Raw genomic sequence first — 115343 nt, forward strand, 5'->3', positions numbered from 1 at the left:
TCCGACCAGCGCAGACCACCACGCGCCACCGAACCGAACCGCAGATGCACACCCTCAAACCGCGGCGAGTACACGAAAATCTCGAACCGCGGCCGCGGCGCCGGCAAATCCGGAATCGACTGCGGATCAAGCTTGAACGCCGTGTACGACTTCGGCCGCCCACCATCACCACGCTGGAAGAACGACGTCCGCAACGTCGCCTGGATCAGATGCAGGAACGAGCGCAAAATCCGGTCCTGGTCGAGGCTGGTGACCTCGTCGAGGTCGGCGTTGATCGCGGCGACGAGCTCCTTGGACTGCACCGAGCGGCTCGCCTCGGACAGCTGCAGCCGCGGGTCGAACCGGGCGGCGAAGAGCGCGACGAGCTTGGAGGCGACGGCCGGGTAGGCCAGCAGGGTCGTCTCCATGTAGTCCTGGGAGAAGACGGTGCCGGCCTGGCGCAGGTACTTCGCGTAGGCCCGCAGCACCACGACCTCGCGCCAGGTCAGCCCGGCCTTGAGCACCAGGCTGTTGAAGTTGTCGACCTCGGCCTCACCCCGCCAGGTGGCCGAGAACGCGTTCTCCAGGTGTGGCCGCACCTCGGCGATGGCCCGGGAGTCGGGCGGCAGCTGGAGGCCGAAGTCGTACAGGTAGATCGTCCCGTCGCCCCGCACCACCTCGTAGGGCCGCTCGTCGGTGACCTGGACCCCGAGGGAGTGCAGCACCGGGAGCACGGCCGAGAGCACCATGGGCTCGCCGTAGCGGAAGACCTTGAAGCGGATGTCGGACTCGTCCTGGCGGCGGCGGTACACGTGCATGACGAGCTGGCCCGGCTCGTCCAGCAGCTCCAGCTTGGCGACGTCCTTCACCGCCTCGTAGGGCGTGTGCTCGTCCTTGTACGTGTCGGAGATCGCCCCGCCGTAGCGCTGGTACAGCACCTTGGCCTGGTGCTCGTCGTTGAGCTTGCGCTCCAGCACCAGCCGGAAGTCGTCGTCCCAGAGCCGGGTCGCCTCGGAGAGCCGCTCGGTGAGGTCGTCGACGTCGACCCAGCCGGGCGGGTTGCCGGGCTCGGTGCGCACGATGAAGTGCACGCGGGCGAACTTGGACTCGCTCACCCGGGTGGTGTAGTCCACCCCGACGCCGTTGAGCTCGGCGAGCAGGATCTGCTGGATGCGCAGCCGGTTCGCGGTGGTGAACCGGTCCCGGGGCAGGTAGACCAGGCACGAGATGAAGCGGCCGTACGCGTCGCGGCGCAGGAACAGCCTGAGCTGCCGGCGGCCGGCCAGGCGCAGCACGCCCATGACGGCCTTGTAGAGCTCCTCGGTGCCGATCTGGAACAGCTCGTCGCGCGGATACGTCTCCAGCGTCTCCATCAGGTCCTTGCCCGAGTGCGAACGCGGCGACAGGCCGGAGCGCTCGACCACCTCGGCGACCTTGCGCTTGACCACGGGGAGATCGCGGACGCTGGTGCGGTACGCCGCCGAGGAGAACAGCCCGAGGAAGCGCCGCTCGCCGGTCACGTTGCCGTCGGCGTCGAACATCTTGAAGCCGATGTAGTCCAGGTACGCCGAGCGGTGCACCGTGGCCCGGGAGTTCGCCTTCGTGATGATGAGCAGGCGTTTCTCCAGCGCCTTGGCGTAGGCCTCCGCGGTCATCGAGGACAGCACCCGCGGCTGGACCCGGTCCCCGCGCAGGATGCCCAGGCCGCTGCCCAGGACCGCCTGCAGCAGCTCCTCGCCGTGCTCGCCGCGGATCAGCTTGTACTGCCGGAAGCCCAGGAACGTGAAGTGGTCGTCGACGAGCCAGCGCAGCAGCTCGACCGAGTCCGTGATGTCCTTGTCCGGCACCGGCAGCTGCGCGGAGCCGAGCTCGTCGGCCAGGGCGAGCGCCTGGGTGCGCATCTTCGGCCAGTCCTCGACCGCCTCCCGCACGTCGTTGAGCACGCGGGCCAGGTCGGTGCGCAGCTCCTCGAGCTCCGCCTCGTCGCGGATGCGGTCGACCTCGATGCGGATCCAGCTCTCGACGATGTCGCCGGCGATCGCGTCCTCGGGCTCGACCCCGACGCGGACGTCCTCCAGCGCGCCCAGCGGGGCGCGGCGCACCACGACGAGCGGGTGCACGAGCAGGTTGACGTCGATGTTGCGCGACGACAGCGCGCTGGTGACCGAGTCGACCAGGAACGGCATGTCGTCGGTCACGATCTCCACCGCGGTGCCGCCGGTGACGCTCAGTCCCAGGCGGAGCTTGAGCTCGCCGGGCACGCGCTGCTGCGCGAGCTCCCGGTGTGATCGGGTGGCGTCGACCATCTTGGCGACGTTGCAGGCGGCCAGCTCCTCGTCGGGAACCAGGCGCCAGTAGGCCGCGACCAGTTCGGGATCGGCATCCTGCGCGGTGGCCAGCACAACTGCCTCCGCGACCAGGTGCTCCGCGTTGGGCACTGACTGCTCCAGCTCGTCGTCTTCGACCGCGTCGGGATTTCGCGCGCTGCCTAAGTCCCGCGTGTCGTCCTTCACCGGGGTCGCCCCAGGCCGATTCATCGGTTGTTCTCCCCTCGCCCACGTCGTTGTGGGTTGTCCGCCCTCAGCCTAAGACTCTGCGGGTGGCTCGCCTCAGTCCGGTTCACCATCGTCGTGTACCCGATCAAGCGGGGCGCGGCGCACTGAATTGTCCCGCTTGTGCGATCTTGGGGCGTGCGGAACGGTGCTTTCATAGCGCAGAATCGCCCACATGGCCGTTTCGATCCGTCGTGTCACCGCACTCGCCGTCGCCCTGGTGATGCTCGGCACGTTGCCCGCGTGCTCCAGCAAGCCGCCGGACGACTCGCTCAAGACCTTCCTCGGGGCCTGGGAGCAGGGCAACCTCGCCGGGCTGAAGTTCTTGGGTCCGGACGGTAAAGCCCTGGCCGGCGACGCGGCGCAGAAGCTGTGGACGACGGTCGCGGGTGACCTGGCCGCCAAGCCGCCCAAGCTCACCCTCAAGGGCGCGCCGGTGGTCAAGGACGACAACAGCAGCGCCGTCGTGCACGTGGCGTGGCCGGTGGCCGACTCGACGTGGGAGTACGACACGACGGTCGACGCCAAGCGGGTGGACAAGGAGTGGCGGGTCGTCTTCGACGCCAAGACCATCAATCCGAAGTTCGAGGCCACCGACAAGCTTTCGATTCGCAAGACCGCGGGGGCGCGCGGCAGCATCCTCGACGGCTCCGGCCAGCCGATCGTGAGCAGCAAGCCGGTCGTGATCATCGGCGTGCAGCCGCGCTCGATCACCGACATCAACATCGTGGTCAGGAATCTGACAGACGCGTTCAAGCAGGCGAACGTGGACGTCGACGTGTCGGGCCTGCCGGCGAAGGTGAAGAGCGCCGCGCCCGACGCCTTCGTGCAGATCGTGACGCTGCGCAAGGAGGTCTACGACCCGATCGCGAACAAGCTGAACTCGACCCCCGGCGTGATCGCCCGCAACTCGACCCAGGCCCTCGCCCCCTCCGCGCAGTTCGCCCGCGCCCTGCTGGGCACGACCGGCGAGGTGACGAAGGAGATCATGGACAAGAACCCCGGCAAGTACCAGATCGGGGACGTGGTCGGGCTCGGCGGGCTGCAGCAGAAGTACGACGCCGTCCTGCAGGGCAAGCCGGGCGTCAGGGTGATCGTCTCCATGCCGCAGGGCACGCCCGACAAGGAGTACTTCTCCTCGGACGCCACCACCGGCGGCACGGTGAAGCTCAGCCTCGACCAGAACATGCAGAACGCGGCGGAGCAGGCCCTCGCGGGCGACACGCGACGCTCGGCCCTGGTGGCGATCCGCATCAGCGACAACTCGATCGTCGCCGTGGCCAACGGTCCCGGCGCGGCCGCGAACAACTTCGCGCTCGTCGGCCAGACCCCGCCCGGCTCGATGCTCAAGGCGGTCACCGCGCTCGCGGTGCTGGACAAGGGCATGACCGGCGAGTCCGTCGTGAACTGCCCGAAGACGCTCACGGTCGACGGCCGCACGTTCAAGAACTCGCACGACGAGGAGCTGGGCAGCGTACCGCTGCGGACCGACTTCTCGAAGTCCTGCAACACGGCGTTCGCCTCGCTCGCGCCCCAGATCGCCCCCGACGGGCTGGGCAAGACGGCCCAGACGCTGGGCCTGGGCATCCCGTGGGACCTCGGGACGGACGTGTTCACCGGCAAGATCTCGGTGAACGGCTCCAAGGCCGAGCAGGCGGCGGCCGCGTTCGGCCAGGGCACCAACCTCGTCTCCCCGGTCATCATGGCGGCCGCGGCGGCCGGCATCGCCCGGGGTCAGTGGAAGCAGCCCCAGCTGGTGCTGGAGCCGGCCCCGAAGAGCCCGGCGGCCGACGGCCCGCAGCTCAACCAGGCCTCCGTCGACGCCCTGCGGCAGATGATGCGCGAGGTCGTCACCGAGGGCACGGCGAGCCAGCTCAAGGGCCTCTCGGGCGACCTGCGGGGCAAGACGGGGACCGCCGAGTACGACAACGATCCCGCGCACACCCACTCCTGGTTCATGGGCTACCGCGGCGACATCGCCTTCTGCGTCTTCGTCGAGAACGGCGGCGCCTCGACCGCGGCGGCCGTGCCGATCGCGGGCAAGTTCTTCCAGACCATCGGCTGAGGCCACCGCGAGCCGGGCTCCCGCATCCGGGAGCCCGGGCGCGCTCAGCTCGTGGTCTCTTCCTCTTCGACCGGCGTGCGGGCGGCGGGCACGACATCGGTGAGCGGCGACTCGGGCGAGTCCTCGACGCCGCGCCGGGCGGCCTGCGCGGGCACGAACGGCCCGCCGGCGCGCTTCAGGCCCCCTGGCCCGACCGAGTCGCGGGGCAGCGAGTCGAGCGAGAGCGACGCCGGCCGGCTGTAGCGCCCGAGCAACCAGGTCGGCCTCTCCGGAGCGCCTTCCCCGTCCACACCAACGCCCACGGCCTCGGCTTCGGCCACGGACTCGGCCTCGACTTCGGGCTCGTTTTCGGGCTCGTCTTCGGCTTCGGGCTCTACTTCGGACTCAGGCTCGGGCTCGGCTTCAGGCTCAAGCTCGGCTTCGGGCTCATCCTCTGCCGACTCCGGCTCGTCTTCGGTCTCAGCGGGTGACTCTCTCGAAGGCGACTCATCCTCGCGCGCCGCGTTCCGCAGAAGGCCCCGCCCCTCCCCCGAAGGCGCATCCTCGCGCGCCGCGCGGCGCAAGGCGCCGCGCTCCTCGGCCACGGGCCACTCGTCCCAGCCCCGGGCCCCGGCCGCCGGCTCCTCCTCGAAGCCCTCGGCCCTGTCGTCCGCAACCGGACCGTGATCGATCCTCGCCGCCGCCCCCGCGAGCAGCGCACTCGTCCCCGCCCACCCACTGTCGGATATTTCCGATATATCCGAGATGCGCGGGGAAACGTCGACAAACCGCGGCATCGTGCCCGCATCGGCGGGCGAGTGCCCGTCCGGCGACGGCATCAGCGGCGGCAGGGAGGCCGGCGGCCGCGGCGTGGCCAGCGGCGGCGCCGAGATCGGCGGGGCCGACACCGGAGCCGCGAACGGCGGCGCCGAGATGATCGGGTCCGGCGACGCCGCCACGAGGGCCGAGGACGTGATGAGCGGCTCGAGCCCGGCGACGAGCACGTCCGCGACCTCCGCCGCGTACTGCCCGTCCGGGTCGTAGTCCGGGTCGAACACGGTGACCTGCGCGCCCAGGCAGCGCGAGTCGCTGACGAGCCCGCTGAGCAGGATCTCCAGCTCGCGGTAGGCGATGCCGCCGACGTCGGGGGCGTCCACCGCCGGCATCACGGCCGGGTCGAGGACGTCCACGTCGATGTGCACCCAGAAGCCGGCGCAGTCGCGCAGCTGCTCGCGGGCCCACTGGGCGGACCGGGCGGCCCCGTTGGAGCGCAGCTCGGGCACGGCGCGGGCGACGATCCCGGCGGCCTGCAGGTCGAGGCGGTACTCGTCGTGGGTGCGGATGCCCAGGAGGGCGACGTCGACGTCGCGGAAGTACGGCCGCCGCTGCTCGATCGAAGCGAGGTTGGCCTGGCCCCGGCCGGTCGCGAGGGCCAGCGCCTCGCCCGCCGCGGCGCCCACGTAGGAGGCGTTGCCCTCGTGGCGGAAGTCGGAGTGCCCGTCGACGTAGACGAGCCCGATGCGGCCGCCGGCCTCGTTCTGGAAGCGGCGCATGGCCAAGCCGGCGCCGAGCAGGATCGAGCAGTCCCCGCCGAGCACGAGCGGGAAGTCGCCGGCGCTCAGGACCGAGCCGATGCGGTCGGCGAGGCGCTTGACGAACACGGCGATCTCGGCCGACTGGGCCACGCCGTCGCCGGGCTGCCACCCCGCCGGGTCATACCGCGGCGGGGTGATGCAGCCGGCGTCGCGCGCGCCCAGCCGGGTCAGCAGGTTGTGGTCGCGCAGCGCGCCGGGCGCCTTGGCGCAGCCGGGCACCGAGGTTGCGGTCGGTGGCCGTAACCCGAGGTTGCTCGGCGCGTCGATGACGGCGATGCGGCGCACGGCGGCCGCCGTCAGAACAGCGCGCTCGCCAGTGCCCGGCGGGCCTTGGCGACGGCGGGATCGTCGGGGCCGGCGATGGTGAACAGCGCGAGCAGGTGCTTGCGCACCGACTCGCGCTCCTCGCCGGCGGTGCGGCGGACGAGTCCGACGAGGCGGGTGTAGCCCTTGTCGGCCTCGCCGGTGAGGACCTCGACGTCGGCGGCGAGCAGCTGCGCCGGCAGGTCGTCGGGCGCGTCCTGGGCCGCGGCGAGCGCGCCGGCCAGGTCGATGCCGTCGGTGCGCCGCAGCAGGCCGACCTGGGCCAGCCCGGACTCGGCGACGATGTCGTTCGGCGTCTCGTCGAGGATCTTCTGGTAGGCCGCCTCGGCCGCGTCGAGGTCTCCGTCGGCCATGGCGTCGTCGGCCGCGAGCAGCCGCGGGTCCTCGGGCCGGTCGACCTCGACGCCGGCCGCCTTCAGCACCGCGTCGATCCACTGGCGCAGGTGCGGCTCGGGCAGCGCCTGGTTGAAGGCGTCGACCGGCTGCCCGCCGACGATCGCGACGACGAACGGGATGTTCTGGATGCGGAACATCTGCGCGAGGCGCGGGCTCGTCTCGATGTCGACCCGCGCGAGCGTCCAGGTGCCCGCGCCCTCGGCCGCGAGCGCGGCCAGCAGCGGCGAGAACTGCTGATCCGGCGCGCTGCCGGCGACGTAGAAGTCGATGACGACCGGCGCGGTCAGCGAACGCTGGATGACGTCCTGCTGGAAGCTCGCCTCCGTGACCTCGATCACGTTGGCGCCGGCCGGGGCGCCCGCGGGGGCATCGGGGGCGGGCCGCGCCGCGGCCGCGGTGTTGCGAGCGGCCAGGGCGCCGAGGTCCACCGCCCCGCGGGTGAAGATCGACTGTGACTGGCGTGGGTCGGTCATGGCCCTAGTTTTGCACGCTCCCCTAGTGCTCTGCCGCAAGTGACCGGTCGGATCCACCCGCTACCAGTGTGACGGCCCCGTCGATGTGCTCCACGGTGAAGAGCGTGCCGGGCGGGAAGTCGCCGAGAACCTCCGGCGGCAGCTGCACCGTGCCGTCGCCCGCCACCACCGCGAAGTCCTGGCCATCGCGGCCCTCGGCGCCGACGCGGCCGTCGCGGATGGTCACCGCGCGCCCGAGCCGGGTGCCGACCTCGCCGTCGTGGGTGACGACGACGATCGTGGTGTTGCGCTCGCGGTTGACGGTCTCGAGGGCCTCCAGGACCTCGTCGCGGCCGTGCGTGTCGAGCTGGCTGGTGGGCTCGTCGACGAGCAGCAGGCCGGGGCCGGCCGCGATGCCGACGGCGAGCGCCGCGCGCTGCCGGGCGCCGGGGGCGAGCTCGTCGATGCGGGCCCGTCCGAGGCCGGGCAGGCCGACGAGGTCGAGGATGCGGTCCGGGTCGTCGAGCTTGATGCCCTCGGTGCGGGCCGCCCGCCGCTGGGCCAGCCAGATGTTGCGATGCAGCGACGCGTACGGCAGCAGATTGCGCGCCGCCCCCTGCAGCACGACGCCGATCTCGGTGCCCCGCAGCCGGGCGATCTCCCCGTCGGAGAGCTTGCCCATGTCGTAGGTGCCGATGTTGACCCGGCCGGCCGACGGGCGCATGAGCCCGGCGAGCAGGGCGATGAGCGTCGACTTGCCCGACCCCGAGGGCCCGACGAGCGCGAGCGTCTCGCCCGGGCCGATCGACAGGTCGACGCCGGCCAGCGCCACCACGTCGCCCGCCTCGGCCCGGTAGATGTGCACGACCCGCCGGCAGGCGACCGCCAATCCGTTCATCGCGTCCCCATTCCCATCCCGGAGTTCCTCAGCGCTTCAGTGTCGCGGCCGCACGCAGTCTCGCGCCGGCGACGAGCGCCGCGACGGCGAGCAGGACCGCGGCGGCTCCCCAGGCGACGGCGACCGGCAGCGGCGACGGCCAGTATGCGGCCTGGAAGCCCTGGGCGTCGTCGCTGAACACCGGAAGATACTCGCGCACCAGCAGCCAGCTGGCCAGCGCCGCGAACGGGGCCAGCACGACCGCGGCGCCGACCAGCGCGAGGTAGCCGCTGGCGGCCGCGTCCCGCCGGGCGATGCCCTGCGCGCGCAGGGAGCGCATCTCCCCGGCCCGGCGCTGGCGGTCGAGGCTCGAGACCAGCCACAGTGCGCCGATGGCGAGGATCACCCCGAGCACGCCGGCCAGCTCGTGGAAGCGCAGCGCGATGGCCGGCCCCTGCTCGTCGAGCGCGTCGCGGACCGGGCCCAGGGGCCGGTCGAGACTGATCGTCAGGCCCTGTTTGCGCAGCTGGTCCACGACGTCCGCGGGCGCCTTGGGGCCGAGGAAGATCTGCGGGTACAGCGCATCGCCCCCGTCCGTCGCGACCCGCTCGGCGTAGTCCAGGTCGACCAGCCCGCCCCCGTAGCCGAGCCGCGGCACGGTCTCGACCTCACCGGCGAGCCCGATGGGCTGCAGCGTCCCGTCCAGGCCCGTGATGTGGTCGCCGAACCCGGCGGTGCGGGCCGCGATCAGGGGCAGCGGCGCGGGCACGTCGGTCGGCATGACCCGCATCGCGGTGTCGGCGCCCTTGTAGTTGGAGATCTCGGCCCGCAGCCCATCCTGCTGCGCGGTGAGGGTCGGCACGAGCAGCTTCGGCCCGGGCGTGTCCGGCACCCGCCAGCCGTCGGCCTGCGCGAAGCCCGCCTCGTCGACGATGGCCTTGCCGTGCTGGCTGAGGCTGTGCAGCACGATGTTGGCGTCGAAGCCGCGCGCCTCGGGCTGCTCCATCTCCAGCGCCGCGAGCCGGCAGCCGTTCACGCACATCGGCAGGTTGCGCACGTAGGTCTTGCGGCCGGTGCTCACCTGGCCCAGGTCGACCCGGCCGACGTCGGAGCCGTCCCTGGGCACCACGACCGCGACCCAGTGCACGCGGAAGGCGTCGACCAGGTTGTCGATGCTGACGTCGAGCGAGAGCTCCTTGTTGTCGACCTGGATCGTCTCGCGCCCGAGCGGCGGGTGCAGCAGCTCGGCCGCCTCCTGCGCGGACAGCCGCGGGTCGTCCCACAGCGCGGTGGCCGCGAGGGCCTGGCTGTCCACGGCGAGCACCGGCGGGGTCGCGTCCTCGGCGGTCGGCAGCAGCGCCGTCGCCATCGCGAACTGCCCGTGCGGGTCGACGGCGCGGACCTTCGACAGCAGCGCGGCCCGGCTGAGCGGGTCGACGGTGAGCACGCGGGGCGCGCCGAGCTGCACGCGGGCGCGGTGGTCGCGGGCGTCGCCGGACGCGCTGGCCGCGGTGGCGGCGAAGACCAGCAGGCCGATCGCGACCACGAAGAGGGCCAGGACCCGCTGGGTGCCCGGGCGCCGCGACAGCGCGTAGGCGGCCAGCATCGGCCCGATCCGCCCGCGCCGGGAGGCCCGCCGCCCGACGCGCTCGGCGACGGGCAGCACGAGCCGGGCCGCGACCAGGGCCACCGCGATGACGACGGCGGACGGGGCGACGAGCGCGAAGCCGGTGAGCCCGCCGCCGCCCCGGCGCAGCTGGATGACGGAGACGACGGCCAGCACCACGACGACGACCTCGAAGACCGGCGCGCCCCAGCGCGAGATCCGGCTGGGCACGTTGCGCAGCAGGTCCACGGTCCGCTTGGCCAGCTCGGCGCGCTGGGCGAACAGCGCGGCCAGCAGCGCGCCGCCCAGGGCGACGGCCGCCCACCAGTTCAGCCCGGCCTTGATCGGCACGTCCGAGGAGGTGCTCAGCAGCGCCCAGGCGGCCAGGCGCACGACGTAGTGGCCGAGGAAGAACCCGGCGACGGCGCCGGCCAGGATCGGCACGATGCTCTCGCCGGCCGCGAGCCACCAGCGCCGCGGGACGGTGAGCCCGCGCAGCGAGAACAGGCCGAGCTCCCGGCGCCGTTCCTGGGTCGCGGAGGCCACGGCGATGAACAGCACGAACCAGCAGAGCAGCACCAGCGGTACCGCGGCCACCGGCACGACCTGGGCCACCAGGCTCCGGTCGCCGTCGATGCGCTTGAGCAGGGCCGGCAGCCCGGTGCTGACGACCGCGTGGCCGGGCAGCGCCTCGAGCTTGCTCTTGCCGTCCTGGACCTGCGCGCTGATGCCGTCCAGCGACTCCCGGGTGATGGCCGAGTCGTCGATGACGACGTCGAGGGCCTGCTTCTCCGGGCCGTGCTCGAGCGCCTCCAGCGTCAGACGTCCGGCGAAGGCGGGCTCGGTGGTGAACCGGGCGCTCGGGCGCGGGTTGAAGTAGTCCATGTCGGACCAGTACTGCTCGGCCTTGTTGCGGGGGTCGTAGGAGCCCACGAGGGTGAGCGAGGCCCGCTTGCCCCGCTCGACGAAGTCGCCGCCCTGGGGGTCGACGGTCGCCCAGGCGGCCTGGAACACGTCGCCGATGTGCAGCCCGAGGTCCTGCACCTGGGCCGTGCTGAGGATGACCTCGGTCTCGCTGACGAAGCACCGGCCGGCGGTGATGCGCAGGTGGGCGCAGACGCCGTCGCGGTAGACGAAGCGCGGCGCGATGCTGTTGGCCTGCGGCGCCGGCGGCGGGATGATGATGTCGTACTCGGTGCTGAAGACGCCGGCGAACCCGCTGCCGTTGAACAGCTGCGGCAGGAGGTTCTCGAAGTCGTGGTCCGTGGGGGTGGGCGAGGTCCGCCGCGCCTGCACGACCCGCTCGCTCGTCGTCGCCGCGGCCACCTGGCTGTGCACGACCGCGCGGTCGGCGGTGGTGGAATACACCGGCGCGCTGACGGCCGCGGCCATCGCGAACACGGCCAGCAGGAACGCGGTCAGAGCCTGCCCCGGCCGGGCCCGCACCATCGCAAGCGCAAGACCGATCATGCCGGCACCTCCGCAAGCTCCGGCGCCGGCCTGATCGCCGAGCTGCACCCCTGGTGAGCGGCCCCTCCGCTCCGCTCCGGACCGCTCATGCCGACACCTCCGCTCCGCTCCGGATTGCTCACGCCGACACCTCCGCTTCGCTCCGGACCGCTCACGGCTTGCTCCAACCGTCGGCGAAGTAAGGCAGGACGTCGCCGATGTAGGCGCGTATGACGGCGGCCAGGATCAGCCCGAACACCAGCGAGGAGAGGGCCAGCACGAGGTACCCCTCGACGCCCACGCGTTTGACCATGCGGGCCGAGGCCCCCTGGGCCCGCAGCGCGCCCAGCTCCCGGGCCCGGGGCCGGCGCTCCACGGCGGCGACGACGACCGCCGCCCCGATCGCCAGCGCCAGCCCGACGATCGCGGACAGCAGCATGAACTGCAGGGTGAGCGGCGGGCCGAAGGAGGCGTACCGGTCGGCCGTGCCCGCGATCGACTCCTCGCCGAGCACGATCAGCCCCTGGTCCCGCAGCAGCTTCGTCATGTTCGCCGGTGCGCTCGCGTTCAGCCACACCTGCAGCGACTCGCCCGCCCCGAAGTCCGCGCTGAGCCGGTCGGCGTACTCGAGATCGAGCAGCACCCCCTTGGTCCCCAGCTGCGGCAGGGCCCGCGCGGTCGCGGCGATCTCCTCCGAGATCGACACCGAGCCGAAGCCGACCCGCTGGTCGCCCACGAGCCGCTGCTGCAGCCGGGTGGCGCGCACGCTCGGCAGCGGGGCTGGCGTGTCCAGCGGATACACGCCCGGATCGTTGGTGCCGCCGTTGCGCTGCGGCGCGACGGTCAGGCGCAGCCCTTCGGCGACCGGCACGGCCACCAGGTTGGGCGGGTTGCCGTTCACGCCCAGCCGCCAGCGGGTCCGGTCGGCGAGCAGGTCCTTGCCCAGCACCGGCTGCCCGCCCGCGGTCGCGCCGTGCACGACGACGTCCACGCCGGCCCGGGCCGCGAAGAAGACCTTCTGCTCCAGGGTCGACTGCACCAGCTGCAGCGAGCTGAGCCTGCAGCCGGGCGCGCTCGCGCAGGCCGGCACCGACGCGCGCAGCGTCGCCCGGCCCGAGGCGAGCGGGCCGAGCCGGGCCGCGATCCGCTCGCCCTTCGCGTCGGCGAAGACGACGTCGAGGAAGACCACCCGGGCGGTGTCCCCGTCGATCTGGCTGGTGAGGTCCACGGCCAGGTCGCCGCCGGTCATCGTCACCGGGTCCGGGGCGGCCGGATGCAGCAGGGCCGCGGTCTGGGCGGCGCTCAGCCCGTACTCGGGCCGCCACATCGCCACGCTGGGCAGCCGCGGGCTGTCGACCAGCAGCACCCGGTCGCTGTTCGAGCGCACCGAGGACACCGCGGCCATCGCGTACTTCCCGGCCGGATCGGCGGCCCGGACCGCGTTGAGCAGGGCGAGCCGGTTCTCGGCCCGGACGGTGAGCACCCGGTCGGCGCCGACCTCGAGCTCGGCCCGGGTCTGCCCGTCGGTGCGCCCGGCGTTCCAGGTCAGCGCGGAGGTGGTCAGCAGCGCCACCGTCGCGATCATGAGCGCGGCGAGCCGGTGCACGCCCGGCCGGCGGGCCAGGTAGATCGCGGTGAGCGCGCGGGCCGGGTGGCCGTGGCGCAGCGCTCCCTCGACCGCGCGCCCGGCCGCGAAGGTGATCAGCCGCGCGGCCACCAGCGCGAAGGCCAGCGCGGCGAGCCCGGGCGCCAGCAGCGCGAGGCCGGCGGCGTCGCCCTCCGCGCGGTGCTTGACCTGGTAGACGGCGACGACCGCGAGCACGACGAGCAGCAGGTCGAACAGGTCGCGCCAGACGCGGCCGCGGGCCGAGGCCTGGCGCAGCAGGTCGGAGACGCTGGAGGAGAGCGCGCGGCGCTCGGCCAGCAGGGCGGCGAGCAGCGCGCCGAGCACGGCCAGGACGACCGCGCCCACCGACAGGGAGAACGCGAGCGCGTTGACCTCGGTGTCCTGGATGGCGCCGGCGACCGCGGTCGCGGCGGCCCACCCGATCGGCAGCCCCAGGACCGCGCCGACCAGCATCGGCAGCGCGCTCTGGCCGCTGACCAGGGCCCAGGTGCGCATGCGGGTGGCGCCGCGCAGCTTCACGAGCCCGATGTCCGGGCGCCGCTCCTCGCCGGTGTACTTGACCGCGAGGTACAGCGCGAACCAGCACAGCACGAGCAGCTGGAAGGCGCCGACCGGCACGCCCAGCGACACGAGCCGGCGGTCGCGCTCAACCTTGTCGATGGTCGCCGGCAGCTGGGTGTTGAGCGTCAGCCGGTTGTTGCCGGCCTCGACGGTCGCCCCGGCCAGTCGCGCGCTGACGTCCCCGGGCGCGTTGTCGACGAGCAGCTGCGGCTCGGCCACCATGTCGGTGATCGTGCGGATGGCGACCCCGGCCGGGGCCAGGCTGTGGTCGAACAGCGCGGGCGCGGCCAGCACGGCGTCGTCGACCGGCTCGGTCATCTCCGGCGGGGCGCTGGTCGGCAGCACCTTGGCGACGAGGTCGTTGTTGCTGCTCCAGAACGGGGCGTTGGGGTCGTCGGGGCGGTACACCCCGACGACCTTGAGCGGCAGCGGCCGGGGCAGCTTCGGCGTGACGTAGGTCATCGTGTCGCCGGCCTTGACCCGCAGCCAGCGGGCGGTGCGGTAGCTGAGCGCGACCTCGTCGGCGGCGGCCGGGCAGCGGCCCTCGAACGTCGCGTGCGAGCAGACGTCGGTGCGCACGACGAGCTGGGAGTCGGAGGTGCGCTCCTCGTTGCCGCCGCCCTTGGCCGCCTGCGAGCTGCCGGTGGTCGGGCGGCCGTCGAGATAGGCCTCCGTGTACGTCACGAAGCCCGACAACCCCACGATGCGCTGGGTCAGCTGCGCCTGGGCGGCGATCTGCGCCTCGACGGACCCGCCCTCGACGGGCCCCTCGCCGATCGTCTCCAGCGACCGCTCCTGGATCGGCGCGTGCTCCACGTGCCGGTTGGCGATCCGCTCCGTCGAAGCCAGCACATACCAGGGTGCGGCCGCCGCGGCCGCGGCGGCGAGGGTGCTGAGCAGCACCAACGTCAGCGCTTGGACACGGCGGGCCCGCAACGCTGCAAGCACGACTGCCAGCAAGGCCCCTCCCCCGAGGTCTACGTCGTTCGTAAGAAGACCAGCGGGGGAAGGTGCCGGTTGCGGTGTTACATTGCGGTTCGGTAACGCCAGAGGGCTGAACCGGTGGGGCTAGAAGCGGGCCGGCTCGCGGTAGATGCCCCACTCGTCCTTGAGCGCCCCGCAGATCTCGCCGAGCGTCGCCTCGGCCCGGGCCGCGTCCAGCATCGACGGGATCATGTTCTCCTCGCCGCGCGCGGCCGCGACCATGCGCTCCAGCCGCTCCTTGACCGCCGCGTTGTCGCGCTCGGCGCGCCGGGTGGCGAGGAGCTTGTTCTGCTCCACCTCGACCTCGTGGGAGACGCGCAGGATGTCCAGGTCGCGGGTGACCGAGCCGGTGTGCACGTTCACCCCGACGACGCGCTTGTCGCCCTTCTCGACCGCCTGCTGGTAGGCGAAGGCGGAGTCGGCGATCTCACTCATGAACCAGCCGTCCTCGATCCCGCGCAGGATGCCCGCGGTGATCGACCCATCGTGACCCATGTCCCGGATCCGGGCGAAGATCGCCTCCGCCTCGGCCTCGATCTTGTCGGTGAGCGCCTCGACGTACCAGGAACCCCCGAGCGGATCGGCGACGCTGGTGATGCCGGTCTCCTCCATGAGCACCTGCTGGGTGCGCAGGGCGATCTCGGCGGCCTCGTCGGTCGGCAGCGCGAGGGTCTCGTCCAGCGCGTTGGTGTGCAGCGAGTTCGTGCCGCCCAGCACGGCCGAGAGCGCCTCGACGGCGGTGCGCACGACGTTGTTGTACGGCTGCTGCGCCGTCAGCGAGACCCCGGCGGTCTGGGTGTGAAAGCGCAGCCAGAGCGCCTTCTCGCTGGTGGCGCCGTAGACGTCGCGCAGCCAGCGGGCCCAGATGCGCCGGGCGGCGCGGAACTTGGCGATCTCCTCGAAGAAGTCGATGTGCGCGTCGAAGAAGAAGCTCAGCCCGGGCGCGAACGTGTTGACGTCGAGCCCGCGGGACTGGCCCAGCTCGACGTAGCCGAAGCCGTCGGCGAGGGTGAACGCGAGTTCCTGAGCGGCGGTCGAGCCGGCCTCGCGGATGTGGTACCCGGACACGGACAGCGGCTTGTAGCGCGGGATGTTCCGGTTCGTGTACTCCATGAGGTCGCCGATGAGGCGCAGGTGCGGCTCAGGCGGGAAGAGCCACTCCTTCTGGGCGATGTACTCCTTGAAGATGTCCGTCTGCAGCGTGCCGTCGAGCCGCGCGAGATCGGCGCCCTGCCGCTCGGCCGCCACCAGGTACATGCAGAACACCGGCACCGCGGGCCCGGAGATGGTCATGCTCGTGGTCACGTCGGCCAGCGGGATGCCGTCGAAGAGCACGTCCATGTCGGCGGCGGAGTCGATCGCGACGCCGCAGTGGCCCACCTCGCCCAGCGACTGCGGCTCGTCGGAGTCGCGGCCCATGAGGGTGGGCATGTCGAAGGCCACCGAGAGGCCCCCGCCACCCGCGCCGAGCAGCATCTTGTACCGCGCGTTGGTCTGCTGCGCGTTGCCGAACCCGGAGAACTGGCGGATGGTCCACGTGCGGCCGCGGTACCCGGTCGGGTGCAGGCCGCGCGTGTACGGATACTCGCCGGGCCAGCCGATCCGCTCGAAGCCGGGCACGTCGGCGCCCTCGGGCGGACCGTACACGGGCTCGACCCGCGTGCCGGACAGCGTGGTGAAGTCGGCGTCACGCTTGCGGGCCTCGTCGTAACGGCGCTGCCAGCGGGCGCGCCCCTCCGCGATGTCGTGGGCATCCATACCACGATGCTAGCGGGCCACCTGAACGATCGCTAAGGCCCGCGCCACTCGGCGCGGGCCTCGCCGATGCCGCCTACTTCGCCGCCTTGTCCCGATCCTCGACGTGCACGTCGTCCACGACGATGTCCACGGCGGTGACCTCGAGCCCCAGCAGGTTCTCCACCGAGCCGATGACCTGCGTGCGCACCTTCTCCGCCACCGAGTACACGACGTAGCCGTACTCGATCACGAGCGTCACCCGCACCGTGGCATTGCGGCCCTCGAGGCGCACCGAGACGCCCCGGTTGCCGTTCTCCCGCTCGTCGTCGCCGAGGCCGATGCGGTCGCGGACCGCGGCGAACACCCGGGCGACGTCGCCGCCGAGGTCGTAGACGCCCTCGACCTGCCGCGCGGCGATGCCGGCGATCTTCTCCACCACCTCGTCGGCGATGGTCGTGGTGCCGCGGTCGGCGGTCAGCTCCGCGTTGTTGCGCAGCCGGTCGACCACCTGCGACGCGACCCGCCCGGAGGCGGCGGCGGTGCTGGCCGCGAACTCGCCGACCCGGTCCGCCGCGCCGGTCGCGAACGTGGTGACCTTCTCGGCCGCCTCGTCGAAGCGCGAGTGCTCCTGCTCGGGCGCCCCGGCCTGGGCCGGCACGACGACGCCCGAGGCCGGCTCGACGGTGGCGAGCGCGTCGCCGGTGAGATCGGGGTCGTGGATGTCGGTGCTTTCGCTCATGATCACTACTCCCCAGAGTCATGAAAAACGCGAGCAGCGTACTCGCGAATCAGGCCCGGGAGGTGGCTTGAGTCACGGCGAAGACAGTGCGGTCAGCCGCGCACCAGCTGGGCCGCCCCGTCCGAGAGGTGCAGCTCGCGGTCGCAGGCGGCCGCGGCCTCCGGGTCGTGGGTCGCGAACACCACCGCGGCGCCCCGCCGGGCCTCCTCCTGCAGCAGCTCCATCACCTTCTGCCGGTTGGTCGCGTCCAGCTCGCTGGTCACCTCGTCGGCCAGCAGCACGGCGCCGTGCAGGGCCAGGCCCCGCGCGATCGCCGTGCGCTGCTGCTGACCACCGGAGAGCTCCTCCACCAGCTGGTCGGCCTGCCCGGCGAGGCCGAGCCGCTCGAGCGAGGAGACCGTGGCGCGCCGGGCGTCGGCCGGGGCCGAGCCGCCCGCGATCATGGCGACCTGGATGTTCTCCTGGGCGGTGAGGATCGCGGCGAGCCCGTTGTCCTGCGGGATGAGCACCACACGCTCCGAGACGGCGTGGTCGCGGTCGCGCAGCGGCGTCGCGTCGACCGTCACGACGCCCTCGGCCGGGCGCAGGAGGCCGGCCATCGCCCACAGCAGCGTGGTCTTGCCCGCGCCCGAGGGCCCGGTCACGGCCAGGATCTGGCCCGGGGACACCACGACCGACACGTCGCGCAGCACCGGGTGGTCCCGCTCGTACGCGACCGTGACCCCCTCGACCGTCAGCGTCTTCACTGCAATCCCTCCACGTCGACTCGGGCAGGGACCAGCAGCACCGTGCCGTCGGGCTGGGGCTCGACGCCCACCAATGTCCCCGGCGGCAGCATGCGCAGCACGTCCTGCGGCAGATGCACCGTACCGTCGCGGCCCACGACCGCGTAGTCCTCTCCTCGCCGGCCTTCCGCCCCGACCCGGCCGTCGCGGATGGTGACCGTCCGGCCCAGGCGCCGCCCCACGTCCGGGTCGTGGGTCACGACCACCACGGTCGTGCCCGCCCGGCGGACCGCGTCGAGGGCCGTGAGCACCTCGTCGCGCGCCCGGGGGTCGAGCTGGCTGGTCGGCTCGTCCGCGAGCAGCAGGCCCGGCCGTCCGGCCAGCCCCACGGCGAGCGCCAACCGCTGACGCTCACCAGGAGAGAGTCGCTGCGGCCGCTGCCGGTTGCGTGCGCGTCCGGTGAGCCCGACCATCGCGAGCACGTCGCGGGGCTCGGGCAGGCCGCGGCGCCGGTCGCCGGGGACCGCGCGCTGGGCGAAACGGACGTTCTGCTCGGCGGTGAGGTACGGCAGCAGATTCCGCGACGCCCCCTGCAGCACCACGCCGACGTCGGCCGCGCGCATCTCCTGGAGCTCGGCCGGCGTCGCGCGCACGAGGTCGTGCTCGCCGACCGTGAGCCGTCCCGCCGACGGTGGCAGGAGCCCGGCCAGCAGCGACAGGAGCGTGGACTTGCCGGAGCCCGAGGGCCCGAGCAGCGCGACCGACTCCCCGGCCGAGATGTCCAGGTCCACCCCGGAAAGGGCGACGATGTCGTACCCCTCCAGCCGGTAGATGTACACCAGCCCCCGGCACATGATCCCCAGCCCGGCGCTCATTGCCCGCCTTCCCGCAGCCGCGGGGGCGTGGCCCGGCCGAGCAGCCGCAGCACGAGCACCACGGTCACCAGCAGTCCGAGCACCGTGAGCCCGAGCGCGACCGGCAGCGCCCCGAACCCGGGTTCGTAGGAGAACGAGCCGGCCGGCTCCCCGACCGTCACCAGCGGCACCCCGGGCAGCATGACCAGCGCGCCGGCGACCCCCGCGGCCAGCCCGGCCACGAGGGGCAGGCCGAGCAGCGCGCGGTACTCCCGCAGCAGCGCCCGTCGCAACTGCCCCGCGCGCACCCCGGCGACCCGCAGCGCCGCCAGCTCGTAGAGGCGGGCGCGGACGCCGACGTACGCGCTCAGCAGCACCACCCCGAGCGCGAGGAGGATCGCCGCGCCCCCGGCGAGCAGGTAGAGCCGGAGCCCGAGCGCGGGGGCGCCCCGGGCCAGCCGCTCGGTGAACCCGTCGATCGTCTCGGTGCCGAGCACCTGCACGCCCCGGGCGCCGAGCCGGGCGGCCAGGTCCGCGGGCGCGCCGGCCGCGGCCCACACCTCGTAGCGCAGGCTGCCGTTGTCGGCGAGGCTCGCGGTGCGCTCGGCCAGGCGCGTGGCGTAGTCGAGGTCGAACATCACCGCGCGGCGCCCGGCCCGCGGGAGGCTGTCGGCGCGGGCCGCGACCGTGAACGGCTGCGGCTGGTCCGAGAAGCCGGGCAGGCTGAACGCGGCGGCCTCGGCGTCGTCGGCCGGCGCCCCGCCGGCCAGCACCGCGGGCAGCGTGTCCGGGGTGTCCACGTGCTCGACCACGGCGTCGGCGGGGTCGCTGCCGGAGACGTCGATGCCCAGCGCCGCCCCCGCGCGCACGGTCACCGTGTTCCCGCCGTTCGCGGCCGGCCGGGCCCGCCAGCGCCCGGCGAGGTCGAAGCCGGGGGCGAGCGGCTCGCCGTCGCTGGACAACGTGCGCACGGCGACGGTGACCGCGAACGGGTCGCTGCCGCCCGCCGACCGGCCGACCGCGAGCCCGATGAGCCGGCAGCCGGCGGTGCAGCCCACGAGCGCCGCGTGGTAGCCGTGGGTGCCCCTGGCCAGCGGGCCGAGGGTGACGGTGCGCGGCGGCTGCCCGGGGCCGGCCACGATCGCGGCCAGGCGCAGGGCGGGCTTGGCCGGCAGCGCGTCGACGCTCACCTCGGCGCCGAGCTCGCGGCCCAGGCGCAGCGGGTCGGGCGCGGACGGGTGCAGGCGCGCGGCGACGCCGCCGACCTGCTCGCGGGTGTGCCCGCGCCAGACGGCGACGTCGGCGAGCCGGTCGGACTGCACCCCCAGCAGCTCGATCGGGGCGTTGTCGAAGCGCTGGCTCGCGCGTACGACCGCCATCGCATGCCCACCGGGATCGGCCTCGGCGACGGCCGCCTCGAGCGCGTCCGGGTGCGGCGCGTCGACCGTGTAGACCCGTTGCGCCCCGACGGCGTCCTCGGCGGCGTCCCCGCGCGCCCGGGCGGCGACGTCCCAGGCGGTCGCGGCGAAGGAGAGCAGCGCGACGGCCACGGTGAGCACCACGACGAGTCGCTGCCCGCCCGGGCGCCGCGACAGCTGCGCGGCGGACAGCAGCGGCACGATCCGGCCGCGGCGGCGCGCGAGGCGCAGCCGGGCCGCCGACCACAGCCCGAGCAGGCGGGCGGCGGCGATGCCGAGGACCAGCGCGAGCAGCGGCGGGGCGAGCAGGGCCAGGGGCGACGTACGGTCCCCGGCGGCGGCGACGAGGCTGGCCGCGGCGAGCGCGACGACGATGCCCTCGGCGAGCCCCGCCCTCCAGCCGCGGCGCTCGGGCACGCGGCGCAGCAGGCCGAGAACCGGGCGGGCGAGCGTGGCCCGGGCGGCCAGCAGCGCGGCGCCGACGCTCGCGGCGAGCGCGATCCCGGCCGCGGCGAACACCGGCCAGCGCAGCTCGGCGTGCACGCCCGGCGCCAGCAGGGCGCTCGCGGCGGCCTGGACGAGCCCGAGCCCGGCGGCGAGGCCGACCGGCACGGCCGCGGCGGTGAGCAGCAGGACCTCGCCGAGGCCGAAGCGCGCCGCGCGCCCGGCCGGGTAGCCGCGCAGCTTGGCCAGCGCGATCTCGGGCCCGCGCTCCTCGGTGAGCGAGGCGACGAGCAGGAAGAGCACGAACCAGCACAGCAGCAGCAGCGGTACGGCGATGACGGGCGCCGTCCGCGCGATCGCCCCCTGCTGGGCGTCGACGGCCTGCAGGACCGCCGGCAGCGTGGTGGTGACCTCGAGCTCGTGGCTGCGCATCCGGCCGGCGAGCGCGCGGAGGCTGTCGCGCAGCCCGGGGACGTCGTCGAGGCGGACGCGCTCGGCGCGCAGCGGGTACTCCAGCCGCGTCGACAGCGTCGCGCCCGGCTCGGCCCGCAGGTCCTCCTCGGTCAGGCTGAACAGCGAGTCGGCCCGCTCCCCCTCGCCGTCGGAGCCGGCGCTGAAGTACGCGGTGCGGCCCCAGTACGCGGCGTCGGCGTCCTTCGGGGAGTACAGCCCACTGATCTTGAATGTCTTGTCCCGCCCGGCGCCGACGGGCCCGAGGTGCACGGCGATCGAGTCGCCGGCCCGGAGGTGATGCGCGTCGGCGGTGCGGCGGCTGACCGCGACCTCCCCCGGCTCGTCCGGGCAGTCGCCCTCGAGCCGCAGCTGCGCGCAGACGTCCTGGCGGTAGGCGAGCCGGGCGCCGGCCCCGGCGTAGGTGACCTCCGTGTCGATGGCCGCGACCGGGCGACCGAGCCGGTCGCCGAGCAGCCGGTCCTGGTCGAGGGCCGCGTTCATGACCAGCCGGATCTCGGCCAGGTCCAGGAAGGCGGCGCTGTCCTGCGTGCCCTTCGCGCCGACGGTCAGCCCGGTCGCGCCGGTGAGGCCGTCGGTGAGGACGGACTGCTGCGCGGCCCGGCTGTACGCGGGGGCGAGGACGGCCGCCGTGGTCGCCGTGACGGCGAGGAGCAGGACCACGAACGACCGGCCGGCCCGGTACCGGATGCCGCGCAACATGACGGTCCAGGCCGTCACGTGAGCCCCCAAGGTGCTGATCAGCGGGTTGGTTGACCCGCAGACACTAGCCGAGCTGGGCCAGGAGGGCGCCGGCCGCGGCGTGGGGGTCCGTGCGGCCGCCCGCGACGTCGCGGGCCAGCGTGGCGAGGGCGTCGCCGCGGCGCAGATCCTTCATGCGGGCCCGCAGCGTGCCCAGCGCGATCGCCTCGATCTCGGCCTCGGCGCGCCGCACCCGGCGGGCGTCGAGCTCGCCGGAGTCGTGCAGGTACACCCGGTGCGCCTCGATCGTCTCGACCAGCTCGTCGATGCCCTCACCCCGCGCGGCGACGCAGCGCACGACGCGCGGGCGCCACTGCCCGGGTGCGCGCTCGCCGAGGCCGATCATGTTCTGGATGTCGCGGTAGGTGGCGTCGGCGCCGTCGCGGTCGGCCTTGTTCACCACGAACACGTCGGCGATCTCCAGCACGCCGGCCTTGGCCGCCTGGATCGCGTCGCCCATGCCCGGGGCCAGCAGCACGACGGTGGTGTCGGCCAGCCCGGCGATCTCGACCTCGGCCTGGCCGACCCCGACGGTCTCGACCACCACGGGGTCGCAGCCGGCGCCCTCCAGCACCCGGGCCGCCTGGGGCGTGGCCGCCGAGAGCCCGCCGAGGTGGCCGCGGCTGGACATGGAGCGGATGTAGACGCCGGGGTCGGTGGCGTGGTCCTGCATGCGCACCCGGTCGCCGAGGATCGCGCCGCCGGTGAACGGGCTGGACGGGTCGACGGCGAGCACCCCGACCCGCCGCCCGGCCTTGCGGAACGCCCGGACGAGCTCGTTCGTCGTCGTGGACTTGCCCACGCCCGGCGAGCCGGTGAGCCCGATCACCGCGGCCGTGCCGGTGTGCGGGGCGAGCGCCGCCGCGATGGCCGGCAGCGCCTCGTCACCGTCCTCGACCAGGCTGATCAGGCGCGCCACGGCGCGGGGGTCGCCCTCCCGGGCGGCCCCCACGAGCGCGGGCACGTCGCGCGAGCGGCGGATCGTCACTGCTTGGGCACGCGCAGCAGCAGCGCGTCGCCCTGCCCGCCGCCCCCGCACAGGGCCGCCGCGCCGAGGCCGCCGCCGCGCCGGCGCAGCTCCAGGGCGAGGGTGAGAGCGAGCCGGGCGCCGCTCATGCCGATGGGGTGGCCGAGCGCGATCGCGCCGCCGTTGACGTTGACGATCGCCGGGTCGATGCCGAGGTCGGCGGTGGACTGCACGCCGACGGCGGCGAAGGCCTCGTTGATCTCGACCAGGTCGAGGTCGCCGGCGCTCAGCCCGGCCTTGCCCAGCGCGTGCTTGATGGCGTTGGAGGGCTGGCTGGTCAGCGAGTTGTCCGGGCCGGCGACGTTGCCGTGGGCGCCGATCTCGGCGAGCCAGGTCAGGCCCAGCTCCTCGGCCTTGGCCTTGCTCATCACGACCACGGCGCAGGCGCCGTCGGAGATCGGCGAGGAGGTCGCGGCGGTGATGGTGCCGTCCTTGGTGAACGCCGGGCGCAGCTTGGCCAGGCTCTCCACGGTGGTCTCGGGCCGGATCTGCTCGTCGTCGGCGACGACCAGCGGGTCGCCCTTGCGCTGCGGGATCTCGACCGGAACGATCTCCTCGGCGAAGTGGCCGTTCTTCTGCGCGGCGGCGGCCTTCTGGTGGCTGGCCGCGCCGAACGCGTCCTGGGCCTCGCGGGTGATGCCGAGGCGGGCCACGTGCCGCTCGGTCGACTCGCCCATGGAGACCTGGTCGTAGGCGTCGGTGAGCCCGTCGAGGGCCATGTGGTCCTTGATCACCACGTCGCCGTACTTGTACCCCTGCCGCTGCCCGAGCATCAGGTGCGGCGCGTTGGTCATCGACTCCATCCCGCCGGCCACGACGATGTCGAACTCGCCCGCGCGGATGAGCTGGTCGGCGAGCGCGATCGCGTCGAGGCCGGACAGGCACACCTTGTTGATCGTGAGCGCGGGGACGTGCATGGGGATCCCGGCACCCACCGCCGCCTGGCGGGCGGGCATCTGCCCGGCGCCGGCCTGCAGGACCTGACCCATGATCACGTACTGCACCTGCTCCGGCGCGACCCCCGAGCGCTCGAGCGCGGCCCGGATCGCGACCTCGCCCAGTTTGGTGGCCGGGAAGTCCTTGAGGGCGCCGAGCAGGCGGCCCATCGGCGTGCGGGCGCCGTTGACGATCACCGACTGAGTCATCGCAGGAGACCTTCCGAGAGAAGGTTCACATCGCATCGTCGCGACCTGAACGTTGGATCAGTTCAGACTATCGCCATGGAGACCTCGGCTCAGAAGTTGGATATATCACCCATCGGCATTCAGCGCATCGACCACGTCGGCATCGCCGTGGCCGACCTCGACGAGGCGATCGCCTTCTACGGCCGCGTGTTCGGGATGCGCTGCGTCCATGAGGAGACCAACGAGGAGCAGGGCGTGCGCGAGGCCATGCTCTCGGTCGGCCCGACGCCCGAGGGCGGGTGCCTGCAGCTGCTCGCGCCGCTGTCGCCGGAGTCGACGATCGCCAAGTTCCTCGAGCGCAGCGGGCCGGGGATGCAGCAGCTGGCGTACACCGTGACCGACGTGGACGCCGCGTGCGCCTCCCTTCGCGAGCGCGGGGTGCGGCTGCTCTACCCGGAGCCGCGGCGCGGCACCGCCGGCTCCCGCATCAACTTCGTGCACCCCAAGGACGCCGGGGGCGTGCTGGTCGAGCTCGTACAGCCCGCTGATGCAGTTTCTCACTAGCGCCTTCCGCGTCTAGTTACCGGTCAGTAACGTCCGGCCCGGGGATCGAGATGTGTGGGTGGTCCCCATGGTCGTCGGCCGCCGTGTGCGGCGACGCTTCCTCACCGGACGTTAGGAGCGCCAGCGATGCAGCACATCCTCGACGCGATCATGCAGGCCGAAGGCGCCGCGGACCCGGCCGCCGAGCTGCGGGCGGTGGCCGGGCTCCCGGTGCCGGACAGCTACCGGGGCGTCGTGGTGCGCGCCGACGAGGCGGCCATGTTCGACGGGCTCGAGACGCGCGAGAAGGACCCCCGCAAGTCCCTGCACGTGCAGGAGGTCCCCACCCCCGAGGTCGGGCCGGGCGAGGCGCTCATCGCCGTGATGGGCTCCGCGGTCAACTACAACACGGTGTGGACCTCGATCTTCGAGCCGGTTTCGACGTTCGGGTTTCTGCGTCGGTACGGCACATTGAACGCCCTGGCCGCGCGCCACGACCGGCCGTATCACGTGGTCGGCTCCGACGCGGCCGGCGTGGTGCTGCGCGTCGGCCCCGGGGTGAGCAAGTGGAAGCCCGGCGACGAGGTCGTCGCGCACTGCCTGAGCGTCGAGCTCGAGGACGCCGCCGGGCACGACGACACGATGCTCGACCCGCAGCAGCGGATCTGGGGCTTCGAGACCAACTACGGCGGCCTGGCCGAGCTGGCCCTGGTCAAGGCCAACCAGCTCATGCCCAAGCCCGCGCACCTGTCCTGGGAGGAGGCGGCGTGCCCCGGCTTGGTCAACTCGACGGCGTACCGCCAGCTCGTCTCCCACCACGGCGCCCGGATGAAGCAGGGTGACATCGTGCTCATCTGGGGCGCCTCGGGCGGCCTGGGCTCGTACGCGGTGCAGTTCGCCCTCAACGGCGGCGCGACGCCCGTGTGCGTGGTCTCGAGCCCGCAGAAGGCCGAGCTGTGCCGGGCGATGGGCGCCGAGCTGGTGATCGACCGCTCCGGCTTCCGCTTCTGGCGCGACGAGCACACCCAGGACACGGACGAGTGGAAGCGCTTCGGCGCCGAGATCCGCGCGCTGACCGGCGGCGAGGACCCCGACATCGTCTTCGAGCACCCGGGCCGCGAGACGTTCGGCGCCAGCGTGTTCGTGGCGAAGCGGGGCGGGACGATCGTCACGTGCGCTTCGACCTCGGGGTTCGCGCACCAGTACGACAACCGGTACCTCTGGATGCACCTCAAGCGCATCGTGGGCTCCCATTTCGCGAACTACCGGGAGGCGTGGGAGGCCAACCGTCTCATCGCCCGGGGGCGCATCCACCCGACCCTCTCCCGGGTGTACTCCCTGGAGCAGACGGGGCAGGCCGCGTACGACGTGCATCGCAACCTCCACCAGGGCAAGGTCGGCGTGCTGGCCCTCGCCCCGTCGGAGGGCCTGGGCGTTCGCGACGGCGCGCTGCGGGCCCGGCACGAGCCGGCCATCAACCGCTTCCGCAACCGCTGACCTGTCCACCTACCCACTGAGCCTCACCCCCGCGCCCGGTTTCCGCCCGGGCGCGGGCATGCCACCCGCAAAGCACCCTTCTCGCAGCTCCCACCCCGCACAGCCCGCACCGACTCCCAGCCACGCCCGGACGCGCACACGCCGCCCCCACATCACCCCGTCCCCGCAGCCCCACCCCGCACCCACTCCCAGCCACGCCCGGACGCGCACATACCGCCCCACAGCGCGCTGGTTCCGGCTCCGCGTGAGTTCGTTTCTCCGCTGCGACCTCGGACGCAGCCCGGATCCGGGTGCGGGGCGCAGCGCGGACCCAGGCGCGGGCGCAGCGAGAACGGACACGGGCGCGGAAAGGACACGGCGCGGGACGCAGCAAGCGCGGGACGCAGCAAGCGCGGGCGTGACGCAGGCGCGGGCGCGACGCAGGCGCGGGCGCGACGCAGGCGCGGGCGTGACGCAGGCGCGGGCGCGGGGTCGGCGAGGACGGGCGTGGCGTGGTGCGAACTCGGCACCCGCGTGGTGCTCACCCGCCGGTCACTCAATCCCCCACTGACGCGGTGGGGATCATGCACCCACGCGTTCCGGTCGATTCGGCCATTCGAGCCGCACGTCCAGCTCATCGCGCCACGCCCAGAACGCGTGACAAAAACGCGGCGTGTCCTGGCCTGGGAAAGTTGACCATGAGGGCCGTGCGGAAGATAGCCGTTCCACCCTTGCGAACTCCCCCGGGTGGTCTGCAAGTATGTGCCAATGCCCCAGCAGCAGTCCTCGGTTGACTTCTTCCAGAACGGCTCTGATCACGAAGAGCTGAGTGTTGTCCTGCGCGGTTACGACCGTCAGCAGGTCGACAGCAAGCTGCAGCGCCTCACCGCGCAGATGCAGCAGGCCAATCAGGCCCGCGAAGAGGCCGAGGGCCGACTCGCCGAGGCCCAGCGCCGGGTCCGTCAGGCCGAGCAGCGCCTCGGCACGATGGAGCAGAAGCTCAGCGACACCAACAAGCAGCTGGAAGAGAACAACCGGCCGACGCTCTCGGGGCTGGGCACGCGGGTCGAGCAGATCCTGCGGCTGGCCGAGGAGCAGGCCAACGACCACCGGGGCGAGGCCAAGCGCGAGTCCGAGGGCATCATCTCCGCGGCCCGGCTGGAGGCCCGCGAGATCACCGACAAGGCGCGCGCCGAGTCGGCGGCCATGAAGGCGACCGCCGAGCGGGAGGCGGGCAACCTGCGCACGGCCGCCGAGCGCGAGGCCGCCGAGGTCCGGGTGCAGGCCCGGCGCGAGGCCGACACGCTGCGGGCGGACGCCGAGCGCGAGACCAAGCAGCTGCGCACGGCCACCGCGCACGAGGTCGCCGAGCTCAAGGCGACCGTCGAGCGCGAGGTCGCCACGCTGCGGGCCACCGCCGAGCGGGAGATCACCCAGCTGCGGGCCAAGGCCGCTCGCGAGGCCGAGGAGAAGCGCGCCGAGGCGACCAAGCTGCTCACCGACGCCCGCGACAAGCGCGACAAGGACCTGCAGTCCCTCGCGCTGGAGATCGCCGAGCGGCAGGAGAAGGCCGAGCGCGACGAGTCCGCGCGTCACGCCTCCGCCGTTGCCGCCACCCAGAAGCTGGTCACCGAGGCCGAGGGGCGCGCCCGGGCGGCTGAGGACCGGGCCAAGGAGATCGAGCAGCGCGCCGAGACCCGCCGCGTCGAGTCGGAGCGGGCCGCCGCTGAGACCGTCGACAAGGCGAAGAACCTCGCCGACAAGACCGTCAACGAGGCCCGCGCCGAGGCCCACCGGGTGCTCAGCGAGGCCCGCGGCGAGGCCGAGGACACCACGCAGCGTGCTCGCCGCGAGGTCGAGGATCTCACCCGCCAGAAGGATGCGGTTACGTCGCAGCTTGGGCAGATGCTCTCCGGTCTGGCCGGGATCATGCCGACGGCGCCGGTTCAGGGCGGCGGCGACAAGAAGGGCAAGTCGGACGGCGAGAAGGTCTCCGCCTGACAGCACGGGGTCGCGGCGATCGTGCCGCTTCTCAGGATTGCGGGCCGCAACCAAAACCGGACCGATTGCAATCATTCACGGGGAGTTCGATCGCACGTCCCGTCACGCGCAGTGTGTAATTGCGCGTGGCGGGACGTTGCGTGTGAGGATGGGTGTTATGTCAGACGGCGGCGACCTCTTCAACTCGGGCACCGGGGTGTCCTCGGAGCCAGACTTCGAAACGGCGATCCGCGGATACCGGCGTGACCAGGTCGACAAGTACTGGACGCAGTCCGAGAACGAGATCGCCGCGCTGAAGCTGGAGAACGAGGAGGTGTGGGGCCAGGTCCAGGCCCTCGCCTCGCAGGTCCAGGACCTCCAGATGGAGATGCAGGAGCTGCGCCGGCACGCGCCCGGGCGCGGCGAGGTCGTCTCCTTCCGCCACCTCGGCCCGCGCGTCGAGAAGATCCTGGGCCTCGCCGAGGACCAGGCCGCCGACATCCGCGCCGGCGCCGTGCAGGAGATCGCCGGCCTGCGCGCCGAGGCCGAGCGCCTGCTCGCCGAGGCCCGCAACCGCGCCGCCAAGGCCAACGAGGACTTCGAGCTCGCCCTCGCCGCCCGCCGCTCCGAGGAGGAGCGCTCGGTCGCCCACCGCCGCTCGTCGCTGGACGCCGAGGCCCGCGCGATCGAGGACCGCTCCGCCCACGCCCGCGGCGAGGGTGAGCGCATCGTCGCCGCCGCCCAGGCCGAGGCCCAGCGCGTCACCCAGGTCACCACCGCCCAGCTCGAGCAGGCCCGTGCCGAGACCGAGGCCCACGCCCACCAGGTGCGCACGGCCGCCGAGCAGCACGCCGCCGCCGTCAAGACCGAGGCCGACCAGCACGCCCACACCGTGCGCGCCGCCGCCGAGCAGGAGACCGCCGGCGCCAAGTCGCACGCCGCGGCGCTCGTCGCGCAGGCGCAGGAGCAGGCGGCCACGCTCGTCGCCCAGGCCAAGCACGAGGCCGACACGCTCAACGCCCAGGCTCAGCAGACCGCCGCGGCCGTGGCCAGCAAGGCCCAGGAGGCCGCCGAGGCGGTCGCCACGCAGGCCCAGGAGCACGCCGCCATCGTCGCCGCGCAGGCCCAGGAGGCCGCGGCCGCCCTCGTCGCCCAGGCCGAGGCCGCCGCCGCCGAGGCCGCCGAGCAGGCCCGGCGCAAGCTCGAGGCCGACACGGTCACCGCCAAGCAGGCCGCCGACGCCGAGGTCGCCACCCACCGCGAGACCCTCCAGCAGCAGCTGCGCGACCTGCGCGCCGCCCACGACGCCGAGCTCGCCGAGCAGCGCGCCGCGGCCACCGCCGAGGCCGAGTCCCTGCGCACCGCCGCCGCGACGGAAGCCGACTCGCTGCGCGCCACCGCCGCGTCGGAGGCCGACTCGCTGCGCGCCGCGGCGTCCACGGAGGCCGAGTCCCTGCGCACGGCCGCGGCCGCCGAGGCCGACTCGCTGCGCACGGATGCCGCGACCCACGCCGAGACCGTCAAGGCCGAGGCGGCCACGCACGCCGAGACGGTCAAGGCCGAGGCCGCGACCCACGCCGAGGGCGTGCGCACCAAGGCCGCGACCGAGGCCGAGGCCCTGCGCGCGGAGGCCGCCACCAAGGCGGACGAGGCCCTGAAGGCCGCCGAGACCGCCCGTGCCGCCGCCGAGGCCGAGACCGCCGAGATCCGCGCCGCCGCCGACACCGAGGCCGAGCAGTTCAAGGCCCGCATCGCCGCCCTGGAGGCCGAGGCCGGCACCCTGCGCGAGGCCGCCGCGGAGGCCGAGACCCTGCGTGCGACCGCGGCGGAGGCCGACTCCCTGCGCACCGCCGCCGCCGAGGCCGAGACCCTGAAGGCCAAGGTGGCCACCCTGGAGGCCGAGGTCGCGACCGCGAAGGCCGAGGCCGCCGAGGCGCTCAAGGCCGCGGAGACGAAGGCGGCGGAGCCCAAGCCGGGCACGAACGGCAACGGGAAGTCGAAGGCCCAGGGCGCCAAGGCCACGAAGACGGAAGAGCCCAAGACGGAAGGGGCCGAGCTCGACGAGGAGCTCACCGCCGCCACCGCCGCGCTCCCGACCAACGGCAAGGTCACCGTCGAGGCCAACGGCACCCGCTGAGCCCCGCCTGAAGCACCAGCCGCACCGAAACAACGCGATCCGGGCCGGTCGCATCACTCGGCCGAAGACGTCTTAGAATGCTGGCCGCCGAACCAAAAGGCCCGCGAACCAAAGGGCCTGCGAACCAAGGGCCCGCGACAAAACAAGATCTGAACCGAACCCCCGCCACGCAGAGGTGCCAGTCAGGAAATCGACAGACGACCCCGCGGCCGTTTGGCGAACCATAAACTCACCTCCCACCCGCCGACGATCGGGAGCTTCGCTATGCGCGTGCTCGTCACTGCCCATGACCGCCGGGAAGCCCGGCACGATCGGCGGGTGTCGGCGTGACCACGGAGCACGGCCCCCGCGTCTGCGACGCCTGTGACGAGGACAAGCTCGTCCCGTTCGCCGAGCTCGGCGACGTCCCGGTCCTCAACGGCGTGCACTGGGAGGCGCACGGCGACGCCGTCGCCTCGCCGACCGGCCGGATGACGCTCGCCGCCTGCCCGCGCTGCGCGTACGTGCGCAACATCGCGTTCGAGCCGGAGCGGCTGGCCTACGACACGACGATGGACACCAGCCCGTACTTCTCCCCCGCCTTCCAGCGGTTCTCCACCGAACTCGTCGAGAACCTCAACGAGCGGTACGACCTCAACGGCAAGCTCGTGCTGGACATCGGGTGCGAGCAGGGCGAGTTCCTCAAGGAGCTGACCCGGATCGGCGGGGCCGGCGGCGTCGGCTACGACGCGCGGTACGCCGGCGAGGAGGGCGAGCAGGGCGCCACCACGTTCCACAGTGCGCTGGCGCCGCGCAAGGACGGCCTCCCACGGTACGACTTCTTCACCTCCCGCCACTGGTTCGAGCACCTCGACGACCCGTTCGAGTTCCTGGTCGACCTGCGTGAACAGGCCGACGGGCGCGAGGTGTTCGGCTACGTCGAGGTCCCCGACGCCGCGCACGAGCTCGCCGGCGCCGGCTGGGACGTCACCTACCCGCGCGTGTCGTACTTCGGCGCCTACGCCCTCGCGAGCATCTTCGGCCGGGCCGGCTGGACCGTCGAGTCGACGGGGACGCTGTTCTCCGGGATGTACCGCTACATCGAGGTCTCGGCCAACCGCCCCCGCGCCGGCGGGCACGTCGCGCACACGGGCGAGCTGCCCTCGCTGCGGGCCCGGGACAAGCAGCTCGCCGCCGGGGCCGGCTTCGCCGAGCGGCACCACGCCGAGCGGGAGCGCTGGCGGGCCACCATCGCGCGCCTCGACGCCGAGGGTGCCAAGCCGGTGCTGTGGGGCGCCGGGACGCGGGGCGTGCAGTTCCTCACCCTCGCCGACCGCGAGCTCGCCCTGGCCGGCGTCGTGGACCTCAACCCGCGCAAGTGGGGCCGGTTCCTGCCCGTGACCGGGCACCGGGTCGACCCGCCGTCGACCCTGACCGCGCTGCAGCCGAGGGCGGTCGTCATCACCAACCCCGCGTACCACGAGGAGATCGCCAAGACCCTCGTGGAGCTCGGGGTGGCCGCCGAGATCCACGTCGCCTGAGGGCCGGGCACCGGCAACCATGGTCAGCATCGTCATCCCGGCCCACAACGAGGCCGCGGTCATCGGGCGCAACCTGAACCGGCTGCTCGAGGGCGCCGAGCCCGGCGAGTTCGACGTCATCGTCGTGGCCAACGCGTGCAGCGACGCCACCGCCGAGGCCGCGGCCGCCGTCCCCGGGGTGCGCGTGATCGACACGCCCGTGCCCGGCAAGGTGCCCGCGCTGCGGCTCGGGGACGAGGCCTGCCGCAGCTTCCCGCGGCTCTACCTCGACGCCGACGTCGAGCTGACCGCCGAGTCCGTCCGGGCCCTGGTCCGGGCCTGTGCCCAGCCGGGCGTGCTGGCCTGCGCGCCCGTGCCCGAGCTCGATCTCGACCGGGTCGGGCCGATCGCGCGGCGGGTCCACCGGGTGCACCACCGGCTCCTCGCGCCGACGCGCGCGCTCGCCGGGGTCGGCGTCTACGTGCTCACCGAGGCGGGCCACGCACGGGTCTTCCCGATGCCGGACGTGATCGCCGATGACGGTTGGGTGCACACCAGTTTCGCCCCGGACGAGCGCCTGGTGGTGGTCGAGGCCCGGTCTTTGGTGCGCCCAGCTCGTACCGTCAAATCGCACTTGAACCGACGGGTCCGCGTCCGCCGGGGCAACCGCCAGCTCGCGGCCCTGCAGCGGCCGCACGCGACCGGCGGCGCAGCGGGGCCCGGCCTGGGCTCGCTGGCGGGTCTGCTGCGGCGCCGCGAGGTGAGCCCGGTCGACGCGGCCGCCTACCTCGGCGTGCTCGTGCTGGACCGCACGCTGAGCCGGGTCCGCCGCGACAAGGGCGGCTGGGGCAGCGACCTCAGCACCCGCTGAGCCGGTCGACGCGGCCGCCTACCTCGGCGTGCTCGTGCTGGACCGCACGCTGAGCGGGGTCCGCCGCGACAAGGGCGGCTGGGGCAGCGACCTCAGCACCCGCTGAGACAGCGAAATCCCCCGGCGAGCGGGCTCGCCGGGGGTCGTCTCGAGCTTCAGTAGGCGCCGGTGCCCCGGACGACCGCGTTCGCGGTGCGGGCGAGAATGCGCAGGTCGAGCAGCGGGGACCAGTTGTCGACGTAGTTGAGGTCGAGCCGCACCGACTCCTGCCAGGACAGCTCGGAGCGGCCACTGACCTGCCACAACCCCGTCATGCCCGGCTTGACCAGCAGGCGGCGGCGCACGTCGTCGTCGTACTCGGCGGCCTCCGACAGCAACGGCGGGCGCGGGCCGACCATCGACATCGTGCCGTTGATGACGTTGAGCAGCTGCGGCAGCTCATCGAGCGAGGTGCGGCGCAGGATCGAGCCGACCTTCGTCACCCGCGGGTCCCGCTTCATCTTGAACAGCAGGCCCTCGGTGTGCTGGTTGAGGTGCTCGATCTCCTGCCGCAACTTGTCCGCGTCCTTGACCATGGTGCGGAACTTGTAGCAGGTGAACTCCTTGCCGTTGATCCCGGCGCGCGGCTGGCGGAACAGGGCCGGCCCCGGGCTCGTGGCGCGGATCATGATCGCCATGACCAGCATGAACGGTCCGGCCAGGATCAGCAGGATGCCGGCCAGCAGACGGTCGAGCACGTTCTTGACCGCGCGCTGCGGGCCGGTGAGCACGGGGGCGCGCACGTGCAGCAGCGGTCCGCCGCCGCTGGGCAGCACGGCCACGCGCTCGGGGGCGACCTCGGGCAGGGCCGGCGCGACCAGCAGCTCGATGTCGTTGTCGGAGAGTTCCCAGGCCAGGCGGCGCATCTTGTACGGGTCCATCTCCAGCGGCAGCGCGACCAGCACCGCCGTACAACCCGTGCTGAGTGCGGTGCCGGCGACGTCCTTGAGGTCGTCGTACACCGGGATGGAGTGAGCGGTGACCTTGCGGGCCTGGTCGAGGTCGGTGATGCAGGCTCCGGCGACCCGCAGGCCGTAGGAGCGATCGCGGCGCAGCGCCGTGAGGAGCGTGACGACCGAGTCGGCCGGGCCGATGACCAGGGTGCGCTGGCGGACGTACTCGCGCTGCACCGTGCGCAGCACCGCGAGCGTGGCGTAGCGGCCGGCGATCGTCAGGCCGGCGGCGACGGGCACGGCGACGATGATCGGCTTGAGCAGGTACAGCAGGTCGAAGAGCACGCAGATCGGGGCCAGGATCGCGACCGCGATCACCGCGGCGCGCAGGCTCCGATAGATCATTCCGGTGCGGTTCTCCAGGAACCAGCGGTCGTACATGCGGTTGCCCGCCAGTAATAGCAGCCAGAACAGTCCGAACGCGGTGACGGAGTACACGGGCGCGACCCCCACGCCCGGTGCGACGAATGCCCCACCCATCAGGTCGCCGGCCATGAACAGTACGACGGTCGTGATGGTGATCGTGACCGCCAGCGTATCGCCGAGGAACGCAACGAGAAGATTGCGCCCGGTCGACCTGAGCCGGCGCCGCTGGACCCCTGGGAAAGCCGCCATCACCGCGGTCTCGACCGTGGCCGAATCCGCCAAAACCATCCCAACCCCCTTACGTGCTGCTCAATCCACTTATCGAAGGTGAAATGCGGGTGGCGTTCGTCACCTTGACTGCCGTTGGGCGGCCGAACCCCGGCGGTAAGGTACCGAGGAAGCGGCCATTGCCGGAACCATCGTGCCGCATTCCCGACGTGGCTGAAGGTGCTATTGACACCAACGGTGCTGCACCTTTGCCGAGGGCATCGTCCAATAAGGGAAAAAAGGACAAGACGCCGCTCGTGCGCCGGAAATCACGCTGCGTCGCCTTAATTGAGTTCTATGCCGGACTTAAGGACCGGGCAGTGACGGCGACCAATCGAACCTGAACGCGATAACCAGGCCGAACGCATGATCACCGATGGACACCGCATGATCACCGTCCGTTCTAGCGCCATCACACACCGCAGGGGGCTTAAACCGAGCGTCACCGTCAAGCCATCGCCTCGGCAGCCGTCGTGCATTGCGTTCGTCCCCGTTTCCGGCTGCACTCCGTATCAGGTCCGGAAGGCAATGGTCCGAGGAATGTTTGAATGCATGAGCACAAATAGCCGGCCGGGCTTTCCTGCGCCGCCGTCGAGAGGATAGCAGCGACACGCCACCCGGCGGCAGTCGGACCCAGGCTAAGTTCATGTCCAATATCTACGTTTTCGCTGCTCGCAGGGCCCATCCACCGGAATGTCACCCGCCGGATCGGCCAAGCTCCCTCGGTACTTTCGGCTTGGGTCACCCCGGCCGCCGGTACTATCCGGGAAGCTTCAGCCTCGCCGTGGGAGCCACTCGTGAGCAGTAGCCAGCCAGCACCGGTCGTCAGCATCGTCTCCGTCGCGCGCAACGAGCGCGGTGGTCTGCTGCGGGGACTCGGCGCAATCCAGTCCGGGACAGAAGTGCCGGCCGAGATGATCGTGGTGGACAACGGGTCCACCGACAACACCGCGGCCGCCGTGCGGCACGCCTTCCGCGACGTCACCCTGATCCGCCAGGACGAGCCGCTGCCGGCGCCGGCCGCGCTGAACCTCGGGGCGGCCAGCACCCGGGCGCCGTGGCTGCTCTTCCTCGACCCCGGCCTCGAGCCGGTCGGCGACGCGGTCCGCACGCTCCTCGAGCACGCGGGCTCCCATCCCGACGAGCGGCTCTGCACCGGCCGGACCCTGCGTGACGGGGCCGACGACGGCCGCACCGTCGAGGCCGCGCCCACCCTGCTGGGCACGGCCTGCCTGGCGCTGAGCCTCCCATTCGACCCCGAACGGCTGCCGCGGCTGGACCGAGCGATCGGCGGCGCCGTGCCGGCCCTGACCCCGCGGATGCTGCTCATCGAGCGCGGACTGTGGGACATGCTGGGCGGCTTCGACGAGCGCCTTCCCACGGCGGATCTGTCGGTACGCGCACGAGCCCTCGGCGCCCGCCCGACCCTCGTCCCCGACGCGCAGATGACCGCGAACCCACCCTCGCCGCGCCCGGCGCGCCTGGTGAGCACCGCCCTGCTGACCGAGCGCATGGCCTTCGCGCACCGGCACCTCACCCCCGGCCGGACCCGGGCGATGGGCCTGATGCTGAGCGCGGCGGCACTGGCCCGCTCGGTCGCCGGCGAGCCGTGGCTGTCCATCCGCCGCCGCCGGTCGACGTGGCTGTCCTCACAGGAGCCGATGCCGTTCGTTCCGGTGCAGACGCGCTCGTTCGTGCGCCGCGACCTTCCCCAGCCTTAGCGCTCCCCGCCTGCGCTCTCGGGCCTTCGCACCTTCGGCGGCTCGCATCGTCTCGGGCGCGGCGGTGGCGTTTTCAGCCGTAGCGGGGCGCGCTGCGGCTCCGCTGGATGTTGGGCCCGCGCCGGTCGCGAGCGCGCCAGCACCCGGTGTGCCAGTGCCGCCGATCGGTCAGGTCCCCGCGCTCGTCCGCGGGCCAGGCCACCAGGTGCGGGACGCCCGGCCCGATCTCCTGGTCACAGCCCGGGCAGCGGTACGCCTTCGTCGCCCCGCCCGCGGGGATGTTGCGCACCTGCCACTCCCCGTCGCTCCACTGCTGCACGGCGCCGACGCCCCGCTTGACCCGATCGAGATCGATCGGCGGCGGTGCGTCGTCGCGCTTGGGGTGGTTGCGCCGGGGAGACACGTATCCAGCCTATCCGCCGGTCGCCATCGCTTCGCACGCTCGGCGCATCGCGCGACCCGCACCCGGACCGGCACGCACCCGGCAACCCCCCACCTCGCGCCGCGCCCCGAGCACCGCCGCCACGCGCTGCGCACGCGTCCACTGCTCGACCCGCGACCGGTGCCGGGGTCATGTGGGCTCGGCGGCCCTGGGCTCGGTCAGCTTCGGGAGTAGTCGCGGAAGCCGCGGCCGACCTTGCGGCCCAGGTAGCCCGCCGTCACCAGGTGCTCCAGCAGGGGCGCCGGGGCGAAGCCGGGCTCGCGCAGCTCAAGATACAGCTCGCGCTGGATGGCCAGGGCCACGTCCAGGCCGACCACGTCGAGCAGCTCGAACGGGCCCATCGGGTAGCCGCAGCCCAGCTTCATCGCGTGGTCGATGTCGTCGGCGGTCGAGTACGAGGCCTCGACCATTTTCACGGCGTCGTTGAGGTACGGGAACAGCAGCGCATTGACCACGAACCCGGAACGGTCCGCGCACACGACCGCGTGCTTGTCCAAGGCCCGGCAGATCGCGGTGGCGGTGGCGACGGCCTGCTCGGAGGTGCGGATCGTGCGCACGACCTCGACCAGCCCCATCGCCGGCGCCGGGTTGAAGAAGTGCAGGCCGACCACGTCGGCGGGGCGCTCGGTGGCGACCGCGAGCTCGATGACCGGCAGGCTCGACGTGGTGGTCGCGAGCACGACGCCCGGCTTGCAGATCTCGTCCAGCGAGGCGAAGAGGGCCTTCTTGACCGACAGCTCCTCCACGACCGCCTCGACGACCAGGTCCACGTCGGTGAGGTGCTCGATGGTCGCGGACCAGGTGACCCGGCCCAGCGCGGCGTCGCGTCCGGCCTCGTCGAGCCGGCCGCGTACGACGGCCTTGTTCAACGACGTCTTCAAGGTCTCACAGGTGCGGCCGGACTGCTCGGCGCCGCGGGTCACGGAGACGACCTCGAACCCGGCTCGGGCGAAGACCTCGATGATGCCGGTGGCCATCGTGCCGGAGCCGACGACACCGACCTTCGCGACCGCCCGCGCGAGCACGGCCGGCTCGATCCCGCGGTCCGGAGCACCAGCCGCCGTCTCGCCGGGCAACGCGTCCGCGCCGGTCGAGGCGGGCGATGCGGTCGCGGCCGAGCCGGCGCGCAAGGCGAGGCTGGTGAACTCGTCGGGCACGACCACGGGCGAGCCCGGCTTCTCGTACGTGTAGAAGCCCCGCCCCGACTTACGGCCCAGCAGACCGGCCGTGACCATCTGCTTGATGAGCGGCACCGGGGCGTGGCGGCGGTCGCGGCCGCCCCGGCGGTACATGGTGTCGAGAATCTCGTACGCGGTGTCGAGGCCGATGAGGTCCATGAGCGCGAGCGGGCCCATGGGCAGGCCGCAGCCGAGGCGCATCGCGGCGTCGAGGTCCTCGCGGGTGACGTACTTCGCCTCGATCAGGGACACGGCCTGGTTGAGGTAGCCGAACAGCAGCGCGTTGGCGATGAAGCCCGCCCGGTCGCCGATGGTCACGTCGACCTTGCCCAGCCGCGCGCACAGGCCCTCGATGTCGGCGACGACGTCGTCGGCGGTGACGACCGTGCGCACGACCTCGACCAGCTTCATGATCGGCGCCGGGTTGAAGAAGTGCATGCCCACGACCTGGTTGGGACGGCTCGTGGCGACCGAGATCTCGGTGACGGAGAGGCTGGACGTGTTCGTGGCCAGGATCGCCTCGGGCTTGCACACCCGGTCGAGCTCGGCGAAGATCCGCTGCTTGAGCGCGAGCTGCTCGGGCACGGCCTCGATGACGAGGTCCGCGGCGTGCAGCGAGGGCAGCCCGACCGCGAACGTGACGCGGCTCAGCAGCGCGTCGCGCTCGGCCTCGGACAACTTGCCCTTGCGCACGGCCCGGTCGACGCTGCCGCGCAGGATCTGCTCGCCGCGGCCGAGCGCCGCGTCGCTGACCTCGACGGCTAGGACGTCGATCCCGTTGCGGGCGAAGACCTCGACGATGCCGGCCCCCATGGTCCCGAGCCCCACCACCCCGACGGATGCAAACTCGCGCCCCATGCGACCGCCCTCCCTAACGATGATTCAGGTCCCGGCCGAGTCTGCCACGCCGACCCTCGTCGATCCGACATCGTGTGGCAAATCCCCCAGCGGCCCGCAAAGCGCGAGAGATCAAGACGCAGAAACAACCGGAAACCCGAGAACCCAAGCGTGAGAGAGGGAGACGTGAGAGAGGGAGAGAAGTCAGGTCCAGCGGATCGTGGCTCGTTCGCGCCACAGGGACAGCACCGACCCGTTGCCCTGGACGTCGAGGTCCGTGGTGGAGCGGCGGTTCCACAGGGCCAGATACAGCGCGCTCGCCGGGCCGCGCAGGGTGCAGTCGGCGCCGGAGGTCGGGCCGCGCGTGATGGTGGCGCCCGCCGGGGTCATGGACACCGTCCACGCGTGCGGGCCGTCGGCGGCGGCGCCGTCAAGGGCCTCGACCGACAGGGAGCAGGGCGTCTCGGCGCGCAGCCGGCGGCCGCGGGTGCCGTAGAAGCCCATCAGCAGCTCGTCGATGCCGTCGAGGCCGAGGTCGGCGTCCACGCCGGCGATGTCGCCCACGGCGCCCTCCAGGTCGGCGCGGTGGATCGTGGTCTCGTGGGCCTGGCGGCGGGCCCAGAAGGCCAGCGGGGACTCGGCGGGGAGGAAGTGCCAGCAGGGAGTGTCGGCGGGGGCGGCGCGCAGGAGGTCGACGAGGGCGGTGTGGCCGGCCTGGAACCAGTCGAGCAGCGCCTGGTCCGCGGGGAAGGGGCCGACCGCGTCGGCCTCCTCGTCGTCGGTCAGGATGCTGGTGCGGCCGTCGCGGACGTAGGTGGCCGCCCAGCGGTGCACGTAGCCGACGTGCTGGACCAGCTCGCGGACGGTCCACTCGGGGCAGGTCGGGACCGGGGCGTCGAAGCCGGCCTTCTCCGCGGCGTCGACGAGATCCAGCCCGGCGCGCTCCAGGGCGTCGATGTGCCGACCGATCTCCATGCCGACACATTGCCACACGGGTACGACATTTTCGGTCGGCTACCGGATGGACGCGGGAGCAGCGAGGGAGCGACCCGGGTCAGGCGACGAAGACGCCCGCGAGCCAGACGGCCGCGATGATCAGGCCGGTCGCCAGCTCGATGAGCATCGACAGCCCGGCCGCCTTCAGGGCGTGCTTCGTCGAACCCCAGGCCGCCCGCGCGTCGTGGTGGCGGGCCAGCTCCACCAGGAAGATGGCCAGCACGAAGCCGATGACGAGCCCCACCACCGGGATCAGGAAGAAGCCGATGATCCCGCCGACCCCGCCCAGGAACAGGGTCAGGTTGGACACGCCGGCGCGCTTGAGGTTGCGGCCCGGCACGAGGTACTTCGCCACGAACCCCAGCGCGAGCACCACCGTGGCCGCGATCCCCACCGCCCACCCGGTCGCGCCGTGGCCGCCGAACACGGCCCACGCCGCCACGCCGGCCCAGCACAGCACCAGGCCCGGCACCATGGGCACGAGCACCCCGATCAGCCCGACGATCACGCAGATCGGGGTGATGACGGAGACCAGGCCGCTGCTGTCGGTCGCATCCACACGCAACACTGTGCGGCACAGCGCGGCCCGGCGCATCCGAACGTCAGGCCTCCACGACCTCCCGCAGCACGGCGGCGAACTCCTCCGGGCGCTCGACGTGCGGGCTGTGCCCGACGCCCGCCCACGCGAGCTCCCGGTAGTTGCCGTACCGCTCCAGCACCGCCCGCGTCTGACCGATCATCGGCTGGGGCGGGCACGCCTCCTCGCCGGGCCACCCGGGCACGAGGCCGAGCTTGCCCAGCTGCGCGAGGTCGAAGAACGAGGTGTCGGAGACGATCGCGTCCAGCTCCCCGCGAATCCAGGTGATCTGCGGCTTCTCGGCCACGTCGACGATCCCCGACAGGTTCAGCCAGCGCGGCGAGAGGGTGTTGAGCACGCCCTTGGTGCCGGGTCCCAGGCCGGGCCAGTTCTCGCTGGGGGTGCCGTCGCCGGGGTAGTTCGCCTCGCCGATCGCCGTGGAGAGCATGGTGTCGAGGAGGGGCTCCTCGTCCGCCCCGAAGTCGAACCCGGGCGCGGCGTAGAACGCGTGCATCACGTTGCGCGGGCTGGTCTGCTCGTCCGTGCCGCGGTCCTTCGCCCCGAGCAGCCGGACGAAGTCGGGGTTGGCCGAGGCGCCGCCGGTGCCCGCGAAGTCGGGCGTGGTCGGGGTGCCGTCGAGGTCGCGGGTGCCGCCGAAGCCGTACGGCGAGACCGGCGCCTCCAGCACCAGGGCGCCGATGTGCTCGGGGTGGTCCAGCAGCAGCTGCATCGCCACACCGCCGCCGAGCGAGTGGCCGACCACGGTCACCTTGCCGCCGCCGGCCAGCTCGGCCAGCAGCGGGGCCACGTCGTCGGCGAAGTCGCGCACCCCGCGGGTCGCGTCGATGGGGAGGGCGGGGCTCTGCCCGTACCCGCGCAGGTCGGGCAGCGCCAGCCGCCAGTGTTCGGGCAGGTGCCGTACGAGCGGCTCCCAGAAGGCGGACGAAGAACAGTTGCCATGAATAAGCAGGACGGGCGGGCCGGTCTGCGGCCCTCTGGTCGTGACGTGCATCACCGCATCGTGGCATCGGGCTGTGGGCCGGTCACATGTGGCCGGCCCACACACTGTCAGCTCAGAACGGCCTCGTCACGCCCATACCGCGTCAGCGCCCAGATGACCGCCACGTCCGCCGCGATGATCAGCATTGACCACAGCGGGTAGTACGGCAGGAACAGGAAGTTGGCGACCGCGCTCAGCGACGCCAGCACGATGCCGAGCACACGCCCCCACAACTGCCCGGCGAGCACTGCCCCGCCCCCGAGCGCGACGATCACGCCGAGGGCGAGGTGTACCCAGCCCCAGGCGACGATGTTGAAGCCGAAGAGGTAGCTGTCGGCGAGGATGTAGAAGGTTCGCTCGAAGATCGCCGTGAGCCCGACGATGATCTGGAAGATGCCGACGACGAGCATCATGCTCCCGCCGAACACGGCGAACCCGGTGACCCAGCGGGACTCCCGGTGCAACGTCTCCATGCGCACACGGTGGGCGCCCATCGGATGAGCCCCCATCACCCGCGGGCGGGGAACGAGGAAAAGCTTGACGCTTCAAGCACATGTGCCCACAATCCCGGGCATGAACGTTTTCCTCTGGGTGCTGCAGGTGCTCCTCGGCGTGGCCTTCCTGGGCGCGGGCGCGATGAAGGCGTCACAGCCCGTCGAGAAGCTGGGCAAGAACATGACCTGGGTCCATCGGTACAGCCCAGGCACGGTCAGATTCATCGGCGTCACGGAGATCCTCGGCGGCCTCGGGCTGATCCTGCCGTGGGCCACCGGCATCGCGCCGATCCTCACCCCGCTCGCCGCCACCGGGCTGGCGGTCATCATGCTGCTGGCCGTCGTGGACCACGCGCGGGCCAAGGAGTACCCCATGATCGGCGTCAACGTGCTGCTCGGCGCCCTCGCGGTGATCATCGCGATCGGCCGGTTCTGACGCCTATCGGACGCGTCGTTGGCTCATTCGCGCAAGATCCGGGCACCATGGACCCATGACGGACGAGCCACGATGGCTGGACGACACCGAGCGGCGCGCTTGGATGTCGCTGCTGGCCGTCGTGCTCGTCGGCTTCCCCGAGCTCGAGCGCACGTTCCGGCCGCACGGCCTGGTCCACGTCGAATACGGGCTGCTGGCCGCGCTCAGCGACGCCGGCGAGGGGCTGCGCCTGTCCGACCTCGCGGGGCAGATGAACATGTCGGCGAGCCGCCTGAGCCACCGCATGCGCAAGCTCGTCGACCTCGGCTACGTCGAGATCTCCGGCGACGCCTGCGACGGGCGGGTCAGCATCGCACGGGTCACCGACGCCGGGCGGGAGTTCGCCGAGCGCGTCGCCCCGGCCCACGTGGCCGACGTGCGCCGGCTCATCTTCGACCACCTCGACGAGGCCCAGACGCGGGCGCTGGCCGATGCGCTCGGCGCCGTCGCGGGGAAGCTCGGCGACACCTGCCCGGGCGCGCCGAAGGGACCACCCGTCCCCGGCGCACGGGCCATATAAATGACCCGGCGACAGGAATAGAGTGACCGCATGCGTGCCGTCGTGATCACCGGGGTATCCCGCGGCCTGGGGGCCGCTCTCTTCGACGTGTCCATCTCGCGCGGCGATCGGGTCCTCGCGATCGGGCGGCACTTCAGCGAACAGCAGCAACTCTTGCGCGACGAACGGCCCGGGGACGTCACGCTGTTCTCGACCGACATCGCGGACGCGCACTGGCTGCCGGACCACGACATCATGCGCGGGTTCCTGCGCGATGCCGACGAGGCCGTGCTGATCCACAACGCCGCCGTCGTCGAGCCCATCGGCGCCGTCGGCCGGCTCACCACCCAGGCCATCACCAACGCGATCGCGGTCAACCTCACCGCCCCGGCCGTGCTCACCAACACGTTCCTGCGGGCCGCCCCGGCCGACGCGCGCAAGCGGCTGCTGTTCGTCTCCTCGGGCGCGGCGCACCGGATCATCGACGGCTGGGCGCTGTACTGCACCACGAAGGCGGCCGGCGAGACCTTCTTCGACGCCGTGGCCTCGCAGACGCGCGACGACGAGAAGATCAGCGTCGTGAACATCGACCCCGGCCAGATGGACACGCACATGCAGGAGAACATCCGGCGCGCGGCCGCCTCGGGGGCCTACTTCCCGGGCCAGCAGCGGTGGGTCGACGCGCCCGCGGAGGGCCGGCTCGCCGACCCCGTCGCCGTGGCCGAGCGGATCATCAAGGAGCACGCTTCCTGAGCGCCGGGGTGCCGAAGGACTGACGGCCGATCGGGGTGGGTGACCAGCGGCGAGCCTGGCAGCGACGGCGCGCCAGCGCCGAGCGGTGTCTGGCGGGAGCGACGGTCCGCACCCCGGCGGACCCGAGTCATGGCCTTTGCTCTTGTCGTCTTACGACGACAGCACCTCTTTGAGCTTCGCCGCGAAGGGCCCCGCGTCGCCGAAGCCGCCGTGCCCGCCGGGGAACTCGGCCACCGCGACCTCCAGGCGCGCGCCGAGCTCACGGGCGGACCGGTTGGGCGGCTCCCCCATGCTCGCCGCGCCCACGGCGGGCACGATCCGCACCGCGCCCGAGCGCAGGCCGTCCAGGTCGGGCACGAACGTGGCGACGGGCGGGATCTCGTACTGCACGAAGAACTCCACGTTCGCCGCCATCCGCGCCGCGAACTCGGGCGAGGGCGGGGTCGCGGGCGTGCCGTCGTCGCCGTGCATGTCCATGGCCGCGCCGAAGACGCCCATCGCGGCCCCGACGCCACCGTCGCGGTAGGCGTCGGACACCTCGGTCATCACGCTGCGCCAGTAGTCGAAGTCGGGCAGCAGCTCGAACAGGGGCGGCTCGTGCGCGACGACCGTGCGGACCATGCCCGGGAAGCGCGCCGCGAGCTCCAGCGCGATCACCGCGCCCGAGCTGTTGCCGAACACGACGGCCGGCTCGTCCTCGGTCACGCCGACCGCGCCCAGCACGCGGTACGCGTCGTCGGCCTGCTCCTCGAGGATGATCTCGGCCGGCGCCCCGTCGAGCACGCTGCGCGAGTTGCCGCGCCGGTCGTAGGTGACCACGGTGTACTCGCCGGCGAGCCGGTCGGCCAGGGCCGCGAAGCCCTCGGCGTCGTAGATGCCGCCGCAGATCAGCAGCAGCACCGGGCCATTGCCGCGCACTTCGTAGTACAGGGTCGCGCCGGGTACGTCGAGCTTCTCGGTCTTCACGGTTCCTCCTGCGGTCGTAGTACCCGATGGTCGGAGGCGCGCACCGCATTTCGACGGCCGATCAGGGCCTACTCGTGAGTAATTTCCGGGTTTACACTCGCGCCATGACCGTCACGCGAACGCCCGGCGTCCCCGCCATCGACGAGGGCTCGCTGATCTCGACCAACCCCGCCACGGGCGAGGAGGTCGGCCGCTTCCCGGTCGCCTCCACCGATTCTCTCACCGACGCGGTGGCCCGCGCGCGTGACGCGGCCGCGTGGTGGGGTGGACTCGGGTTCGGCGGGCGCAAGCAGCGCCTGCTGGCGTTCCGCAGTGTGCTCACCAACCGCCTGGACGAGCTGGCGGCGCTCATGCACCGGGAGGGCGGCAAGCCGCGGGCCGACGCGCTCGTGGAGGCCATCGCGGCGATCGACCACATCGCGTGGGCCGCGCAGCACGCCCGCAAGGTGCTGGGCCGGCGGCGGGTGGGCAGCTCCATCCTGCTCAAGGAGCACGCGTCGTACCTCGAGTACCTCCCCTTCGGCGTGATCGGGGTCATCGGGCCGTGGAACTACCCGATCCTGACGCCGATGGGCTCGATCGCCTACGCGCTCGCGGCCGGCAACGCGGTGGTGTTCAAGCCCAGTGAGTACACCCCGGCCGTCGGGCAGTGGTTCGTGGACCGCTTCCACGAGGTCGTCCCCGAGCACCCGGTGCTGCAGATCGTGCACGGCCTCGGCGACGTGGGCGCCGCCCTGTGCCGCAGCGGGGTCGACAAGATCGCGTTCACCGGCTCGACCGCCACCGGCAAGAAGGTCATGGCCGCGGCCGCCGAGTCCCTCACCCCGGTCCTGCTGGAGTGCGGCGGCAAGGACGCGATGGTCGTGGCGGCCGATGCCGACCTGGACGCGGCCGCCGCCTCCTGCGTGTGGGGCGGGCTGACCAACGCCGGTCAGACGTGCGTCGGGATCGAGCGGGTGTACGTCGCCGAGCCGGTCTTCGACGACTTCCTCAACCGCGTGGTGGCGCGCGCGGCGAAGCTCAGCGTCGGGGCGGAGCCGGACTCGGACATCGGCCCGATCACCATGCCGTCGCAGATCGACATCATCCGCCGGCACATCGAGGACGCCCTCACCCGCGGCGGCCGCGCGGTCCTCGGCGGCGCGGAGGCCGTCCAGCCGCCCTTCGTCAGCCCGACGATCCTGGTGGACGTGCCCGAGGACGCCGCGGCGGTGCAGGAGGAGACCTTCGGCCCGACGCTCACCGTCGCGCGGGTCCGCGACGCGGCCGAGGGCGTCCGCCGGGCCAACAGCACCGGCTACGGCCTGGGCGGCGCGATCTTCTCCAAGTCCCAGGGCCTCGCCCTCGCCCGCCAGGTCCGCTCGGGCATGACCTCGATCAACTCGACGCTCACCTTCGCCGGCATGCCCACCCTGCCCTTCGGCGGCGTGGGGAACTCCGGCTTCGGCCGCATCCACGGCGCGGACGGCCTGCGCGAGTTCACCCGCCCGAAGGCGATCGTGAAGCGGCGGGGCCCGACGGTGCTGGCGGCGATGACGTTCGACCGCACCGAGAAGACCATGCAGCAGATCGTGCGCGTGGTGAAACTCGTGCACGGCCGCAGCAAATAGGGCGCGCTTGGGGGCCGAGGCGCTAAGGGGCCGGGCGGTATCCCTGGGCGGCGGCCCACTTCGCGGCGGCCTTCTCCTCCTTGCGCTTCTTCCGGCGCCGCAGCAGCCAGCCGAAGCCCAGGAACAGCAGCAGCATGAAGAGCAGGACCACGATCGGCAGGACGATCGCGATCACCGACAGGAAGACGCTGAAGAAGTCCTCGATGGTGCTCACGATCGGGGCGCCGAAGCCGACCGTCGTGGCGTTGATGACCGGCCGGGACACGGCCTTCATCCCGTGCACGCCCAGGGATATCGCGCCGCCGACGACTATCGGCACCCATTGATGGCTCGTGAAGAACGAACCCGGGTCGGTGACCGTGACCGTCTCGGAGCTCGACGCGGCGCCGAAGGCCAGGCCGCCGGCGGTCGGGCGGATGAACGTCTGGATGACGTCGTTGACGTGGTCGAGCATCGGCACCTTGTCGGCGACGAACTCGATCGCCAGCAGGATCGCGACGATCGTCAGGGTCCAGCCGTTCTCCATCCACTGCCAGTTCGACGGCAGCGTGATCAGCTCTGTGTACCGCGCGAGCACGCCGATCGCCAGCAACGGGATATAGGCGTTGAGCCCGGCCGATGTGGCGAGGCCGAGACCCGTCAATGACTCCAACACTCCTAAAGCATGACATCGGGTTGCCAGTCCCACCGGGTGGGCGGGTTAGGCTGTCGGCCGTGCGTCTCGTCATCGCCAAGTGCTCGGTCGATTACATCGGCCGGCTCACGGCTCACCTCCCGCCCGCGACCCGCCTGCTGCTCATCAAGGCCGACGGGTCGATCTCGATCCACGCCGACGACCGGGCGTACAAGCCGCTGAACTGGATGAGCCCGCCCTGCCGGCTCGAGGAGTCCGACGGCCTCTGGCGCGTGGTCAACAAGGGCGGCGAGGAGCTGCGCATCACGATCGAGGAGATCCTGCACGACAGCTCGCACGAGCTGGGCGTCGACCCGGGCCTGGTCAAGGACGGGGTGGAGGCGCACCTGCAGGAGCTGCTGGCGGCGGCGCCGGAGACGCTGGGGGTGGGCTTCACGCTGGTCCGCCGCGAGTACATGACGGCGATCGGCCCCGTCGACCTGCTCTGCCGCAACGGCGAGGGCGCGACCGTGGCGGTCGAGATCAAGCGCCGCGGCGAGATCGACGGGGTGGAGCAGCTGACCCGGTACCTCGAGCTGCTCGGCCGCGATCCCCTGCTCGCGCCCGTGTCCGGGATCTTCGCGGCGCAGGAGATCAAGCCGCAGGCCCGGGTCCTGGCCGAGGACCGCGGCATCCGGTGCGTCGTGCTGGACTACAACGCGCTGCGCGGCGTGCAGAAGGACGAGCTGACGCTCTTCTGACACCGGCGCGCCACGGGCCCTCCCGGGCCGCCGACCACCGCGGAAGCGCCGAGCCACCGCCGCACGCCGTACTCCCATCGCGCGCCCCGCAGCCGCACGCCGCCCCTGCACGCCGCAGCCGCACACCGCGCCGCCGCACACCGCGCCACCTCCACACGCCCGCCGCCCGCACACCGCTTGCCCGGACGCCGCAGCCGCTCGCCGCGCCCGGCGCACACCCCGCCGCCGCACACCGCACGGCCGCCACGGCACACCGCGCCACGTTCCGCACGCTCGCCACCCGCACACCGCACGGCCGCCCGCACACCGCTTGCCCGGACGCCGCAGCCGCTCGCCGCGACCGGCGCACACCCCGCCGCCGCGCACCACGCCATCGCCGCTGGCCGCCTGCGGCTGCGGCTACGGCTACGGCTACGGCTAATCCAGCACCACGCCAAGCAATGCGTCACAACGAGCAGCGCGTCACAACGAGCCAGCGCGCCACGACAAGCCGTTGCCGCGCGGCGGGTCGCCCGGGCACGAGCCCGAAACACCCGGCGACAAACGCCAGCACCAGCACGACCGGCGGCGAAAGCGCGAGATCGGCCGAGGACCGTCTCGGAAATCGGCATGAATCGCATTTATCCCCTGACGGGGTATAAATGCGAAAAGTCCGATCACGAAGTGTCGGACTTTTCGGGGAAAAACAGTCAGAGGTTGTGCGCCTCCCGCACCACGGTCACGAGTTCGTCCACCACATCCGTGATGGCGAAGTCCTTCGGGGTGAAGACGCGCGCCACGCCCGACGAGCGCAAGGTCTCCGCGTCCCCGGGCGGAATGATCCCGCCCACCACCACAGGCAGGTCGCCCAGCCCCGACTCGCGCAGGCCCGACAGCACCGACGCCACCGCGGCCAGGTGGGAGCCCGACAGCACCGAGAGCCCCACCAGGTCCACGTCCTCCTCAACAGCCGCCGCCACGATCTGCGCCGGTGTGAGCCGAATCCCCTGGTACACCACCTCGAAGCCCGCATCGCGCGCCCGCACCGCGATCTGTTCCGCGCCGTTGGAGTGGCCGTCCAGCCCGGGCTTGCCGACCAGCATGCGCAGGCGGCCGGTGCCGAGGTCCTCGGCGGTGCGGCGCACGCGGGCGCGGACCGCGTCCATGTTCGCCGTCGGCGTCGAGAGCGTGGCGGTCAGGCCGGTCGGGGCACGGTACTCGCCGAACACCTCGCGCAGCGTGCCCGCCCACTCGCCGGTGGTCACGCCCGCCTCGACGCACGCAAGCGTGGCCTCCATCAGGTTGCCGTCGCCGGACGCGGCCGCGCGCAGGGCCTCCAGGCACGACGTTACGTCGCCGCGGGCGGAGCGCCATGCGGCGATCGCGGCCACCGCGGCCTGCTCCACGGCCGGGTCGATCTGCTCGATCGCGGCCGCGCCCGCGGCCAGGAGCGGGGACGGCTCGGTCTCGGTGAAACGGTTCACGCCCACGACCACGTCGTCGCCGCGCTCCAGGCGGGCGCGGCGCTCGGCCAGGGAGGCGACCAGGGCGCTCTTGAGGTAGCCGGACTCGACGGCCGCGACCACCCCGCCCATGTCCAGGACCCGCTCCAGCTCCTCGGTCGCGCCCTCGACGATCTCGCCGACCAGGGCGTCCATGACCTTCGAACCCTCGAACAGGTCCGGGTACTCCAGCAGATCCGACTCGAACGCGAGCACCTGCTGCATGCGCAGCGACCACTGCTGGTCCCACGGCCGCGGCAGGCCCAGCGCCTCGTTCCAGGCCGGCAGCTGCACGGCCCGGGCCCGGGCGCCGCGGGAGAGGGTCACGCCGAGCATCTCCAGCACGATGCGCTGCACGTTGTTCTCGGGCTGGGCCTCGGTCAGGCCGAGCGAGTTGACCTGGACGCCGTACCGGAACCGGCGCGCCGAAGCATCAGCCACCCCGTAGCGGGATTCCGTGAGCCGGTCCCACATCGCCGTGAAGGCGCGCATCTTCGCCGTCTCCTCGACGAAGCGCACGGAGGCGTTGACGAAGAACGAGATCCGGGCCACCACGTCGCCGAAGCGCTCGGGCGCCACCTGGCCGGAGTCGCGCACGGCGTCGAGCACGGCGATCGCGGTCGCCAGCGCGAAGGCCACCTCCTGCACCGGGGTGGCCCCGGCCTCCTGGAGGTGGTACGAGCAGATGTTGACCGGGTTCCAGCGCGGGCAGTTCGCGACGGTCCACGCGATCGTGTCCGTGGTCAGGCGCAGCGACGGCCTGGGCGGGAAGATGTGCGTGCCGCGGGAGAGGTACTCCTTCACGATGTCGTTCTGCGTCGTCCCCGCCAGCCGGGCGAGCTCGACGCCCTGCTCCCGGGCGCAGGTCACGTAGAGCGCGAGCAGCCACATCGCCGTGGCGTTGATCGTCATCGAGGTGTTGGCGCGCTCGAGGTCGATGCCGCCGAAGAGCTCGCGCATGTCGCCGAGGTGTGCGACCGGCACCCCGACGCGGCCCACCTCGCCCCGCGCGAGCTCGGCGTCGGGGTCGTAGCCGGTCTGCGTGGGCAGGTCGAACGCCACCGACAGGCCGGTCTGGCCCTTGGCCAGGTTGCGGCGGAACAGGGCGTTGGAGGCGGCCGCCGAGGAGTGGCCGGCATAGGTTCGCATGACCCAGGGACGGTCGCGTTCGGGAAGCCTCTCATCGACCATACGCAGCACCCTACTGAAGGGTAACCAGGGGTCGCCGGTGAAAGTTGTCACCCCACTAGAGTGAGTGCCGTGGCGGATGCGATCACGGTGCGCGGCCTGCGCAAGGCCTACGGCAAGGCGGTGGCCGTCGACGGGGTCGACCTCGACGTGCGCGACGGCGAGGTGTTCGCGCTGCTCGGCCCGAACGGCGCCGGCAAGACGACGACGGTCGAGATCCTCGAGGGGTTCCGGCACCGCACGTCCGGCGAGGTCGCGGTGCTGGGCATCGACCCGCAGCGCGGGGACGCGGCCTGGCGGGCGCGGGTCGGCGTCGTGCTGCAGAGCACCGGCGAGTTCGACGACCTGACCGCGCGCGAGGTCGTCCACCACTTCGCGAACTACTACCCCTCCGCCGCCGACCCGGACGAGATCATCACGCGCGTCGGGCTCGCCGAGAAGCAGAACGCCCGCACGCGGACGCTCTCCGGCGGCCAGAAGCGCCGGCTCGACGTCGCCCTGGGCATCGTCGGCCGGCCCGAGCTGCTGTTCCTCGACGAGCCGACGACCGGCTTCGACCCGGAGGCGCGCCGGGAGTTCTGGGGGCTGATCCGCGAGCTCGCCAAGGCCGGGACCACGATCCTGCTCACCACCCACTACCTCGACGAGGCCGAGGCCCTGGCCGACCGCGTGGGCGTGCTGGCCGGCGGGAAGCTCATCGCCGTCGACACGCCCGGACGGCTCGGCGGCCGCGGCGACGGCGGCGCCACGGTCGGCTGGCACTCCCCCGACGGCCCGCGCAGCGAGCGCACCGACAGCCCGACCGCCGTGGTCGCGCGCCTGGCCGAGCAGTTCGGCGGCGAGGTGCCGGGCCTGACCGTCACCAGACCGAGCCTCGAGGATGTGTACCTGCGGATGATCGGCAGCCCCCAAGAAGTGAGCAAGGAATGACCACCCTGCGGCTCGGCCTCCTGCGGGGCGGCCTGGAGATCAAGCAGTTCCTGCGCAGCCGCGAGTCGGTGGTCTTCACCCTCGCCTTCCCGCTGATCCTGCTGTGCGTGTTCGGCGCGGTTTTCGGCGGCGAGATCGCGCCCGGGGTCACCTTCACCCAGTACTTCGCGGCCGGCATGATCGCCGCGGGCCTGCTCGCCACCGGGTTCCAGAGCCTGGCCATCCAGATCCCGATCGAGCGGGAGAAGGGCATCCTCAAGCGGCTGCGCGGCACGCCGATGCCCCGGGCCGCCTACTTCATCGGCAAGATCGTCATGGTGCTGGCCATCGGCCTCGTCGAGACGGTCCTGCTCGTCACGGCCGCGACCCTCTTCTTCGGCGTCAAGCTGCCCGCCACCGGCGAGAAGTGGCTGACGTTCGTCTGGGTGGCGCTGCTGGGCATCACCGCCTGCACGCTGTGCGGGATCGCGTTCTCCTCGCTCGCGCGCTCGGGCCGCAGCGGCCCGGCCGTCGTGACCCCCGTGGCGATCGTGCTGCAGTTCATCTCCGGGGTGTTCTTCCAGTACACGGAGCTGCCGAGCTGGATGCGCGGGATCGCCTCGGTCTTCCCGCTCAAGTGGATGACCCAGGGGATGCGCTCGGTGTTCCTGCCCGACTCGTTCGCGGCCCAGGAGCCCGCGGGCAGCTGGCAGCACGGCACGATCGCGCTCGTGCTCGGCGGCTGGATCGTGCTCGGGCTCGCGCTGTGCCTGCTGACGTTCCGCTGGACCGAACGCGACTGACCGAACGAACGCGACCGGCCGAACGCGACTGAGCGAACGAACGGGATCGGCCGAACGCGACGGAGCGAACGCGAGCGAACGAACGGACGCGGCCGGACGAAGGCGAGCGGCGCAACGAACGGTACCGGCCGGACGAACGCCGGCGACTGAGCGAACACGGGCGAACGAAGCGCGAGCGAACGGTTCTTGCCACCGCGGACGCCGGGATTCCTGGCGGGAGCGACGGTCCGCACCACCGCGGACCCGAGCAAAAATCCTGAATTGCACCCGTTCACTGCCGATCAGCGTTGGGTGACGGGTCGGCTCGGCAAGGCGGTCCGCCGGGTCGGCCGCACCGGTGCCCTGGCGATCGCGCTCGTGCTCGCGCTCGGCCTCGGCGCGTCGTGGCAGGCCGCGCACGCCATCCGCGACGGGCAGCGGGAGCGCGCGCACGGCGTCCTGGACCGCGCGGCCGTGCTCTCCGACGCGTCCGTGCGCTCGGAGATCCACCGCTACCTCGACACGCTGCGCACGGTCGCCGCCGCCGTCGGCTCGCACGACGAGCTCACCGCCGACGACTTCGCCGCGACCACCGCCCCGCTGCGCCAGGCCGGGCTCGTCGGCGCGACCTCGCTGGTCTTCCTCGTCGCCGCGGACGACACCCAGGTCGCCTCGGTCCAGCGGTACTGGCGCGACCGCGGCGTCTCCGACCTGCAGCTGCACCCCCAGGGCAACGGCCGCGAGCACCTCTTCACCATCTTCAGCCGCCCGCTGGACGCCTCGGCCGTCCTGCCCGCCGGCACCGACCTGTCCCAGGCGGCCGAGCCGACCACCGCGCTGTGGGAGTCGCGCCGCTCCGGCGAGGCGGCCGTCTCCGACACGTACGTGCTGCTGCGCGACCGCGGCCTGCCCGCCGACCGGCAGCAGCTGTCGTTCGTGCTCGCCGCGCCCGCGTACGGCGATCCGGCCCCGGACGGACGGCGCGAGTTCAAGGGCTGGGTCGTGCTCGGCCTGCGCGGCCAGGACTTCATCGGCGGGGTGCTCACACGCGCGACCCAGGGGCAGGCCGACGCCGAGCTGTGGGCGCAGAACGGGGGCGGCCAGGAGAGCCTCGTCGCCCGGCTGCACCAGGCCGGCCAGCACCCGGACATCCACCGCGACCTGCACGTGCAGATCGCCAACCGGGAGTGGCGGCTGGTCGTCTCGGTCGACGCGGCGAAGATGGGCGGCTCGGCGCCGATCCTGCCGCTCGTCGTCGGGCTCGGCGGCACCCTGCTCACGCTGCTCGTGTGCGCGATGCTGTGGGCGCTCGCGGGCGCACGAGGGCGGGCCGAGGAGCGGGTCGTGACCGCGACCGCGGGGCTGCGCGCGGCCCAGCGCACCGCCGACAACCAGCTCGCGCTGCTCAACGGCGTTCTGGACCGCATCAGCGACGGCGTCGGGGTGGTCGACGCCGACGGGGTCTTCATCGTGCACAACCCGGCCGCCCAGGCCATGCTCGGGCGGACCCTCGACGGCGACGAGTCGGGAGCGTCGCGCTTCCTGCGGCCCGACGGCGTCACCGAGTTCCCGGCGGACCAACTGCCCCTCGTGCGCGCCCTCGCCGGCGAGTCCACCGACCGCGTCGAGATGATCCTGCGCGGCCCGGACCGGCCCGACGGGGTGTTCCTGTCGGTCAGCGGGCGGCCGCTGGACCACGACGGGCAGCGCCGGGCGATCGTGGTGTTCCACGACATCACCGAGGCCCGCGAGCGGGAGGCCGACCTCGCCGCGTTCGCCGGGATCGTCGCGCACGACCTCAAGAACCCGCTGACCGTCATCGGCGCGCACGCGGAGATGGGCCGCGACGCGCTGCCGGACCGGCCCGAGCAGGCCTACGACAGCCTCGAGCGCGTCGGGGCGGGCGTGGTGCGGATGCGGCGCCTGATCGACGATCTGCTCGCGTACGTCACCGCACGCGACGCCGCCCTCAAGCCGTGCGAGGTGGACCTCGGCGAACTCGTGGCCGACGTCGTCGCGGAGCGGGTCGGGCACCTGCGGGTGCGGCCGGACGTGTACGTCGGGACGCTCCCCCGCGTCGAGGCCGACCCCGCGATGCTGCGGCACGTGCTGGACAACCTGGTCGGCAACGCGCTCAAGTACGTGCGGCCGGGCCGCGTGCCCAAGATCGACATCAGCGCCCAGCCGTCCGGCCCGGGCTGGATCCGGGTGGAGGTCGCCGACCGCGGGATCGGCATCCCCGACGCGGACAAGCCGCACGTGTTCGAGTCGTTCCACCGGGCGCACGCCGGGCAGTCGTACGGCGGGACCGGCCTCGGCCTCGCGATCTGCCGCCGCATCGTGGACCGGCACGGCGGCACGATCGCGGTGACCGACAACCCCGGCGGGGGCAGCCGCTTCAGTTTCACCGTCCCGGCCGCGGTGCCCGTGGTGCCCGCGGCCGTAGGCGCTCACGAGTACGTGTAGAAGACTCCGATACGTGATCAACTGGTGGCAGACTGTGGATGTGCCCCTCATGTACCTCGCGGGCTGGGCCGCCTCCGCCGGCGTGCTGGCCGCGCTGCTGCTCATCATCCGCCTGCTGAAGTACGGCGTCCCGGCCTCGCCCCCGCCGCGCCCCTCGGTCGACTACGGCCTGCTCCGCACGGTCTCGATGGTGGGCGACCTGGCCTTCGCGCGCGACGTGCGGGACCGCCTGCGCAGCAACGGCGTCCGCGCGACCCTGGCCACGGGCCGGGACGGCATGGTGCGCATCCTCGTCTTCGCCGACGAGCTGGACCGCGCCCGGAGGCTGATCAGTTCCTAGCCGCTCAGTTCCTAGCCCCGCCGCGCTACGGTGCGACGGTGATGAATACGCCCCGCGAGGCGGAAACCCGCATCGGCCCGATCGGCGCGCTGCTGAGCCGGATCCTGTTCCTGGGCATCTGCCTGCCGGGACCGATCCTGCTCACCGGCGCCCTGACGCTCGGCCCGCCCCTGTCGCCCAAGGACTTCTGGGGCCTGCTGGCCGGCGACCTGCTGACGACGGTCGCCGGGGTCGGCTTCGGCGTCTTCGGCTGGCGGCTCGTCGCCCGCTCGCGCCGCGACGCGCGCCGCCTTGCCGCCGCCGGCGTCCCCGCGACGGCCGAGATCCTGACGGTGGCGAACCACCTCGGCGGCGAGGACCCGGGCCTGGAGCTCCGCCTGCGCATCAGCGGCCCCGGGTTCGCCACCTTCGAGGCCGACACGATCCGCCCCGACGACCCGGCCCTGCGGCCCGGCGCGGCGCTGCCCGCCGTGGTCGACCCCGCCGACCGGCTCTTCCGGGTCGGGTAGCCGGTCAGAAGTCGAACTGGTCCGGCGGGGCGACGGAGCGCTCGACCTCCACGCCCAGGGCGCGCAGGTCGGACTCGAAGCTCGGGTACCCGCGGTCGATGTGGTGCACGTGACGGATCTCCGTGACACCGTCCGCGCACAGCCCGGCGATCGCCAGCCCGGCCCCCGCGCGGATGTCCGTGGCCGTGACCGGGGCCCCCGACAGCCGGTCCTTGCCCCGCACGACCGCGTGGTGCCCGTCGGTGCGGATGTCCGCGCCGAGGCGGGACATCTCGTTGATGAACATGAAGCGCCCGTCGAAGATGTTCTCGGTCACCAGCGACGAGCCCTCCGAGACCGACGCCAGTCCCACCGCCATCGGCAGCAGGTCCGTCGCGAAGCCCGGGAAGGGCAGGGTCACCACGTCGACCGCCTTCGGGCGGCCCGGCATCACCACGCGGAACGAGTCCGGCGCGGTGGTCACCTCGCCGCCGGCGGTCACGACCTTGTCCAGCGCGATCTCCAGGAACGCCGGGTCGATGCCGTGCACGGTCACGTCGCCGCGGGTCATGGCGGCCGCGAAGGCCCAGGTGCCGGCCACGATCCGGTCGCCGACGGTGCGGTGCTCGACCGGGTGCAGCTCCGGCACGCCCTGCACGACCAGGCGCGAGGAGCCCGCCCCCTGGATGTCGGCGCCCATGTCGGTCAGCATGCGGCAGATGTCCACGATCTCGGGCTCGCGAGCGGCGTTGTCGATCTCGGTGCGGCCGCCCGCGAGCACGGCCGCCATGAGCAGGTTCTCGGTCGCGCCGACGCTCGGGAAGTCCAGCCAGATGGTGGCGCCGTGCAGCTTCGGGGCGGTGGCGATGACGAAGCCGTGCTCGCCCGAGATGTCGGCGCCCATCCGGCGCAGGCCCTCGACGTGCATGTCCAGGCCGCGGGAGCCGATCGCGTCGCCGCCGGGGTGCGCCACGCGCACGTGGCCGCGGCGGGCCAGCAGCGGGCCGAGCACGCAGATCGAGGCGCGCAGGCGGCGCACGAGGTCGTAGTCGGCCTCGGTGCCGAGCTCCTCCGGCACGTCGATGGTCACGCGGTCCTCGTCCTGCTCGACCTCGCAACCGAGCCGGCGCAGCACCTCCGCCATGATGGCGATGTCGGTGATGCGCGGCACGTTCGTCAGCACGCTGCGACCGGTGGCGAGCAGCGCTGCCGCCATCAGCTTGAGGGCCGAGTTCTTCGCCCCGACCACGGATACGTCACCGGCCAGCCGGGCGCCGCCCATCACACGGATCACGTCCACGTCCGTCATCGTAGGGGGATTCCGTACCGTGAAAACCATGGCCATTCACCTCACGCGGATCTACACGAAGACCGGCGACACCGGCACGACGGGACTGGGCGACTTCTCGCGGGTGTCGAAGACCGACCCGCGCCTGGTCGCGTACGCCGACGTCGACGAGACCAACGCCGCGATCGGCGCCGCGATCGCGCTGGGCGCGCTCGACGAGCGGATCGCGACGGTGCTCCGGGCCGTGCAGAACGACCTCTTCGACGTCGGGGCGGATCTGTGCAACCCCATCGCGGCCGACCCGCCGCACCCGCCGCTGCGCGTGACGGCCGAGCAGGTGGAGCGCCTGGAGCAGTGGTGTGACGAGTTCAACGAGGAGCTGCCCAAGCTGGACTCCTTCATCCTGCCCGGCGGCACCCCCGGCGCCGCGCTGCTGCACGTGGCCCGGACGGTGGCCCGGCGGGCCGAGCGCAGCGCCTGGGCGCTCTGGGAGGCCGATGCGCGACGGACCAACGAGATCGCGCTGCAGTACCTCAACCGCCTGTCGGACCTGCTGTTCATCCTGTGCCGCGCGGCCAACCCGGGCGGGGACGTGAAGTGGGTGCCCGGCGGCGAGCGGTAGGCAGGCTCAGCTCGCCTTGTAGCGGTACGGCCGCGTCTCCGGGGTCGATTCCCCCGGGGGCGCCGCCTCGACCCAGGACAGGAAGCCGGTCAGGGCTCGCTCCGCCATCGCGATCTCGACGGGCGACTGGCGGCTGACGCACCGGACGATCACCCAGTCCGGCGGCAGCACGAGCAGCTCGGCCGCGTCCGGGGCACGGCGGCGGTCGACGGCGAGCCCGCGCCGGGAAAGCACTCGGCGCGGGCCCGGCCAGAAGCTGAAGATGCGATACCACCGCAACTCATCGCCGGCGAACCGGGCGAGCCCGGCCGACCAGCCGCGGCCGGGGATGATGGTGCTCAGGCGGACGCCGAGCTCGATGGTGCCGCCCTGCCGCGCGATCACGAGGCGGCGCAGGAACAGCACCGCCAGGGCGGCGAGCAGGATCAGGACCGCGATGCCGATGCCCTCGACGATCCTCACCTGCGCCGCCCGGCCGTCAGTGCGCTGCGGAGGCGGTGGCGGGGGTGCAGCTCTCGGCGAGGACCGTCACGCCGGTGCCGGAGACGGAGATGAACCCGCCGGCGACGTCGTACGCGAGTTCCTGACCGTTCTGCTTGATGCGCACCTGGCCCTCTTCGGCGAGCTGGCCCAGGAGCGGTTCGTGGCCGTAGAGGACGCCGAGTTCACCCTCCGTCGTGCGCGCCACGACCATGTCCGCGTCGCCGGACCACACTTTTTCCTCGACGGCTACGAGCTCCACGTGCAGCTGCCTCGCCACGCTAGTTACTCCTCGTGTGCGCGATTCGGTTTGGACGAGTCTAGTCAATGATCCGACGCGCCGAGCAGTGGGCCTCACCACGTTGGCACACCTGGTGAAGCGCCCTTGCCGCGCCGCGCGCGGAGTCTCGGCTCGAACACTTCAGAGCGTGACGCACGTCACCGCCCAGCGAAGTGGCTTTGCCGAAAATTGCAGATGGTTCATCAACAAAGGAGAAGGCGCGCCACCGGACCGGCGACGCGCCCTCCCGAAGACCGACGAAGGTCAGTCCTTCATCAGCTCGTGCGCCTTCTTCTCGAGGTCCTCGAGGCCACCGCACATGAAGAACGCCTGCTCGGGGAAGTGGTCGTACTCGCCCTCGGAGATCTTCTTGAACGCCTCGATCGTCTCCTTGAGGGGGACGGTCGAGCCCGGGATGCTCGTGAACTGCTCCGCGGCGTAGGTGTTCTGCGACAGGAACCGCTCGATGCGGCGGGCCCGGGCGACCGTCACCTTGTCCTCTTCGGACAGCTCGTCCATACCGAGGATGGCGATGATGTCCTGCAGGTCCTTGTACTTCTGCAGGATCCGCTGCACCTCGCGGGCGACCGTGTAGTGCTCGATGCCGACGAACTCCGGCGCGAGAATGCGCGAGGAGGACGCCAGCGGGTCGACGGCCGGGTAGATGCCCTTGTCCGAGATCGACCGCTCGAGGTTGGTCGTCGCGTCGAGGTGGGCGAACGTGGTGGCCGGCGCCGGGTCGGTGTAGTCGTCGGCGGGCACGTAGATCGCCTGGAGCGAGGTGATGGCCTTGCCCCGCACGGAGGTGATGCGCTCCTGCAGCAGACCCATCTCGTCGGCCAGGGTCGGCTGGTAACCGACGGCGCTCGGCATACGGCCGAGCAGCGTCGAGACCTCGGAGCCGGCCTGCGTGAACCGGAAGATGTTGTCGATGAAGAGCAGCACCTCCTGGTTCTGCACGTCACGGAAGTACTCCGCCATGGTCAGCGCGGAGAGCGCGACGCGCAGCCGGGTGCCCGGGGGCTCGTCCATCTGGCCGAAGACCAGCGCGGTCTTGTCCAGAACGCCACCCTCGGCCATCTCCAGGATGAGGTCGTTGCCCTCACGGGTGCGCTCACCCACGCCGGCGAAGACCGACGTACCACCGAAGTTGCGGGCGACACGGGTGATCATCTCCTGGATGAGCACCGTCTTGCCCACGCCGGCGCCGCCGAACAGGCCGATCTTGCCACCGCGCACGTAGGGCGCGAGCAGGTCGAGGACCTTGATGCCGGTCTCCAGCATCTCGGTCTTCGGCTCGAGCTCGGCGAACTTCGGCGCCGAGCGGTGGATCTCCCAGCGGTCCTTGATCTCCAGCTTCGACTCGTCGGCGTTGAGCACCTCGCCGAGCGCGTTGAACACGTGGCCCTTGGTCACGTCGCCGACCGGCACCGAGATGCCCGCGCCGGTGTCGCGCACCTCGGCCCCGCGGATCAGGCCGTCGGTGGGCTGCATGGAGATCGCGCGCACCATGTTGTCGCCGAGGTGCTGGGCAACCTCGAGCGTCAGCTTCTTCGTGCCCTCGGAGAGGGTCACGTCGACGTGGAGCGCGTTGTAGATGTCGGGCATGGCGTCACGCGGGAACTCGGCGTCGACGACCGGGCCGATGACCCGGACCACGCGGCCGACCGCGGTCTTCGTGTCTGCTGGTGCAGTCATCACACATCACTTCCCGCCGCCGCCAGCGCGTTGGCGCCGCCGACGATCTCGCTGATTTCCTGGGTGATCGCCGCCTGCCGCGCGGAGTTCATCTCGCGGGTGTACCGCTTCAGCAGGTCGTCGGCGTTGTCGGAGGCGCTCTTCATGGCGCGGCGGCGGGCGGCCGACTCGCTGGCCGCCGAGTCCAGCAACGCCGCGAAGATGCGCGTGTTGATGTACTTCGGCAGCAGCGCCTCGAGCAGCGCCTCGGCCTCCGGCTCGAACTCGTACGCCGGCAGTGGCCCGCTGACCTCGGTCTCCTCGACCTCCATCGGCGCGACGATCCGCGCGACCGGGGTCTGGGTCATCAGGGAGCGGAACTGCGTGTGCACCATGTACAGCTCGTCGATGCCGAGAATGCCGTCCGGGCCCGGGCCGTCGGCCGAGTCGTCGGCGCCGTTGACGAAGGCCTGGATGAGCGTCTCGCCGATCTCCGACGCGTTCTCGTAGCGCGGCTGCTCGGAGAAGCCCGTCCAGCTCCCGGCGATCTCACGACCGCGGAAGCGGTAGTACGCCACGCCCTTGCGACCGGCGACGTACAGCGCGACCTGCTTGCCCTCCCCGCGCAGCTTGGCGATCAGCTGCTCCGCGGTGCGCAGCGCGTTGGCGTTGTAGCCGCCGCACAGCCCCCGGTCGCTGGTGACGACGAGCACGCCGGCCCGGCGGACCGGGGTGCGCGGCGCCAGCAGCGGGTGGTCGAGGTTCGCGTTGCTGGCCAGCGCCGTCAGCACGTCCGTGATCGCGTCGGCGTAGGGGCGGGAAGCGGCAACCCGCTCCTGCGCCTTACCGATGCGGCTCGTGGCGACGAGCTCCTGCGCCTTGGTGATCTTCTTGGTCGACTTGACCGTCCGGATCCTCCGGCGCAGCGCCTGTACCTGACCGGCCATGCGTCAGCCCGACTTCCGGACCTGGCGGGTGACGGTCTCGCGGGACTGCTCGCCCTCAAGCGCCTTGGCCGGCGCCTCGTTGACCGCGGTCTCGCCGTCCTTGGCCGAGAACACCTGCTTGAACGAGTTGATCGCCTCGGTCAGGCCGTCGATCGTGCTCTGCTCGAGCTTCTTGGTCGAGGCGATCGCGTCGAGCAGCTCCTTGCGGCTGGAGCGCAGGTGCTGCAGGAACTCGGTCTCGAAGCGGCGGATGTCGCTGACCGCGATCGAGTCCAGCTGGCCCGTGGTGCCGGCCCAGATCGAGACGACCTCCTCCTCGACCGAGAAGGGCGAGTACTGCGGCTGCTTGAGCAGCTCGACCAGGCGGGCACCCTTGTCCAGCTGGGCGCGGGAGGCCTTGTCCAGGTCGGAGGCGAACGCGGAGAACGCCTCGAGCTCGCGGTACTGCGCCAGGTCGAGCCGAAGCCGGCCGGCGACGTCCTTCATGCCCTTGACCTGGGCCGAGCCGCCGACCCGCGACACCGAGGTGCCGACGTTGATGGCCGGGCGGACGCCCTGGTTGAACAGGTCGGACTCCAGGAAGACCTGGCCGTCGGTGATGGAGATGACGTTCGTCGGGATGTAGGCCGAGATGTCGTTGGCCTTGGTCTCGATGATCGGCAGGCCGGTCATCGAGCCGCCGCCGAGCTCCTCCGACAGCTTCGCGCAGCGCTCGAGCAGCCGCGAGTGCAAGTAGAAGACGTCGCCCGGGTAGGCCTCGCGGCCCGGCGGGCGGCGCAGCAGCAGCGACACGGCGCGGTAGGCCTCGGCCTGCTTGGTCAGGTCGTCGAACACGATCAGGACGTGCTTGCCGCCGTACATCCAGTGCTGGCCGATGGCCGAGCCGGTGTAGGGGGCGAGGTACTTGAAGCCGGCCGGGTCGTCCGCCGGGGAGGCCACGATGGTGGTGTACTCCATCGCGCCCTGCTCTTCGAGGGTGCCCTTGATCGCGGCGATCGTGGTCGCCTTCTGGCCGATGGCGACGTAGATGCAGCGGACCTGCTTCTTCGGGTCGCCGGACTTCCAGTTGTCCCGCTGGTTGATGATCGTGTCCAGCGCGACCGTGGTCTTACCGGTCTTGCGGTCACCGATGATCAGCTGGCGCTGGCCGCGGCCGATGGCGGTCATGGCGTCGATCGCCTTGATGCCCGTCTGCAGCGGCTCCTTGACCGGCTGGCGGGCCATGACGTTCGGCGCCTGGAGCTCGAGCTCGCGGTAGCCCTCGTTGGTGATGTCGCCGCGGTCGTCGATGGGCTCACCCAGCGGGTTGACCACGCGGCCGAGGAAGGCGTCGCCGACCGGCACCGAGAGCACGCGGCCGGTCCGCTTGACCTGCTGGCCCTCCTCGATGCCCTCGAACTTGCCGAGGACGACGACGCCGATCTCGCGGACGTCGAGGTTGAGCGAGACGCCGAGCGTGCCGTCCTCGAACTCGAGCAGTTCGTTGGCCATGGTCGAGGGGAGGCCTTCGACCTGGGCGATACCGTCGCCGGCGTACGAGACGACGCCGACCTCCTCGCGGGAGATCTTTGAGTCAACGGACGAGACGTAGCGCTCGAGTGCGCCCCGAATGTCGTCCGAGGAGATGGTCAGCTCGGCCATCCTCAACCTTCTATCTGGAGTATCAAGCTTCGGGGTAATTACTTCGAGAGCGCCGTCTTGGCCTCGGCGAGGCGCCGGGCGACTGTGCCGTCGTAGAGGTCCGCGCCGACCTTGACCCGCACGCCTCCGATGATGCGCGGATCGACGTCGACCTTCAGGGAGACGTTCCGACCGTACAACTCGGCCAGGCGACCGGCCAGGCGCTGCTCCTCGGCGTCGCTCAGCGCGACGGCGGTGGTCACGTAGGCCACCGACCGGTCCCGCTTCGCGGCGGCCAGTTCGACCAGGCGGCTGATCGAGCTGTCGAAGCCCCGGCCGCCGAAACCGGCGACCGCGAGCTGCGTGAGGCCGAGCGTGGCCGGCTTCGCCTTGCCCGTCAGCAGGCCCGACACGAGCTCCGAGCGCACCGCGGCGGGCGCGGTGGTGTCGCTCAGGGCACCGGCGAGCCGCGGGTCACCCGCGACGATCTGGCTGAAGCGGAAGAGCTCGTCCTCCACGTCGGCCAGGTCCCCGGCCCGGTCGGCGGCCGACAGCAGCGCGTCGGCTCCGAGCCGCTCGACGCCGTCGAGCAGCGCGCCCGGCCCGGACCAGCGTCCGGACACCAGCACGCTGAGCAGGTCGACGGTCTCGGTGCCGACCTTGCCCGACAGGATCGAGCCGATCAGCTCCGCGCGGTCGGCACCCGGGCGGCCCGGGTCGGCCAGCGCCCGGCGCAGCCGCGGCTCGCGCCGCAGCAGGTCCGCGACCGCGAGGATCTCCTCGGCGGCCTTGGAGATCGCAGCGACGTCAGCGCTCGCCGAGAACCCGGCGAGCTTGTCGGCCGCGGCCCCGTAGGCGTCGCGGTTGGCGTTGTTCGTGAACACTGCGTCCATCAGCGCCGCCCGGCGGCACCGGCCGCGTCGCCTTCGCCGATCTCCTCGAGGAACCGCTCGACCGTGCCACGGCGGCGGGCCTCTTCCTCGAGCGATTCGCCGACGATCCGGCCGGCCAGGTCGACCGCGAGCGAGCCGATCTCGGCGCGCAGCTGGCGGACGATGGTCTGCCGCTCGGTCTGCAGGGCGTCACGTCCCGCGGCGATGATGCGGTCGCTCTCCTCGCGGGCCTTGGCGAGGATGTCCTCGCGGATGCCCGTCGCGTCGGCGCGCGCCTCGTCACGGATGCGAGCCGCCTCGGTGCGGGCCTCGGCGAGCTGCTCCTTGTACTGCTGGAGCAGCCGGTTCGCCTCGGCCTGCGCCTCCTCGGCGCGCTTGATCCCGCCCTCGATCGCGTCGACGCGCGCCCGGAAGGTCTCCTCCATGCGCGGGAAGACGAACTTCATGAGCACGAAGCACAGGATCGCGAAGGCGATGCCGCCGACGACGATCTCCTGCCAGATCGGGATGATCGGGTTGTGCTCAGCTTCTTCAGCGAAGATCAGCATGGGAAACCTCCCGGCTAATTCGAAGGGGGGAGGTTACTTGCCGAACACGAAGCCGAAGGCGATACCCAGCAGGGCGAGCGCCTCGACCACGGCGAAGCCGAGGAACATGTACGTACGGGTGAGGCCGGCCGACTCGGGCTGACGCGCGGTCGACTGGATGTACGAGGCGAAGACGATACCGACGCCGATGCCAGGGCCGATCGCGGCGAGGCCGTAACCGACCGCGGCCATGCTTCCGGTGATCTCTGCCAGAGCCATCTGTGAATCCTCCTGGGATCTCGCGTGAACGGTTCACGCGGGACAACTGAAAAAGGTGGAGCGGCAACGCTTTCGAAGTTCGAGAAGCGGGGGTGGGTGGTGCGAGGACGCCGGGTGCGGCTCAGTGCTCTTCGGCCAGGGTGCCGGCGAGGTAGTTGGCCGTCAGCAGCGTGAAGACGTAGGCCTGCAGGGCGGCGATCAGCAGCTCGAAGAACGTGAGCATGATCGTCATCGCCCAGGAGACCAGGGAGATCGGCTTGAGGAAGAAGCTCTCCGCGTTGAGCAGCGCGAACCCGCCGAGCGTGAACACCAGCAGCAGCATGTGGCCGGCGAACATGTTGGCGAAGAGCCGCAGCGCCAGGGTGAGCGGCTGCAGGATGAACGCCTGCAGGGCCTCGATCGGCAGCAGCAGCGGCTGCATGAACCACGGGGCCGGCAGCACCGTCGCGTGCTTGAGGTAGCCGACGAAGCCATGCTTCTTGAAGCCCTGGTAGAGGTAGAGCCCGTAGGTGCACAGCGCCAGCATCAGCGGGAAGGCGATGTGGGCCATCGGCGACACCTGGATGAACGGCACGATCGAGAAGACGTTGCCGACCAGGATGAAGATGAACAGGCTGGCCAGGTAGGGCGCGAAGCGCAGCCCCTCGTGGCCGATGACGTCCTTGGCCACGCCCTCGCGCACGAACCCGTAGAGGCTCTCGGCGAGCCACTGGCCCTTGGTGGGCACGACCTTCGGGTTGCGGTAGGCCACCAGGAAGAACACGATCACGATCGCGGCGGCCAGCCACAGGAACAGGCTGAACTTGGTAAGCCACTCCGCACCGCCGAACAGGGCGGGCGGGTAGATGTCATTCACGCTGGGCGGGAAGGGCACCTCCGCCAGAACCTGACCGCTCACCACGTTCCTCTCGACATGTATTGAAGTGCCACCGGCTCAGGCGCCGAGCTTCTTGACCACGAGGTAGATGCCGCCGGCCGCGCCGAGCACGCATCCGATCCCGGTGACGATCCCGTCCGACCCGAGCCAACGGTCGATGAGCCAGCCGACGAAACCCCACACGGCAATGCCCGAGATGAGGTATCCGACGGCGGCCCAACCTGTATTGGCGCCACTCGCACCGGATTGCTTTGGTGTCTGGTTATCCGCCATGACGCGGTGACCATATCAGCCTGCCGGGAGCACCCGTGCATCGACCCCCGCGTGCTCATCGCGCGGGGGTTTCTCATCGGGCCGGGGCCATCAACCGGCGGTCGTCAACGCTACTCCTCCGAATCGACGCGGAGGGTCAACTACACGACTGACGCGTGAGTGAATGTTGCGCACGGTCACCCCCAGGGGCTTAGCTGAGCGTGCATCTTAACAATGGGTACCTGGGTGGTGACCATGCGCAATGCCGCCATCGCTTTCTTGCTGATCCTCGCGGCCGTCGTCGTGACGAAGACCGGCCGCGACCAGACGCCTCGCCCCGTGGGCGGGATCACGGGGACACTGTGTTCCATTTCACCACAGCGTGTCACACTCCGTGATGGAAAACTCATCGGCGCGGCCCGCTTCCACTGCGACTCCCCCGGCCCCGACCGGCTCGCGCTGACCGTCCGGCTGCAGCGCAGTACCGATGCGGGCTGGACGACGGTGGCGCAGCAGACATTCACGGCGGCCAAGGGCGAGACATTGCGCTCCGTACCGGCCGCTCAGCGCACCCGCGAGGTCGCGGCGGCCTGCTCGGCCGGCACGTATCGAACAGCGGCGGAATGGTCGGTGAACGGCGGCCGAACCGGCGCGGCGCTCGGCTCCGAGCGCCGCAACCCCTGTCGTTAAGGCCTGCGGGCCTAGACCTCGACGTAAGGGATCTTGGCGCGCCACACCCACACGGCGTGCGCGGTCATCCAGGCGATCACCGACACGATCACCGAGACGCCCATCCACGGCAGCCCGGCCCAGTTCGTGTTCAGGGCGCCCCACATGGCGAAACCGATGATCGTGAACTTGATGATGTAGGTCGCCAGCGCCACCGGCAGCAGCATGTGGTGCGCCTTCAGGTCGGTCCAGGCAATGACGAGGCTGGAGACCACGTAGCTCAGGGTGACCAGCCCGACCCCGGCCGCGTCCCCGCCGACGCCGGTCCAGCCGTCGCGCCACAGCGCGATGGGCACGGTGACGACCAGCACGATCGCCATCGCGAGCAACTGGGCGGGAAGGTGGTTCAGCCGCTTCTTCATCGCGTCGAAGGATACGCGGGGAACGCGGATGTGAGCTCCCGCACCCGCTCCCCCACCGGCTCGCCGCGGACGGCCGCGGCGATGAGCGCCGCGATCCGCAGCATCTCGGGCTCCTTCATGCCCTGGGTCGTGACCGAGGGCGTCCCCACGCGGATGCCGGAGGCGGTCATCGGCTTCTCGGGGTCGTACGGGATGGCGTTCTTGTTGAGCGTGATCCCGCTGGCGTCGCAGCGCTCCTCCGCCTCGCGGCCGGTGATGCACAGCGCGCGCAGGTCGATGAGCGCCAGGTGCGTGTCGGTGCCGCCGGACACGGGCCGCATGCCCTCGCCCTCCAGCCCCGCGGCCAGCGCCTTCGCGTTCGCGACGACCTGGCGGGCGTAGTCGGCGTAGGCGGGCTGGGACGCCTCCCGCAGCGCCACCGCCTTCGCCGCGACCGCGTGCATGAGCGGGCCGCCCTGGGTGAAGGGGAATACGGCCTTGTCGATGCGCTGGGCGAGGGACTCCCGGCACAGGATCATGCCGCCGCGGGGGCCGCGCAGCACCTTGTGCGTGGTCGCGCACACGACGTCGGCGTGCGGCACCGGCGACGGGATCGCCCCGCCCGCGACCAGGCCGATGAAGTGGGCGGCGTCGACCATGAGGTAGGCGCTCACCTCGTCGGCGATCGCCCGGAACCGCGCGAAGTCGATCAGCCGCGGGTAGGCCGTCGCCCCGCAGATGATGAGCTTCGGCCGGTGCGTCAGAGCCAGCTCGCGCACCTCGTCGTAGTCGATCAGCTCGTCGTCCTTGCGCACCGGGTAGCCGACCGTGGTGAACCACTTCCCGGAGAAGTTGACCTTGCTGCCGTGGGTCAGGTGGCCGCCGTGCGGCAGCTCCATCGCGAGCACCGTGTCGCCGGGCATGAGCAGGGCGGCGTACGCGGCCAGGTTGGCGCTCGACCCGCTGTGCGGCTGGAGGTTGGCGTGCTCGGCGCCGAAGAGGGCCTTCGCCCGCTCGATGCCCAGCGCCTCGGCCCGGTCCACCTCGCCGCAGCCGCCGTAGTAGCGGCGGCCCGGGTAGCCCTCGGCGTACTTGTTGGTGAGCGTGGAGCCGAGCACCGCAAGCACGGCCGGCGAGGTGAGGTTCTCGCTCGCGATGAGCTGGAGCCCGCCGCGCAGGCGCGCGAGCTCGTCGAGGACGACGTCGGCGATCTCGGGATCGGTCTCCCGCAGCGCGTCGAAGTCGGGCCCCCAGTACGTGTCGCCCATGAAATGAGTCTAGGGTCCGATTGCGCAGGGTAAGCATGAAGTCATGCGATGTCTGGTGACCGGCGCGACCGGATACGTCGGCGGCCGCCTGGTCCCCCGCCTGCTGGCGGCCGGGCACGAGGTGCGCTGCCTGACCCGCGACCCGCGCCGCCTGCGCGACGTGCCCTGGTCGGATCGCGTCGAGGTCGTCCCCGGCGACGTGGCCGAGGACGAGGGCCTGGCCGAGGCGATGCGGGGCGTCGAGGTGGCGTACTACCTGGTGCACGCCCTGGGCCAGGAGTCCTTCGAGGACGTCGACCGCCTCAGCGCGCTCAACTTCGCCATCGCGTGCGAGCGGGCCGGGGTGGAGCGGATCGTGTACCTCGGCGGCCCCGTCCCGCCCGGTAAGGCCTCCGCGCACCTGCGCTCCCGCGGCGAGGTCGGCGACATCTTCCTGCGCTGTGCCGTGCCGGCCACGGTGTTCCGGGCCGCGGTCATCATCGGCTCGGGCTCGGCGTCGTTCGAGATGCTGCGGTACCTGACCGAGCGCCTGCCGGTCATGGTCACCCCCGCCTGGGTGCGCAACCGCATCCAGCCCATCGCGATCCGGGACGTGCTGCGCTACCTCGTCGCCGCCGCCACGGTCTTCCCGCCGCCGGTGAACCGCGCGTTCGACATCGGCGGCCCGGACGTGCTCACCTACGCCGGGCTGATGCAGCGGTACGCCCGCATCGCCGGCCTCCCGCGCCGCGTGCTCCTGCCCGTGCGCGTCCTGACCCCGCGGCTGTCGTCGTACTGGGTGGGTCTCGTCACCCCGGTGCCGAACCGGATCGCCCGCCCGCTCGTGGGCAGCCTCATCCACGAGGCGGTCTGCACCGAGCACGACATCGCGGCCTACGTGCCCGACCCGCACGACGGCCTGACCGGCTTCGAGACCGCGGTCTCGCTCGCGCTGCGCCGCATCCGCGACGCCAACGTGGAGACCCGCTGGTCCGGCGCCATGCTGCGCAGCGCGCCGAGCGACCCGCTGCCGAGCGACCCGGCCTGGTCGGGCGGCAGCGCCTACCGCGACGAGCGCGCCCACTACACGGAGGCGTCGCCCGAGCAGCTCTGGCACGTGATCGAGTCGATCGGGGGCGAGCACGGCTGGTACTCCTCCCGCCTCGCCTGGTCCCTGCGCGGCGGCGTCGACCGGCTCTTCGGCGGCGTGGGCCTGCGCCGGGGCCGCCGGGACCCGCAGCGGCTCTACGCCGGGGAGGCGCTGGACTTCTGGCGGGTGGAGGAGATCGTCCCCGGCGAGCTGCTGCGGCTGCGGGCCGAGATGAAGATGCCCGGGCGCGCGTGGCTGGAGCTGCGCGCCGCCGTCGACGAGCAGGACCGCACCGTCTACGAGCAGGTGCTCGTGTTCGTCCCGCGGGGGCTGGCCGGGCACGCGTACTGGCGCTCGGTCGCCCCGCTGCACGGGCTGGTCTTCGGGCGCATGGCGCGCAACATCGCCAGGGCCGCGCTCAGCGTGCGAACAGCGCCTCAGCCAACGGCGCGGTCGTAGCGCGGATCTCGTCGGCGACCCGGCTGAAGTACGAGTCGGCGCGGCCCCACGGGTCGTCCAGCTCGTCCGACTCCCGGGCCGGCCGCCCCGCCCGCGCGCGATCGGCCGCCTCGACCAGCGCCACCCCGCGCTCGTACGCGGTCGGCCCGGCGGGCGGCTCCAGGCCGCGGACCAGCCGGCCGAACTCGCCGAAGACGAACGTGCGCGCGGCCGCGTCGGGGCGCAGCTCCGCCACGAACTCGACCTGCTCGATCGTCGCGGTGAGCACGAGGTCGGAGCCGTCGACGTGCTCGGCGAGCAGCTTGCGCGCCCTGAACCCGTCGACGCTGCCGCCGCGGGCGAGCACCTGCCGGGCCGCCTGCGGGTCCATCGGCTCCCCCGCGTGCCAGCCGCCGGTGCCGGCGCCGTGCACGTAGAGCTCGTCCGCCGAGCCGCCCAGCGCGAGCGCGTCGGCCACGAGGAGCCGCTCGGCCATCGGCGAGCGGCAGATGTTGCCCATGCAGACGCACAGCACGCTGAACGGCGCCATCAGGAGGCCCTCAGGACTCGATCGCGATGAGGTCGGGCACGACCTCCCGCAGCTTCTCCAGCGGGATCGCGCCGGCCCGCAGCACCCGGTGCTCGCCGCCGACGACCGAGATGATCGTGGACGCGACGGGCTCGGGGCAGGGGCCGCCCTCGAGGTACACACTCACGGAGTAGCCCAGCTGGTCCCGCGCCTCGGCGGCGGTCTCGGCCGGCGCCTGCCCGTGCTTGTTGGCCGAGGACACCGCCATCGGGCCGGTCTCGCGCAGCACCTCGAGCGCGATGGGGTGCAGGGGCATGCGCACCGCGACCGTGCCGTCGGTGCTGCCCAGGTCCCACTGCAGGCTCGGCGCGTGCTCCACCACGATGGTCAGCGCGCCCGGCCAGAACGCGTCGACCAGGTCGCGGGCGGCCTGGGGCAGGCCGAACACGAGCCCGTCGAGCGTATGCCGCGAACCCACCAGCACCGGCACCGGAGTGGTGCGACCCTTGGCATTGTTGAGCGCGGTGACGGACCAGGACTTGAACGCGTCGGCGCCGATGCCGTACACGGTGTCGGTCGGCATGACGATCAGGTCCCCGCGGCCAACGGCCTCGATGGCGGCGGCGATCCCGCGCTCGCGCTCGGCAAGCACGCTGCAGTCGTAGAGCATCACGAGAGGCTAGTCTGCCACCCGTCGAACCGCGCCGAACGGTGGCCGTCCGGTGCGCATAGCCGACACTCGAAGATGTTTCGGCATCACACGCCGTACCGGCAGGATGGACGCGCCCGGACGACGCTCGCGCGCAGCGATTTGGGGAGAAGACACTAGGTGAAGATCTCGGTTGTCCGTGCGACTGATCTCGGCCCGGCGGAACTGGACCGATGGCGCGCCCTGCAGCAGGCGGACCCGGCCCTGGCCAGCCCGTTCCTGTCGCCGGAATTCACCCTCGCGGTCGCCCGGGTGAGGCCCGCCGCACGGGTCGCCGTGCTCGAGGACGACGGACAGGTGGCCGGCTTCTTCGCCTACGAGATCCGCCGGCGGGTCATCGGCGTGCCGATCGGCTTCGGCATCTCCGACTGCCAGGGGCTCGTGCACGCGAAGGGGCTCGAGTGGGACCCGATCGCGCTGCTGCGCGCGTGCAACCTCCCCGTCTGGGAGTTCGATCACCTGATGGGCGATCAGGCCCCGTTCGCGCCCTATCACCAGGAGCGCGCGGGTTCGCCCATCATGGACGTTTCCAAGGGCTATGAGGAGTACATCGCCGACCGGATGCGCGAGGGCGACGTGGTCCGCCAGGCCAACCGCAAGCAGCGGGGCATGGTGCGCGACCTCGGCGAGGAGCGCTTCGTCTGGGAAGACCGCAGCGACACCGCGTTCGACGCGCTGCGGGCCTGGAAGTCGGCGCAGTACCAGCGCACGCAGCAGTACGACCGGTTCGACACGCCCTGGATCCGCCAGGTCATCGACGACCTGATGACCTCGGACGCGCCCGGGTGCCGCGCCGTCGTCTCCACCATCTACGCGGGCGACCGGCCGGTCGCGGCGCACCTCGGGCTGCGCAGCGAGTCGGTGCTGGCCTACTGGTTCCCGTCCTACGACACCGACCTGCACAAGTACTCGGCCGGCATCCTGCTCTGCCTCCGGATGGCCGAGGCCGGGGCGGCGGACGGCATCGGCCACGTCGACCTGGGCAAGTCCAAGGCGCTGTACAAGGACCGGCTGCGCAACGCCGAGCTGCCGGTGGCCGCGGGCCGGGTCGGCCGGTCGTGGTCGGTCACCTCCGCGCGGCGGGCGCAGGACGCGATGATGCGGTCGGTGAAGACGGGCAAGGTGGGCGACGCCCTCCGAAGCGGGCGCACCGGCAAGCTGCTGCGCATGGTCAAGTCCCGGCTGGCGGGCAAATGAGCGCGGAGGCGAACGTGCAGGACGAGGCCGTGGCGGTCGTCGTGGTCACCTATAACAGCGAGCAGCTGCTGCCGGCGCTGATGGAGTCGCTCGGCACCGGCCTGGACGGCGTGCGCTGGCACCTGACGGTCGCGGACAACGCCTCGGCCGACGGCACCGTCGAGGCGCTGCGCCGGCTCGCGCCCGAGGCCACCATCGTCGAGATGGGCCGCAACGCCGGCTACGCCGCGGGCATCAACGCCGCCGTGGCCGTGGCCGGTCCGCACACGGCCGTCCTCGTGCTCAACCCGGACGTCCGGCTCGGCCCCGGCTGCATCCGCACGCTGCTGGACACGCTGCGCACGCCCGGGGTCGGGCTCGCCGTGCCGCGCATCGAGGACGGCACCGGGCGGCTCATCCCCACCCTGCGCCGCGAGCCCTCGATCCCGCGCATCCTCGGCGACGCGCTCATGGGCGCCCGCCGGGCCGGGAAGTTCCCGGTGCTCGGCGAGGTGATCACCGACGACGCGTACTACGAGCAGGAGCGCATGGCCGACTGGGCCGAGGGCTCCACCATGCTGGTGAGCAAGGAGTGCTGGGACCGCTGCGCGCCCTGGGACGAGTCGTTCTTCCTGTACTCCGAGGAGACCGACTTCGCCCTGCGCGCCCGCGACGCCGGCCTCGGCACCCGCTACAACCCGGCCGCCCGCGCGGTGCACCTGGAGGGCGACTCCCGAGTCTCGCCGCGGCTGTGGGCGCTGCTCACCACGAACCGGGTCCGGCTCTACCGCCGCCGGCACTCGCTCGCGGCTGCCGGCGTCTACTGGTCGGTGCTGCTGCTGCGCGAGTCCAGCCGCGCGGTCACCGGCAAGCCGCAGAGCCGCATGGCGGTGAAGTCCCTGCTCAGCCCGACCCGCATGCGCGAGACACCGGGCCCGTGGACGGTGCACCCACAGGCGAAGAAGCCGGCCTAACGAAGGCGTTTCACGGTCCCGGCCAGCGCGTTGCGGGTGCGCATGGCCGGGGTCCGGCTCGCGGCGATCTGGGCCCGGAAGCTCTCCGCGGTGTCGCCTTGGCGGACGCTGTACCGCGGCTGCAGCCACCGTCCCCGGCGCGCGTAACGGCGATCGCTCGTGAACACCTCGGCGTAGCCCAGCCGGCGCAGCTCGCTCAGCGTCTGGCGGTCGTAGCGGCCCAGCGGGCAGGCGGCCTGGGTGACGGGCGCCCCGATGACCTCGGCGATGGTCTCGCGGGCGGTCACGAACTCGTCCCGGCGCTTGTCCGCGTCCAGGCCGCGCCACGGGTGGTGGTGCATCCCGTGGGTGCCGATGTTCATGCCCTGCCGCCGCAGCTCCCGCACCGCGTCGGCGTCGAGGCTGCCGGGCGAGCGCAGCCGGCCCGCCAGCACGAAGAAGTCGGCGGTCAGCCCCCGCTCCAGCAGCGCCGGCAGGCCGACGGTGACGTCCGAGGTGTTGCTGTCGTCGAAGCTAAGCCGCAGCGCGGGCAGGTCGCCCGCGGCCGAGGCGGCCACCACGTCGTCGAGAATGCGGTGGAACGTGTCCGCGTCGATCCAGTACGTGTCCTCGCCGGGCTCGAGCTCGCGCTCGGGCGTGCCGATCCCGTGGAACAGGACGTTGAGGACCTCGCCGTCGGGCGACGTCATGAGGCTGAGGCCTTGGCCCGGCGCAGCCGCTTGGCCAGCAGACGGTTCCACACCTCGATGTAGCCGCGGCTCTGGTGCTCCCAGGACAGCTCGTGGGCGAAGCGGGCCAGCCCGACCTCGCGCATCCGCTGCCGCTCGGCCGGGTCGTCCAGGAGCGCGGCCAGGGCGGTCGCGTACTCGTGCGGCGTGCCGTGCTCGACGTAGACCGCGGCCTCGCCGGCGCTGCGGCGGGTCTCGATCAGGTCCGCCGCGACGACGGGCACCCCGCGGCCGAGGTACTCCACCGTCTTGGCCATCGTCGAGAGGTTGTTCATGCGCGTCGGCAGGTCGGGCTGGATGGCCACGGTCGCCTTGCGCAGCAGCTCGTCGATCGCCGGGCCCTCGAGCCAGCCGGTGAACTCCACGACGTTGCCCAGGCCGCGCTCCGCGACGAGCTTGGTCAGCGCGGGCAGGGTCTCGCCGTCGCCCGCGATGACCATCCGCCAGTCGGGCCGGGGCCGCAGCCGGATCAGCTCCTCGGCCGCCAGCACCGCGCCCTCGACGTTGTCCTGGGGGCCGAGCACGCCGAGGTAGACGATCGTGTGCTCGTCCTGCGGGCCGGCCTGCGGCGGGGCGGGCTTGATCTCGCTCGCGCTCGGGCCGTTGCGCACGACGGTGATCTTCTCGGGCTTGACGCCGCGGCCGAGCGCGTTGGAGCGGTACGACTCGTTGGTGGCGAAGACCGCCGTCGCCGTGCGCAGGGTGAGCCACTCGAACGCGACCAGCGTGCCGAACACGAGGCCGTTCGGCGTGCCGGAGCGGGTGGCGTAGACCTCGGGGCACAGGTCGTGGTGGTCGAACACCCACGGGCGGCCCAGCGCGCGGAACAGGATCGCCAGGGGCCAGTACGCGTCCGGCGGGTTGCAGACCTGGACCGCGTGGGCCCGCCCGGCGAGGATCTCGCCCAGCAGCCGGAACGCGATGCAGATGAACGACCAGGCGAACTCGACCGCGAAGGTGACGACACCGCTGCCGTAGACCTTGACCGGGTACGGCTTGAGCCGCGTGTTCCGGCTGTTCGGCAGGATCTTGAGCGACGGATCACCCCGCGGGGCGATCACGGTGACGTCGTACCCGTTCGCCTCGAGACTCAAGCACTCGCGGATGACGCGACGGTCTCGCTCCGCGGGCAGGTTGGCCACGAGGATGGCGACGTGCGGCCGCGTTTTGGCCATGGTCCGGATCGCCCCGTTCCGCCGTTGAGACATGAAAGTACGGATGTACGCTGCGCGACTCCCCCGGCGAAGGCAATGGGCCGGTCAGGTGCCAACCTGTCGCCTTTCTTACATGGGCGGCGGCGACGACGGCGGACGTTAGGATGCCGCGATGGACGAGCTGAATGAAGAGCCGCGCCCGGCCCGGGTGATGGCCAGCGCGGATGTCGACGATCGGGCGGAGATCGGCGCAGGTACCACCGTATGGCATCTGGCCCAGGTACGCGAGGAGGCCCGGCTCGGACGCAACTGCGTAATCGGCCGCGGCGCCTACGTCGGCCCCGGCGTACGACTCGGCGACAACGTCAAGATGCAGAACTACGCGCTGGCGTACGAGCCGGCGACGCTGGGCGACGGCGTCTTCCTCGGCCCGGCGGCGGTGCTGACCAACGACACCTATCCGCGGGCGGTCACGCCGGAGGGCCGGCTCAAGACCGGCGAAGACTGGGAGGCCGTCGGCGTGGTGATCCGCGACGGCGCCGCCATCGGGGCCCGGGCGGTCTGCGTCGCCCCGGTGACCGTCGGGCGCTGGGCGCTCGTCGCCGCCGGCGCCGTGGTCGTGTCCGATGTGCCGGACTTCGCCCTGGTGGTCGGGGTGCCGGCCCGGCGGATCGGGTGGGTCGGCCGGGCGGGCGTGCGGCTGGTGGCGAAGGGGGACGGGCGGTTCGTGTGCCCGTCGACCGGCGCGGAGTACGTCGAGTCGGGCGGGGAGCTGACCGAGGCTTAGGCGGCGCCGGCGGCCAGGCTTCCGCCCGCCTCGGCCGCCTTGCGGGCCGCGCGAATCCGGCGGCGGCGCCGGACGTACTTGTCGACCCAGAGCGGCACGACCAGGGTGGCCAGGCCGCCCAGGAGCGCCGAGCCGAGCAGCGCCCGCACGGCCGAGTGCGACAGCATCGTCACGCTCGGCGCCACGAGGGTCGAGACCGTGAAGCGCAGGTCCTGCCGCACGTTCCAGCGGTCCTGCAGCTCCGTGAGCTTGTCGGTGTAGGCCGCGGTCAGGATGCGCAGCCCCAGGAGCCCCTGCTCCTCGCTGTCGGTGGTGTTGGTGACCGTCAGCGAGGAGATGATGTAGCGGGGCTCCTGGTTGGTGCCCGTGTTGCGGGGGGCGAACTCGTAGGTGCCGGTCATCCCCGCCCGGCGGAACTCCTCCTCGAAGGCCGGCGTCCGCAGACTTGTCGCGACGGCGGCCGCCGTGATGGCGACGGGCGGGTACAGCCCGGTCAAGGGGTTGGGCGAATCCGGCGAAACCGGGTACTTCACCACGAGCACCTCGGAGGCCAGGTACACCGGCGTGACCCGCGCGGCCTGGTAGCCGAGCCCTGCGGTCAAAATCACCCCGAGGATGACGACGATCCACTGCCGGCTCAGCGCGCGGACGACGTCGTTGAGATACATCCGCTGGCACCCCCTCCGGCTTACCCAAGTCCGGGCAATGGTGACATGATGGCGTCCCGGTGCGCCACGCAGCATAGAACCCGACTCAACTTCTGCTAGCCGACGCACCCACGTGCCGTATAGCGTGGTGGCCGAGCGCGCTGGACGCCGCCGCATGTCCGGAATCGGGACGCTGCCGCGCTGATCATCACGCGTCTCAATATGCGTCCCGGCGGGACTTGGAGGGGGCCATGGACCTCGGCGAAATCCTTCGTGTCCTGCGAAAGCGATGGCGCATCGTCGTACCGATGTTCATCGTGGCGATCGGTCTGGGCGTCACCGCCTCGGTCGTGGTGCCCAACACCTACGAATCGTTCACCACGGTGAGCCTGCTCAGTTCGCCCATGGCGACGACGGTCGCCACCAAGGGCAACGACAACCCGTTCATGACCTTCGACGCGTCACTGATCGCCACGGCCGACTTCCTCGGCCGCAGCCTTCAGTCGACGGACGCGGTGGAGGAGCTCAAGAGCCGGGGCGTGACCGAGAAGTACGCGGTCTCCCTCGCCGACGGCGCGCAGGGGCCCTTCCTCACCTTCACGGTGACCGGTGACAACAAGGCCCACACGCTGCAGTCGACCAAGGCCGTGGCCGTGTTCGCGCAGGAGCGGCTGACCCAGATCCAGCAGGCCAACGGGGTCAAGACGCAGGACCAGATCCGCATGACGGAGATCGTCCCGCCGCAGACGCCGACCACGAAGCTGAAGAAGAAGATCGAGGTCGTCCTCGGCGCGGTCGGCGGCATGGTCGCGCTGACGCTGCTGCTGACGTTCGTCCTGGAGAGCGTGAGCCGGAACAAGGCGCGCCGCCTGGCCGGGGATCAGAAGTCCACCTCGGACACCCAGCCGGTTCCGGCGCCCGCGGCGGGGGCCGCGGTCATGGTGAAGTCGCAGTCCCGCGCCACCCCGATCCCGGTCGTGTGGTCGGACGTGCCTCTCGACCAGACGGTCATTCTCGACGTGGACGCCAAGCAGGCGACCAACGCCAACCAGTCCGGCCCCGACGCCGACCGACCGGCGTCGGCCGACCAGACGGTCGTGCTCCAGATGCCCGTGAAGCCGGGCGGGTCCGACGGCGGCCGCCGGCGCCGGGGCGACGGAGACAAGGCCAACGGCCGCTGGGGCTCGGCCCGCTGAAGTGGTCGCTGTCGTCCCTCCGTCGAAGCAGCCGAGTCAGCCGAGCGAGGCCACGTCCGTGTCATCGACCGCCACCGCGCGCGGGTCCGCCTCACCCTCGGTGCTTAGGCGGCTCGGCGCGATCTACACGTCGCGCCGATCGGCCGGCCAGGGCCCGGTCACCATCCTGGCCATCTACATCGTCCTGCTGCTGCTGATCCCGTCCCGGATCGTGCTGCCCGGGCTGGGCGCGACCGGCACGCTCGCCAACGTCTTCATCCTCGCCGCGCTCGTCTGGTACGGGGTGAGCTGGCTGATGCGCCGGATCACCCCGGCGCTGTTCACCCGGGCGCCCCGGCTCGCGATGTTCTTCTTCGCCGTGGCCGTGCTGCTCAGCTACATCGCGGCCGCCCGCCGCGACAGCTCGGCGCTGGAGTCCAGCGCGGCCGACCGGGCGCTCATCCAGCTGCTGGCGTGGTTCCCGGTGGTCCTCATCTCCACGTCCCTGCGTGACTACGCGGACCTGGACCGGCTGCTGCGGCTCTTCGTGCGGTGCGCGGCCGTCGTCGGCTTCGTCGCGATCCTCGAGTTCCTGTTCAAGACCAGCCTTACCGCCTGGATGAGCATTCCCGGCTTCTCGAACAGCGGCCCCGAGCTGATCAGCCGGGGCTCGTTCGTCCGGCCGACGTCGACCGCGGCCAACACCCTCGAGCTCGCCACGATCATGGCCATCGCCCTGCCGTTCGCGCTGCAGCAGGGGTTCAACCCGGTGAGGCGGGGCGTGCTGCGGCAGTGGCTGCCGGTCGTCATCATCGCGCTGTCGGCCGTGATGACGGTGTCGCGCACGTCGATCATCGGGCTCGCCATCGTGTTCCTGACCCTGCTGCCCACCTGGCCGGCGAAGCGGCTGCTGCCGACGATGGGCGCCCTCACGGTCGGCATCGGCGTCTCACCCGTCGTGCTGCCGGGCCTCGCCGGCACCGTGATCGGGCTCTTCTCGGCCATGTTCAACGGCGGCGACAACAGCACGAACTCGCGGACCGCGACGTCCGCCGTGATCTCGACCTACTTCAACGAGCGGCCCTTGACCGGCCGGGGGTACGGCACCTTCCTGCCCCTGATGTACCGGTACACGGACAACGAATACCTGCTGGCGCTGGTCGAGATGGGCATCGTGGGCGTGGCCGCCGTCGTGGTCATCTACATCGTGTGCTTGCATTGCGGCGGCGCGGGACGCCGGCGGTTCGCCGACCTGGCTCGCAAGGAGACGGGGCAGGGCTTCGCCGCGGTCGGGCTCGTCATGTTGGTCGTCACCGCGACCTTCGACACGCTCAGCTTCCCCATGGTCGCCGGGTCGTCTTTCTTGATGATGGGACTCGCCGGGGCCTACCTCGGCATGGCCCGTCAGGATCAGCTGCTGAGGGGAGAACCGTCACTGTGACGGAGCTGAACCGGAAGGTCGCGTCCGCGACCCGCTGGAGCCTCATCAACACCGTCGTACGCCGGGTCGGCACGTTCGCCAGCGGTGTGGTGTTGGCCCGGCTCTTCTTCGGCCCGACCGAATGGGGCCTCTACGCCGTCGGCCTGCTGGTGCTGGCGATGCTGCTCTCCCTCAACGAGATGGGCGTGAGCCTCGCCCTCGTGCGCTGGGAAGGCGACATCAAGCGGTTCGCGCCGACGGTGCTCACCCTGTCGACGGCCTCGAGCACGGCCTTCTACGTGCTGCTCTACTTCACCGCGCCCACGGTGGCCCGGCTGCTGGGCTCCCCCGACGCCACGCTGATGCTCCGCCTGCTGTGCCTGAGCGTGATCATCGACGGCATCGCCTGCGTGCCCCTCGCGAAGCTCAACCGCGACTTCCAGCAGTTCTGGCGGACCGTGGTCGACATCCTCAACTTCGTGGTGAACACCGCCGTGACGATCGTGCTCGCGGCCATGCACGTCGGCGCGCTCGCCTTCGCGTGGGGCTCGCTGGCCGGCAACCTGGTCGCGCTGGTCGGCTTCGCGCTGGCCGCCCCGGGCATGCTGCGCTTCGGCTGGAACCGCAAGCTGGCCGGCGAGCTGTACAGGTTCGGCCTCCCGCTCGCCGCCGCCAGCCTGCTCACGCTCGGCATCGTCAACCTCGACTCGGTGGTCGTGGGCTCGGTCCTCGGCCCGGCCGCGCTGGGCCTCTACGCCATGGCCTTCAACATGTCGAGCTGGCCGGTGCGCATGGTCTCGGAGACGGCGCGGCGGGTGTCCTTCGCCGGCTTCTCCCGGCTCGCCGAGTCGCCGGCCGAGTTCGCGGCCGGCTTCACCCGGGCCATGGGCCTGGTCGTCGCGGCCGCGGTGCCGATGTGCGTGGTGCTCGGCGTGCTGGCCGACCCGATCATCAAGTTCGTCTACGGCGACCAGTGGGACGGCGCCGCGGTGGCGCTGCAGTGGCTGGTCGTGCTCGGCCTGGTCCGGGTGACCGTGGAGCTCGCCTACGACGGCATCGCCGCGCGCAAGCGCAAGACGCTGATGGTCATGCAGGGCTGGTGGCTCTTCTCGCTGATCCCGATCCTGATCTGGTTCGCGCACGTGTGGGGCATCAACGGCGTGGCCGCCGGCCAGGCGGTCGTCGCGGGCCTCCTCGTCGCTCCGGTGTTCCTGTTCGTACTGTCCCGAATGGGCATCCGCGTCGGCGACGTGGCGCGCGCGTGTCTCATGCCGGCCCTCGGCGGCATCGCCATGGGCCTGGCCGCGTGGGGTGTGCACCACGTGGTCGGCAACGGGTTCCTGGGACTGGCGCTGGGCGGGCTGGCGGGCGTCGTCGCCTACCTGCCGTTCGTCTGGCCCCTGGTGCGCAGCCTGCGCGCCAAGCGGGAGCAGCCCACGGAACCGACCCCCGCCGACGACCCGCTGATCCTCGCGGCCGCCGCACCCGAAGTCTCCTAGGAGCCACAGTGATCCGTTTGGTCAAACGACAGCTGCGCGCCCGGTACGGGTGGCTGCCGCTCGAGGAAATGCGCAACAAGGTGATGCTCGGCCATACCGCCATCGGTCTGCGCCGGTTCGAGGACAGCGAGGTGCGCCGCCTGCTGGCCACGCTGCCGGGCGGACGGCGGCCCGCGGCGCGGGTGGCGACCGTGGTGCTGACCTACAAGCGCCCCGACGGGCTCCAGCGGGCCGTGGAGTCGGTGCTCGCCCAGACCGTGCGCGACCAGGTCGTCATCGTGGTCGACGACGGCGGCGGCGGGCTGCCCGAGCTGCCGGCCGACCCGCGCCTGCACGTCGTGAGCCTCCGGCACAACATCAACGTGCTCGGCGTGAGCCGCAACATCGGCATGCGGCTGACGGACTCGCCGTTCGTCGCGTTCCTCGACGACGACAACGCCTGGCACTCGAACCACCTCGAGGTCGCGCTCGCGAAGCTGGAGGAGCCGGCCGAGTCGCGGCCCGACGCGGTCTACACGGCCATGCGCCGGGTGACGCCGGACGGCGAGGAGCGCGACGTGCTGTCGGTGCCGTTCGACCGGAAGCTCGCCTGGGAGCGGTGCTTCCTCGACTCCAACCCGTTCGTCGCCCGGCGCAGCCGGGACCTGCGCTTCAGCCGGCTGCGGCGGAAGTCCTCGGTGGCGCCGAAGGAGGACTGGGAGCTGATCTACCGCTTCAGCAAGAAGCACCGGGTCGAGCACATCCCCAGCGCGACCGTCGACTACGTCGTGAACCCGAACAGCTACTGGACCAACTGGGAAGCCCCGGCCCAGCCGTAGCCCATGCGAAGAGCCCCCGTGCCACGACACGGGGGCTCTTTCGTGTGCTCAGATGCCGCGCCGCTTCCAGGACTGCCACCACAGCCACTCGCGGCCCTTGTGCGCGACGGCGGACAGCACCAGCGGCTGCAGGTACGGCATCGCCGTGGGGCCGATCTGGCGGCGGACCCGCAGGCCCCGGAACTCCGGCAGGCTGCGGTAGTCCGGCCAGCACTCCTCCGCGAACGCCATGAGCTCGTCCAGCGGCACCTCGGTGGTGCGGCCGCGGTCGTAGGCGCGCACGACCCGCCGCAGCGCGAACCGGGCCAGCCGGCGGTGCACCATGGCGTCGAGCTCCGCCGCGTTGGGCAGCAGGTCCCCGCAGCGGGCCAGCACCGCCTCGTAGGCGGCCTTGCGCTGGCGCAGGTCGTTGACCGCCCCGGCGTAGTCGGTCAGGGACATGTTGTCGCCGTGGAGGCGGTAGTACGCCTGGTCGGCCCGCACGTAGCCGACGTCGGCGTGGGCCGCCAGCCGCATCCACATCTCGATGTCGCCGGCGTGGGGCAGGTCGACGTCGTAGCCGCCGACCTTGTGCTGCAGCGAGGTGCGGACCACGACCTCGGGCGAGGTGATGCAGCCGGTGGCCTCGCGGAACCGCCGCTCCAGCCACCAGTGCCCCGGCCACACGCTGGTGCCGCGGTCCTCGGTCCGGGCCGGCGGGGGCGGGCCCGGGTGCTGGAAGTGCACCGGGTGCCCGTAGACGAAGCCGACGTTCGGGTTGGCGTCGAGCAGGGCCACGGCGCGGGTGAGGGCGCCCGGGGTCAGCAGGTCGTCGGCGGACAGCAGCACGCAGTAGTCGCCGTCGGCCCACTCCATCAGGCCCTCGTTGTAGGTGGCCGTGTGCCGCTTGTTCTGCTCGTGGACCCGGACCTCGACCCGCGGGTCGGCCGCCGCGATCGCGTGCGCCTTCTCGGCCGAGTCGTCCGGCGAGGCGTCATCGATGATCAGGACCCGGATGTCCACTCCGGGGTTGGTGTCGACGATGCTGCTGACGCAATCGGCGAGGTAATGGCCGTATTTGTAACACGGAATGACCACACTGACCGAACTCATCTGCCACCCTCCGGGCCCGGCCGGCCCAATGTCGCACGGAAAAGAATGCCGCGCGGCTTTTGACTGGTTGCAAGAGAAATGGCCCGCACCCGAACCCGGGTGCGGGCCATTTCATCGTCTCACGGCGTCGTGAAGATCACATCGACCCAGTAGTTGTTGGCGTTCCAGGTCGATGTCGGGAAGGCGACGCTGTTGCTGAGCAGGAACAGGCCGTTGTGGCCCGTCGCCGTGTCGGCGACCGCGGTCAGCGGGTACGACACCAGCGGGTCGGTGAAGAACCCGGCGTTGTAGGCGTAGTGCCCGACCGTCGTGTGGTACGAGACGACGTACGGCGTGTTGGCGGTGATCGACACCGGGGTGGCGAACGTCAGGGTCTGCCAGCCGGACGCCGTCTCACCGCTGAAGGTGCCCGTCGCCAGCTGCTGCCCGGTGTTCGACCAGAGCGTCCCGGTGTGCGTGCCGGTGTTGTCGACGCTCTTGTAGAACCGGACGCCGGTGACCTTGCCGTCCACCGCCGAGGTGAAGCGCATGCCCAGCTCCAGCGAGTTGGCCTCGCTGGCGCTCGGGTTGGCCGGCATCGCCGAGTTGGACCAGATCGAGCACGGGCAGGCGATCGCGGAGCTGGAGCCCGTGGTGAACGACCACACGGTGGGGCTGGCCATCGCGGTGCCCCAGGCGTCCGAGGCCTTCACCGAGGCCTGGTACGCGGTGGACGGGCTCAGGACGCTGTTCGGCTGCAACGTCGCCACTCGCGTGGTGTTGTTGTAGCTGACCGCGGCCGGGACCGTCGCGCCGCCCGAGGCGCTGAGGGTGAACTGCAGCGAGGTCGGGTCGATGTCCTGGCTGAACGTCGCCGTCACCGCCGTGTTCAGGCCGATGCCCGTCGCGGAGCCGGCCGGCGTCTGCGCCGTCACCGTCGGCGGGTTCTGGCTCGCCCCGGCGGAGTCGACGATGACGTCGACCCAGTAGTTGGTGTCGTTCCAGCTGAGGTTCGGGAAGCCGCCGCCGGTGCCGTACTTGTAGACGCCGTTGGAGCCGTCCACGCCGGACTTCAGCAGCTGGACCGCGGTCGGGCCCGCGCCCTTGGTCGCGAAGTAGGCGCTGTCGTACGAGTAGTGCCCCGTCGGCGTGTAGTACGACACGACGTACGTGGTGTTGGCGGCGATCGGCACCGGGTTGGCGAACTGCAGCGTCTGCCAGCCCGAGGCGGTCTCACCGGTGAAGGTGCCCGACGCCAGCAGCTGCCCGCTGGAGTTCCAGAGCTTGCCCACGTGCGTGCCGGTGTTGTTGGCGGCCTTGTAGAACTTGACGCCCTTCACCGAGCTCGCGGTCGGCACCCGGAACTTGACGCCGAGCTCGTTCGGCGAGGCGTCCTGGGAGTCGGCGTTCGTCGGCACGGTCGAGGACGTGAACGCGGTGCACGGGCACTGCTGGGCGCCGACGTTCACCGACTGGGTCGCGACGGCCCCGATGTTCAGGCTGTCGTCGGAGGCCCGCACCTTGATGCTGGCCGCGCCCTGCGTGGCCGGGGTCCAGGTGTAGCTCCAGGTGCCCAGCCCGTTGGCCGGCTTCCAGGTGGTGCCGCCGTCGACGGAGATCTCGACGCGGCCGACCTTGCCGCCGCCGACGTCGACGGCCGTGCCGGTGACGGTGACCGGGCTCAGCAGCGGCACCGAGCTACCGGCGGTAGGCGACGTGATGGTCACCGTCGGGCCGGTCGTGTCGGTGGACTTGGCGGCCTGGGTGAGGCCCGACATCAGGGTCAGCGGCTGCGCGCTCATGTCGGCGAGGATGTTGATCGTCGCCTGCTGCATCCGCGAGTCCTCGGTGCTGGCCTGCCCCGAGTGGAAGGAGCTCAGGCCCCACGACCACTGCACGGTGCCGGCCCCGAACACCAGGGCCTTGGAGGTCTGGTCGCGGTAGGCCATCAGGCTGTGCGTCGCGACGCCGTTGCCGTAGTTGTTGCCGTGGTCCGGGTCGAGCAGCAGCGTGTTGTCGGTGATGTTCACGGTCGTCGAGGAGAACGCGACGGCGCCCGCCGGGCGGGTGGCGTTCTCGACGTCGACGTCCCACTCGTAGCCGAGCGAGCCGGCCGTGAGCGTGACCGACTGGCCGGCCTGCAGGTTGTTGATCGAGCTGATGCCGCGCCACAGCCGCAGGTCCTTGTAGGCGGCCGGGACCGTGATCGCGTCGTGCCGGTAGCCGTTGACCATGAACTGCGTGCCGGTGAGCTGGTTCGGGTTCGTGTTGCCGCCCTTGCCCGCCCCGTCGGTGTCGGCCCAGGTGCCGGTCCACTGGCCGCTCGGGTCGGCGGTGCCGTTCGGCGGGTTCTGGCTCAGCTTGGTCGACTTGTAGCAGACCAGCGTCCGGTCCGGGGCCGTGCCGGTGGAGATGGACGGCTCGAAGCGGGTGCGCCAGAACACCTCGTTACCGCTGAAGAACGCGAGGTTGACGCCGGCCGCGCGGGCCGCGGTCACGTTGTCCCACTGCTTCTGGTTCCAGTACTCGTCGTGCCCGGAGGACATGAAGACCTTGTGGTTGAGCAGCAGCGAGGCGTTGTTGGACACGTCCACCGAGGCGGCGTAGCTCACGTCGTACCCGTTGCGCTCCAGGAACTGGATCATCGGGAACTCGGAGGAGAAGACCCCGTTGTCGCCGGCGAGGCGCATCGGCCGGTTGTAGCTGACCTTGTAGGCGCGGCCGTCGTAGGCGGGGCCGCCGCCCTGGTAGAGGTTCTGGCCGCCCCAGTCGTTGTAGGCCTGCCAGGTCTGGTCCGAGGTCTGGACCAGGATGTCGGAGTGGCTGGACGCGCTGCCCACGACGAACGGGTAGGGCATGAACCCGTTGTTGTCGAGCTGGTCCATCATCACGAGGTAGACGCCGGAGACCGCGTCGGAGGGGATCTGCCACGTGACGTTCGTGGTCCAGTTACCGCAGTCGACCAGGCCGGTGGCGTCGTGGTTACACGGGTCCTGGGCCTTGATCGGGTACGTCGCGGTCGGCGAGGTCGGCATCTTGCGGGCGCCGAGGCCGCCGTAGTAGCCGAGGCGGTAGAACGAGATCCGGAATGCGGAGGTCGGCGAGTCCACCTTCACCGAGATCGTCTCGCCCGGCTGGTAGCTCGATTTGGTCGTGAAGCCCTGAATGTCACCCCAGGAGTTCTCGGAATACCAGTCGTTGACCGGCGTGCCCGCCTTGGAGTTCTCGCAGACGATCGGATTGGACCCCGCTCCACACGGGTCCGAAACGGCCGCGCTGGATGCGGACGGTACGCATGCCACTACAGCTACGACGGCAACCGCGGCTAAGCCGGTTATGAACCGAGACTTCATGTCTTCGCCCTATTCCTGAAACCCCGAAACGACGTCAGCATCCGCAGCGCCCAAGACTCGTTCGGCAGCGTACGTTCCCCTAGCTGACAGGCAAGAATTTATCGCATTAGAGCATGTAACTTGCTGTCAAGTTTGCTGACAACAAGGTCACAAGGAAGCAGCCGGACGGCCTGGTGTCCTCCGACGTTCGGGCCGAATCGGGCCTTTCCGCGCGGATGTTGCTCCGAACGGCCGCTCGGGGACGTTCGGCGTGGTCGGCCCGGGCACCGCGGGCGGCGGCCGGGTCGGGCCCGGCCGTACACGGTGCCGAGCCGACGCCGTTTCCGATCAGGAACGGCGCGGGACGACGGTGGTGGTGACGACCTTGGTCTTGACCGCGTGATTCGCCGGTACCGAGGTCACGATCACCGCACCGGACGCTACCTGCACCCCGTCACCGAGCACCACCCCGGGCTCCAGAAAGATGCCCGTGCCGAGCCGGACCCGGTCGCGCACGGTCACCTTGCCCGACGATACGCAACTCGGACCGGTCGCGTTGTCGGAGCCGATGACGCTGTGGTGGTCGAAGGAGTTGTACGCGGACAGGAAGTTGTTGTCCCCCATCCGCACGCCGGTGCCGAGATGGCAGAACGCGCAGATGATGTTGCCCTGGCCGATGACGACGTCGGTGGCGATCTTCGCGGTCGGATCGATCGCGTTGGCCAGCGGAATGCCCGCCTCCGCGCAGATCTTGCGGAACCGGGCGCGGGTGTCCACCGACGAGCCGATCGCGATCACGGCCGCCTCGAAGACGCCCTCGGCGAACAGCGCTGCCAGCCGGTCGCTGCCCCCGACGATCGGCACCCCGTGGACGTCGGTGCCCCAGCGGCCGGGGTCGTCGTCCACGATCGCCACCGCCTGCTGGGTCGGCACCTGGCTGAAGATGTCGATGACCTGCGTCGCGCCGAGCGCACCGCCGATGAGCAGGATGCGGGCGACGCCCGGCTCCGTCGCCAGCGCCGCCGGCATCGCCGAGTAGTCGACGGTGACCGGCTCGGCCTGGGATGCGCTCGAGGCCGCCTCGACGTCCTTCACCGTGATCAGGCGCGAGCCGTCGAATGTGGACAGATCGACGCCGAGCTCCTGCGCCCGCTGGATCGCCTTGACGGTGGCCCGGGCCGCCCCGGGCGCGGCGGCGCGGGCCTCGGCCTCGGCGGCGAGCCGGTCGGCGTAGGCCGTGAGGTCGGCCAGGCTCTCGAAGAGCATCGCCACCGGCTCCGTCAGCGGCACCTCGGTGCCCTGGCGGACGAGGTGCAGCACGACGCCCGGCTCGGGGGCGTACACCTCCAGCACCGCCTTGCTGGTCTCGACCTCCACGAGCAGCGCGCCGGCCTCCACCTTGTCGCGGTCGTCGACGAACCAGTTCACGACGATGCCATGCTCGCTGTTGACGTCGTTGGTCGGAACCAGGACCGGCTTCACGCTCTGTCTCCTCAAAGCACAAAAAAACGTCAGGCAGCGGCGCGGATGGCCGCTTCGATCTGGTGTTCACCGACGAGCATCAGGCTTTCCTGCGACTTCGACGACGGAATGATCGTCGGGTCGCTGGCGACGACCCGGACCGGGCGGCGCAGTTCGCCGAAGAGCCGCTCGGAGACGACGGCGGCGGCCTCGGTCCCCCAGGACCAGCCGCTCACCCCCTCCTCGACGGTGATGAGCTGCCCGGTGGCGCGCACCGACCGCTCCACCGGCGCCCAGTCCATCGGGGCGATCTGGGCCGGCACCAGCAGCTCGGCGAAGATCTCCTCCTCGACGGCCAGCCGCTCGATCACGCGGGCGGCGAGCAGCGCCTGGTAGCCGTAGGCGAGCACGGTCATCGTGCAGTCCTCGCGCGGCACCGCGGAGAGCCGGACGGTCGGCAGCGCGCCGGGGCCCGCGTCGTGGGTGGCGATCAGGTCGCCCACCGCGCCGCCGCTGGGCAGCGTGAGGTGCTGCGGGTAGAGCAGCTTGTGCTCGATGTAGAGCACCGGGCTGTCCTGGCCCAGGAAGTCGGCGAAGACGGTCTTCGGGTCGTGGTACAGCGAGGCCGCGACGACGCGCAGATGGGGCACGCCGAGGAAGTGCTTCTCGAGGCTCTGGCTGTGCGTGGGCCCATAGCCGCGGTGCCCGCCCGAGGGCGCCCGGATGACGACCGGGCACGTCGCCTGCTCGGCGTACATGGCCTGGTACTTCACGATGTGGTTGACGACCTGGTCGAAGACCAGCGTCAGGAAGTCGCCGAACATGATCTCGGCGATCGGCCGGTAGCCCGCCAGCGCGAGCCCGGCCGAGATCCCGGCGACGGCCCCCTCGCTGATCGGGGTGGTCCGGACCCGGGCCGGGAAGTCCGTCGACAGGCCGCGGGTCACCTTGAACGCCCCGCCGTACGGGTCGGCGATGTCCTCGCCGAGCACGACCACGCGCGGGTCGTCGGTCAGGCACCCGCGCAGCGCGTCGCCCAGTTCCTTCGCGAAGATCATGGCAGGTTCCTCGCCGTCGCGACCACCTCGGCCAGGGCCAGCTCCACCTCGTCGTCGATCGCGCGCCGGTCGGCGTCGGCGAGCCGGCGCCCGTGCACGACCAGCGGCTCCACGAGCCAGTGCGCGGCGATCTCCTCGGCGGGGCGCTCGTCGTCGCTCTTCGAGTGGTGGCACAGCCGGTAGGTGTGGATGAGCAGCACGCGGGGGCCGCCGCCGGCGCGGACCGCGTCGAGCTCGGCGCGGGCGGCCTCGCGCAGCTCGAGCACGTCCGTGCTGTCGATCTCGCGGACCGGCACGTCGAACGCCTCGAACCGGGCGGTCATGCCGCCGGCGAGGTTCGCCTCGACCGGGGTGCTCTGGGCCCACCGGTTGTCCTCGCACACCACCAGCAGGGGCAGGCGCCACAGCGAGGCCATGTTCATGGTCTCGTACACGGCGCCCTCACCGAGGGTGCCGTCGCCGATGAACACCACGCTCACCATGTCGGAGCCGTCGAGCTGGCCGGCCATCGCGATGCCCGCGGCCGCGGGGACGATGCCGCCCTGCACGCCGTTGGACTTGAACCCGGGCGCGCAGATGTGCTGGCTGCCGCCCTTGCCGCGGCACACGCCCGCCTCCTTGCCCATGATCTCGGCGAGCAGGCCGAGCGCGTCGCCGGTGCGGGCGAGGTAGTGGCCGTGGCAGCGGTGGTTGCTGAAGACGTGGTCCACGTCGGACAGGTGCTCCATCACGGCGACCGCGTCGGCCTCCTGGCCGATGCAGGCGTGCGTGGTGCCGTTGAGCACCCCCTCCTCGAAGAGGGCCAGCAGGGTCTCCTCGAACCGGCGGATGAAGCGCATCCGGCGGTAGAGCCGGTGGTCATCGGGTTCGCCGGGCCGGCCGGTCAGCCGTTCGTCTCCGGCGGCCGGGGCGGTCGGGCTGAAGGCGATCCGGGCCGGCGGGGATGCCGTCGACACCATAGGACTTTCCTCCCCAGCGTTATATGCAAATGCGTGGAAATCGCGCGGCTACACCGGCCGATGACCGGCGACCGGTGCGCAACAATACCGGGCCACCGGCCTGGAAAGAGTCGGTCTCAAGAGCAGAAAATCACGCGAGGCAGTCTCAAATCCGACTCGCGACCAGGTGTTGTGGTGATCACATGGATCAGGACGGCTTCTGCACCTGCTCGCCCGTCGGCGTTCCGTCGATGGAGCCGGCCACATTGTCGGCCCACTCGGAGTAGGTCACCTTGCAGCCACCGGAGCAGGGGCCGGTGCGGCCCCAGTGCGTCGGGCCGAAGACGTTGCCGCGGACCCGCAGGTTCTGGCCGTCCTGGGCGTAGAACCCGTAGGCGCCGAGCGAGATGAAGCTGTCGGTGACGCTGTAGTTGGTCAGCGTCGAGCCGCCGGAGCTCTGGGTGAACAGCACCGCCGTGATGGCCTGCCAGTAGTTCGGGATCTCCTGGCCGGTGTAGGCGTTGACGCCCGGCTCCAGCCGGCTGTTCTTGATCGTCAGCGGGCCGGTGCCGCCGTACGGGAACACGCCCCCGGTGTGTGCCGCCGACGGGTCGGTCAGGTTGGCGATGTAGTTGTCGTGCAACCAGCTGTTCTCGATCGTGACATTCTGGCCGCACAGGCACATACCGCCGGTATTGGCCACGTCGACCCGGTTCAGGTGGATGGTGCACGTCCCGCAGTCATTGATCGCGTGGTCGTTGAGCGACCCGCTCTTCTGTCCCAAACCGACCGGCTCCGGGCGGATGGTGGTGTTGGATATGTTCAGCGTCAGTTTGCCCGAGCCGTTGGCGTTGACGAGAATCGCGCGCTGATTCGAACCCGGCGGCGGCGCGATAATCGAGTTCGTGATGTTGACCGTGCCGTGACAGTCCGTGCCGATGTAAATGAAGCCGTGGATGTACTTGTGATCAAGGGTGACGTTCCCGCAGGTGTACAGGTTGTACGCCTTGCTCTGGCTGTCGCTCGCCGCCACTTCCTGATAACCGGGCGGCACCGGAAGCTTCGCGTCGGACTGCTTGTATTTGCCGACGCCCGGCGCACCCACCGAGTAGCGGGCCGGATACTTTCCGCTGGCGGTGCCGCCACCGGCCCCGCTCCCGCCGGCCGCGGACGCACCGGCGGCGCTGCCGGACGGCTTTGCGCTGCCGAACCCCGCCTTGCCCGGATCGGCCCCGTCGCCCAGCTGCTCCGACGAGTCCCCGCCGGCCGACCCCGAGCCGCCGGTGAGCGCCCGGCAATCGGCCGCGCTCTGGCCCGGCGCGCACTTCGGCACGGAGCTGGCCCGGCTGGTCACCACCCACAGCCCGGCCCCCGCGAGGAGCAGCGCCCCGGATGCAGCGATCAGAATCAATCCTCTGCGGCCCAGTCGCCTGCCCTGATTCGAGTGCACCATTGGCCATGTCCCCCTAAGGATGGCAATCAAGCCGCGGCTAGCTCAGTTCCAAGTTCGTCGCAGTGTATGCGACTTTCAATCCGTGTCCATTCACGGGCCGCCATCCCGCGGGGGCGGCCGCAGGGCGCTTAGGGCGTCCGCACAACTCGGCCGACCGGCTGGAATCCACGACCGTCACGGCCACGATCATCTTTATTCACGACGGAAGATGGCTGCTCAACACGTTGCAGGAAAAGGATCACTGTGCCAGATTTCCGTCAGTGCCGCGCCATTGCTTGACTGTAGCGGTAGCTTGCCCGTGCCGCGTGCGTGTCGTGCTCAACACGTTGTGCCGGAAATCGTCCACCTCTCGGCCTATGTCGGGTTGACCGAATCGAGTATGTGTGAATTCAACAAACGTCCAGGCCGACTCTGAGCCGATCGGCGTAGCCGTCGTGGGGGCCGGCTACTGGGGGCCGAATCTCGTGCGCAACTTCATGGCATCGCCGTCCTTCCGGTTGCGAGCGCTGTGCGACCTGGACGTCACGCGTGCCCGGCGGGTGCTGGGCGGCTACTCCACGGTCGAGGCCACGAACGACCTGTCCACCGTGCTCGCCGACCCGGGCGTACAGGCCGTCGCCATCGCCACCCCCGCGGGCACGCACGTGGACGTGGCGCTCGCCGCGCTGCGGGCGGGCAAGCACGTGCTCGTCGAGAAGCCGCTGGCGGCCACGGTCGCGGAGGGGCGCCGGCTGGTGGCCGAGGCCGAAGACCGCGGCCTCGCCCTCATGTGCGACCACACCTACTGCTACACCCCGGCGGTGACCCGGATCCGCGAGGCCGTCCAGAGCGGTGAGCTGGGCGAGCTGCACTATCTGGATTCCGTACGGATCAACCTCGGCCTGGTGCAGCGCGACATCGACGTGCTGTGGGACCTCGCCCCGCACGATCTGTCCATCCTGGACTTCGTGCTGCCCGACGGCGTGCGCCCGGTCTCGGTCAGCGCGCACGGCGCGGACCCGATCGGCGCCGGCCGCGCCTGTGTCGCCTACCTCACGCTGCAGCTCAACACCGGTGCCATCGCGCACGTGCACGTCAACTGGCTCTCGCCGATCAAGGTGCGCACGACCATCGTCGGCGGCTCGAAGCGGACGCTGGTGTGGGACGACCTCAGCCCGACCCAGCGCATCGCCATCTACGACCGGGGCGTCGAGGTCGCCGCGCCGGACGAGCTCGCCCCGGACCAGCGCCGCGAGATGCAGATCTCGTACCGCTCCGGCGACATGCTCGCGCCCGCGCTGACCGAGAAGGAGGCGCTCGGGCAGATGGTCACCGCGTTCGCGTCCGCCATCCGCACCGGTGTGCCGTCGCTCACCGACGGGCGGGCGGGGCTGCGGGTCCTGGAGATCCTGGAGGCCGCGTCGCGTAGCCTCGCCGACGGCGGAGTGGCTGTCCCCCTGGAGGGTGAAGACTGATGGGCAATGCGTCTGTGCCGATTCGCGGAGCGCGCGTCCTGGTGACCGGGGGCGCCGGCACCATCGGCTCCCACGTGGTCGACCTGCTCGCGCAGGGCGGGGCCGCCGACATCGTGGTCCTGGACAACCTGGTGCGGGGCCGGATGGCCAACCTGGCCTGGGCGAGCGCCAACGGGCCGGTCCGCGTGGTCGAGGGCGACATCCGCGACGCCGCGCTGGTGCACGAGCTCAGCCAGGGCATCGACCTCGTCTTCCACCTCGCGGCCATCCGGATCACCCAGTGCGCCAGCGAGCCGCGCCTGGCCAACGAGGTGCTGGTGGACGGCACCTTCAACGTGCTCGAGGCGGCCCAGGCGGCCGGCGTGCGCAAGGTCGTCGCGTCCTCGTCGGCGTCGGTGTACGGCCTGGCCGAGCAGTTCCCGACCACCGAGCGCCACCACCCGTACAACAACGACACGTTCTACGGCGCGGCCAAGGCCTTCAACGAGGGCATGCTGCGCAGCTTCCACGCGATGTACGGGCTGGACTACGTCGCGCTGCGCTACTTCAACGTGTACGGCCCGCGCATGGACGTGCACGGCTTGTACACCGAGGTGCTCATCCGGTGGATGGAGCGCATCGAGTCGGGCACGCCGCCGCTGATCCTCGGCGACGGGCTGCAGACGATGGACTTCGTCCACGTCGCCGACATCGCGCGCGCGAACATTCTCGCCGCCGAGGCCGACGTGACCGACGACGTGTTCAACATCGCCAGCGGCGAGGAGACCAGCCTCAAGGAGCTGGCCGCCGCGCTGGGGGCCGTGATGAAGTCGGACCTGAGCCCAGAGCACGGGCCGGCCCGCACCGTCAACAGCGTCACGCGGCGCCTGGCCGACACCTCGCACGCCGAGCAGAAGCTCGGGTTCCGCACCGAGCTCAGCATGAACGAGGGCCTGCAGGCCCTCGTCGAGTGGTGGCGGGCCGAGCGCTTCGCCGACCAGCCCGCGGGCGGGGCGAGCGCATGAGCGCCACCATTCCGGTGATGATCCCGATGCTGGGCGAGGAGGAGGCCCAGGCCGCCGCCGACGCCGTGCGCAGCGGATGGGTCGCCCAGGGCCCGCGCGTGGCCGAGTTCGAGCGGTCGTTCAGCGCGCTGGTCGGGGCCGGCCAGGGGGTCGCGGTCAGCTCCTGCACCACGGCGCTGCACCTGTCGCTCATCGCGCTCGGCGTCGGGCCGGGCGACGAGGTGATCGTGCCATCGTTCTCCTTCATCGCCACCGCGAACGCGGTCCGCTACGTGGGGGCCACGCCGGTCTTCGCCGACGTGGACCTGCAGACCGGCAACGTGACCGTGGAGACGCTGGATCGGGTGCGCACCGGGCGTACGGCCGCCATCATCGCGGTGCACCAGGGCGGCGTCCCGTTCGACGTGCGAGCGGTGCGCCAGGCCGCGGCCGAGTGGGGCGTCCCGCTGGTCGAGGACGCGGCCTGCGCCGCCGGCTCCACCGCCTACGGGGCGCCGGTCGGGGCCGGCTCGCTGATCTCGGCGTGGTCGTTCCATCCGCGCAAGGTCATCACGACCGGCGAGGGCGGCATGCTCACCCTCGACGACGCCGACCGCGCGGTCCGGCTGCGGCGGCTGCGCGAGCACGGCATGAACGTCTCCGCCGCCGACCGGCACGCGAGCGCCCAGCCGATCCTCGAGGCCTACCTCGAGACCGGCTGGAACTTCCGGATGACCGACATCCAGGCCGCGGTGGGTCTGGTGCAGCTGGGCCGGCTCGCCGGGCTGGTGGCCCAGCGCCGCCGGCTCGCGGCGCGCTACCAGGAACTGCTCGCGGACGTCGAGGGGCTGTGGGCGGTGCGCGATCCGGCCTACGGCGAGTCCAACTTCCAGTCGTTCTGGGTCCTGCTCTCGCCGGAGTTCGGCGTCGGCCGCGACCGGGTGCTGTCCGAGCTCGCGGCGGCGGGGGTCTCCGCGCGGCGCGGCATCATGGCCTCCCACCTGGAGCCGGCCTACCAGGACGCCCCGCCGACGGACGGCCTGCCGAACACCGAGCGGCTCACCCGCGACTCGCTCATCCTGCCGCTGCACCACAAGCTCACCGAGGCCGACCAGGATCACATCGTCGGCATCCTCTCCAAGCTCGTTGGGAGTTCCGCTTCATGATCCCCCTTGTCGACCTGAAGGCGGCCCACGCCGAGGTCGCCGAAGACGTCGCCCTCGGCTTCAAGCGCATCCTGGAGAACACCGCGTTCATCGGGGGCGCCGAGGTCACGGCCTTCGAGCGCGAATACGCCGAGTTCAGCGGCGTCGCGCACTGCGTCGGGGTCGCCAACGGCACGGACGCCCTCGAGCTCGCGCTGCGGGCGGCCGGGGTCGAGCCCGGCGACGAGGTCATCCTGCCGGCGAACACGTTCATCGCCACGGCCGAGGCGGTGGCCCGGATCAACGCGCGCGTGGTGCTCGTCGACTGCGACCCGCTGACGTACCTCATCGACGTCGACGCGGCGCTGGCCGCGGTCGGGCCCAAGACCCGGGCGATCGTCCCGGTGCACCTCTACGGCCAGCTCGCCCCGGTCGAGCGGCTGCGGGCCGGCCTGTCCAGTGCTGCCCGGACCGACGTCGTCATCGTCGAGGACGCGGCCCAGTGCCAGGGCGCGACCCGTTTCGGGGCCGGGGCCGGCGCCGAGGGCATCGCCGCGACGAGCTTCTACCCGGGCAAGAACCTCGGCGCCTACGGCGACGCCGGCGCGGTCGTCGCCGCCGACGAGGCCCTGGCCGTCTCGGTGCGCACGATCAGCAGCCACGGCGGCCTGACCAAGTACGTCCACGACGTGGTCGGCTTCAACAGCCGCCTGGACGCGCTGCAGGCGGTGGTCCTGCGGGCCAAGCTGACCCGCCTCGCCGGCTGGAACGCCGCTCGCCGGGCCGCCGCCGCGCGGTACGACGAGCTGCTCGACGGCCTCGACGTGACCCGTCCGGTCACGCTGGACGGCAACGAGCACGTGTGGCACCTTTACGTGATCCGGGAGGCGAGCCCGGACGGCTCCTCCACCCGCCGCGACGAGGTCCTGGCCCGGCTCAACGCCGCCGGGGTCGGCGCGGGCATCCACTACCCCTACCCGATCCACCTCACGCCGGCCTTCGCCGGCCTGGGCTATGCCAAGGGCAGTTTCCCGCACGCGGAACAGGCGGCCGTGGAGATCCTGACCCTGCCGTTGTTCCCCCAGATCACGCCCGACCAGCAGGAGATCGTGGTAGAGGCGCTGCGGGCCGCACGAAGGTGAGAAGCACCAGATGTACCTGACCCTGCGGGACCGTCCGGGTGGCAAGTCCGGCTCCAAGTCGCCGTCCCGGGCGGCCCCGCGGATCGCCACGACAGTGGTGCTGCTCGGCATCGTGAGCCTGCTGACCGACGTCTCCTCCGAGATGGTGTCGGCGGTGCTGCCCCTGTACCTCACCGCCGAGCTCGGCCTGGGCGTGCTCGCGTACGGCTTCGTCGACGGCCTCTACCAGGGCGTCAGCGCCCTGCTGCGCATCGGCGGCGGCTACGTCAGCGACCGGTCCAACCGGCCCAAGTGGGTCGCGACCACCGGCTACGCCCTGTCCGCCCTGAGCCGGGTCGGCATGCTGGTCGCGCACAGCCTCGGCCCAATCAGCGCCGTGGTGACCGCCGACCGGCTCGGCAAGGGCCTGCGCACCGCGCCGCGGGACGCCATCATTGCCGACTCGTCGGACCCGAAGGCGCTCGGCCGCGCCTTCGGGGTGCACCGCACGCTCGACACCATCGGCGCGGCCATCGGCCCGCTGGTCGCCTTCTCGATGCTGCTGCTCGTGCCCGGCGACTACAACTCGGTCTGGATCGTCTCGGCCGGGTTCGCCGCGGTGGGCGTGGCCGTCATCGTGCTCTTCGTGCCCAACCACCGGGCGAAGACCGCGCGCACGGCCCAGAACGTGCGGCAGCTGCTGCGCGAGGTCACCGGGCCGCGGCTGCGCCGCCCGCTGGTCGCGGCCGGGCTGCTGGCGCTGTTCACGGTCGGCGACGGCTTCCTCTACCTCTCGCTGCAGGAGCGCGACCACTTCGCCGCGAAGTACTTCCCGCTGCTCTACGTCGGCACCAACATCGCGTACCTGCTGCTGGCCATCCCGTTCGGGCGCCTCGCCGACCGCATCGGGCGGACCCGCGTCTTCCTCGGCGGCCACGTCGCGCTGCTGCTGGTCTACCTGTTCGCGGCCGGCCCCTTCACCGGCCTCTCGGCGACGATCGTCGTGCTGGCCCTCATCGGCACGTACTACGCCGCCACCGACGGCGTCCTGCCGGCGCTGGTCACCCCGCTGGTCGACCCGCAGGCGCGTGGCAGCGGCATCGCGGCCGCCCAGACCGTGGTCGTGCTCGCCCGGTTCGCGTCCTCGCTGGCGTTCGGCAGCCTGTGGCTGCTGCTCGGCAGCACCCACGCGCTCTACCTCGTGGCGGGGCTGCTCGCCGTCACTCTGGCCGTGGCCGTCTGGCTGCTGCGGGCCGTTGCGGCAGCACCCACCACGGAGGCCGCCGCGTGAGCAATCGCGCCAAACTGATCGCCCTCGGCGTCGTCATCGCCGTCGCCCTGCTCAGCTCGGTGGGCTACGTCGTGTTCGCACGGCGGGCCCAGACCAAGGCGGCGCAGGACGCTCCGCCGGTGGCGACCATCGAGGACCTCACCGCGGTGCAGAGCGGGCCGCGCATCGTCTTCCGCAGCACGGCGCTGGGCGAGCGGTACGGCAAGGTCGCCGAGGTGCCGCTCACCGCGCCCGCCGGCCCCCGCGCGTTCACGCCGGTGAGCTGCGACCGCGTCTACGCCCGCGAGGGGCAGGCGGTGTGCCTGGCCGCGAAGCCGGGCGTCGTCACCACCTACACCGCCCGGGTGCTCGGCGCGGACTGGTCCCCCGTCCTGGACCTGCCGCTGTCGGGCGTGCCGAGCCGGACCCGGCTGTCCCGCGACGGCTCGATGGTCGCGACCACGACGTTCGTCTCGGGCCACGACTACTCCTCGCCGGGCCAGTTCTCCACGGAGACGCTGGTCACGAACATCGCCGGCCGCAAGACCACGAACATCGAGCAGTTCACGCTCACCGTCGACGGCAAGGCGATCGACGCCAAGGACCGCAACATGTGGGGCGTCACGTTCGCCGACGACGACCACTTCTACGCCACCGCGGCCTCCGGCAAGAAGACGTGGCTGGTGCGCGGCACCATGTCGACGGGCCGGCTGGAGGCGCTGCGGGAGGATGCCGAGTGCCCCTCGCTGTCGCCGGACGGCAAGCGGATCGCGTTCAAGGAGCGCGCCGGGCGCCCCGCCGGCGAGTGGGGCGTGACCGTCTACGACATCGCCACCGGCAAGGCGACCCGGCTGGCCGAGCCGCGCAGCGTGGACGACCAGATCGAGTGGCTGGACGACTCGCAGGTGGTGTACGGCCTGCCGCGCGCCGGCGAGGGCCCGGCCGCCAGCGACGTCTGGGTCGTGCCGGCCGACGGGTCGGGCGCCTCTCGGGTGCTCATCCCCGACGCCTGGTCCCCCGCCGTCGTGCGCTGATCAGGCGCCGTCCTTCGCCAGCTCCCGGGGCGGCCCGGCCGGGTCCGCGGCGGGCCGCTGCTCCGGCCGGCGGCGCGAGCGGCGCGGGGTCCAGTCCTTGAAGCCCATCGCGGGCCGCTCGACGAGGTGCCAGGACGGCACGGCCAGGACGAACGTGCCGGCCGTGGAGAGCGCGATGTAGGCGAGCATGCCCCAGTCCGGCACCCCGAGCAGCGCCAGCAGTTGCTGGACCGGGAAGGCGTAGATGTAGAAGCCGTACGAGTAGTCCTGCTTGCGGCCGATGCCGCGCAGCCACCGGGGCAGCCGGATCGCCAGCCACAGGATGAGGTAGGCGAAGGCCGGGTAGCCGAGCACCGCGACGCCGCCGAACTGGACGGTGCCCAGCAGCACGACGACGGCCACGAGGGCGCCCGCGTCGTTCATGACGATGCGGTTCTTGTACAGCTCGAACAACGCCCCGAGCAGGAACAGATACGTCAGGTAAATCAGCGAGTACCGGTCCAGGCCGTTGAATCCGAGGACCGGGCCGTGGATTCCCTGCGGGCCCGGCACCTTCGGGGCCTGGATGAGGTCGTAGATCATGACGGCGAAGCCGGCCGCGGCCATGATGAGCACCACGAATTTGGCGCGCCGCAGCACCCCGACGAGCGCCAGGCCGCCGACCATGAAATAGCAGCCCACCTCGTACATCAGGCTCCACAGCGAACCGTCGAAGACGCTGTCGCCGGTGCGGTGCGCATACGGGGTGTCCAGCAGGAGATCGGAGATCCCGTATTGCTGCATCGCCAGGAACAGGTTCTTGGCGACGTATTGCGCGGGGCCCTCGTGATGCGACCAGAATCCGCTGAGGTTGCCCCGCTCCAGCAGCGCGACCAGCGGCGCGAGCACGAACGCGGTCACCACCAGGCAGACCCAGAACCCGGGCAGGATGCGCAGGGCCCGGTGCCAGAGAAAGCGGCCGAGCCCGAAGCGCAACCCGCTTCGGGTGATCAGGAACCCAGATATGACGAAAAAGCCGATGATGCCGATTTCGCCCAATTCGGCCTGGCCGTTGGTGATGCCGGCCCCGGGATCGTCGCGCGCGTAACCCAGCGGAAAGGTGTGCGACAGCAGGACCAGGAAGGCGAACAGGAGCCGCAGGAAGCCGAAGCTGTTCTCCCGTGACGAGAAAGCCTCGGCCAGCGTTCGCCTCGCCCAGATTCGACGCAACACCCGCAGAGTTAACCACAGACCCGCGGCGCGAAAACCTGTCAATTCGCAGCGAAGGTCGCGGCCCGCGCGATGTCAGGTTTGCGTCATGGGTGAGACATCCGGCCGATCGGGGTGAGGTCTACGATGGCCACCATGTTTTCGCGTCCTGCGCTGCCATTCTTCCCTGCCGCGCGGTGGTCGCGGTGAGGTCCTTCCTCGCGGTCTCGTTCGCCCCGGGGTCGGCGCCGGGCGCCCCGGCACCGGCGGCGGTCGCGGCCCTCGGCGAGGCCACCGTGTTCTCCGGCGCCGACGGCTGGGTCGCGCTGGGCGCGCAGGACCCGGGCGACCGCGTCGAGGAGCAGGCCGGCGGATTCACGGTCCGGCTCGGCCGCGCGGCGCGCACCCGGTCCGGCGAGGTCTCCACCGACGCCCTGGCGGGACTGCTCAAGGACGGCTCCGGCGTGGACGGCGCGGCCCTGGCCGCGCTCGTGCCGCCGTTCGCGGCCGCGCACCGCTCCTCCCCCGCCGCGCCGACCGTGGTCGCGACCGACTGGCTGGGCTTCCTGCAGGTCTTCTACTGGCAGGGCGATGGCGTCGCCGCGGTGTCGACGAGCGCCCTCGCGCTCAAGGCGCTGGCCGGCTCGACGCTGAACACCGCCGCGCTGGGGCTGCAGAGCCTCGTGGGCTGGCAGGTCGGGCTGGGCACCGTGTTCGGCGACGTGTTCAAGCTCGAGGCCGGGTCGCTCGCCGTGCTGTCCGGCGGCCAGGTGCGGGCCCGCCGGTACATCGAGCCGTCCCTGCAGCTCGAAGGGGCGACGCCGACCGTGGAGACGGCCGTCGAGGAGATGGCCGGGCTGCTCGAGGACTTCCAGACCGCCTACCTCGGCGACCACCCGGCCACGGTGCTGCAGCTGACCGGCGGCCAGGACACCCGGGTGCTGCTGTGCGCGGTGCCGGCCAAGCTGCGGCCCGGGCTGCGCGCGCTCACCGTCGACGTGCACGGTGGCTCCGACGCCCGGCACGCGGCCAAGCTGAGCGAGCTGTGCGGGCTGGACCACCAGATCTACTGGCTCGACGACCAGCCGCCGGTGACGCCCGCGGACGCGTGGCGGCTGGCGCTCGAGGCCTCGGCCGCGCTCGACTGCATGGCCAGCCCGCTCGCCCTGGCCCCGCTCCTGCTGGCCGAGAGCAACCTGGAGCAGGGCCACCGGCTCTCCGGGCTCGGCGGCGAGACCTGCCGCGGCTTCTACTACTTCGGCCAGCCGCGCGGCGCGACGACGTCGCAGGCGCTGGTCGCCAAGCTGGCCAACTGGCGGTTGTATGCCAACGAGGCCGTCCTGCCCCAGGCGCTGGAGCCGGACTTCGCCGCTCGGGCGCAGACCGACGCGCTGGAGCTGATCTGGGCCGGCTTCGAGGGCACCTCCTCCGAGTGGCTGCGCGCGATCGACCAGTTCTACCTCTTCCAGCGGATGCAGCGGTGGGCCGGCGCGCACGGCTCGGTGGCGGCCACCAACCGCTTCTTCATCAACCCGATGTTCGACCGCCGGTTCGTCGAGCTCGCGCACGCGGTGTCGCCCGACGACAAGCGCGGCGGCCGGCTCACCGGGCAGCTCATCGAGCGGCTCGACCCGAAGCTCGCCGCGGTGCCGCTCGACTCCGGGCTCATCCCGGCCAAGCTCGGGCAGGGCGGCATCGGCACCCGGGCCGCGGCCGCGCGCGTCACCGCCGGACGGCTGGCCCGCAAGATCCGCCAGCGGGTGCGGGGCGGCAGCAAGGCCCAGCTCGGGGCCGGCGAGTGGGCGGCGCTCGTGGTGGACCACTGGCGGACGGACCCCGGCGCGGTGGCCCCGCTGCGGGGCAACGGCATCGTCCGGGAGTCCTGGCTCGACGAGACGCTCTCCGGCACCGCCGCGGTCCCGGCCGCCACGGTGGCCTTCCTGACGAACCTGATCGTGGCGGCGCGTTAGGCCCTGTCCTGCCGCGGCGCTCAGTCGAGGTGCCGGTCGCCCCGGTTCGCGGTGACGAACCGGGGACGGCCGGCCAGGTCGCGGTGGTCCTCGACGCCGGTGAACAGGCCGGTGCCGCGCAGCAGCTCCGGCAGCGACTCGCCCTGGGTGTCGTCGTGCTCGATGGCCAGCCGGCCGCCGGGCCGCAGAAGCCGGGCCGCCGTGCGGGCGATCGCCGGCATGAGGGCCAGGCCGTCGTCGCCGGCGAAGACCGCGTCGTGCGGGTCGTGCTCGGCCACCTCGACGTCGACCGGGGTCGCCTCGGGGACGTAGGGCGGGTTGCACAGCAGCAGATCGACGGTACCGGATAAATCGGAAAGAACCGATCCGTCGGACACATCGGCCTCGACGACCCGGACCGCCGGGGCCAGGCGGGCGACGTTCTCCCGCAGCCAGGGCAGCGCCCGCTCGGAGCGCTCGACGCAGTGCACCTCCGCCTCGGGGCGCCGGGTGGCGAAGGCCACGGCGATCGCCCCCGAGCCGGAGCACAGGTCGACGACGCGCCGGGCCGGCTGCTTGAGCGCCCACTCCACCAGCAGCTCGGTCTCGAACCGCGGGATGAACACGCCCGGGCCGACGGCGAGCTCCAGCCCGTAGAAGGGCGCGGTGCCGGTCAGGTGCTGCAACGGCTCGCGCGCGGCGCGGCGGGCCACCAGCCGCTCCAGCTCCGCGGCCTGCGGGCCGGTGACGGCGGCGGTGAGCAGGCGGGAGCGGGGCACGCCGAGCACGTGGGCGGCCAGCAGCTCGGCGTCGACGCGGGGCGAGGCCACGCCGGCTTGTGCCAGGGTCGCGGTCGCCGCCGTGATCAGCTGTGAAAGCGTGGGCAACTCTCGTTCCGGCGTGTCATCTTCGAGTCGGTGCACCCCATAATCATGAGGCGCGCTGGAGGGGGTTCGGATGGCGGTGGGCGACCGCACGGCTGAGCTGACGCGCGCGCGGCGGCTCATCTTCGACGATCGCCTCGGCGAGGCGCTCACGGTCGTGGAGCGGGTGCTCGAGGGCGACCAGGCCCCGGCCGAGCGGGTCGAGGCGCTCAAGCTGCGGCTCATCACGCTGATCAACCTGGGGCGGTCGGAGGAGTACGCCGCGGCGCTGGACGCCGGGCTGGCGGCCGCCCGGCATCTGCAGGACCCGGGGCAGTACGGCGAGCTGCAGGCCCTGGCCGCGATCGTGGCCCTGAGCGCCGGCTCGCTCGACCACTGCGTGCGCGCCCTCGTGCACGGCTCCCGGGCGCTCGGCGCGGTCGAGCTGATGGACGAGTCCACGGCGTGGGGCTGGCACAACCTCGCGATGGCGTACTCGTACACCGGCTTCCACGGCCACGCGCTCTCGGCCATGGACCGGGCCCGCGCGGTCGCGGTCGAGGCCGGCGTGCCGACGGCGAGCACCGACTTCGCCGCGCCGCAGATCCGCCTGCGCCTCGCCGTGGACCTCGACCATCGCGGCGACAGCGAGGGCTGCCTGCGCATCCTGCGCGACATCGCCACGGACCTCGAGCGCCGCGTCCGCGACGACGAGGTGGACCGGCTGCGTCCGGTGGCCCGGGGTGCGATGGGCTATGCGGCCGTACGGCTGTGCACCCTCGGCGCCTCCGCCCCCGCGATCGACCCGTGGCCGCTGCTGGAGTCGGCCGGCCTGTCCACGCGCGCGCAGGACTTCCGCACGCTCGGCGCCGTGTGCCAGGCGATCTCCGAGCGCCGCCCGATCGAGGCGGTGGCCCGGCTGGAGACGGCCCGGGTCAGCGACGACTCCCTCGGCCCGGCCGAGCTGCTGCGGCTGCGCGCCCTGGCGCACCTCGGGGCGGGCGACTACCGCTCGGCCTACCACGCGGACCGCATCGCCTACCGGGCCGCCAACACCCAGCTCGACCTGCTGCGCGATTTGTTCGTCGACGGGGTCGCGGCGCTGCTGGACCACGAGGACCTGGTCCGCAAGGTCGACTTCCACCGGGGCGAGGCACAGACCGACCCGCTGACCGGCCTGCCGAACCGCCGCTACCTGGAGGAGCACATCACCAAGCTCGTGGGGGCGGGCGGCCATGCGGCCCTCGGCGTCTGCGACCTGGACGGGTTCAAGCAGGTGAACACGGTGCACGGCCACCTGTCGGGCGACCTGGTGCTGCAGCGGGTGGCTGGGGTGCTCAACCGCGTCATGCGCAAGGGCGACTTCGTGGCCCGCTACGGCGGCGACGAGTTCGTGGTGGTGCTGCCGACCACCTCGCCGGGCGAGGCGCGGGAGATCTCACGGCGCATCGAGAGCGCGATCGCCGGCGAGGACTGGCAGTCGCTGGTCCCGGGCACGCCGGTGGGCGTCACGATCGGCTGGGCCGGGCTCTCCGGCGAGGACTTCCAGAGCGTGTCGGAGGCCTTCGAGGCGGCCGACCACGCGATGCTGCGCGCTAAGACGCCGCGCCCCCGCGCGGCGTCCTGAGCGTTCCGTCCTGGGTGATTCGGCTCAGCGGGCGAGCACGATTCGGGCGTTCTCTTCCCGGATGCGGGCGCGCTCCTGGTCGGCGCACACGGCCGCCCACGCGTTCGCCTTCGCCGTCGGGACCTTGTCGGCGCCCAGCACCGAACGCCCGACCCGGTAAATGAGGTCGGCGGCGGTGCTCACCACGGCCCGCGGAGCCGCGGAGATGTCGACTGGCGTCGATGGCGACGGCATAGCAGCCCTCCGGATGTGTCGGCGATCACGCTGGGTGCGGCCCGGTTTCGCGTGGAACGCTACCCGAGACCAGGGTGCCCCTGCACCGTTTCCGCAATGTGACGTCGGCGTTAGACCCCCGTCACCCTCGGCTGAGCTGGTCCTCTCCCGCGAGCCGCGCCTTGCGGTCGGCCTCGGCCAGGGCATCCAGCACGCTGTCGAGGTCCCCGCTGAGCGCCAGGTCGAGGTTGTACGCGGTGTAACCGATCCGGTGGTCGGAAATCCGATTCTGCGGGAAGTTGTACGTCCGGATGCGCTCCGACCGGTCGACCGTGCGGACCTGGGAGCGCCGCGCGTCCCCGGCCGCGGCCGCCGCCTGCTCCTCGGCCAGGGCGACGAGCTTGGCGTGCAGCATCCGCATCGCGCGGTCCTTGTTCTGCAGCTGGGAGCGCTCGTTCTGGCAGGAGACCACGATCCCGGTCGGCAGGTGGGTGATCCGCACCGCCGAGTCGGTCGTGTTGACGCTCTGGCCACCCGGCCCGGACGAGCGGAACACGTCGATGCGCAGGTCGTTCTGGTCGATCTCGACGTCGCCGGCCTCCTCCGCTTCGGGGGTGACCAGCACGCCGGCCGCGGAGGTGTGGATGCGGCCCTGCGACTCGGTGGCCGGCACGCGCTGGACGCGGTGCACGCCGCCCTCCCACTTGAGCCGCGACCAGACGCCGTTGCCGCCGTCGGGGATGCCGCGGGTCTTGATCGCGATGGCGACGTCCTTGAAGCCGCCGAGGTCGGACTCCTGGGAGTCGAGCACCTCGGTGACCCAGCCGTGCCGCTCGGCGTAGCGCTGGTACATCCGCAGCAGGTCACCCGCGAACAGCGCCGACTCCTCGCCGCCCTCGCCGGCCTTGACCTCGAGGATCACGTCCTTGGCGTCGTTGGGGTCGCGCGGGGCGAGCAGCTCGGCGAGGCGCTCCTCGATGAGCGGGATGCGCTCCTGCAGCTCGTCGGCCTCGGCCGCGAACGCCGCGTCCTCGCTCGCGAGCTCGCGCGCGGCCGTGAGGTCCTCCCGGGCCTGTTCGAGCTCGCCGGCGGTCTTCGCGATCGGCGAGAGCTCCGCGAACCGGCGGCCGGTCTTGCGGGCCAGCGCCTGGTCGGCGTGGATGCTCGGGTCGGCGAGCTTCTGCTCGATCTCCTGGTACTCCGCCAACAGCGTGGCGAGCCGGGTGTCGGCGGTCATGTCCTCTCCAGTCCTCTCCAGCGTGGTCGGGGTCCCTCAACACGAAGACGGCGCCCGTCCACAACCCTTGCGGGGTCGTGGACGGGCGCCGGAAGCGCAGCTACTTGCCGGCCTTCTGGGCCTGGACCTTCGCGTACTTCTGCTGGAACTTCGCGACCCGCCCAGCGGTGTCGAGCACGCGCTGCTTGCCCGTGTAGAACGGGTGGCAGACCGAGCACGTCTCCACGTGGATCTGCCCGCCCTTGGCGGTGCTGCGGGTGGTGAAGGAGTTGCCGCAGGAGCAGGTGACCTCGGTGGTCACGTACTGCGGGTGAATGTCCGGCTTCATGGCCGTGGTCCTTTCGATCAGTCGGTCGCCGGGTCGCCACATGGACGTGAACCGGAACCTGAGTTGGCCGTCGGTCAAGTCTGCCATGTCGTCCGCACAGCTCTTTGACCGCCCCGCACAACGCGCCACACCCTGGCCGTATTCCCGTCGCGAGCGGTGGCGCGCCGCGCCTACGCTGTACCGCGCTATGGGCCTCCACATCGATGAACTCTGCGACCCGAAGCTGCTGGCCGACATGGTCGGCGGCGGGTACATCCGCACCCAGACCCACCCCTCGCTGCCGCTGCTGATCCACAACTACACGGAGAAGACGCAGTACGAGAACGTGTGGAACGCGGCCACCCTCGCGTGCCGCGGCCTCGTCGTGGCTCGCGACGGGCAGGTGCTGGCGCGGCCGTTCACGAAGTTCTTCAACCACGGCCAGCCGGGCGCCCCGGAGCTCGACCTCGAGGGCCCCGTCGCGGTGACGGACAAGGCCGACGGCTCGCTGGGCGTGCTCTTCCCGACGCCGGACGGCTGGGCCCTGGCGACCCGCGGCTCGTTCGACTCCGAGCAGGCGCGGCACGCGACGGCGGTGTTCCGGGCACGGTACGCCGGCCGCTTCGAGCCGCCCGCGGGCCTGACGGTGCTGTTCGAGATCATCTACCCCGCCAACCGGATCGTGCTGGACTACGACGGCCTCGACGACCTGGTGCTGCTCGGCGCCGTGGACATCGCGACCGGCCGCAGCCACGGCCCGGACGCGGTGCCGGGGTGGCCCGGGCCGGTGGTGGAGTCGTTCTCGTACCGCACCCTGGCCGAGGCCCTCGCCGCCCCGCCCCGCGACAACCGGGAGGGGCTCGTGGTGCACTTCACAGGCCCCGACACCCGGGTGAAGATCAAGTACACCGAGTACGTGCGGCTGCACCGGATCGTCACCGGCCTCAACCCTCGGGTCGTGTGGGAGGCGATGCTCGCCGGCCGGCTCGACGAACTGCTCGAGCCGCTGCCGGACGAGTTCCACGCGTGGGCGAGCGACGTCGCGGCCGGGCTCACGGCCTCGGTGGCGGAGCTGACCAAGGCCGTCGAGCAGGAGTACGCACAGGTCGTGGCGGTCCTGCCCGAGGGCTGGACGCGCAAGGACTTCGCGTTCGCCGTGGCCCGCAGCCCTCGGCGCGGGTGCCTGTTCCTGCGCCTGGACGACAAGGACTACGGGGCTCTGCTGTGGCAGCAGGTACGCCCTACAGTCAGCGCCACCGAGGACGACGGGAAGGCCGAGTAGATGGCGACGCTCACGATCACCCGCGGCCTGCCCGCGTCGGGCAAGACCACCTGGGCCAAGCAGCAGGAACACCTCGTGCGGATCAACCGCGACGACCTGCGCCGCATGATGCACGGCGGCCGCGTGGCCGACGACGAGCGGCGCGGCCGGGCCGAGCGCCAGGTCACGGAGGCGCACCACGCCGCCGTCGAGGCGCTGCTGCGCGGGGGCGCCGACGTGGTCTGCGACGACACGAACCTGCGCGGCCGCGTGGTGCGCGAGTTCGCCGAGCTGGCCGCGAAGTGCAAGGCGCACTTCACCGTCCGCGACTTCACCGACGTGCCCGTGGAGGAGTGCGTCCGCCGCGACGCCCTGCGCACGGGCGAGGGGCACGTCGGAGAGGCCGTGATCCGGTCGATGCATCAGCGGTACCTCGCCGGCCGGTCGCTGCCGCTGCCCCTGCCGGTGCTCGACGAGACCGTGGGCGTCGCCTACGAGCCGCCGCCGGACGCGCCGCGCACGGTGCTCGTGGACATCGACGGCACCGTGGCGCTGTTCAACGGCCGCAGCCCGTACGACATGTCCCGCGTCGGCGAGGACCTCCCCAACGAGCCCGTGATCGCCGCGGTCCGGGCCATGCACGCCGCCGGGCACGAGATCGTGTTCTGCTCGGGCCGCAGCGACGACTGCCGCGCCGACACCGAGGCGTGGCTCGCCGAGCACGTGGGCGTGCCCTACCGCGGGCTGTTCATGCGCCGGTTCGGCGACCAGCGCCGCGACTCGATCGTGAAGGCGGAGATCTTCGAGCAGGAGATTCGCAGCCGGTACCACGTGATCGGCGTGTTCGACGACCGCCAGCAGGTCGTGCGGATGTGGCGCGCACTGGGCCTGACGGTCTTCCAGGTGGCCGAGGGCGACTTCTGATCTCTTCCAGGTGGCCGAGGGCGACTTCTGATCCGAACGGGCCCCAGGGCCCCCGCATTGCCTCCGCCGGGCGAATTCCGGTGGTCGCCTGCGAAACCTTTCCGGCCACCAACTATTTTTTGCACGTGCCGTCCGCGGCGACGCACGTCGATTGCCGCGTACGGCCCGTTCATGCAGAATTCCCGGGCCGCGACGCCAACCGCGGGCGGGCGGAAGGGCGTCGTGGATGATAGACATAGGTGACGCCCAGTGAAGGCAGGCCTTGTGCGGGATGGTAGCAAAACGGACACTCCGGACCGGCTGCACGCGACATTGACCGACCTTTCGGGCAATCCGGACAGCGGGTTCGAGCCCGGCTTACCCGACCTGGATGCGCTGCGTGACGGACCGGTCCTGAATGCGTTTCGTGATCCGGCCCGCCTGGCCGCCCTGGGCAACGGTGTCCTGGCTCACACGATCCGCCGCGTGCTGGGCGAGGTCGACGAGCCCCACGAAACCGTCGCCGGCTTCAATTCGAGCATCTGACCGGGCCGAGCCCTGAACACCCCCACCCCCTCGCCAGGAGCGCGCGCCCTGGTCATCGGCCCCGAGGACCTGGACGAACTCGCCACCGGCCGCGGCGGCGAACGGGTCCTGGACACCCTGCGCGCGGGCCAGATCACCAAGCACGTCCTGCTGGTCCGCGAGGTCGCCCACGCCGCGCGCGACCGGGCCCCCGAGGCCGCGCACGTCCTGGCCGCCGCCGACGCCCAGAACCCCGCGGCCACGAGGGCGGTCCTCGGCCACCCCCAGGTCGGCGCGTGGGCCATCCACTGCCTGACCGGCCCCGCGACTCCTGCGGACCTCGACCACCTGCACGGCGTCGCGGCGGCCGCGGCGCTGGCCGCGGGCCTGGACGCCACCTGGACCGCCCCCGCCCCGAACGGCCGCCTGTCGATCCCGGCGCGGGGCACGGCCCTGGTCGACGGCCCGGCCACGGTGACCGTCTCGCCGTCCGGCCTGTCGGTCGCCAAGGCGTCGGCCTGGCTGCCGCTGCTGCGCCTGGAGGCGGGCCCCCTGCGGCTGTACCTGGACGACCTGGACCCCTACCGCGGCGTCTACGACCTGCCGCTCACGGACCGCCTCCCGCCCGACGAGGCCGAGCGGTGGCGAGCGGACACGGCCGCGGCGGGCGCACTGCTGGCCGCCCACCACCCCTGGCACCTCCGGTCCATGTCCCGCTGCCTGACCTCGGTGGTCCCGCTGTCCGCGGCGGGCCGCAGCGCCACGTCCCGCGACGCGTTCGGCGCCGCGGCGCTGGCCCGCCCGCCGGACCCGCGCCGCCTGGCGGCGGGCCTGGTGCACGAGCAGCAGCACGGCAAGCTCAACGCCCTGCTGCTCTTCCACGACATGCTGCGCCCGGACCCGCCGGCCCGCCGCTACTACGCCCCGTGGCGCACCGACCCACGCCCGCCGGGCGCCCTGCTGCACGGTTGCTATGCCCATCTCGCCATCGCGGACTTCTGGCGCACCGAGTACTCCCGCACCGCCGACGACACCGCCGCCTTCGAGTTCACCCGCTGGCGGGTGGCCGTGGCCGAGACCCTGGAGACCCTGCACACGTCGGACGCCCTGGGGCCGGCCGGCCGCCGCTTGGTCGACGGCATGCGGGCACGGCTCGACTCCTGGCTGCCGGACCGCGTCTCCGCGATCCCGCGGCAACGGGCGCTGGCGGCTCTGGCCGCCCATCGGGCCGAGCACGCCGTCGCCTGACCCGTACCGGAGCTCCGCCCACTCAGCGCACCACGCCCACACCAGCCGCCGGCCCGCCTTGCTGCGCCACGCCCACACCAGCCACCGGCCCGCCACCCCAACAACGGTCCCGCGCCGCCGCGATCCGACCGCCCTCGCCACCCATCAGCCCGTGCACGCCGTCGCCCGACCCCTGGCACCAGACCTCCGACCGCCTTCCGCCGCCCGTGCCAGCAGCCGGCCCGCATCACCGCACCACGCCCAGGGCCGCCGCCCGCTCCACCCCCGCAGCGCCCGGAAAGCACCGCCACCCGCCTCGCCGTCAACCACCGCGCCACCCGCCCAAGCCACGCCCGCCGCAGCCCCAGCACCCGGGCCCTGGCATCGCACCGAGGCCGCCGCCCGCCCACCGGATCGCCCACATCGGCAGCACGGAGGCCGCTGCCACCCGCCCCGCCGTCGACCACCACGCCGCCCGTCCAAGCCACGCCCGCACCCGCCCGGCCCACCACAGCACGGAGGCCACCGCCAACCTCCGCGCCACCCGCCGACGCCATACCCGCCGCACTCCCAGCCGCGGCCGCCGGGCCCTCACCGCCGAGACCGCCGCCGCCCACCCACCGCGCCGCGCCGAAGCGCCCCCGATCCGTCCGCCGAGTCGCCGACCGCGGCCCTCACCAACCTCATCGGATCGAGCGGCCCGATCGGTTCACGAGCCGAACGTCAGACCAGAAAATGCCCGCGAAACGGATTTATCGCCCCGCAGGCGAAAAATCCGAAATATCTGGTGAGGAACGAGCCGGATATTTCGCGACCAACCGAACTCAGGTCGCCGGCAGCTCGATATCGAACTCGAGCCGCCGCCCGGCAAAGGCCGTCTGCGTAGCCGGATGCGTATCACCAAGCCGCCGCCGCAACGCCTCAGCCGCCGCCGCCACACTCCCCCGATCCTCCCCGGCAGGATGCGCCGCGCGCAGATCGAGCGCGTGATTGAAGCCCGCGACCAGCAGCGCCGGATGCTGGGCCCCAAAAGCGGACTGCGCCACGCGGACCGTGTCCTTCGAGGCGATCACGGCCCCGGCCGTCTGCCCGGACTGGGCAAGGTCGGAGGCATAGCCGATGGCGCAGGCGACGGAGAACGGATGCTCGGCCCCGACGGAGTGAGCGAGGCCCACGAGCGCGTGCCGGTCCAGCTCCGCCGCCGCAGAGGGGTCGCCCTCGGCGCGCAGGGCGGCGGCGAGCGCGGCCTGGGCCGCGTGGGTGAACGGGTGCTTCTCGCCGAGGATCGCGGCGAAGCCGTCGGCCGCCTGCTGCGCCGCCGTGCGCGCGGCCGCGAACTCGCCGCTCGCGCGGACGCAGTTGGCGTAGGTGAGGACGGCGGAGAGGGAGTCGGCGCTGTGGTCGCCGAATTTCTCGAGCCACAGCGCCATCGTCGCCTCGGCCTCCTTGCGCGCCCGGGGATAGACGCCGGCGCGGCGCAGGGCCATCGCGAGGTACCGCATCCCGGTGAGCACGCCCGGGTGGTCCTCCCCGAACGCCTCGGCGTGCACCGGGAGGGCCTCGGTGAGGATCTCGATCGCGACCTCGTGCTCGCCCAGGCCGAAGCGGTTGTGCGCCAGGCTGACGAGCGACCACAGCGTCTCCGGGTGCGGGTGGGGCAGCACGCGGCGGCGGTGCATGAGGGTCTGCTCGTCGATGATGCGCGCCTGGCGGAAGTCGCCCAGCAGGCGCATGTCCACCGCGAGGTTGTTGGCGCAGCGCAGGGTGCGCGGGTAGGCCTCGCCGAAGAGCCGGCGGTAACGGTCGAGGTTGTCCAGGTCGACGTTGCGCGCCGCCACGAACTCGCCGCGCAGGCGCAGGTCCGCCCCGACGCTGTTGGCGGTCATCAGCGTGCTCTCGTCGTCGTCGCCGAAGACATTGCGCAGGGTGGCCAGCGTCTGCTGGTTGAGCTTGGCCGCCTCGGCCGCGTCGCCGCCCGCACGCATGGCGTTGGCGAGGTGGTAGGCGGCCGCGAGGGTGTCCTCGTGCTCGTCGGTCAGGGCGAGACGCCAGCGGTCGTACGCGTGCTGGGCCACGGTACGGCTGCTGTCATGGTCGCCGCGCACGAACAGGAAGCGCACGTAGTGCAGCATGAGCTGGCGGGACTCGTCGGTCCCGCCGGCCAGCAGGTCCGAGTAGAGCAGGTGCGCGCTGAGCTCCTCGTAGCGCGGCCAGCTCGACGGGTCGTCCGGGATCGCCGGGTCGGCCGCGGTGAGCACGTCGTGCGCGGCCTGCTGGTAGATCGGGTACTCCTTGACCCCCAGCCGCTCCAGCAGCAGCAGCTGTCCGAGCCGGTGCACCTGCACCGACTGCAGTGCCGGGTCGACCTGCGCCAGCCCGAACTGGGCGAGCTCCCGCAGCGCCGTGCGCAGGGCCTTCTCCACGCGCACGAGGGCGCCCAGCGGGGCGGGCAGCCCGGCGCCGCGGCTCTCCCACAGCACGTTCCACGACACCGGCTCGCCGGCCAGGAACGCGCACACGTCCAGCAGCCGGGCGGCGCCGGGGTTGCGCTCGGCGAGCTCGGCGTAGGCGAGGTTCCACGTGACCACGATCGGGCTGGGGTACTCCGGCCGCTCCGTCGTGCCCCCCATGTCGCGGCGCAGCACGTCGTACCGGTCGAGGTACTCCGTCGCCGCCCAGCCGGTCGCGTGCTGGGTCGCCGCGGCCTGCTCCATCGCCATGGGCACGTCGCCGAGGCGCGCGGCGAGCGTGTGCGCCTGCGAGCCGCTGATCGCCGGCGTGCGGCGCCGCAGCAGCAGCACGCTCTCCGCCCGCGTGAACGCGCCGACCTCGATCACGTGGCCCATCTCGGCCCAGCGCGGGTTGCGGGACGTCACGAGCACGTGGCCGGTGCCGCGGGGCAGATAGGGCTCGATGTCCTCCGGACGGCTCGCGTTGTCGAAGATCAAGAGCCAGCGATGGTACTGCGACCCGCGCTCGAGTGTCTCGCGCAGCAGTTGCAGCGTCCGGTTGAGGTCGCCGCTCTCGCGGATCTTCAGGGCCCGCGCGAGCCCGGCCAGGGCCACCCGCATCGGCGCGACCTGCTCGGCCGGCACCCACCAGACCAGGTCGTACTCCCCCGCGTACCGATGCGTGTACTCCAGCGCCAGCTGGGTCTTGCCCGTGCCGCCGAGGGAGTGCCGGGCGTCGGGCAGCAGCGCGACGAGGCCGGTGTCGAGCTTGCGCCCGATCTCGTCGAGCACCGCGTCGCGGCCGACGAAGCCGGAGTTGCGCGGCGGCACCGCGTTGCGCACCTGCTGCGGTGTCTTCACGTGCACGTCCCGCTCCCCCGCCGCCGTCGCCGCACCCGTCGCACCGTCCCACCGCTCGGCCGCCGCATCGGCGAACTGCGCCACCACATCGATCTCGGTCACCCTGCCGTCACCGTCGGCGTCGCCACCTCCGGCCAGAAGGCCAGAACTCGCCGCCGCCGTGTCCGCCGCGGCCGCATCGGCAACGGCCGGGCGCCGCAGCCGCTCGGCCAGCTCCGCGTGGGCGCCGCCGAGCGCGCGCAGCACCGGGGCGGCCGCCTCGGTGAACGCCGGGCCCAGGGCCGCCAGGGGCCGGGGGTCGCCGGCGACGACGGCCGCGTCCAGGTCGGCCGGGCCGAGGTGATCGGCCACGAGCCGTACCACCGCCAACGCCTCGGCGCCCTCCAGCGCCGGCAGCAGGGCCTCCCGCACGCCGGGCCGGAAGTCGTAGCCGTCCCGGGCCACGAGCAGGCCGCTCAGGAACACCTCGGCCAGGTGCTCCGGCCGCGCCCGCCCCAGCCGCTCCTGCTGCACCAGGCGCATGACGGGCACGGTGAGCGGGGCGGCGGCGAGGCGGGCGGCGAGGCGGTACGCGGTCGGCGAGGCCGCGGCGCGGAAGGCCCGGACCCGCCGCTCGGGGCCGCGCGCCGGCTCGGCGTCGGCGGGCTCCGCACCGAGCCGCCCGGTGAACAGCGCGACGCCCGGCACCGTCTCCGGCGCCCCGGCGACGAGCGCGGCCCAGGGCCCGAGCCAGCGCGGGGCAAGCTCCAGGACCGGGATCGCGACGCCGGCGTGGGCCGGATCGAACCGGCGGTCGGACACCTCGGCCCGCAGGCCGGCGTTGGCGGCGGCCGGGCCGGGCGCGCTCAGCCGGACGCGGTGCACCGCGGCGCGGGCGCGGGGCCACATGCGGGCGGGCAGGAGTTGCAGGATCGCGGTCGGGCCGGCCCGGCCGAGGCGCTCCAGCAGCGGGGCCAGCGCGCCGTCCCAGGCCGGGCCGACGCCGTCGGTGACGACGAGCGTGACGCGCCGGGCGGGCGGCAGCTCCAGGCCGGGCTCGAGCGTCCACTCGGCGACGGGCGGGCCGCCGAGGCCGTCGAGCGCGGCGCGCAGCTCGGCCAGGACCGGCTCCCACAGCGTCAGGGACGCTCCCGTGTCGACCAGCAGCGCGAGCTCGTCGAGGCCGAGCGCGGCCAGCGGGCGCAGCGCGTCGAGGTTCATCGCCGCTCCCCCGCTTCGCCGGGCGGGCGCCAGCGCAGCGCAGGATCCTCGGGGCGGCGGCCGGACTCGTCCCACAGCAGCGCGAGATGGGTGCCCGGACGGGATTCGGTGCCCGGGGCGCGGGCGGCCTCGCGGCGCAGGCGCAGTACCAGACCAGGAATCTCGGCGACGCTGGACACCTCGAGGATCTCGTCCAGTCGCCCGGCCGCCCGCGGGTCGTAGCCCGGCCGGCACCAGACCGCGACCGGCAGGCCCATCGTCAGCGCCACGCCGAGCTCGTCGGCGGCCAGGCCGGGCTCCTCGCCCGGCGGGAACTCCTGCATGAAGCAGATCCGCGGCTCCTCGGCGAGCTGCGCGCCCAGGGCCGCGAGGGCGGGCTCGGGCCGGTCGAGGAAGAAGACGGCCTTCGGGTCGCTGAGGTGGCCGTGCGCGCGCAGCCGCTTGGACTTGCGGCTCCAGTTCGCCCGCAGCGCCGGGTCGGCGGCCCGCTCCCACGAGCGCAGCACGACCGAGTGCCGCGCGCCGAGCGGCAGCGGCTCGGCGCCGAACGCGGGTCCGACGGGCCACTGGTCGACCGGGAGGTTGCCGAGCGCCTTGGGCAGGATGCACTCGACGGCCAGCTCGTTGGCGTCGGAGGCGTGCGCGGCCAGGACGGTCGCGAGCCGGCGGTCGACCTCGGCCGGCAGGTCCGCCTCGGCGATGACGGTCTCGGCGGCGGCGAGCGCGATGCCCGGCGCGCCGTCCTCGCCCTGGACCCAGGCCCAGACCAGGAAGCCCTCCTCGAGCCGGTCGCGCTCGATGCGCAGCACGAGGATGGTCCGGGAGGCGCGGCCGGCGCCCGGGGTGAGCGCGGCCAGCCAGTCGGCCGGGGCGCCGGTGCGCGCGAGGTGCTCCTCCAGCCAGGCCCGCAGCTCGGCGCGCAGCCCCGCCCCGGCCTCGGCGGCGAGCGCGGCGACGAACGCGAGCAGCGGCGGCGGCTGTTCGGGCGGGCGCAGCAGGCCCTCGAGGTGCGGCAGGAGATCGGAGGCCGTCCCGCCGACGGGCCGATCGGGTCCGGCCGGGCCGACGGCCGCGCGATACGGGCCGGCGACGGGCAGGTGGGCGGCCTGGGCGGTCAGCGCCAGCAGGCGCCGTCGTTCCGCGGGCAGCAGCAGCGGTACCGGTACGGCGCGCAGCTGTCTGCGGAAGTCCTCGTCGAGCCGATCGCCCAGCGCGTGCAGGGCACCCGGGATGCGGGCGCACCGGTCCAGGAACGTCTCGGCGTCGTCGGATCCGCCGATGGGCAGGCCCAGCTCGGTCTCCAGGGCGGTGCGCAGCGACGGCAGATCCCGGCCCCGCAGGCCTTCGGTCATCGCCGTGAGGACGGACCCGCCCAGGATGCTCAAGGCCGCGCCTACCCTTCGTCCGCGGCGCCGGGGCCGGCCCGCACGCCAGGGGGCCCGCCCACTCCGATCTGCGTCACCGTACGCCAGAGAAGCGTCACTGAAAACCCGCGTATGCGTTGGGGTTTGTACGCCTGTCTATGAGCCTGACGGTCTATGCGTGCGAAAGGGTCGGATTGTGGAGCCCCCGATGGCCGGCCCGGGCCGGACGCCCGATACTGCTCGTGTGGCGGAAATCCCCATCCGCGCCCGGCGCGAGCCCGACGGCGGCACGGTGCTCGCCGTGCGCGGCGAGGTCGACGTGGCCACCGCGCCCGCGCTGCGCGAGGCGATCGTGCGCGCGGTCGACGGCCGCCCGGCGCGCGTGGTGATCGACCTGGCCGCGGTGTCCTTCATGGACTCCAGCGCGCTCGGGGTGCTGATCAGCGGATATAAGTACGCGCAGGGCGCCGGCGTGGCGATGGTGCTCGCGAGCCCGGGGCCCGGGGTGTACCGGCTGCTGCGCACGAGCGGCATGGTGGAGATCTTCGAGGTCGTCGACCCGCCCGACCCGTCCACCGAGATCCGCGGCTGACCCGCTCGCCGATTCTCGACGCGGACGCCGCGTCCACCGATTCGTGGCTGAACATGCGGATGCCCCCGGAGCGGCTCGCTCCGGGGGCATCCGCGTTGCCGCCTACTCGCCCGGTGTCGTCTGGGCGATCTGCATGAGGAACTCGACGTTGGTCCGGGTCTTCTTGAGCCGGTCCAGCAGGAGGTTCAGCGCCTCCTGCGAGTCGAGCGCGTGCAGCACCTTGCGCAGCTTGATGACGATCGCGAGCTCGTCCGGCGCGAGGAGGATCTCCTCCTTGCGCGTGCTGGACGGGTCGATGTCGATCGCCGGGAAGATGCGCCGGTCGGCGATCTTCCGGTCGAGCTTGAGCTCGGCGTTGCCGGTGCCCTTGAACTCCTCGAAGATGACCGTGTCACCGGTGGAGCCGGTCTCGACCAGCGCCGTGGCGATGATGGTCAGCGAGCCGCCGTTCTCGATGTTGCGCGCGGCGCCGAGGAAGCGCTTCGGCGGGTAGAGCGCCGTCGAGTCGATACCACCGGACAGGATGCGGCCGGAGGCGGGCGACGCGTTGTTGTAGGCGCGGCCGAGCCGGGTGATCGAGTCGAGCAGCACGACGACGTCGTGGCCCAGCTCCACCAGGCGCTTGGCCCGCTCGACGGACAGCTCCGCGACGGTGGTGTGGTCCGACGGCGGCCGGTCGAAGGTCGAGGCGATGACCTCGCCCTTCACCGAGCGCTGCATGTCGGTGACCTCTTCGGGCCGCTCGTCGACCAGCACGACCATGAGGTGGCACTCGGGGTTGTTGCGGGTGATCGCGTTGGCGATCGCCTGCAGCACCATGGTCTTGCCGGCCTTCGGGGGCGACACGATGAGCGCACGCTGGCCCTTGCCGATCGGCATCACCAGGTCGATGACGCGCGTGGTCAGGATGTGCGGCTCGGTCTCCAGGCGGAGGCGGTCCTGCGGGTAGAGCGGGGTGAGCTTGTAGAACTCGGGGCGGCGCTTGGCCTCCTCCGGGTCCATGCCGTTGACGGTGTCGAGGCGCACGAGCGGGTTGTACTTGTCCCGCCGCTGCTCGCCGTCGCGCGGCTGGCGCACGGCCCCGGTGACCGCGTCGCCCCGGCGCAGGCCGTAGCGCTTGACCTGCGACATGGCGACGTAGACGTCGTTGGAGCCGGACAGGTAACCGGTCGTACGCACGAACGCGTAGTTGTCGAGCACGTCGAGGATGCCCGCGACCGGCACGAGGACGTCGTCCTCGCTGACCTGCGGCTCGTTGCCGCCGCGCCCGCCGGTGGGGGCCTCGGCGCCGTCGCGGTCGCGGCCCCGGCGGCGGTCGCGGAACCGGCTGCGCCGCCCGCGACGGCCGGTGCCGTCGTCGTCGCCCTCGTCGTCGACGAAGCCGCCGCGCTGGTTGCGGTCCCCGCGGTCGCCACGGTCGGCCCGCTCGCCGCGGTCGGCGCCGTTGCGCTCGGCCCGCTCGGCGCGGTCGCCACGCTCGGCCCGGTCACCGCGGTCGTTGCGCTCGGCACGCTCGCCGCGCTCGGCCCGGTCCCCACGCTCGGCACGCTCGGTGCGCTCCGCACGCTCGGCACGGTCACCGCGCTCGGCGCGCTCGCCGCGCTCCGCCCGCTCGGTCGT

96 protein-coding genes and 1 pseudogene (1 of these 97 running past the window's edge) are annotated in these 115343 nt (G+C 72.1%); 42 read left to right on the top strand and 55 right to left on the bottom strand.

Annotation, left to right across the window (positions count from 1 at the left end; genetic code table 11):
* On the bottom strand, positions 1–2516 hold a 2516-nt coding region (locus tag ABT369_RS27305), incomplete at its 3' end, for an NAD-glutamate dehydrogenase domain-containing protein (protein WP_350616076.1).
* Positions 2517–2706: 190 nt separating this feature from the next.
* Here ABT369_RS27305 and ABT369_RS27310 point away from each other — a divergent pair.
* Complete coding sequence (locus ABT369_RS27310; protein WP_350616078.1) at positions 2707–4596, top strand: penicillin-binding transpeptidase domain-containing protein; 1890 nt, start codon at positions 2707–2709, stop codon at positions 4594–4596.
* Positions 4597–5513: 917 nt separating this feature from the next.
* On the opposite strand, the pseudogene ABT369_RS27315 reads toward ABT369_RS27310, so the two are convergent.
* The 12 genes and pseudogenes from ABT369_RS27315 to ABT369_RS27370 all read right to left on the bottom strand — a co-directional run.
* Positions 5514–6455 (bottom strand): annotated as a pseudogene (locus tag ABT369_RS27315) (arginase family protein); the annotation flags it as partial.
* 11 nt (positions 6456–6466) lie between these two features.
* Positions 6467–7363 (bottom strand): tetratricopeptide repeat protein, encoded by an 897-nt coding sequence (locus tag ABT369_RS27320; RefSeq protein WP_350616080.1) that lies wholly within the window; start codon positions 7361–7363, stop codon positions 6467–6469.
* A gap of 22 nt (positions 7364–7385) precedes the next feature.
* Complete coding sequence (locus ABT369_RS27325; RefSeq protein WP_350616081.1) at positions 7386–8240, bottom strand: ABC transporter ATP-binding protein; 855 nt, start codon at positions 8238–8240, stop codon at positions 7386–7388.
* 28 nt (positions 8241–8268) lie between these two features.
* Positions 8269–11295: an ABC transporter permease gene (locus ABT369_RS27330; protein WP_350616083.1), complete on the bottom strand. Its 3027-nt coding sequence runs from the start codon at positions 11293–11295 to the stop codon at positions 8269–8271.
* A 151-nt stretch (positions 11296–11446) separates the two neighbouring features.
* The gene (locus ABT369_RS27335) at positions 11447–14422 is read right to left on the bottom strand and encodes an FtsX-like permease family protein (RefSeq protein WP_350616085.1); all 2976 of its coding nucleotides are present in this window, start codon (positions 14420–14422) and stop codon (positions 11447–11449) included.
* Between the two features lie 108 nt (positions 14423–14530).
* Positions 14531–16204, bottom strand: a complete 1674-nt coding sequence (gene icmA, locus ABT369_RS27340; protein ID WP_350616087.1) for a coenzyme B12-dependent isobutyryl-CoA mutase large subunit — start codon at positions 16202–16204, stop codon at positions 14531–14533.
* A gap of 73 nt (positions 16205–16277) precedes the next feature.
* A complete protein-coding gene (locus ABT369_RS27345) occupies positions 16278–16922 on the bottom strand; it encodes an Asp23/Gls24 family envelope stress response protein (RefSeq protein ID WP_350616089.1) in 645 nt (214 codons plus the stop codon).
* A gap of 92 nt (positions 16923–17014) precedes the next feature.
* A complete protein-coding gene (locus ABT369_RS27350) occupies positions 17015–17668 on the bottom strand; it encodes an ATP-binding cassette domain-containing protein (protein ID WP_350616091.1) in 654 nt (217 codons plus the stop codon).
* Positions 17665–18522, bottom strand: a complete 858-nt coding sequence (locus tag ABT369_RS27355) for an ABC transporter ATP-binding protein (protein ID WP_350616092.1) — start codon at positions 18520–18522, stop codon at positions 17665–17667. The genes ABT369_RS27350 and ABT369_RS27355 overlap by 4 nt, the downstream gene beginning before the upstream one ends.
* Positions 18519–21554, bottom strand: coding sequence for an FtsX-like permease family protein (locus tag ABT369_RS27360; protein ID WP_350616094.1), 3036 nt, complete (start codon positions 21552–21554; stop codon positions 18519–18521). Before ABT369_RS27360 ends, ABT369_RS27355 begins: the two co-directional genes overlap by 4 nt.
* A gap of 46 nt (positions 21555–21600) precedes the next feature.
* Positions 21601–22557, bottom strand: coding sequence for a methylmalonyl Co-A mutase-associated GTPase MeaB (meaB, locus tag ABT369_RS27365; RefSeq protein WP_502891830.1), 957 nt, complete (start codon positions 22555–22557; stop codon positions 21601–21603).
* A gap of 2 nt (positions 22558–22559) precedes the next feature.
* Complete coding sequence (locus ABT369_RS27370) at positions 22560–23747, bottom strand: acetyl-CoA C-acetyltransferase (RefSeq protein ID WP_350616098.1); 1188 nt, start codon at positions 23745–23747, stop codon at positions 22560–22562.
* Between the two features lie 75 nt (positions 23748–23822).
* Between ABT369_RS27370 and mce the strand changes: the two genes are divergently transcribed.
* The 6 genes from mce to ABT369_RS27400 all read left to right on the top strand — a co-directional run bounded on the left by mce (position 23823) and on the right by ABT369_RS27400 (position 32232).
* Entirely contained in the window at positions 23823–24290 is a 468-nt protein-coding gene (gene mce, locus ABT369_RS27375) for a methylmalonyl-CoA epimerase (protein WP_350616100.1), read from the top strand.
* 126 nt (positions 24291–24416) lie between these two features.
* Entirely contained in the window at positions 24417–25766 is a 1350-nt protein-coding gene (gene ccrA / locus ABT369_RS27380; protein ID WP_350616101.1) for a crotonyl-CoA carboxylase/reductase, read from the top strand.
* Between the two features lie 747 nt (positions 25767–26513).
* A complete protein-coding gene (locus ABT369_RS27385) occupies positions 26514–27746 on the top strand; it encodes a coiled-coil domain-containing protein (RefSeq protein WP_350616103.1) in 1233 nt (410 codons plus the stop codon).
* A 157-nt stretch (positions 27747–27903) separates the two neighbouring features.
* Positions 27904–29862 (top strand): coiled-coil domain-containing protein, encoded by a 1959-nt coding sequence (locus ABT369_RS27390; RefSeq protein ID WP_350616105.1) that lies wholly within the window; start codon positions 27904–27906, stop codon positions 29860–29862.
* A gap of 326 nt (positions 29863–30188) precedes the next feature.
* Positions 30189–31382 (top strand): methyltransferase domain-containing protein, encoded by a 1194-nt coding sequence (locus tag ABT369_RS27395; RefSeq protein WP_350616107.1) that lies wholly within the window; start codon positions 30189–30191, stop codon positions 31380–31382.
* Between the two features lie 19 nt (positions 31383–31401).
* The gene (locus ABT369_RS27400; protein WP_350616109.1) at positions 31402–32232 is read left to right on the top strand and encodes a glycosyltransferase family 2 protein; all 831 of its coding nucleotides are present in this window, start codon (positions 31402–31404) and stop codon (positions 32230–32232) included.
* Between the two features lie 155 nt (positions 32233–32387).
* Here ABT369_RS27400 and ABT369_RS27405 read toward each other — a convergent pair whose 3' ends face one another.
* The gene (locus tag ABT369_RS27405) at positions 32388–33878 is read right to left on the bottom strand and encodes a sugar transferase (protein ID WP_350616111.1); all 1491 of its coding nucleotides are present in this window, start codon (positions 33876–33878) and stop codon (positions 32388–32390) included.
* 14 nt (positions 33879–33892) lie between these two features.
* On the opposite strand from ABT369_RS27405, the gene ABT369_RS27410 reads away from it, so the two are divergent.
* Both ABT369_RS27410 and ABT369_RS27415 read left to right on the top strand, forming a co-directional pair.
* The gene (locus ABT369_RS27410) at positions 33893–34201 is read left to right on the top strand and encodes a hypothetical protein (RefSeq protein WP_350616113.1); all 309 of its coding nucleotides are present in this window, start codon (positions 33893–33895) and stop codon (positions 34199–34201) included.
* A gap of 453 nt (positions 34202–34654) precedes the next feature.
* Entirely contained in the window at positions 34655–35578 is a 924-nt protein-coding gene (locus tag ABT369_RS27415) for a glycosyltransferase family 2 protein (protein ID WP_350616115.1), read from the top strand.
* A 73-nt stretch (positions 35579–35651) separates the two neighbouring features.
* On the opposite strand, the gene ABT369_RS27420 is transcribed toward ABT369_RS27415, so the two are convergent.
* From ABT369_RS27420 to ABT369_RS27445, 6 genes are all read right to left on the bottom strand, one after another.
* On the bottom strand, positions 35652–35981 hold the full coding sequence (locus ABT369_RS27420) for an Rv1322 family protein (RefSeq protein ID WP_350616116.1): 330 nt from the start codon (positions 35979–35981) through the stop codon (positions 35652–35654).
* Positions 35982–36178: 197 nt separating this feature from the next.
* The gene (locus tag ABT369_RS27425; protein ID WP_350616118.1) at positions 36179–38056 is read right to left on the bottom strand and encodes a 3-hydroxyacyl-CoA dehydrogenase family protein; all 1878 of its coding nucleotides are present in this window, start codon (positions 38054–38056) and stop codon (positions 36179–36181) included.
* Positions 38057–38239: 183 nt separating this feature from the next.
* Entirely contained in the window at positions 38240–39010 is a 771-nt protein-coding gene (locus ABT369_RS27430; protein WP_350616120.1) for a maleylpyruvate isomerase family mycothiol-dependent enzyme, read from the bottom strand.
* Between the two features lie 79 nt (positions 39011–39089).
* Positions 39090–39590 carry a DUF456 domain-containing protein gene (locus ABT369_RS27435; RefSeq protein ID WP_350616122.1) on the bottom strand — a complete coding sequence of 167 codons (501 nt, stop codon included), beginning with the start codon at positions 39588–39590 and terminating at the stop codon, positions 39090–39092.
* A gap of 43 nt (positions 39591–39633) precedes the next feature.
* Positions 39634–40620 (bottom strand): alpha/beta fold hydrolase, encoded by a 987-nt coding sequence (locus tag ABT369_RS27440; protein ID WP_350616124.1) that lies wholly within the window; start codon positions 40618–40620, stop codon positions 39634–39636.
* A 56-nt stretch (positions 40621–40676) separates the two neighbouring features.
* On the bottom strand, positions 40677–41081 hold the full coding sequence (locus tag ABT369_RS27445; RefSeq protein WP_350616125.1) for a DUF7144 family membrane protein: 405 nt from the start codon (positions 41079–41081) through the stop codon (positions 40677–40679).
* A gap of 100 nt (positions 41082–41181) precedes the next feature.
* On the opposite strand from ABT369_RS27445, the gene ABT369_RS27450 reads away from it, so the two are divergent.
* Genes ABT369_RS27450 through ABT369_RS27460 form a run of 3 tightly spaced genes read left to right on the top strand, consistent with a single transcriptional unit; the run spans position 41182 to position 42829 of the window.
* Positions 41182–41538, top strand: coding sequence for a DoxX family protein (locus tag ABT369_RS27450; protein ID WP_350616127.1), 357 nt, complete (start codon positions 41182–41184; stop codon positions 41536–41538).
* Between the two features lie 55 nt (positions 41539–41593).
* The gene (locus ABT369_RS27455) at positions 41594–42097 is read left to right on the top strand and encodes a MarR family winged helix-turn-helix transcriptional regulator (RefSeq protein WP_350616129.1); all 504 of its coding nucleotides are present in this window, start codon (positions 41594–41596) and stop codon (positions 42095–42097) included.
* A gap of 30 nt (positions 42098–42127) precedes the next feature.
* Positions 42128–42829 (top strand): SDR family NAD(P)-dependent oxidoreductase, encoded by a 702-nt coding sequence (locus ABT369_RS27460; RefSeq protein WP_350616131.1) that lies wholly within the window; start codon positions 42128–42130, stop codon positions 42827–42829.
* A gap of 150 nt (positions 42830–42979) precedes the next feature.
* Here ABT369_RS27460 and ABT369_RS27465 read toward each other — a convergent pair whose 3' ends face one another.
* The gene (locus ABT369_RS27465; RefSeq protein ID WP_350616133.1) at positions 42980–43795 is read right to left on the bottom strand and encodes an alpha/beta fold hydrolase; all 816 of its coding nucleotides are present in this window, start codon (positions 43793–43795) and stop codon (positions 42980–42982) included.
* Positions 43796–43899: 104 nt separating this feature from the next.
* Between ABT369_RS27465 and ABT369_RS27470 the strand changes: the two genes are divergently transcribed.
* On the top strand, positions 43900–45405 hold the full coding sequence (locus ABT369_RS27470) for an aldehyde dehydrogenase family protein (protein WP_350616135.1): 1506 nt from the start codon (positions 43900–43902) through the stop codon (positions 45403–45405).
* 22 nt (positions 45406–45427) lie between these two features.
* Here the strand turns inward: ABT369_RS27470 and ABT369_RS27475 are convergent, their stop codons facing one another.
* Entirely contained in the window at positions 45428–46060 is a 633-nt protein-coding gene (locus ABT369_RS27475) for a DUF4126 domain-containing protein (RefSeq protein WP_350616136.1), read from the bottom strand.
* Positions 46061–46119: 59 nt separating this feature from the next.
* Between ABT369_RS27475 and nucS the strand changes: the two genes are divergently transcribed.
* On the top strand, positions 46120–46779 hold the full coding sequence (gene nucS / locus ABT369_RS27480; RefSeq protein WP_350616138.1) for an endonuclease NucS: 660 nt from the start codon (positions 46120–46122) through the stop codon (positions 46777–46779).
* Between the two features lie 689 nt (positions 46780–47468).
* On the opposite strand, the gene ABT369_RS27485 is transcribed toward nucS, so the two are convergent.
* Positions 47469–49451 carry an ethylmalonyl-CoA mutase gene (locus tag ABT369_RS27485; protein ID WP_350616140.1) on the bottom strand — a complete coding sequence of 661 codons (1983 nt, stop codon included), beginning with the start codon at positions 49449–49451 and terminating at the stop codon, positions 47469–47471.
* A gap of 69 nt (positions 49452–49520) precedes the next feature.
* On the opposite strand from ABT369_RS27485, the gene ABT369_RS27490 reads away from it, so the two are divergent.
* The 5 genes from ABT369_RS27490 to ABT369_RS27510 all read left to right on the top strand — a co-directional run bounded on the left by ABT369_RS27490 (position 49521) and on the right by ABT369_RS27510 (position 54454).
* Positions 49521–50378: an ABC transporter ATP-binding protein gene (locus ABT369_RS27490; RefSeq protein ID WP_350616141.1), complete on the top strand. Its 858-nt coding sequence runs from the start codon at positions 49521–49523 to the stop codon at positions 50376–50378.
* The gene (locus ABT369_RS27495) at positions 50375–51160 is read left to right on the top strand and encodes an ABC transporter permease (protein WP_350616143.1); all 786 of its coding nucleotides are present in this window, start codon (positions 50375–50377) and stop codon (positions 51158–51160) included. The genes ABT369_RS27490 and ABT369_RS27495 overlap by 4 nt, the downstream gene beginning before the upstream one ends.
* 291 nt (positions 51161–51451) lie before the next feature.
* A complete protein-coding gene (locus ABT369_RS27500; protein WP_350616145.1) occupies positions 51452–53605 on the top strand; it encodes an ATP-binding protein in 2154 nt (717 codons plus the stop codon).
* Positions 53606–53618: 13 nt separating this feature from the next.
* Positions 53619–53945, top strand: a complete 327-nt coding sequence (locus ABT369_RS27505; RefSeq protein ID WP_350616147.1) for a hypothetical protein — start codon at positions 53619–53621, stop codon at positions 53943–53945.
* 38 nt (positions 53946–53983) lie between these two features.
* A complete protein-coding gene (locus ABT369_RS27510; protein WP_350616149.1) occupies positions 53984–54454 on the top strand; it encodes a hypothetical protein in 471 nt (156 codons plus the stop codon).
* Positions 54455–54458: 4 nt separating this feature from the next.
* Here ABT369_RS27510 and murA read toward each other — a convergent pair whose 3' ends face one another.
* Positions 54459–55742, bottom strand: a complete 1284-nt coding sequence (gene murA, locus ABT369_RS27515) for a UDP-N-acetylglucosamine 1-carboxyvinyltransferase (RefSeq protein WP_350616150.1) — start codon at positions 55740–55742, stop codon at positions 54459–54461.
* 28 nt (positions 55743–55770) lie between these two features.
* On the opposite strand from murA, the gene ABT369_RS27520 reads away from it, so the two are divergent.
* Positions 55771–56343 (top strand): cob(I)yrinic acid a,c-diamide adenosyltransferase, encoded by a 573-nt coding sequence (locus ABT369_RS27520; RefSeq protein WP_350616152.1) that lies wholly within the window; start codon positions 55771–55773, stop codon positions 56341–56343.
* 6 nt (positions 56344–56349) lie between these two features.
* Here ABT369_RS27520 and ABT369_RS27525 read toward each other — a convergent pair whose 3' ends face one another.
* From ABT369_RS27525 to ABT369_RS27570, 10 genes are all read right to left on the bottom strand, one after another.
* On the bottom strand, positions 56350–56805 hold the full coding sequence (locus tag ABT369_RS27525; protein WP_350616154.1) for a DUF2550 domain-containing protein: 456 nt from the start codon (positions 56803–56805) through the stop codon (positions 56350–56352).
* 16 nt (positions 56806–56821) lie between these two features.
* Positions 56822–57103 carry a F0F1 ATP synthase subunit epsilon gene (locus tag ABT369_RS27530; protein WP_350616156.1) on the bottom strand — a complete coding sequence of 94 codons (282 nt, stop codon included), beginning with the start codon at positions 57101–57103 and terminating at the stop codon, positions 56822–56824.
* A 264-nt stretch (positions 57104–57367) separates the two neighbouring features.
* Positions 57368–58801: a F0F1 ATP synthase subunit beta gene (atpD, locus tag ABT369_RS27535; protein WP_350616158.1), complete on the bottom strand. Its 1434-nt coding sequence runs from the start codon at positions 58799–58801 to the stop codon at positions 57368–57370.
* Positions 58801–59727, bottom strand: coding sequence for a F0F1 ATP synthase subunit gamma (locus ABT369_RS27540; protein ID WP_350616159.1), 927 nt, complete (start codon positions 59725–59727; stop codon positions 58801–58803). The genes atpD and ABT369_RS27540 overlap by 1 nt, the downstream gene beginning before the upstream one ends.
* Positions 59728–59730: 3 nt before the next feature.
* On the bottom strand, positions 59731–61368 hold the full coding sequence (gene atpA, locus ABT369_RS27545; RefSeq protein ID WP_350616161.1) for a F0F1 ATP synthase subunit alpha: 1638 nt from the start codon (positions 61366–61368) through the stop codon (positions 59731–59733).
* Positions 61369–61406: 38 nt separating this feature from the next.
* On the bottom strand, positions 61407–62240 hold the full coding sequence (locus ABT369_RS27550) for a F0F1 ATP synthase subunit delta (RefSeq protein ID WP_350616162.1): 834 nt from the start codon (positions 62238–62240) through the stop codon (positions 61407–61409).
* A complete protein-coding gene (locus tag ABT369_RS27555) occupies positions 62240–62785 on the bottom strand; it encodes a F0F1 ATP synthase subunit B (protein ID WP_433089865.1) in 546 nt (181 codons plus the stop codon). Before ABT369_RS27555 ends, ABT369_RS27550 begins: the two co-directional genes overlap by 1 nt.
* Before the next feature lie 36 nt (positions 62786–62821).
* Positions 62822–63046 (bottom strand): ATP synthase F0 subunit C, encoded by a 225-nt coding sequence (gene atpE / locus ABT369_RS27560; RefSeq protein WP_223101581.1) that lies wholly within the window; start codon positions 63044–63046, stop codon positions 62822–62824.
* 121 nt (positions 63047–63167) lie between these two features.
* Complete coding sequence (atpB, locus tag ABT369_RS27565; protein WP_350616166.1) at positions 63168–63944, bottom strand: F0F1 ATP synthase subunit A; 777 nt, start codon at positions 63942–63944, stop codon at positions 63168–63170.
* A 36-nt stretch (positions 63945–63980) separates the two neighbouring features.
* Positions 63981–64196, bottom strand: coding sequence for an AtpZ/AtpI family protein (locus ABT369_RS27570; RefSeq protein WP_350616168.1), 216 nt, complete (start codon positions 64194–64196; stop codon positions 63981–63983).
* Between the two features lie 234 nt (positions 64197–64430).
* Between ABT369_RS27570 and ABT369_RS27575 the strand changes: the two genes are divergently transcribed.
* Positions 64431–64865 carry a hypothetical protein gene (locus tag ABT369_RS27575; protein WP_350616170.1) on the top strand — a complete coding sequence of 145 codons (435 nt, stop codon included), beginning with the start codon at positions 64431–64433 and terminating at the stop codon, positions 64863–64865.
* 11 nt (positions 64866–64876) lie between these two features.
* On the opposite strand, the gene ABT369_RS27580 is transcribed toward ABT369_RS27575, so the two are convergent.
* Positions 64877–65266 (bottom strand): hypothetical protein, encoded by a 390-nt coding sequence (locus ABT369_RS27580; protein WP_350616172.1) that lies wholly within the window; start codon positions 65264–65266, stop codon positions 64877–64879.
* Complete coding sequence (gene glyA, locus ABT369_RS27585) at positions 65263–66513, bottom strand: serine hydroxymethyltransferase (RefSeq protein WP_350616174.1); 1251 nt, start codon at positions 66511–66513, stop codon at positions 65263–65265. Before glyA ends, ABT369_RS27580 begins: the two co-directional genes overlap by 4 nt.
* Positions 66514–66556: 43 nt before the next feature.
* Here glyA and ABT369_RS27590 point away from each other — a divergent pair, with 43 nt between their 5' ends.
* Positions 66557–68041, top strand: coding sequence for an SDR family oxidoreductase (locus ABT369_RS27590; RefSeq protein WP_350616175.1), 1485 nt, complete (start codon positions 66557–66559; stop codon positions 68039–68041).
* Here ABT369_RS27590 and ABT369_RS27595 read toward each other — a convergent pair.
* A complete protein-coding gene (locus ABT369_RS27595; protein ID WP_350616177.1) occupies positions 68001–68570 on the bottom strand; it encodes an arsenate reductase/protein-tyrosine-phosphatase family protein in 570 nt (189 codons plus the stop codon). The genes ABT369_RS27590 and ABT369_RS27595 overlap by 41 nt on opposite strands.
* 10 nt (positions 68571–68580) lie before the next feature.
* Positions 68581–69219: an L-threonylcarbamoyladenylate synthase gene (locus ABT369_RS27600; protein ID WP_350616179.1), complete on the bottom strand. Its 639-nt coding sequence runs from the start codon at positions 69217–69219 to the stop codon at positions 68581–68583.
* 159 nt (positions 69220–69378) lie between these two features.
* Here ABT369_RS27600 and ABT369_RS27605 point away from each other — a divergent pair, with 159 nt between their 5' ends.
* Complete coding sequence (locus tag ABT369_RS27605; RefSeq protein WP_350616181.1) at positions 69379–70455, top strand: GNAT family N-acetyltransferase; 1077 nt, start codon at positions 69379–69381, stop codon at positions 70453–70455.
* Positions 70452–71408, top strand: a complete 957-nt coding sequence (locus ABT369_RS27610; RefSeq protein WP_350616182.1) for a glycosyltransferase family 2 protein — start codon at positions 70452–70454, stop codon at positions 71406–71408. Before ABT369_RS27605 ends, ABT369_RS27610 begins: the two co-directional genes overlap by 4 nt.
* Here ABT369_RS27610 and ABT369_RS27615 read toward each other — a convergent pair.
* A complete protein-coding gene (locus ABT369_RS27615; RefSeq protein ID WP_350616184.1) occupies positions 71405–72097 on the bottom strand; it encodes a polysaccharide deacetylase family protein in 693 nt (230 codons plus the stop codon). The two genes, ABT369_RS27610 and ABT369_RS27615, sit on opposite strands and share 4 nt — an antisense overlap.
* A complete protein-coding gene (locus tag ABT369_RS27620; RefSeq protein ID WP_350616186.1) occupies positions 72094–73311 on the bottom strand; it encodes a glycosyltransferase family 4 protein in 1218 nt (405 codons plus the stop codon). The genes ABT369_RS27615 and ABT369_RS27620 overlap by 4 nt, the downstream gene beginning before the upstream one ends.
* A gap of 151 nt (positions 73312–73462) precedes the next feature.
* Between ABT369_RS27620 and ABT369_RS27625 the strand changes: the two genes are divergently transcribed.
* On the top strand, positions 73463–74077 hold the full coding sequence (locus ABT369_RS27625; RefSeq protein WP_350616188.1) for an acyltransferase: 615 nt from the start codon (positions 73463–73465) through the stop codon (positions 74075–74077).
* Here ABT369_RS27625 and ABT369_RS27630 read toward each other — a convergent pair.
* Positions 74074–74745, bottom strand: coding sequence for a hypothetical protein (locus tag ABT369_RS27630; protein ID WP_350616190.1), 672 nt, complete (start codon positions 74743–74745; stop codon positions 74074–74076). The two genes, ABT369_RS27625 and ABT369_RS27630, sit on opposite strands and share 4 nt — an antisense overlap.
* A 230-nt stretch (positions 74746–74975) precedes the next feature.
* Between ABT369_RS27630 and ABT369_RS27635 the strand changes: the two genes are divergently transcribed.
* The 4 genes from ABT369_RS27635 (at position 74976) to ABT369_RS27650 (ending at position 79636) form a co-directional block, all read left to right on the top strand.
* The gene (locus ABT369_RS27635) at positions 74976–75920 is read left to right on the top strand and encodes a Wzz/FepE/Etk N-terminal domain-containing protein (protein ID WP_350616192.1); all 945 of its coding nucleotides are present in this window, start codon (positions 74976–74978) and stop codon (positions 75918–75920) included.
* 100 nt (positions 75921–76020) lie between these two features.
* Positions 76021–77340 carry an O-antigen ligase family protein gene (locus tag ABT369_RS27640; protein WP_350616193.1) on the top strand — a complete coding sequence of 440 codons (1320 nt, stop codon included), beginning with the start codon at positions 76021–76023 and terminating at the stop codon, positions 77338–77340.
* Entirely contained in the window at positions 77337–78818 is a 1482-nt protein-coding gene (locus tag ABT369_RS27645) for a lipopolysaccharide biosynthesis protein (RefSeq protein ID WP_350616195.1), read from the top strand. The genes ABT369_RS27640 and ABT369_RS27645 overlap by 4 nt, the downstream gene beginning before the upstream one ends.
* Before the next feature lie 8 nt (positions 78819–78826).
* Entirely contained in the window at positions 78827–79636 is an 810-nt protein-coding gene (locus tag ABT369_RS27650; protein ID WP_350616197.1) for a glycosyltransferase family 2 protein, read from the top strand.
* Between the two features lie 48 nt (positions 79637–79684).
* On the opposite strand, the gene ABT369_RS27655 is transcribed toward ABT369_RS27650, so the two are convergent.
* From ABT369_RS27655 to ABT369_RS27680, 6 genes are all read right to left on the bottom strand, one after another.
* Positions 79685–80728, bottom strand: a complete 1044-nt coding sequence (locus ABT369_RS27655) for a glycosyltransferase family 2 protein (protein WP_350616198.1) — start codon at positions 80726–80728, stop codon at positions 79685–79687.
* A 119-nt stretch (positions 80729–80847) separates the two neighbouring features.
* Positions 80848–83817 carry a DUF4082 domain-containing protein gene (locus ABT369_RS27660; RefSeq protein ID WP_350616200.1) on the bottom strand — a complete coding sequence of 990 codons (2970 nt, stop codon included), beginning with the start codon at positions 83815–83817 and terminating at the stop codon, positions 80848–80850.
* Between the two features lie 570 nt (positions 83818–84387).
* Entirely contained in the window at positions 84388–85521 is a 1134-nt protein-coding gene (locus ABT369_RS27665) for a biotin/lipoyl-containing protein (RefSeq protein WP_350616201.1), read from the bottom strand.
* Positions 85522–85550: 29 nt separating this feature from the next.
* Positions 85551–86558, bottom strand: a complete 1008-nt coding sequence (locus ABT369_RS27670) for an alpha-ketoacid dehydrogenase subunit beta (RefSeq protein WP_350616203.1) — start codon at positions 86556–86558, stop codon at positions 85551–85553.
* Positions 86555–87517, bottom strand: coding sequence for a thiamine pyrophosphate-dependent dehydrogenase E1 component subunit alpha (locus ABT369_RS27675; RefSeq protein ID WP_350616205.1), 963 nt, complete (start codon positions 87515–87517; stop codon positions 86555–86557). The genes ABT369_RS27670 and ABT369_RS27675 overlap by 4 nt, the downstream gene beginning before the upstream one ends.
* A 187-nt stretch (positions 87518–87704) precedes the next feature.
* Positions 87705–88949: a hypothetical protein gene (locus ABT369_RS27680; protein ID WP_350616207.1), complete on the bottom strand. Its 1245-nt coding sequence runs from the start codon at positions 88947–88949 to the stop codon at positions 87705–87707.
* 383 nt (positions 88950–89332) lie between these two features.
* Here ABT369_RS27680 and ABT369_RS27685 point away from each other — a divergent pair, with 383 nt between their 5' ends.
* From ABT369_RS27685 to ABT369_RS27710, 6 genes are read left to right on the top strand one after another with little or no spacing between them, the layout of a single operon-like run.
* A complete protein-coding gene (locus ABT369_RS27685; protein ID WP_350616208.1) occupies positions 89333–90403 on the top strand; it encodes a Gfo/Idh/MocA family protein in 1071 nt (356 codons plus the stop codon).
* Positions 90403–91407: an NAD-dependent epimerase/dehydratase family protein gene (locus ABT369_RS27690; RefSeq protein WP_350616210.1), complete on the top strand. Its 1005-nt coding sequence runs from the start codon at positions 90403–90405 to the stop codon at positions 91405–91407. The genes ABT369_RS27685 and ABT369_RS27690 overlap by 1 nt, the downstream gene beginning before the upstream one ends.
* Positions 91404–92552 (top strand): DegT/DnrJ/EryC1/StrS family aminotransferase, encoded by a 1149-nt coding sequence (locus ABT369_RS27695; protein WP_350616211.1) that lies wholly within the window; start codon positions 91404–91406, stop codon positions 92550–92552. The genes ABT369_RS27690 and ABT369_RS27695 overlap by 4 nt, the downstream gene beginning before the upstream one ends.
* Positions 92549–93673, top strand: a complete 1125-nt coding sequence (locus ABT369_RS27700; protein ID WP_350616213.1) for a DegT/DnrJ/EryC1/StrS family aminotransferase — start codon at positions 92549–92551, stop codon at positions 93671–93673. The genes ABT369_RS27695 and ABT369_RS27700 overlap by 4 nt, the downstream gene beginning before the upstream one ends.
* A 10-nt stretch (positions 93674–93683) precedes the next feature.
* Entirely contained in the window at positions 93684–94943 is a 1260-nt protein-coding gene (locus ABT369_RS27705; protein ID WP_350616214.1) for an MFS transporter, read from the top strand.
* The gene (locus ABT369_RS27710) at positions 94940–95956 is read left to right on the top strand and encodes a TolB family protein (protein WP_350616215.1); all 1017 of its coding nucleotides are present in this window, start codon (positions 94940–94942) and stop codon (positions 95954–95956) included. The genes ABT369_RS27705 and ABT369_RS27710 overlap by 4 nt, the downstream gene beginning before the upstream one ends.
* Here the strand turns inward: ABT369_RS27710 and ABT369_RS27715 are convergent, their stop codons facing one another.
* Positions 95957–97168, bottom strand: coding sequence for an acyltransferase family protein (locus ABT369_RS27715; RefSeq protein ID WP_350616217.1), 1212 nt, complete (start codon positions 97166–97168; stop codon positions 95957–95959). It abuts the gene before it with no gap.
* A 182-nt stretch (positions 97169–97350) separates the two neighbouring features.
* On the opposite strand from ABT369_RS27715, the gene ABT369_RS27720 reads away from it, so the two are divergent.
* Positions 97351–99114 carry an asparagine synthetase B family protein gene (locus ABT369_RS27720; RefSeq protein ID WP_350616218.1) on the top strand — a complete coding sequence of 588 codons (1764 nt, stop codon included), beginning with the start codon at positions 97351–97353 and terminating at the stop codon, positions 99112–99114.
* A gap of 20 nt (positions 99115–99134) precedes the next feature.
* Here ABT369_RS27720 and prmC read toward each other — a convergent pair whose 3' ends face one another.
* The gene (gene prmC, locus ABT369_RS27725; protein ID WP_350616219.1) at positions 99135–100016 is read right to left on the bottom strand and encodes a peptide chain release factor N(5)-glutamine methyltransferase; all 882 of its coding nucleotides are present in this window, start codon (positions 100014–100016) and stop codon (positions 99135–99137) included.
* Between the two features lie 34 nt (positions 100017–100050).
* On the opposite strand from prmC, the gene ABT369_RS27730 reads away from it, so the two are divergent.
* Complete coding sequence (locus ABT369_RS27730; protein ID WP_350616221.1) at positions 100051–101583, top strand: GGDEF domain-containing protein; 1533 nt, start codon at positions 100051–100053, stop codon at positions 101581–101583.
* 24 nt (positions 101584–101607) lie between these two features.
* Here ABT369_RS27730 and ABT369_RS27735 read toward each other — a convergent pair whose 3' ends face one another.
* From ABT369_RS27735 to rpmE, 3 genes are all read right to left on the bottom strand, one after another.
* On the bottom strand, positions 101608–101817 hold the full coding sequence (locus ABT369_RS27735) for a hypothetical protein (protein ID WP_350616223.1): 210 nt from the start codon (positions 101815–101817) through the stop codon (positions 101608–101610).
* 121 nt (positions 101818–101938) lie between these two features.
* The gene (gene prfA / locus ABT369_RS27740) at positions 101939–103033 is read right to left on the bottom strand and encodes a peptide chain release factor 1 (protein ID WP_350616224.1); all 1095 of its coding nucleotides are present in this window, start codon (positions 103031–103033) and stop codon (positions 101939–101941) included.
* A 100-nt stretch (positions 103034–103133) separates the two neighbouring features.
* Complete coding sequence (rpmE, locus tag ABT369_RS27745) at positions 103134–103361, bottom strand: 50S ribosomal protein L31 (protein WP_350616226.1); 228 nt, start codon at positions 103359–103361, stop codon at positions 103134–103136.
* A gap of 187 nt (positions 103362–103548) precedes the next feature.
* Here rpmE and ABT369_RS27750 point away from each other — a divergent pair, with 187 nt between their 5' ends.
* From ABT369_RS27750 to ABT369_RS27765, 4 genes are all read left to right on the top strand, one after another.
* On the top strand, positions 103549–104622 hold the full coding sequence (locus tag ABT369_RS27750) for an RNA ligase (protein ID WP_350616228.1): 1074 nt from the start codon (positions 103549–103551) through the stop codon (positions 104620–104622).
* Positions 104623–105525 (top strand): phosphatase domain-containing protein, encoded by a 903-nt coding sequence (locus tag ABT369_RS27755; protein WP_350616230.1) that lies wholly within the window; start codon positions 104623–104625, stop codon positions 105523–105525. It begins immediately after the preceding gene.
* A 264-nt stretch (positions 105526–105789) separates the two neighbouring features.
* Entirely contained in the window at positions 105790–106050 is a 261-nt protein-coding gene (gene fxsA / locus ABT369_RS27760) for an FxSxx-COOH cyclophane-containing RiPP peptide (protein ID WP_350616428.1), read from the top strand.
* Between the two features lie 453 nt (positions 106051–106503).
* Complete coding sequence (locus ABT369_RS27765) at positions 106504–107277, top strand: aKG-HExxH-type peptide beta-hydroxylase (RefSeq protein ID WP_350616232.1); 774 nt, start codon at positions 106504–106506, stop codon at positions 107275–107277.
* Between the two features lie 803 nt (positions 107278–108080).
* On the opposite strand, the gene fxsT is transcribed toward ABT369_RS27765, so the two are convergent.
* Both fxsT and ABT369_RS27775 read right to left on the bottom strand, forming a co-directional pair.
* Complete coding sequence (gene fxsT / locus ABT369_RS27770; RefSeq protein ID WP_350616234.1) at positions 108081–111767, bottom strand: FxSxx-COOH system tetratricopeptide repeat protein; 3687 nt, start codon at positions 111765–111767, stop codon at positions 108081–108083.
* Positions 111764–113152 (bottom strand): VMAP-C domain-containing protein, encoded by a 1389-nt coding sequence (locus ABT369_RS27775; protein ID WP_350616236.1) that lies wholly within the window; start codon positions 113150–113152, stop codon positions 111764–111766. The genes fxsT and ABT369_RS27775 overlap by 4 nt, the downstream gene beginning before the upstream one ends.
* A gap of 223 nt (positions 113153–113375) precedes the next feature.
* Between ABT369_RS27775 and ABT369_RS27780 the strand changes: the two genes are divergently transcribed.
* A complete protein-coding gene (locus ABT369_RS27780) occupies positions 113376–113723 on the top strand; it encodes an STAS domain-containing protein (protein WP_350616238.1) in 348 nt (115 codons plus the stop codon).
* A gap of 102 nt (positions 113724–113825) precedes the next feature.
* On the opposite strand, the gene rho is transcribed toward ABT369_RS27780, so the two are convergent.
* Positions 113826–115343: the 3' portion of a transcription termination factor Rho gene (gene rho, locus ABT369_RS27785; RefSeq protein WP_350616240.1), read on the bottom strand. Its footprint extends 615 nt past the window's final position; the window shows 1518 of its 2133 coding nt (coding positions 616–2133); its start codon lies off the right edge, out of view — the gene reads right to left on this strand; it ends in the stop codon at positions 113826–113828.

Origin of the sequence: Dactylosporangium sp. NPDC000244 (assembly GCF_040300725.1) — a bacterium.
Lineage (GTDB): Bacteria > Actinomycetota > Actinomycetes > Mycobacteriales > Micromonosporaceae > Dactylosporangium.

Coding starts and splice junctions, on each gene's coding strand:
- ABT369_RS27630 (WP_350616190.1), bottom strand. CDS start 74,745: ATGTATCTCAACGACGTCGTCCGCGCGCTGAGCCGGCAGTGGATCGTC.
- ABT369_RS27400 (WP_350616109.1), top strand. CDS start 31,402: ATGGTCAGCATCGTCATCCCGGCCCACAACGAGGCCGCGGTCATCGGG.
- ABT369_RS27460 (WP_350616131.1), top strand. CDS start 42,128: ATGCGTGCCGTCGTGATCACCGGGGTATCCCGCGGCCTGGGGGCCGCT.
- ABT369_RS27730 (WP_350616221.1), top strand. CDS start 100,051: ATGGCGGTGGGCGACCGCACGGCTGAGCTGACGCGCGCGCGGCGGCTC.
- ABT369_RS27385 (WP_350616103.1), top strand. CDS start 26,514: ATGCCCCAGCAGCAGTCCTCGGTTGACTTCTTCCAGAACGGCTCTGAT.
- atpD (WP_350616158.1), bottom strand. CDS start 58,801: ATGACTGCACCAGCAGACACGAAGACCGCGGTCGGCCGCGTGGTCCGG.
- atpE (WP_223101581.1), bottom strand. CDS start 63,046: ATGGCTCTGGCAGAGATCACCGGAAGCATGGCCGCGGTCGGTTACGGC.
- ABT369_RS27520 (WP_350616152.1), top strand. CDS start 55,771: ATGGCCATTCACCTCACGCGGATCTACACGAAGACCGGCGACACCGGC.
- ABT369_RS27690 (WP_350616210.1), top strand. CDS start 90,403: ATGGGCAATGCGTCTGTGCCGATTCGCGGAGCGCGCGTCCTGGTGACC.
- ABT369_RS27670 (WP_350616203.1), bottom strand. CDS start 86,558: ATGATCTTCGCGAAGGAACTGGGCGACGCGCTGCGCGGGTGCCTGACC.
- ABT369_RS27575 (WP_350616170.1), top strand. CDS start 64,431: ATGCGCAATGCCGCCATCGCTTTCTTGCTGATCCTCGCGGCCGTCGTC.
- ABT369_RS27425 (WP_350616118.1), bottom strand. CDS start 38,056: ATGGGGCGCGAGTTTGCATCCGTCGGGGTGGTGGGGCTCGGGACCATG.
- ABT369_RS27345 (WP_350616089.1), bottom strand. CDS start 16,922: ATGAGCGAAAGCACCGACATCCACGACCCCGATCTCACCGGCGACGCG.
- fxsT (WP_350616234.1), bottom strand. CDS start 111,767: ATGAACCTCGACGCGCTGCGCCCGCTGGCCGCGCTCGGCCTCGACGAG.
- mce (WP_350616100.1), top strand. CDS start 23,823: ATGGAGACCTCGGCTCAGAAGTTGGATATATCACCCATCGGCATTCAG.
- rpmE (WP_350616226.1), bottom strand. CDS start 103,361: ATGAAGCCGGACATTCACCCGCAGTACGTGACCACCGAGGTCACCTGC.
- atpA (WP_350616161.1), bottom strand. CDS start 61,368: ATGGCCGAGCTGACCATCTCCTCGGACGACATTCGGGGCGCACTCGAG.
- ABT369_RS27330 (WP_350616083.1), bottom strand. CDS start 11,295: ATGATCGGTCTTGCGCTTGCGATGGTGCGGGCCCGGCCGGGGCAGGCT.
- murA (WP_350616150.1), bottom strand. CDS start 55,742: ATGACGGACGTGGACGTGATCCGTGTGATGGGCGGCGCCCGGCTGGCC.
- glyA (WP_350616174.1), bottom strand. CDS start 66,513: ATGGGCGACACGTACTGGGGGCCCGACTTCGACGCGCTGCGGGAGACC.
- ABT369_RS27550 (WP_350616162.1), bottom strand. CDS start 62,240: ATGGACGCAGTGTTCACGAACAACGCCAACCGCGACGCCTACGGGGCC.
- ABT369_RS27470 (WP_350616135.1), top strand. CDS start 43,900: ATGACCGTCACGCGAACGCCCGGCGTCCCCGCCATCGACGAGGGCTCG.
- ABT369_RS27615 (WP_350616184.1), bottom strand. CDS start 72,097: ATGACGTCGCCCGACGGCGAGGTCCTCAACGTCCTGTTCCACGGGATC.
- ABT369_RS27595 (WP_350616177.1), bottom strand. CDS start 68,570: ATGGCGCCGTTCAGCGTGCTGTGCGTCTGCATGGGCAACATCTGCCGC.
- ABT369_RS27540 (WP_350616159.1), bottom strand. CDS start 59,727: ATGGCCGGTCAGGTACAGGCGCTGCGCCGGAGGATCCGGACGGTCAAG.
- ABT369_RS27635 (WP_350616192.1), top strand. CDS start 74,976: ATGGACCTCGGCGAAATCCTTCGTGTCCTGCGAAAGCGATGGCGCATC.
- ABT369_RS27610 (WP_350616182.1), top strand. CDS start 70,452: ATGAGCGCGGAGGCGAACGTGCAGGACGAGGCCGTGGCGGTCGTCGTG.
- ABT369_RS27355 (WP_350616092.1), bottom strand. CDS start 18,522: ATGAGCGCCGGGCTGGGGATCATGTGCCGGGGGCTGGTGTACATCTAC.
- ABT369_RS27620 (WP_350616186.1), bottom strand. CDS start 73,311: ATGGCCAAAACGCGGCCGCACGTCGCCATCCTCGTGGCCAACCTGCCC.
- ABT369_RS27655 (WP_350616198.1), bottom strand. CDS start 80,728: ATGAGTTCGGTCAGTGTGGTCATTCCGTGTTACAAATACGGCCATTAC.
- ABT369_RS27320 (WP_350616080.1), bottom strand. CDS start 7,363: ATGACCGACCCACGCCAGTCACAGTCGATCTTCACCCGCGGGGCGGTG.
- ccrA (WP_350616101.1), top strand. CDS start 24,417: ATGCAGCACATCCTCGACGCGATCATGCAGGCCGAAGGCGCCGCGGAC.
- ABT369_RS27430 (WP_350616120.1), bottom strand. CDS start 39,010: ATGGAGATCGGTCGGCACATCGACGCCCTGGAGCGCGCCGGGCTGGAT.
- ABT369_RS27735 (WP_350616223.1), bottom strand. CDS start 101,817: ATGCCGTCGCCATCGACGCCAGTCGACATCTCCGCGGCTCCGCGGGCC.
- ABT369_RS27705 (WP_350616214.1), top strand. CDS start 93,684: ATGTACCTGACCCTGCGGGACCGTCCGGGTGGCAAGTCCGGCTCCAAG.
- ABT369_RS27680 (WP_350616207.1), bottom strand. CDS start 88,949: ATGGTGCACTCGAATCAGGGCAGGCGACTGGGCCGCAGAGGATTGATT.
- ABT369_RS27440 (WP_350616124.1), bottom strand. CDS start 40,620: ATGCACGTCACGACCAGAGGGCCGCAGACCGGCCCGCCCGTCCTGCTT.
- ABT369_RS27700 (WP_350616213.1), top strand. CDS start 92,549: ATGATCCCCCTTGTCGACCTGAAGGCGGCCCACGCCGAGGTCGCCGAA.
- ABT369_RS27325 (WP_350616081.1), bottom strand. CDS start 8,240: ATGAACGGATTGGCGGTCGCCTGCCGGCGGGTCGTGCACATCTACCGG.
- ABT369_RS27445 (WP_350616125.1), bottom strand. CDS start 41,081: ATGGAGACGTTGCACCGGGAGTCCCGCTGGGTCACCGGGTTCGCCGTG.
- ABT369_RS27590 (WP_350616175.1), top strand. CDS start 66,557: ATGCGATGTCTGGTGACCGGCGCGACCGGATACGTCGGCGGCCGCCTG.
- ABT369_RS27625 (WP_350616188.1), top strand. CDS start 73,463: ATGGACGAGCTGAATGAAGAGCCGCGCCCGGCCCGGGTGATGGCCAGC.
- ABT369_RS27485 (WP_350616140.1), bottom strand. CDS start 49,451: ATGGTCGATGAGAGGCTTCCCGAACGCGACCGTCCCTGGGTCATGCGA.
- ABT369_RS27405 (WP_350616111.1), bottom strand. CDS start 33,878: ATGGTTTTGGCGGATTCGGCCACGGTCGAGACCGCGGTGATGGCGGCT.
- ABT369_RS27600 (WP_350616179.1), bottom strand. CDS start 69,219: ATGCTCTACGACTGCAGCGTGCTTGCCGAGCGCGAGCGCGGGATCGCC.
- ABT369_RS27750 (WP_350616228.1), top strand. CDS start 103,549: ATGGGCCTCCACATCGATGAACTCTGCGACCCGAAGCTGCTGGCCGAC.
- ABT369_RS27695 (WP_350616211.1), top strand. CDS start 91,404: ATGAGCGCCACCATTCCGGTGATGATCCCGATGCTGGGCGAGGAGGAG.
- ABT369_RS27370 (WP_350616098.1), bottom strand. CDS start 23,747: ATGACTCAGTCGGTGATCGTCAACGGCGCCCGCACGCCGATGGGCCGC.
- ABT369_RS27755 (WP_350616230.1), top strand. CDS start 104,623: ATGGCGACGCTCACGATCACCCGCGGCCTGCCCGCGTCGGGCAAGACC.
- ABT369_RS27675 (WP_350616205.1), bottom strand. CDS start 87,517: ATGGTGTCGACGGCATCCCCGCCGGCCCGGATCGCCTTCAGCCCGACC.
- ABT369_RS27495 (WP_350616143.1), top strand. CDS start 50,375: ATGACCACCCTGCGGCTCGGCCTCCTGCGGGGCGGCCTGGAGATCAAG.
- ABT369_RS27310 (WP_350616078.1), top strand. CDS start 2,707: ATGGCCGTTTCGATCCGTCGTGTCACCGCACTCGCCGTCGCCCTGGTG.
- ABT369_RS27570 (WP_350616168.1), bottom strand. CDS start 64,196: ATGGCGGATAACCAGACACCAAAGCAATCCGGTGCGAGTGGCGCCAAT.
- ABT369_RS27390 (WP_350616105.1), top strand. CDS start 27,904: ATGTCAGACGGCGGCGACCTCTTCAACTCGGGCACCGGGGTGTCCTCG.
- prfA (WP_350616224.1), bottom strand. CDS start 103,033: ATGACCGCCGACACCCGGCTCGCCACGCTGTTGGCGGAGTACCAGGAG.
- ABT369_RS27450 (WP_350616127.1), top strand. CDS start 41,182: ATGAACGTTTTCCTCTGGGTGCTGCAGGTGCTCCTCGGCGTGGCCTTC.
- ABT369_RS27580 (WP_350616172.1), bottom strand. CDS start 65,266: ATGAAGAAGCGGCTGAACCACCTTCCCGCCCAGTTGCTCGCGATGGCG.
- ABT369_RS27455 (WP_350616129.1), top strand. CDS start 41,594: ATGACGGACGAGCCACGATGGCTGGACGACACCGAGCGGCGCGCTTGG.
- icmA (WP_350616087.1), bottom strand. CDS start 16,204: ATGGATGCCCACGACATCGCGGAGGGGCGCGCCCGCTGGCAGCGCCGT.